Origin of the sequence: Scandinavium sp. (assembly GCF_032012665.1) — a bacterium.
Classification (GTDB): Bacteria; Pseudomonadota; Gammaproteobacteria; order Enterobacterales; family Enterobacteriaceae; genus Scandinavium.
Map to the genome: position 1 here is coordinate 1 of NZ_DALZVG010000005.1, position 115343 is coordinate 115343.

The 115343-nt window shown below is 56.0% G+C and carries 98 protein-coding genes, 1 pseudogene, 1 riboswitch and 1 other annotated feature (1 of these 101 running past the window's edge); of the genes and pseudogenes, 49 read left to right on the plus strand and 50 right to left on the minus strand.

What is annotated here, in order from left to right:
* From tssI to tssH, 13 genes are all read right to left on the minus strand, one after another.
* On the minus strand, nucleotides 1-2381 hold a 2381-nt coding region (tssI, locus tag RTU33_RS06055; protein ID WP_312626266.1), incomplete at its 3' end, for a type VI secretion system tip protein TssI/VgrG.
* A 184-nt stretch (nucleotides 2382-2565) separates the two neighbouring features.
* A complete protein-coding gene (gene tssM, locus RTU33_RS06060) occupies nucleotides 2566-6372 on the minus strand; it encodes a type VI secretion system membrane subunit TssM (protein WP_312625991.1) in 3807 nt (1268 codons plus the stop codon).
* A 22-nt stretch (nucleotides 6373-6394) separates the two neighbouring features.
* Nucleotides 6395-7759, minus strand: a complete 1365-nt coding sequence (gene tssL, locus RTU33_RS06065; RefSeq protein WP_312625992.1) for a type VI secretion system protein TssL, long form — start codon at nucleotides 7757-7759, stop codon at nucleotides 6395-6397.
* Nucleotides 7741-9087: a type VI secretion system baseplate subunit TssK gene (gene tssK / locus RTU33_RS06070; RefSeq protein ID WP_312625993.1), complete on the minus strand. Its 1347-nt coding sequence runs from the start codon at nucleotides 9085-9087 to the stop codon at nucleotides 7741-7743. Before tssK ends, tssL begins: the two co-directional genes overlap by 19 nt.
* A 3-nt stretch (nucleotides 9088-9090) precedes the next feature.
* On the minus strand, nucleotides 9091-9609 hold the full coding sequence (tssJ, locus tag RTU33_RS06075) for a type VI secretion system lipoprotein TssJ (protein WP_312625994.1): 519 nt from the start codon (nucleotides 9607-9609) through the stop codon (nucleotides 9091-9093).
* 127 nt (nucleotides 9610-9736) lie between these two features.
* A complete protein-coding gene (locus tag RTU33_RS06080) occupies nucleotides 9737-10222 on the minus strand; it encodes an Hcp family type VI secretion system effector (protein WP_312625995.1) in 486 nt (161 codons plus the stop codon).
* A 133-nt stretch (nucleotides 10223-10355) separates the two neighbouring features.
* Nucleotides 10356-11846 carry a type VI secretion system contractile sheath large subunit gene (gene tssC, locus RTU33_RS06085; RefSeq protein ID WP_312626267.1) on the minus strand — a complete coding sequence of 497 codons (1491 nt, stop codon included), beginning with the start codon at nucleotides 11844-11846 and terminating at the stop codon, nucleotides 10356-10358.
* A gap of 29 nt (nucleotides 11847-11875) precedes the next feature.
* Nucleotides 11876-12409: a type VI secretion system contractile sheath small subunit gene (tssB, locus tag RTU33_RS06090; protein WP_312625996.1), complete on the minus strand. Its 534-nt coding sequence runs from the start codon at nucleotides 12407-12409 to the stop codon at nucleotides 11876-11878.
* 125 nt (nucleotides 12410-12534) lie between these two features.
* Nucleotides 12535-13101: a fimbrial protein gene (locus RTU33_RS06095; RefSeq protein ID WP_312625997.1), complete on the minus strand. Its 567-nt coding sequence runs from the start codon at nucleotides 13099-13101 to the stop codon at nucleotides 12535-12537.
* Nucleotides 13086-15668 carry a fimbria/pilus outer membrane usher protein gene (locus RTU33_RS06100; RefSeq protein WP_312625998.1) on the minus strand — a complete coding sequence of 861 codons (2583 nt, stop codon included), beginning with the start codon at nucleotides 15666-15668 and terminating at the stop codon, nucleotides 13086-13088. Before RTU33_RS06100 ends, RTU33_RS06095 begins: the two co-directional genes overlap by 16 nt.
* Nucleotides 15669-15740: 72 nt before the next feature.
* On the minus strand, nucleotides 15741-16499 hold the full coding sequence (locus RTU33_RS06105) for a fimbria/pilus periplasmic chaperone (RefSeq protein ID WP_312626000.1): 759 nt from the start codon (nucleotides 16497-16499) through the stop codon (nucleotides 15741-15743).
* Nucleotides 16500-16614: 115 nt separating this feature from the next.
* Nucleotides 16615-17172, minus strand: coding sequence for a fimbrial protein (locus RTU33_RS06110; RefSeq protein WP_312626001.1), 558 nt, complete (start codon nucleotides 17170-17172; stop codon nucleotides 16615-16617).
* A 98-nt stretch (nucleotides 17173-17270) separates the two neighbouring features.
* Nucleotides 17271-19919, minus strand: coding sequence for a type VI secretion system ATPase TssH (tssH, locus tag RTU33_RS06115; RefSeq protein WP_312626002.1), 2649 nt, complete (start codon nucleotides 19917-19919; stop codon nucleotides 17271-17273).
* Between the two features lie 302 nt (nucleotides 19920-20221).
* Between tssH and tssF the strand changes: the two genes are divergently transcribed.
* The 8 genes from tssF to RTU33_RS06155 are packed head-to-tail and all read left to right on the plus strand — an operon-like array spanning nucleotide 20222 to nucleotide 29267.
* The gene (gene tssF / locus RTU33_RS06120; protein WP_312626003.1) at nucleotides 20222-22102 is read left to right on the plus strand and encodes a type VI secretion system baseplate subunit TssF; all 1881 of its coding nucleotides are present in this window, start codon (nucleotides 20222-20224) and stop codon (nucleotides 22100-22102) included.
* Nucleotides 22102-23121 carry a type VI secretion system baseplate subunit TssG gene (tssG, locus tag RTU33_RS06125; RefSeq protein ID WP_312626004.1) on the plus strand — a complete coding sequence of 340 codons (1020 nt, stop codon included), beginning with the start codon at nucleotides 22102-22104 and terminating at the stop codon, nucleotides 23119-23121. Before tssF ends, tssG begins: the two co-directional genes overlap by 1 nt.
* Nucleotides 23122-23166: 45 nt before the next feature.
* Nucleotides 23167-24201, plus strand: coding sequence for a type VI secretion system ImpA family N-terminal domain-containing protein (locus tag RTU33_RS06130; RefSeq protein WP_312626005.1), 1035 nt, complete (start codon nucleotides 23167-23169; stop codon nucleotides 24199-24201).
* 1 nt (nucleotide 24202) lies between these two features.
* Nucleotides 24203-25228: a fimbrial protein gene (locus tag RTU33_RS06135; protein WP_312626006.1), complete on the plus strand. Its 1026-nt coding sequence runs from the start codon at nucleotides 24203-24205 to the stop codon at nucleotides 25226-25228.
* An 18-nt stretch (nucleotides 25229-25246) separates the two neighbouring features.
* Nucleotides 25247-26593 carry a GlcNAc-transferase family protein gene (locus RTU33_RS06140; protein ID WP_312626007.1) on the plus strand — a complete coding sequence of 449 codons (1347 nt, stop codon included), beginning with the start codon at nucleotides 25247-25249 and terminating at the stop codon, nucleotides 26591-26593.
* Nucleotides 26587-27174 (plus strand): hypothetical protein, encoded by a 588-nt coding sequence (locus RTU33_RS06145; RefSeq protein ID WP_312626008.1) that lies wholly within the window; start codon nucleotides 26587-26589, stop codon nucleotides 27172-27174. Before RTU33_RS06140 ends, RTU33_RS06145 begins: the two co-directional genes overlap by 7 nt.
* A 2-nt stretch (nucleotides 27175-27176) precedes the next feature.
* Nucleotides 27177-28781, plus strand: a complete 1605-nt coding sequence (locus RTU33_RS06150) for an OmpA family protein (protein ID WP_312626009.1) — start codon at nucleotides 27177-27179, stop codon at nucleotides 28779-28781.
* 9 nt (nucleotides 28782-28790) lie between these two features.
* Nucleotides 28791-29267, plus strand: a complete 477-nt coding sequence (locus tag RTU33_RS06155) for a DcrB-related protein (RefSeq protein WP_312626010.1) — start codon at nucleotides 28791-28793, stop codon at nucleotides 29265-29267.
* Nucleotides 29268-29309: 42 nt separating this feature from the next.
* Here RTU33_RS06155 and RTU33_RS06160 read toward each other — a convergent pair whose 3' ends face one another.
* Together RTU33_RS06160 and ettA are read right to left on the minus strand one after the other, a co-directional pair.
* The gene (locus tag RTU33_RS06160; RefSeq protein WP_312626011.1) at nucleotides 29310-29918 is read right to left on the minus strand and encodes a helix-turn-helix transcriptional regulator; all 609 of its coding nucleotides are present in this window, start codon (nucleotides 29916-29918) and stop codon (nucleotides 29310-29312) included.
* Between the two features lie 533 nt (nucleotides 29919-30451).
* Nucleotides 30452-32119: an energy-dependent translational throttle protein EttA gene (gene ettA, locus RTU33_RS06165; RefSeq protein ID WP_312626012.1), complete on the minus strand. Its 1668-nt coding sequence runs from the start codon at nucleotides 32117-32119 to the stop codon at nucleotides 30452-30454.
* A 254-nt stretch (nucleotides 32120-32373) separates the two neighbouring features.
* Between ettA and sltY the strand changes: the two genes are divergently transcribed.
* Both sltY and trpR read left to right on the plus strand, forming a co-directional pair.
* On the plus strand, nucleotides 32374-34311 hold the full coding sequence (gene sltY, locus RTU33_RS06170) for a murein transglycosylase (RefSeq protein WP_312626014.1): 1938 nt from the start codon (nucleotides 32374-32376) through the stop codon (nucleotides 34309-34311).
* Between the two features lie 88 nt (nucleotides 34312-34399).
* Nucleotides 34400-34729 (plus strand): trp operon repressor, encoded by a 330-nt coding sequence (gene trpR / locus RTU33_RS06175; protein WP_312626016.1) that lies wholly within the window; start codon nucleotides 34400-34402, stop codon nucleotides 34727-34729.
* On the opposite strand, the gene yjjX is transcribed toward trpR, so the two are convergent.
* Nucleotides 34720-35235: an inosine/xanthosine triphosphatase gene (yjjX, locus tag RTU33_RS06180; protein WP_312626018.1), complete on the minus strand. Its 516-nt coding sequence runs from the start codon at nucleotides 35233-35235 to the stop codon at nucleotides 34720-34722. The genes trpR and yjjX overlap by 10 nt on opposite strands.
* 53 nt (nucleotides 35236-35288) lie before the next feature.
* On the opposite strand from yjjX, the gene gpmB reads away from it, so the two are divergent.
* Nucleotides 35289-35936: a 2,3-diphosphoglycerate-dependent phosphoglycerate mutase GpmB gene (gene gpmB / locus RTU33_RS06185; RefSeq protein ID WP_312626019.1), complete on the plus strand. Its 648-nt coding sequence runs from the start codon at nucleotides 35289-35291 to the stop codon at nucleotides 35934-35936.
* Here gpmB and robA read toward each other — a convergent pair.
* Complete coding sequence (gene robA, locus RTU33_RS06190) at nucleotides 35933-36802, minus strand: MDR efflux pump AcrAB transcriptional activator RobA (protein WP_312626020.1); 870 nt, start codon at nucleotides 36800-36802, stop codon at nucleotides 35933-35935. The genes gpmB and robA overlap by 4 nt on opposite strands.
* A 207-nt stretch (nucleotides 36803-37009) precedes the next feature.
* Between robA and creA the strand changes: the two genes are divergently transcribed.
* Nucleotides 37010-37483, plus strand: coding sequence for a protein CreA (gene creA / locus RTU33_RS06195; RefSeq protein ID WP_312626021.1), 474 nt, complete (start codon nucleotides 37010-37012; stop codon nucleotides 37481-37483).
* A 53-nt stretch (nucleotides 37484-37536) separates the two neighbouring features.
* Here the strand turns inward: creA and arcA are convergent, their stop codons facing one another.
* A complete protein-coding gene (gene arcA / locus RTU33_RS06200) occupies nucleotides 37537-38253 on the minus strand; it encodes a two-component system response regulator ArcA (protein ID WP_312626023.1) in 717 nt (238 codons plus the stop codon).
* A 95-nt stretch (nucleotides 38254-38348) separates the two neighbouring features.
* Here arcA and yjjY point away from each other — a divergent pair, with 95 nt between their 5' ends.
* From yjjY to RTU33_RS06230, 7 genes are all read left to right on the plus strand, one after another.
* Nucleotides 38349-38489, plus strand: coding sequence for a protein YjjY (yjjY, locus tag RTU33_RS06205; protein ID WP_001541509.1), 141 nt, complete (start codon nucleotides 38349-38351; stop codon nucleotides 38487-38489).
* 396 nt (nucleotides 38490-38885) lie between these two features.
* On the plus strand, nucleotides 38886-39572 hold the full coding sequence (locus RTU33_RS06210) for a tRNA/rRNA methyltransferase (RefSeq protein ID WP_312626025.1): 687 nt from the start codon (nucleotides 38886-38888) through the stop codon (nucleotides 39570-39572).
* Nucleotides 39573-39780: 208 nt separating this feature from the next.
* Nucleotides 39781-39849 carry a thr operon leader peptide gene (locus RTU33_RS21845; RefSeq protein ID WP_110510873.1) on the plus strand — a complete coding sequence of 23 codons (69 nt, stop codon included), beginning with the start codon at nucleotides 39781-39783 and terminating at the stop codon, nucleotides 39847-39849.
* Nucleotides 39788-39905, plus strand: a sequence feature (Thr leader region). It overlaps the preceding gene by 62 nt.
* A 23-nt stretch (nucleotides 39906-39928) precedes the next feature.
* Nucleotides 39929-42391 (plus strand): bifunctional aspartate kinase/homoserine dehydrogenase I, encoded by a 2463-nt coding sequence (gene thrA, locus RTU33_RS06215; protein ID WP_312626026.1) that lies wholly within the window; start codon nucleotides 39929-39931, stop codon nucleotides 42389-42391.
* A 1-nt stretch (nucleotide 42392) separates the two neighbouring features.
* Nucleotides 42393-43322 (plus strand): homoserine kinase, encoded by a 930-nt coding sequence (gene thrB / locus RTU33_RS06220; RefSeq protein WP_312626027.1) that lies wholly within the window; start codon nucleotides 42393-42395, stop codon nucleotides 43320-43322.
* Between the two features lie 3 nt (nucleotides 43323-43325).
* Nucleotides 43326-44612 (plus strand): threonine synthase, encoded by a 1287-nt coding sequence (thrC, locus tag RTU33_RS06225; protein WP_312626029.1) that lies wholly within the window; start codon nucleotides 43326-43328, stop codon nucleotides 44610-44612.
* Between the two features lie 227 nt (nucleotides 44613-44839).
* The gene (locus RTU33_RS06230) at nucleotides 44840-45133 is read left to right on the plus strand and encodes a DUF2502 domain-containing protein (protein WP_312626030.1); all 294 of its coding nucleotides are present in this window, start codon (nucleotides 44840-44842) and stop codon (nucleotides 45131-45133) included.
* 38 nt (nucleotides 45134-45171) lie between these two features.
* Here the strand turns inward: RTU33_RS06230 and yaaA are convergent, their stop codons facing one another.
* Both yaaA and RTU33_RS06240 read right to left on the minus strand, forming a co-directional pair.
* Entirely contained in the window at nucleotides 45172-45948 is a 777-nt protein-coding gene (gene yaaA, locus RTU33_RS06235) for a peroxide stress protein YaaA (RefSeq protein ID WP_312626032.1), read from the minus strand.
* 65 nt (nucleotides 45949-46013) lie between these two features.
* Nucleotides 46014-47444, minus strand: coding sequence for a sodium:alanine symporter family protein (locus RTU33_RS06240; protein WP_312626033.1), 1431 nt, complete (start codon nucleotides 47442-47444; stop codon nucleotides 46014-46016).
* A gap of 203 nt (nucleotides 47445-47647) precedes the next feature.
* Between RTU33_RS06240 and tal the strand changes: the two genes are divergently transcribed.
* The 3 genes from tal to RTU33_RS06255 all read left to right on the plus strand — a co-directional run bounded on the left by tal (nucleotide 47648) and on the right by RTU33_RS06255 (nucleotide 50701).
* A complete protein-coding gene (gene tal, locus RTU33_RS06245; RefSeq protein WP_312626035.1) occupies nucleotides 47648-48601 on the plus strand; it encodes a transaldolase in 954 nt (317 codons plus the stop codon).
* A 110-nt stretch (nucleotides 48602-48711) separates the two neighbouring features.
* The gene (mog, locus tag RTU33_RS06250; RefSeq protein ID WP_312626037.1) at nucleotides 48712-49299 is read left to right on the plus strand and encodes a molybdopterin adenylyltransferase; all 588 of its coding nucleotides are present in this window, start codon (nucleotides 48712-48714) and stop codon (nucleotides 49297-49299) included.
* Between the two features lie 112 nt (nucleotides 49300-49411).
* A complete protein-coding gene (locus RTU33_RS06255) occupies nucleotides 49412-50701 on the plus strand; it encodes an MFS transporter (protein ID WP_312626039.1) in 1290 nt (429 codons plus the stop codon).
* On the opposite strand, the gene RTU33_RS06260 is transcribed toward RTU33_RS06255, so the two are convergent.
* The 3 genes from RTU33_RS06260 to satP all read right to left on the minus strand — a co-directional run bounded on the left by RTU33_RS06260 (nucleotide 50698) and on the right by satP (nucleotide 53240).
* A complete protein-coding gene (locus RTU33_RS06260; RefSeq protein ID WP_312626268.1) occupies nucleotides 50698-51453 on the minus strand; it encodes an ABC transporter permease subunit in 756 nt (251 codons plus the stop codon). The two genes, RTU33_RS06255 and RTU33_RS06260, sit on opposite strands and share 4 nt — an antisense overlap.
* 14 nt (nucleotides 51454-51467) lie before the next feature.
* The gene (locus RTU33_RS06265; RefSeq protein ID WP_312626269.1) at nucleotides 51468-52382 is read right to left on the minus strand and encodes an extracellular solute-binding protein; all 915 of its coding nucleotides are present in this window, start codon (nucleotides 52380-52382) and stop codon (nucleotides 51468-51470) included.
* 291 nt (nucleotides 52383-52673) lie between these two features.
* A complete protein-coding gene (gene satP, locus RTU33_RS06270) occupies nucleotides 52674-53240 on the minus strand; it encodes an acetate uptake transporter (protein WP_312626041.1) in 567 nt (188 codons plus the stop codon).
* Nucleotides 53241-53536: 296 nt separating this feature from the next.
* Between satP and dnaK the strand changes: the two genes are divergently transcribed.
* The 4 genes from dnaK (at nucleotide 53537) to nhaR (ending at nucleotide 58986) form a co-directional block, all read left to right on the plus strand.
* Complete coding sequence (dnaK, locus tag RTU33_RS06275; protein ID WP_312626043.1) at nucleotides 53537-55453, plus strand: molecular chaperone DnaK; 1917 nt, start codon at nucleotides 53537-53539, stop codon at nucleotides 55451-55453.
* An 86-nt stretch (nucleotides 55454-55539) separates the two neighbouring features.
* Nucleotides 55540-56673, plus strand: a complete 1134-nt coding sequence (gene dnaJ / locus RTU33_RS06280) for a molecular chaperone DnaJ (protein ID WP_312626045.1) — start codon at nucleotides 55540-55542, stop codon at nucleotides 56671-56673.
* Between the two features lie 180 nt (nucleotides 56674-56853).
* The gene (gene nhaA, locus RTU33_RS06285; protein WP_312626047.1) at nucleotides 56854-58032 is read left to right on the plus strand and encodes a Na+/H+ antiporter NhaA; all 1179 of its coding nucleotides are present in this window, start codon (nucleotides 56854-56856) and stop codon (nucleotides 58030-58032) included.
* Between the two features lie 57 nt (nucleotides 58033-58089).
* Nucleotides 58090-58986 (plus strand): transcriptional activator NhaR, encoded by an 897-nt coding sequence (gene nhaR / locus RTU33_RS06290; protein WP_312626049.1) that lies wholly within the window; start codon nucleotides 58090-58092, stop codon nucleotides 58984-58986.
* A gap of 62 nt (nucleotides 58987-59048) precedes the next feature.
* Here the strand turns inward: nhaR and rpsT are convergent, their stop codons facing one another.
* Entirely contained in the window at nucleotides 59049-59312 is a 264-nt protein-coding gene (gene rpsT / locus RTU33_RS06295; protein ID WP_312626051.1) for a 30S ribosomal protein S20, read from the minus strand.
* Between the two features lie 118 nt (nucleotides 59313-59430).
* On the opposite strand from rpsT, the pseudogene RTU33_RS06300 reads away from it, so the two are divergent.
* The 9 genes and pseudogenes from RTU33_RS06300 to RTU33_RS06340 form a co-directional block, all read left to right on the plus strand.
* A pseudogene (locus tag RTU33_RS06300) lies at nucleotides 59431-59633 on the plus strand (DUF2575 domain-containing protein); the annotation flags it as partial.
* A complete protein-coding gene (gene ribF, locus RTU33_RS06305) occupies nucleotides 59630-60568 on the plus strand; it encodes a bifunctional riboflavin kinase/FAD synthetase (RefSeq protein ID WP_312584546.1) in 939 nt (312 codons plus the stop codon). The pseudogene RTU33_RS06300 and the gene ribF, both read left to right, overlap by 4 nt.
* Nucleotides 60569-60600: 32 nt before the next feature.
* A complete protein-coding gene (gene ileS / locus RTU33_RS06310) occupies nucleotides 60601-63417 on the plus strand; it encodes an isoleucine--tRNA ligase (protein WP_312626054.1) in 2817 nt (938 codons plus the stop codon).
* Entirely contained in the window at nucleotides 63417-63914 is a 498-nt protein-coding gene (lspA, locus tag RTU33_RS06315; protein ID WP_312626056.1) for a signal peptidase II, read from the plus strand. The genes ileS and lspA overlap by 1 nt, the downstream gene beginning before the upstream one ends.
* Before the next feature lie 114 nt (nucleotides 63915-64028).
* Complete coding sequence (gene fkpB / locus RTU33_RS06320) at nucleotides 64029-64478, plus strand: FKBP-type peptidyl-prolyl cis-trans isomerase (RefSeq protein ID WP_312626058.1); 450 nt, start codon at nucleotides 64029-64031, stop codon at nucleotides 64476-64478.
* A gap of 1 nt (nucleotide 64479) precedes the next feature.
* Nucleotides 64480-65430, plus strand: coding sequence for a 4-hydroxy-3-methylbut-2-enyl diphosphate reductase (ispH, locus tag RTU33_RS06325; protein WP_312626060.1), 951 nt, complete (start codon nucleotides 64480-64482; stop codon nucleotides 65428-65430).
* A 65-nt stretch (nucleotides 65431-65495) separates the two neighbouring features.
* Nucleotides 65496-66410, plus strand: coding sequence for a ribonucleoside hydrolase RihC (gene rihC / locus RTU33_RS06330; RefSeq protein ID WP_312626062.1), 915 nt, complete (start codon nucleotides 65496-65498; stop codon nucleotides 66408-66410).
* 103 nt (nucleotides 66411-66513) lie between these two features.
* Nucleotides 66514-67077, plus strand: a complete 564-nt coding sequence (locus RTU33_RS06335; protein WP_312626064.1) for a glucose-6-phosphate isomerase family protein — start codon at nucleotides 66514-66516, stop codon at nucleotides 67075-67077.
* The gene (locus tag RTU33_RS06340) at nucleotides 67070-67852 is read left to right on the plus strand and encodes a glucose-6-phosphate isomerase family protein (RefSeq protein ID WP_312626066.1); all 783 of its coding nucleotides are present in this window, start codon (nucleotides 67070-67072) and stop codon (nucleotides 67850-67852) included. Before RTU33_RS06335 ends, RTU33_RS06340 begins: the two co-directional genes overlap by 8 nt.
* 79 nt (nucleotides 67853-67931) lie before the next feature.
* Here RTU33_RS06340 and RTU33_RS06345 read toward each other — a convergent pair whose 3' ends face one another.
* From RTU33_RS06345 to RTU33_RS06365, 5 genes are read right to left on the minus strand one after another with little or no spacing between them, the layout of a single operon-like run.
* Nucleotides 67932-68747 carry a PTS system mannose/fructose/sorbose family transporter subunit IID gene (locus tag RTU33_RS06345; RefSeq protein WP_312626068.1) on the minus strand — a complete coding sequence of 272 codons (816 nt, stop codon included), beginning with the start codon at nucleotides 68745-68747 and terminating at the stop codon, nucleotides 67932-67934.
* Nucleotides 68747-69544, minus strand: coding sequence for a PTS sugar transporter subunit IIC (locus RTU33_RS06350; RefSeq protein WP_312626270.1), 798 nt, complete (start codon nucleotides 69542-69544; stop codon nucleotides 68747-68749). The genes RTU33_RS06345 and RTU33_RS06350 overlap by 1 nt, the downstream gene beginning before the upstream one ends.
* 10 nt (nucleotides 69545-69554) lie before the next feature.
* Complete coding sequence (locus tag RTU33_RS06355; RefSeq protein ID WP_312626070.1) at nucleotides 69555-70049, minus strand: PTS sugar transporter subunit IIB; 495 nt, start codon at nucleotides 70047-70049, stop codon at nucleotides 69555-69557.
* A gap of 10 nt (nucleotides 70050-70059) precedes the next feature.
* Nucleotides 70060-70488 carry a PTS fructose transporter subunit IIA gene (locus RTU33_RS06360; protein WP_312626072.1) on the minus strand — a complete coding sequence of 143 codons (429 nt, stop codon included), beginning with the start codon at nucleotides 70486-70488 and terminating at the stop codon, nucleotides 70060-70062.
* A gap of 3 nt (nucleotides 70489-70491) precedes the next feature.
* Nucleotides 70492-72237 (minus strand): class I mannose-6-phosphate isomerase, encoded by a 1746-nt coding sequence (locus RTU33_RS06365; protein ID WP_312626074.1) that lies wholly within the window; start codon nucleotides 72235-72237, stop codon nucleotides 70492-70494.
* Nucleotides 72238-72424: 187 nt separating this feature from the next.
* Between RTU33_RS06365 and RTU33_RS06370 the strand changes: the two genes are divergently transcribed.
* From RTU33_RS06370 to folA, 8 genes are all read left to right on the plus strand, one after another.
* On the plus strand, nucleotides 72425-73432 hold the full coding sequence (locus RTU33_RS06370) for a LacI family DNA-binding transcriptional regulator (protein WP_312626076.1): 1008 nt from the start codon (nucleotides 72425-72427) through the stop codon (nucleotides 73430-73432).
* Nucleotides 73433-73564: 132 nt separating this feature from the next.
* The gene (dapB, locus tag RTU33_RS06375) at nucleotides 73565-74386 is read left to right on the plus strand and encodes a 4-hydroxy-tetrahydrodipicolinate reductase (protein ID WP_312626078.1); all 822 of its coding nucleotides are present in this window, start codon (nucleotides 73565-73567) and stop codon (nucleotides 74384-74386) included.
* 455 nt (nucleotides 74387-74841) lie between these two features.
* The gene (gene carA, locus RTU33_RS06380) at nucleotides 74842-75990 is read left to right on the plus strand and encodes a glutamine-hydrolyzing carbamoyl-phosphate synthase small subunit (protein ID WP_312626080.1); all 1149 of its coding nucleotides are present in this window, start codon (nucleotides 74842-74844) and stop codon (nucleotides 75988-75990) included.
* Nucleotides 75991-76008: 18 nt separating this feature from the next.
* Nucleotides 76009-79233, plus strand: coding sequence for a carbamoyl-phosphate synthase large subunit (carB, locus tag RTU33_RS06385; RefSeq protein ID WP_312626081.1), 3225 nt, complete (start codon nucleotides 76009-76011; stop codon nucleotides 79231-79233).
* Between the two features lie 194 nt (nucleotides 79234-79427).
* Entirely contained in the window at nucleotides 79428-79661 is a 234-nt protein-coding gene (locus RTU33_RS06390; protein WP_312626082.1) for a YgdI/YgdR family lipoprotein, read from the plus strand.
* A gap of 104 nt (nucleotides 79662-79765) precedes the next feature.
* On the plus strand, nucleotides 79766-80296 hold the full coding sequence (gene kefF, locus RTU33_RS06395) for a glutathione-regulated potassium-efflux system oxidoreductase KefF (RefSeq protein WP_312626083.1): 531 nt from the start codon (nucleotides 79766-79768) through the stop codon (nucleotides 80294-80296).
* Nucleotides 80289-82154: a glutathione-regulated potassium-efflux system protein KefC gene (gene kefC / locus RTU33_RS06400; protein ID WP_312626085.1), complete on the plus strand. Its 1866-nt coding sequence runs from the start codon at nucleotides 80289-80291 to the stop codon at nucleotides 82152-82154. The genes kefF and kefC overlap by 8 nt, the downstream gene beginning before the upstream one ends.
* A gap of 113 nt (nucleotides 82155-82267) precedes the next feature.
* Complete coding sequence (folA, locus tag RTU33_RS06405) at nucleotides 82268-82747, plus strand: type 3 dihydrofolate reductase (RefSeq protein WP_312626087.1); 480 nt, start codon at nucleotides 82268-82270, stop codon at nucleotides 82745-82747.
* A gap of 114 nt (nucleotides 82748-82861) precedes the next feature.
* Here the strand turns inward: folA and apaH are convergent, their stop codons facing one another.
* The 6 genes from apaH to lptD are packed head-to-tail and all read right to left on the minus strand — an operon-like array spanning nucleotide 82862 to nucleotide 89595.
* Complete coding sequence (gene apaH / locus RTU33_RS06410; RefSeq protein WP_312626089.1) at nucleotides 82862-83710, minus strand: bis(5'-nucleosyl)-tetraphosphatase (symmetrical) ApaH; 849 nt, start codon at nucleotides 83708-83710, stop codon at nucleotides 82862-82864.
* Between the two features lie 4 nt (nucleotides 83711-83714).
* Nucleotides 83715-84092, minus strand: a complete 378-nt coding sequence (gene apaG / locus RTU33_RS06415) for a Co2+/Mg2+ efflux protein ApaG (RefSeq protein ID WP_312626090.1) — start codon at nucleotides 84090-84092, stop codon at nucleotides 83715-83717.
* Between the two features lie 3 nt (nucleotides 84093-84095).
* On the minus strand, nucleotides 84096-84917 hold the full coding sequence (gene rsmA, locus RTU33_RS06420) for a 16S rRNA (adenine(1518)-N(6)/adenine(1519)-N(6))-dimethyltransferase RsmA (RefSeq protein ID WP_312626091.1): 822 nt from the start codon (nucleotides 84915-84917) through the stop codon (nucleotides 84096-84098).
* On the minus strand, nucleotides 84914-85903 hold the full coding sequence (gene pdxA / locus RTU33_RS06425; RefSeq protein ID WP_312626093.1) for a 4-hydroxythreonine-4-phosphate dehydrogenase PdxA: 990 nt from the start codon (nucleotides 85901-85903) through the stop codon (nucleotides 84914-84916). The genes rsmA and pdxA overlap by 4 nt, the downstream gene beginning before the upstream one ends.
* On the minus strand, nucleotides 85903-87189 hold the full coding sequence (gene surA, locus RTU33_RS06430; protein ID WP_312626095.1) for a peptidylprolyl isomerase SurA: 1287 nt from the start codon (nucleotides 87187-87189) through the stop codon (nucleotides 85903-85905). Before surA ends, pdxA begins: the two co-directional genes overlap by 1 nt.
* 54 nt (nucleotides 87190-87243) lie before the next feature.
* Complete coding sequence (lptD, locus tag RTU33_RS06435) at nucleotides 87244-89595, minus strand: LPS assembly protein LptD (protein ID WP_312626272.1); 2352 nt, start codon at nucleotides 89593-89595, stop codon at nucleotides 87244-87246.
* A 261-nt stretch (nucleotides 89596-89856) separates the two neighbouring features.
* Here lptD and djlA point away from each other — a divergent pair, with 261 nt between their 5' ends.
* Nucleotides 89857-90675 carry a co-chaperone DjlA gene (gene djlA / locus RTU33_RS06440; RefSeq protein ID WP_312626097.1) on the plus strand — a complete coding sequence of 273 codons (819 nt, stop codon included), beginning with the start codon at nucleotides 89857-89859 and terminating at the stop codon, nucleotides 90673-90675.
* A gap of 98 nt (nucleotides 90676-90773) precedes the next feature.
* Here djlA and rluA read toward each other — a convergent pair whose 3' ends face one another.
* From rluA to araB, 6 genes are all read right to left on the minus strand, one after another.
* Nucleotides 90774-91433 carry a bifunctional tRNA pseudouridine(32) synthase/23S rRNA pseudouridine(746) synthase RluA gene (gene rluA, locus RTU33_RS06445; RefSeq protein WP_312626099.1) on the minus strand — a complete coding sequence of 220 codons (660 nt, stop codon included), beginning with the start codon at nucleotides 91431-91433 and terminating at the stop codon, nucleotides 90774-90776.
* Nucleotides 91434-91443: 10 nt separating this feature from the next.
* Nucleotides 91444-94350, minus strand: coding sequence for an RNA polymerase-associated protein RapA (gene rapA, locus RTU33_RS06450; RefSeq protein ID WP_312626101.1), 2907 nt, complete (start codon nucleotides 94348-94350; stop codon nucleotides 91444-91446).
* 130 nt (nucleotides 94351-94480) lie between these two features.
* Nucleotides 94481-96838: a DNA polymerase II gene (gene polB / locus RTU33_RS06455; protein ID WP_312626103.1), complete on the minus strand. Its 2358-nt coding sequence runs from the start codon at nucleotides 96836-96838 to the stop codon at nucleotides 94481-94483.
* A 75-nt stretch (nucleotides 96839-96913) separates the two neighbouring features.
* On the minus strand, nucleotides 96914-97609 hold the full coding sequence (gene araD, locus RTU33_RS06460; RefSeq protein ID WP_312626105.1) for an L-ribulose-5-phosphate 4-epimerase: 696 nt from the start codon (nucleotides 97607-97609) through the stop codon (nucleotides 96914-96916).
* 83 nt (nucleotides 97610-97692) lie between these two features.
* Nucleotides 97693-99195, minus strand: coding sequence for an L-arabinose isomerase (gene araA, locus RTU33_RS06465; RefSeq protein ID WP_312626106.1), 1503 nt, complete (start codon nucleotides 99193-99195; stop codon nucleotides 97693-97695).
* A gap of 10 nt (nucleotides 99196-99205) precedes the next feature.
* Nucleotides 99206-100903, minus strand: coding sequence for a ribulokinase (gene araB, locus RTU33_RS06470; RefSeq protein WP_312626107.1), 1698 nt, complete (start codon nucleotides 100901-100903; stop codon nucleotides 99206-99208).
* Nucleotides 100904-101118: 215 nt separating this feature from the next.
* On the opposite strand from araB, the gene araC reads away from it, so the two are divergent.
* Both araC and RTU33_RS06480 read left to right on the plus strand, forming a co-directional pair.
* Entirely contained in the window at nucleotides 101119-101970 is an 852-nt protein-coding gene (araC, locus tag RTU33_RS06475) for an arabinose operon transcriptional regulator AraC (RefSeq protein WP_312626109.1), read from the plus strand.
* A 122-nt stretch (nucleotides 101971-102092) separates the two neighbouring features.
* Nucleotides 102093-102860 (plus strand): DedA family protein, encoded by a 768-nt coding sequence (locus tag RTU33_RS06480; protein WP_312626111.1) that lies wholly within the window; start codon nucleotides 102093-102095, stop codon nucleotides 102858-102860.
* 101 nt (nucleotides 102861-102961) lie between these two features.
* Here RTU33_RS06480 and thiQ read toward each other — a convergent pair whose 3' ends face one another.
* From thiQ to sgrR, 4 genes are all read right to left on the minus strand, one after another.
* Nucleotides 102962-103660: a thiamine ABC transporter ATP-binding protein ThiQ gene (gene thiQ, locus RTU33_RS06485; RefSeq protein WP_312626113.1), complete on the minus strand. Its 699-nt coding sequence runs from the start codon at nucleotides 103658-103660 to the stop codon at nucleotides 102962-102964.
* Nucleotides 103644-105254, minus strand: a complete 1611-nt coding sequence (thiP, locus tag RTU33_RS06490; protein WP_312626115.1) for a thiamine/thiamine pyrophosphate ABC transporter permease ThiP — start codon at nucleotides 105252-105254, stop codon at nucleotides 103644-103646. The genes thiQ and thiP overlap by 17 nt, the downstream gene beginning before the upstream one ends.
* Nucleotides 105230-106213: a thiamine ABC transporter substrate binding subunit gene (gene thiB, locus RTU33_RS06495; RefSeq protein ID WP_312626117.1), complete on the minus strand. Its 984-nt coding sequence runs from the start codon at nucleotides 106211-106213 to the stop codon at nucleotides 105230-105232. The genes thiP and thiB overlap by 25 nt, the downstream gene beginning before the upstream one ends.
* 32 nt (nucleotides 106214-106245) lie before the next feature.
* A riboswitch (TPP riboswitch) is annotated at nucleotides 106246-106341 on the minus strand.
* Nucleotides 106342-106389: 48 nt separating this feature from the next.
* On the minus strand, nucleotides 106390-108051 hold the full coding sequence (sgrR, locus tag RTU33_RS06500) for an HTH-type transcriptional regulator SgrR (protein ID WP_312626118.1): 1662 nt from the start codon (nucleotides 108049-108051) through the stop codon (nucleotides 106390-106392).
* 87 nt (nucleotides 108052-108138) lie between these two features.
* Here sgrR and sgrT point away from each other — a divergent pair, with 87 nt between their 5' ends.
* On the plus strand, nucleotides 108139-108285 hold the full coding sequence (sgrT, locus tag RTU33_RS06505; RefSeq protein ID WP_312626119.1) for a glucose uptake inhibitor SgrT: 147 nt from the start codon (nucleotides 108139-108141) through the stop codon (nucleotides 108283-108285).
* Nucleotides 108286-108395: 110 nt separating this feature from the next.
* Nucleotides 108396-109574, plus strand: a complete 1179-nt coding sequence (locus RTU33_RS06510; protein ID WP_312626120.1) for a sugar efflux transporter — start codon at nucleotides 108396-108398, stop codon at nucleotides 109572-109574.
* 93 nt (nucleotides 109575-109667) lie between these two features.
* Here RTU33_RS06510 and leuD read toward each other — a convergent pair whose 3' ends face one another.
* The 5 genes from leuD to leuL form a co-directional block, all read right to left on the minus strand.
* Complete coding sequence (gene leuD, locus RTU33_RS06515; RefSeq protein ID WP_312626121.1) at nucleotides 109668-110273, minus strand: 3-isopropylmalate dehydratase small subunit; 606 nt, start codon at nucleotides 110271-110273, stop codon at nucleotides 109668-109670.
* 10 nt (nucleotides 110274-110283) lie between these two features.
* Complete coding sequence (leuC, locus tag RTU33_RS06520) at nucleotides 110284-111684, minus strand: 3-isopropylmalate dehydratase large subunit (RefSeq protein WP_312626123.1); 1401 nt, start codon at nucleotides 111682-111684, stop codon at nucleotides 110284-110286.
* 2 nt (nucleotides 111685-111686) lie between these two features.
* On the minus strand, nucleotides 111687-112778 hold the full coding sequence (leuB, locus tag RTU33_RS06525) for a 3-isopropylmalate dehydrogenase (protein WP_312626124.1): 1092 nt from the start codon (nucleotides 112776-112778) through the stop codon (nucleotides 111687-111689).
* Nucleotides 112778-114349 carry a 2-isopropylmalate synthase gene (gene leuA, locus RTU33_RS06530; RefSeq protein ID WP_312626125.1) on the minus strand — a complete coding sequence of 524 codons (1572 nt, stop codon included), beginning with the start codon at nucleotides 114347-114349 and terminating at the stop codon, nucleotides 112778-112780. The genes leuB and leuA overlap by 1 nt, the downstream gene beginning before the upstream one ends.
* A 92-nt stretch (nucleotides 114350-114441) precedes the next feature.
* Nucleotides 114442-114528: a leu operon leader peptide gene (gene leuL / locus RTU33_RS06535; RefSeq protein WP_101706271.1), complete on the minus strand. Its 87-nt coding sequence runs from the start codon at nucleotides 114526-114528 to the stop codon at nucleotides 114442-114444.
* Nucleotides 114529-115139: 611 nt separating this feature from the next.
* Between leuL and leuO the strand changes: the two genes are divergently transcribed.
* Nucleotides 115140-115343 carry the 5' portion of a transcriptional regulator LeuO gene (gene leuO, locus RTU33_RS06540; RefSeq protein WP_312626126.1) on the plus strand. Its footprint extends 765 nt past the window's final position, so only the first 204 of its 969 coding nucleotides appear in the window; the start codon lies at nucleotides 115140-115142; the stop codon falls past the right edge of the window.

Here is a 115343-nt window from a genome sequence, read left to right on the forward strand (position 1 = left end):
CTTTCCGTCGGGCTCTCGGTCGGGCTTTCCGTCGGGCTCTCGGTCGGGCTTTCCGTCGGGCTCTCGGTTGGGCTTTCCGTCGGGCTCTGAGTTGGGCTTTCCGTAGGCGTAACGGTTGGTGTCACCGTCGGCGTATCCGTTGGTGGCGGAGGCGGCGGAGGAGGTGGTGGTCCAGGCGGCAACGGCGGTAACGGAAGCGGCAGAGCAATCAGGCCAAAGACCGGGATTAATCCCGCCAGGCTGGAGAGTGCGGCCAGGCCACCGCCTGCACCACCGCCTCCGCCGTTGCCGCAGCAGTCGTCATTGTCACCTGGGTTGATCTGTACCTCACCGCCCTGAATGATGACTTTGTCAGAGCCGATGATTTTGATGGTTTTCGCGCTCAGCGTCAGGATGCCGCCCGAACCCAGGGCCATTGCGCCACCCGCAACCATCGTTAACGCGCCGCCGGCAGCGGTCTGCCAGGCACCTCCCACGGACTCGGCATGATAGCCGCCGACGTTGATTAAGTTCGCGCCCCCTACGTTTGTAGCATTCATCCCACCGACGTTCAGACTGTTGGCTGCGCCAATGGCCTCTGTACGTGCGAGGCCCACGACCAGACCGTAGGTTAGCCCGATGGTGTTGCTGTAGCCGCCACCGATGATTTTTGAGTAGTCGGCCCCCACGCTCATGCTGCGGCTGACACCGATGATTTCCGATGCGTTAGCCCCGACGCTTTTGCTGTAGTTCGCGTTGACGATTTTGTCGTAATTCGCCCCCACGCTGACGTTACGGTTGGCACCGATTACCGTTTCTGCGTTTGCACCGATGGTCTGGGACTCATCGTTCTTGGTCACACGCACCATGTTGCGCTCGGCCTGTTCCCAGTACTGCTCCTGGCCGGGCTTGTCTTCAAAGCGGATGCCGTTGTAGTTGGTACGACCGCCGCCGACCGTGCGGCTTATCATGCCGCTCTGGGTGCTGTTGACCGGCAGATCCCACGGCGGCATGGTGACGTTGTTGTAGAGGCTGCCGATGATCAGCGGGCGATCGGGGTCGCCGTTGATGAAGTCGACGATCACCTCGTGGCCGATACGCGGGATGTAGATCCCTCCGAAGTTATTGCCTGCCCAGGCCTGGCTGACGCGCAGCCAGCAGGAGTCCGATTCGCGGTTTTGCCCATAGCGATCCCAGACAAAGCGCACCTTGACCCGCCCGTATTCATCGGTCCAGATCTCTTCGCCCGGCGGACCAACGACGATGGCCGTCTGCGGGCCACGGGTGCGTGGACGCTTAATGGTTAACGGGTGGCGATAAATCTTGCTGGTGGGCTGCACGGTAAAATCGCAGTGGTAGGTGAATATCTCCACGCCGCTGACCTGCGGGACCTCAGTGATCCGCAGGCTGCTTGCCAGCACCATATATTCCCGGTTGGCCTTTTCGAGCGGGTAGTTCGTCAGGGTGAAGTTGCAGCCGCAGACGATGCCCCGGACCTCTCCACTGCCGGTTGCCCGTGAGCCTTCTGCGCCGCGTTCTTCCATGCGCACGCTGGCCAGCATTTCGCCCACCGAGGGCTGCTCGTAGTCACCGGGCCAGTGGAACACTTCCATCTGGTTGTAGACGGTGTTACGCGGCTTCGTGTCGATAGCGGAAATATCGGCACGGGAGCGGGTGAAGTCGTAGTCGTTGGTTAGCCAGCTTCCGCTGACGATAGTCTCCTGGTGATGGAAGTGGTCGATATACTCTTCACCGGCCTTCGGGTCGTCCGGCACGTAGCTGATGGTGTGGTAGGCCTCGCTGAAATAGGGGCGATGGGCACCGACGTGATCGACCAGGATAAGCTTATGCTTATGATCGCTATGTTCAAAAAACCAGTAAATTCCCCACTCTTCCATTAACCGTTCGATAAACGCGAAATCGGTTTCACCGTACTGAACCTGAAAATCAAGTTTTGGGTAATTGGCCGATAAGCGTTTCTCTACCGGATAATGATATTCACCCAGTACCTCATCAAGAATATCCACCACACTTTTCTGCTGGAATATTTTGAAGTCTGAAGTCAGCTCCGTAATATGTAACCAGGGACGCAGAATAATTTCATACATGGCCTGGTTGGCGTCCCGGCCAATATATCTTGCTTTCTGGACTACCCCTGAGATTTCACGGGTGCCCTTACCGACATAGCTCACTTCATCCAGCCCATTGCCATCCAGCTCGATTTCAATGGTCATCTCTTTGCCGAGCAGCGCCTTGATATCTATATTGGACGCGGACTGCCAGGAGATCGCAGGATTAGCAGGTGTTTTGGCGGTAATCGACCATGTATAAAGCGTGGAAAAGGCTTCTTCGCCATCCAGCTTTGACAGGACTAGAGCAGGCTCTCCCAGCAAGTAAGGCATTGCCGGGCTGCTCAGGCTGATTGTACGCGACATGTAAATACCTGAAACGTTGTAGATAATTTTAGCCCTGCGCACACGGCGTGTGAGCAGGACGATGATTGTTTACTGGCGATCGACGCCTCTATTTTTTCGTCATGCGGTCGTCTCCCTCTGAAATATGTTTCCATCACCTTGTCTATCCCTGTTAATTATCAGTGGGACACTCAAAACCCTTTAACAGGCTGGAGAGCGTACTGTTATCAGACACCATTCCACCGAGGGTGATATCTATCCGGCGCTTATCGACAAAATAAGTCAGCAAGATATTTCCGTTGTCGTCTGTCTGGCGCAGCGCAGCCTGCTCCATCCAGCGGAACAGAGCCCATGGGCTATTTAGTGAAACCGGAGAGGCGCTGCCGGGTAACGCGGGCAGGGCGCTGATATTGATGTTGGTACTGCCGTTGGTGCCTGGCCAGTTAAACAGCCACGGGACAACCGGACCGTGAATGTAGCGGAACGGACTGCCGCCGATGTTCATATTGAGCTGCACGATAGCGGGATCCATATACGCGACGGAAAGCGTCGGCGTCAGCTGCATCTTTTTGCCGTCATCGCTGCTGAAGAAGGCGTTACGGATCCGGGCTACCTGCTGGAAAAACGCCAGATTGCCTTCCGACTGCGTGCCCTTATAGCGCCAGACGGGCTGCGAGGTGTCGACTTTATCGGCCAGATTCTGCTTAAACCAGCTGTCGACCAGCCCGTCCCGGGCAAAGAACTGCCTGAAATCATGAAGCGTGACTTCCTGCGCTGACTCGCGGAACGGATAGCGGTTGGCCAGCGTTTCCCGGCATACCGCGCCGAGGTTGCTGTCCACATTTTTACTGTTGCTGGCGAGCACCTGAGCCTGCACTTTCTGCGATGCGCCACGAATGAAGGGCTCAACGACCGTGCGGAACGGGGTGGGCCAGGTCTGCGCCTGAATGCCGATGCGCATGCTGGTATCGGGCATCACCGGCGTTTCGCCGTTGCTGAGGTTATTGCTGGTCACGACAAACAGCGTGTACAGCTCGCCAAGCGTTGACGAAAGCTTATTGAGCTGGGAGCCGGGCAAGCCTGGCAGACTGCTTTCCATCGCGAGGGCGTTGCCCTGGCCGTTGACGAACTCATGCAGGGCGCGAAAACGGTCGTCCACCTCTGCCCGGGTCAGCTTCTTAATTAAGGCATCGGCCGCGTCATCCAGCTTTTTGGCCTGGCTGACCAGCCGGTTGTTGGTGAGGCGGTTATTGCCGTCGTCGAGCAGCTCCGGCAGGTTTTTATCCTTCTGCACCAGCGTGGTTTGTTCGACGGAGACGCGGGCCAGGTTGACCAGCGGCGAGTTCGGTGAGGCGAGGATTCGCAGCAAATAGATATCGCCTGCCAGCGGGGAACCGCCGGAGGAGACCTCATCAAGCGGGATGAGCCGAATGCTGTCCAGCAGACGGCTCCACAGGCTACTGTATTCACGCAGATAGAGCCGAAGCACCCCTTCGCGGACCGTCAAAGGATTGGGTGCTGCTTCCGTTTTCGTACCCATTACCCACTGATCTTCACGCTGTAGCTGGGTGATGAGGAGGAGAAACTTTTTTTTTATCAGCATCTGGTACCCGGCCCGGGTAAAAAAACCAGGGATACCGTCGCGTGCCAGCTGCTCATCGGTGACGGTAAAGATTTGCGCGCTGCTATCCCCGGTCATTTTGTCGAGCGTCATCGGCTCTGGCGCCTGGGCGAGCTCCACGGACTTTACGCGCTGGTAAAGCCTGGCGTTAAGCGAGCGCTGACCCAGGGCTGCGCGGGCCTGAGCGATCAGCGTGGTATCCGCTTTTTGCCCATATTGCAGCCACTTCTCTCCGGCGAACAGGGCGCTCAGGTGGGCCTGGAATACGCTCTCATCGCCGTAGGCCGTCAGCTTGTCCTGGCTGTCCCATTGCTGAGTTAAGGCTACGCTAAGCCATTCGTTGCTGGCCTGGCCCTGGCCAAAAATGCCCAGATAGATTTTGAGCGCCTGATACAGCTGTTCGTCGTTCTCACTCTTATCCTGAAGTGCTGCATTCAGCGATGCACTTGCCTGGTTCTGCAACGCTGGCAGGAAAAAACGCTCCAGCATATAGCGGTACAAACCATTGGCGTGCTCGGCCACCGGTTTACCGGTATACAGCCCGTAGCGATAGTCCAGCGCCGGGTCCAGCAGATTCAGGGGGTCAAACTCCGGCAAATCGCGGGCCATCGCCAGCAGGCCGGCGAGGATTTTGCCTTCCGGAAGCTGTTTTAACGGCGCGACGGCTTTTTCCAGCTGCTGCGTTTTGGCGATTACCGCATCGAGATAAGTCGAGTTGTTGTCATAGCTCAGGGTCAGCCCGCGGATCAGGATCACCGCCAGCAGCAGCAGGGCGATATGGCTGAACAGACGCTGCATACGAAAACGCGTCGCCTCGCGGAAGTTTGGCGTGGCGAGGGTGGCGTCCTTGACGATCACGTCGGCAAAAAGCTGTCTGAGGAAGTAGTGTTTGCCCCACACCGTACTCTGAAGCACCTCTTCCTCCGGGATTGCCTGCTCGGCGCTGAACGCCGCGGTTTCTGGCTGGTCGCTGACAAAATAGCGCCGCCAGCGAGAGACCACCGTTTTGTGATTGTGCAGGCGGGTATCAGCCTGCTGGCAGCTGCTGCTGAAGTAGACCCCGCGGAAGCTGGCGCAGAACTGGGTTTCGTCATAGCGGGAGCTGAAAAACGCCTGCTGTAAAAAATCCGCCACTTCGTTGCACAGCAGCTGAAAGTCCAGCGGGAAGGTGTACATCGCCTTGCGATCCTGAAGTGAATACTCCTCCTGCTGGCGAGGGTGGAGGGTGCTCGCCAGCCGCTGCTGCAGCACGTCCAGCTCGCTGGAAATTTTTTGCTGGAGCCCGTTGGTGGAGGTGTTGACCATTTCACCCCACGGGAAAGTGACGCCCCACACCTGGTCGCGGGCTTCGCGGGTCATGCTGCGAAACCAGGGCTCAAAGCCGCTCAAGTGGTCTACTTTGGTGATCGTGACGTAGACCGGGAAATGAACGCCGAGCTGCTGGCGGAGTTCGGCGAGTCGGGCGCGCAGGCGCGTTGCCAGCGCCAGCTTGCTCTCTTTTGAGCCCTGAAGAAGATCGGCCGCAGGAACGGCGACGATCGCGCCGTTGATCCCGTCGCGGGCGCGGTATTTGTGCAGCGTTTTCAGCAGATGCTGCCATTCGTCGTCGTCGGCCTCGCTGCTGATGTATTTGCCTGCGGTATCCAGAAACAGCGCGTCGTTGCCAAACCAGCATTCGCAGCTGGCGGTCGGTGGGTTCTGTTGGCTGGTGCGGCTGAGCTGCTCCGGCAAGGGGAAGTCCTGCCCTGAGGCGATAACCAGCGAGGTCTTACCGGAGTTTTCATCGCCCAGCAGCACATACCAGGGGATCGTTTCGGGCAGAATGCCTGGCAGCAGCAGCGTCCACCAGCGCTTCCAGTGGGTGCGGGCCCGGCTGGTTAACGCCACGGCATGGCGGATTTGGCGGGTAATAAAGGTATATTTTTCCGCCGGACTGACCGCCGGTTTTCCCACGCCTTTCAGGCGATTCAACAGCGCCGGATTGTGGATAAGCGCCACCACCAGCAGCCAAAGGGCATAGAGCAGCACCACCAGCCAGATGACGGCGACGATCGCCAGCCGCCGCGACGGCGCGGTGAGCGGATAGCTTTTCCCGGCCAGCAGCCACGGTCCGGCCACCCAAACCAGCACGCTGGCGCTCAGGGCCAGCGGGATGAAGAACGGAATGCGCCACCACAGGCGGGCGATCCAAAGCCATGCCACCAGAATACACAGGCAGCGCGCACTGACGGATTCGAGCGGATGTGCCTCGCCGAAGCCGGAGAATGGGCCGAGATACCAGATGGCCGCCGCCACCAGCAGGGCGCAGAGCAACAGCATCAGAAACTTCAGGTTGTGGGTGGAGAATAATCGACTCAAGTAAGACATTCCGTTGTGGCTCTTAATAGGTGACAAACATTTCAACGCGACGGTTTCGTGCCCGACCGGCTGCATCCTGATTGCTTTGCAGCGGCTGCCGTTCTCCCATCCCCTCAATACGAATTTTGCTCGCAGGAATGCCCGCGCTGATCAACAGGTTAGCGACGCTGTTCGCCCTCTGCTCCGACAGGGCCTGGTTATTCCTGATGCCAGGTTTGTTGATCGGCATGGCGTCGGTATGGCCGACGATCAGCACTTCACCGTCGACCCGGCGGATCTCAGTGGCGACACGCCCGAGGATTGCCGTCATTTCCGGTTTCACCTGCACGGAACCCGAATCAAACATCGAATCCCCGCTGAAGATGACCTTGCTCTGCTGGCTGGTTTCATCGACCGCCACCTGCTTTTTCGCAATCTCCGCTTTCAGCAGAACGGCCAGGCGCAGGCGCTGTACCGGTGCTGCCGGGGCGATGCGGGTCATGGCGTCGATACGCGCGGTCAGTGCGTGCTCTTTCACCAGTAAATGGTATTTGCACCAGATAAAGGTGCCGGCGGTGAGTAACGTGACCAGCAGCAGCGTGCCCCGCACGGGCACGAAAATTCGCGCCCGGCGCTTGATCTCCTGTCGCTCCGGCAGACCGAGCGGCGACAGCTCCGGCGAGACTTTACTGAGCGTGTTTTGCAGCAGGGCCAGCAGGCGCTGGCGAATGCGCATCAGCTGGCGATCGCCATCCTCGACGATGCTGTAACGGCCCTCAAAGCCCAGTGCCAGAATGCGCAACATGATGTCGAGCACGTCGGCGTAGTCGTGAGGCTGCATCGACAGGCGTCCGGCGAGCAGGAAGAATTTGTTACCGCCGTCGTTATCGCCTTCAAAATGGTTAAGCAGGTTGCTGCGCGCCCAGCCTGAGCTGATGCCCCACGGAGAGGCGTGCGCCGCTTCATCGAGCGCGGTACACAGGCAGTAACGCACGATGGTCATTTTCTTCCATGGAATATCGACCTCTTCACAAATCACCGTGAAGACGTTGATTTCGCTGGCGAGCGTACGTTTGAGTACCTCGACCTGGCTGCTGTCGGCGATCTCCAGCGGCATTTCACTCAGCGCTCGCAGCAGCGGTTGGCTGGCTTCCAGCAGCGGATTGCTGGCCGCATTTACCCGCAGCACCCGCTGCTGAATGCTCTCGCCCTTCAGGCTGGCTTCATTCAGGGCGAGGCTCACGGTCGGCTGCGCCGGAGCGTGCCCCGGCCCGGCGTTGACGGCAGACGTGTTCAGAGGACTTTCTGCGGACTCATCGAGCAAAAACTTGCCCAGCGCCTGCAGGCTTTGCTCGTTGTCATCGGTCATCTCTGCGATGCTGTCGCTCATCAGTGACGAATCCCCCATAGCTCAAGCCGCAGCTCGGGCAGGTCGCCCGCCACGTGCAGCGCCAGCGCCCCGCTTTGCAAAATGCGATCCCAGAACGGGCCATTGCGGGTCAGTTCGAAATAGACGCTGCCGCTGTGATACGGGATCTGGCGGGGCGGCACCGGCAGGTTTTGCAACACCAGGCCCGGCAGGTGCGAACGCACCAGCTCATGCAGCTGCTGCGGAGAACTTATCTTGGCCTGAGCGGCGAACTGCTGCGCCAGAATATCGGCGGCCATCTGCGCGTTGACCGCCAGCACCAGGCTTGAGAAGGAGCGGAGTTCTTCCGGCAGTACCGATGCGGCCCACACGCCCTGGCCTTTTTTGTGTAGCGGGATCATTTGACCGGCGCGGACCAGGATCTGGTTCAGGAGATCGTTGAGCTCTTCGACCAGCGGGCGTATGGATTTGAAGAGCGCACCGTGGTGGTAGCCGGGTGCGGGCCGTGGCCTGCGGGTGTTAACCCGGATGAAGGTTGACAGCTCACCGGCAAATTTTGCCAGCTCCTGGTACAGCGCGATCGGCGGCAGCTCCGGAATATGGCGCAGGTGATCGAGTATCGGCTCGTATTTATTGAAAATTTGCAGCAGCAGATAATCGACGATTTCCGAACTGGCGCTGGCCTTGCCGTCGCTGTTACCCAGACGATTGGCGAGCATTTCGGCACGGATCTTCACCAGCCCGTTCAGGTGGGTCAGCCATTCGCCGAGCAGCGGGCTGGCGCCGTAGCCGGTGACCGGCGGAATGAAATCTTCAAAGTGCAGCAGCACGCTGCCGTCCGGCTGCAGGGCTTTCACCTTCATGAGCGGCAAACCGATCCACGATTCGGTCATCTCGGTTTCACTCATCAGCCGCAGGCGCAGGCGGCCAAGCTGTACCTGCTTTGCGCCCTGACGGATGGCGTTGCTGTCGTTCAGCTCGGCATCGTAGGCGCAGAAGCGGGCCAGCGAGCTGCGATCGTACTCATCGAAAATGGTCTCATCGCTGTTGTCGAGCCGTAGCGGTACCGCCAGCCAGATCACCTTCCCAAGGTGCTCAGCGGAAATGGTGAGCGGCTCAGGCGGTTCAGCGTGTGCGGGCACATCAAAAGGGGTGCCGTCCGGCAGCACACCTTTGCAGGTGCGAAGTACCAGTTTTCCATAGGCCAGCGCCTCGTTATCTATCTCATATTGCGCAAACCCCCAGAAGAACGGGGTGAGGGTAGCGGCCCTTTTGTGCGCGTAATATTCAAGGTAACGCTCTTGCTGTTGAAAGAGCTGAGGGCGCAAAAAGAGTCCCTCACTCCACACGACTTTATTAGTTCTCACGGGTCAGTTCGCTTCTTTAATGGATACGGATACGTTGTCGAGGGCGACCTCCAGCTTCAAAGGCTCATCCGTTGACGGGATTAGCCAGTGATACCAGGGGCGGGAATTCTGTGGATGCAGGGCGTAAACGGCGTTCCACCTGGCGTCATTGATCGTGCGGAAAGCGGCGGCAATGCCGAAAAAATGGACGTCGCGGGGGGGCTCGAGTTTGATCGTGCGGGATTCGCCCGGCTTCAGGATCAGCTGCTGCTGATTCCTGATGTCGTTAAGGAGAGCAGGATCGGCTCCGTTGGTCAGTGAAATAAAGTCGCTGTTGGCAAAATTATCCGCGTTGACGAGCGAATAGAGCATGACCTGAACCGGTGCAGCGCGGCCGTCCCGGTCGGGATTGCTGTTTTTGCTGGCGTGGAATGTCATTTCCACCCTTTTGGGGGTGGTCTGGGGCTCATTCCTGGTGCTGCATGCGGCCAGCATCAGAGCCAGGATCAGGTTCAGACCGTACTGTGCAGCTTTCCTTTTCATCAAACTCTTACCTGTTTCCTTCAGTATTATCCTGAATAACCGCTGCGCGATGTAAACGGCTATTCAGTAATAACGCTGGGTGGTGAAATGAAGACTCGCCAAATAGCGAGCCTTCGGGGCAGGAAAATTAACCGTGCAGGTTAGCTTTCACATCATAGGTCGCGGAAATAACGCCAGACTTATGACCTTCAGCATTCTGCATGACGTAATCCTGAGTCATTTTGGTGAATGAGAAGCGAACGGATTCACGTGGACGCGTTTCGTCATCGTGAGAACCAGTCATATTTACTTTAGTGATGATGGCATCGGTAAATTTAATGGTCAGATATTCCAGCGGGTCGCCACCGGCTTTACGGATCACAAATTGAATGTTCTTAATGTGTTTACCGGTCAGACAGTAGTTCAGCAGGTTCGGGCTGGCTTTGTCGGTATAGTGGACGAAGCAGAAATCATCAACCGTTGCACGACCAGAACCGCCGCCGGAACCGCTGTGCATATTTGAATGCTGTGCGACATCCCAGTTCCAGGATAAAACCTGGATTTCATTTTTATGAACGGCATCCGGAGATTCACCCTCAATTCCTTCGATTTTAATAAACATATCTTGTGCCATAATGCATATTCTCCAGTGCTTATTTAGCTAATTTAAAACAACAAATTATGTTCTTCCTTCCCGGAAGAACGTTCCCTTTTGTAATGGTGAGCATCACAAAAAATAGTTTTGCGCGAGTGGTCAGCCTGTTTTATCAGGCACCTTCTTTCACGGAAGGCAGTTTGGCCACCATGCGCAGAGAAACGGTTAACCCTTCCAGCTGGAAATGCGGGCGCAGGAAGAATTTCGCCTGGTAGTAACCCGGGTTGCCCTCAACGTCTTCCACCACCACTTCTGCCGCCGCCAGCGGACGGCGCGCTTTGGTTTCAACGGTTGAGTTGGCCGGGTCGCCGTCGACGTAGTTCATTACCCAGTCGTTCAGCCAGCGCTGCATTTCGTCGCGCTCTTTGAAAGTCCCGATCTTGTCGCGGACGATACATTTCAGGTAATGCGCAAAGCGTGAGCAGGCAAACAGGTACGGCAGGCGTGCCGAGAGGTTGGCGTTGGCCGTGGCGTCCGCATCGTAGTACTCGGCAGGTTTTTGCAGGGATTGTGCGCCGATAAAGGCGGCATAATCGGTATTTTTGCGGTGAACCAGCGGGATAAATCCATTCTTCGCCAGCTCGGCTTCACGGCGATCGGAAATCGCGATTTCGGTCGGGCATTTCATGTCCACGCCGCCATCGTCCGTCGGGAAGGTGTGGCATGGCAGGCCTTCCACGACGCCGCCGCTCTCCACGCCGCGAATCAACGTACACCAGCCATACTCCTTGAAGGAGCGATTGATGTTTACCGCCATCGCATAGGCGGCGTTGGACCAGATGTATTTGCTGTGATCGGCGCCGTCGGTGACCTCTTCAAAGTGGAAGGCGTCCACCGGGTTGGTGCGAATACCGTACGGTAAACGGGCGAGGAAACGCGGCATCGCCAGGCCGATGTAACGGGAGTCTTCGCCCTGACGCAGCGAGTTCCATGCGGCGTATTCCAGGTTCTGGGTGAAGATTTTGGTCAGGTCGCGTGGGTTGGAGAGCTCCTGCCAGGACTCCATTTGCAGCACCGTCGGTGATGCGCCAGAGATGAAAGGCATATGTGCGGACGCCGCGATTTTGCCGAGCGAAGCCAGCAGGTCGACGTCCGGTGCGGTGTGGTCGAAGTAGTAATCCGCCACCAGGCAGCCGTAAGGTTCGCCGCCGAGCTGGCCGTACTCCTCCTCATAGATCTTCTTAAACAGCGGACTCTGGTCCCAGGCGATGCCCTTATAGCGCTTCATGTTGCGGCGCAGCTCGTCCTTGGACATGTCCATAAAGCGCAGCTTCAGCTTTTCATCGGTTTCGGTGTTGTAAACCAGATACTGCAGGCCGCGCCAGGCGCTTTCCAGCGCCTGAAACTCCTGATGATGCAGGATAAGGTTGATTTGCTCGGAGAGCTTGCTGTCGATGCCGGCAATGATTGACTCAATGCTTTTGTACGCGTCATCCGAGATGGTGACCGTATTGGCCAGCGCCTGCTCGGCGAGCGTCTTTACCGCACCTTCGACGGCGACCTTGGTCTGTTCCGTTTTGGCTTTAAACTCTTTCGCCAGCAGCTGGTTGAAATCGCTGGTTTCCGCCGTTGACTTCGACGTTTTTTGGGCTTGTACATCCATAACAGACATAGGGGTTCCTTTCTTTTTCATTACTCTTCTGGCTGAACGTCAGCAACTTCAGGTTGGGCTTTTGGGGAAGCGGCAAGGGTATTAAGCAGCGCTTTGTCCTTGAGCAGCTTTCTCACCAGCTCTTCGGCGCCAGCTTTGCCATCCATGTAGGTTTGCAGGTTGGCAAGCTGGGACCGTGCTTCGAGCAACTGGGATAAGGAATCCACTTTTCGGGCGATCTCATCCGGTGAAAAGTCGTTGATGCTTTCGAAGGTGATATCGACCATCAGCTGGCCTTCGCCCGTCAGAGTATTCGGCACCGCAAACGCCACGCGTGGTTTCATTGCCTTCATGCGCTCGTCGAAATTGTCGATATCAATATCGAGGAATTTGCGATCGGCGATCGGTGGGAGCGGCTCCAGCGGCTTACCGGAAAGGTCTGCCAGCACGCCCATAACAAAAGGCAATTCGACTTTCTTTTCGCTGCCGTAAATTTCCACGTCATATTCAATCTGTACGCGCGGCGCTCGATTTCTGGCAATGAATTTTTGAGAGTTACTTTTACTTACGGCCATATCAATCCTTAATAATTCAGCGCTGAATAATATTATTTTTATCAGGTGATGATATTTCCCGACAAAAGTTGCCAGCTATTCAGCGCATAGCAATAGCTGGCTTTCCCGATAATGAGCTCAGTATCTTATTTGTAATCGACTATAATCGCCGCAGCTGTGTTAATGAGACCCACGCTTGCACCTGAGGTACCGGTGGCATAATAACTGGCAATAAACTGATGACTGACACCTGCTGTACTGCTGACGACGTAATCCTGATTACTGAGCGGGTCGTCAATCACCATTTGCTGTTGATCTGCTTTACGTAAACGCACTTCAACATTCTTGCTATAATCGCTGCCAGTGGCATTAGGTAAATTCCCCGTGGTTGCATTCGTGCCGGATGCCGTCGAACCAAAATAAAGTGAAATTGCTTTATTCGTCGGGCAGTTGCTCAACGTAATGGAGAATGTCTGACTACCTGCTTCTGCCCCGTTGTAATTTAAGGTGGTGGTTGAAATCTCTGGTAAAACAATTGTCTCGTTAGCCGAGCCATTATTAATGGCGAGGTCGCAGGTATTTTCCAGATAAGACCCTTTAAACTGCACATCGATTTTGCAATTGTCCGAGACGCCGCAGGATTGCGCCAGCGCCAGCGGTGACAATAGCCAGAAGGCAAATCCCAGGGTTTTGGGCATTATCGACGATAGCATGTCACCTCCAGTTGTACGACGCTGTTACTCTTCGTTGCGAGGACCTGATTCAGGGCATTTTTGGCCGGCACAATGAGGCACTTATCCTTCCCGGACACCGCGAACAGGTTGCCGGACGCCGGGTCCCAGCCGCGTACGAAGGCCATTCCGCCTTGTCCGCTGACGCCCTGATTGATCCCTTTGTCATCCACCAGCTCGCTGCCCACAGGAATCGGGTTGTGCTGCTCATCGCGGATCACCAGCACAATCGGTGTGCCTTCGATAGTCTTCATATCCACGCCAACGATCGCGCCTTCGCGCGGCACCACGGTGCGCTGGCTTTGGAGCACGTCGACGTTGTCAGGTACGCTGCGGTAATCCAGCGCAATGTTGTTTTCCCGATACGCGGTGAGGGAAGGGACGATGGCGTAGCCGCGACCGTCAATTTGCGAGCCCTGGCCGTTAAACATTTTCGCGCCCTTCGCACCCTTCGCGCCGATGACCGCAAATGGCATGTCGCCTACGGATGGGCCAAGCGTCACGCCGCCTTTGTGCGCGACAACGCTGCCCATTGCCGAGAGAGAAAGCTGACGGGAAGAGCCCTGGCTGTCGACGCCCGCGGTCATACCGAACTGCCCAACCGGGCTGCGATAGTTGACGTTGCCGTATACCGCTTCGCGAGAATCTGACTGATACGCCTTCTCTGCGGAAGTGCCGATACCATAGGTCAGCTCATTCTGATCGCCGCGGCTGCCGTTGGCGTTCATCTGGAAGCGATCGCTTTTCGGGGAGCTGTGGCTGTAGGTCGAATAGAGCGAATCAAACAGCGGCCTGCTGTTGGTATTTCGCCCAATCGGTACGTTGATCGAGGCCAGATAAGTGTTCTCATATTTGCCGTTTTCATCGCTGGTGCGCATCGCCGTCAGCGCGAAGGAGAAATAGCGCAGCGATTTGTTCCAGCTGATAGAGTACTGCTTCGCGGTCCTCTCGCTGCTCCAGTAGGTGTAAAGACTGCCGGTGAAATTGAGCGTACTGTTGTCCCACAGCGTCTGGGAAATGGTGGCCGTGAAGCGCTCTTTGGTCCGATAATCCACATCGTAGTCGTCGTTGGTTCTGCCATCACGGGCAATGCTGGCGTCACGCAGCGAATAGAACCCTTTCGTTGAGTATCGATAGGCCGCCATGGTCAGGTTGGTGGCGGTTTGCTCCATGAATTTGGTAAAGCTGACGTTGTAGCTATTACCGCTGGAGTGTCTGCCGTCTTCCACCTCACTCCATGCGCGGGTAATGTCCATCCCGAGCCCGCCGATCAGGGTGTTGATCGCGTTACCGATGGAGAGGGCATAGTAGTGGTTTGAGATCTGCGACCCGCCGTAAACGGTATAGTTATTGCCCAGGCCGTATTGCAGCAGTCCCTGCAACACTTTTGGCTTCTCTTTGAGCGTATCGTCGTTCATTTCACCGGCCAGCAGTTCGAAGCTGCTGACATCTTTATGAAGCAGCATCGGCGGTGCGGAGAAAGGCACCGTGCTGGTGCGCACCGAGCCGTTGGCCTCGGTTATGGTCATCTGCAGATCGCCACCGTAACCCATCGCCCCGATATCGGTGAGCTCAAACGGGCCCGGTGGTACGACGGTCTGGTAGACGGTCATCCCGTGCTGGGTGATGCTGACTTTAGCGTTCGACTCCGCCACGCCCCGCACGATTGGAGAGTAGTTGCGCAGACCTTCAGGCAGCATGCGATCGTCGGATTTAAGCTGCACCCCGCGAAGGCTAAAGCTGTCAAAAACTTTACCGGTCGTGTTGGTGTCCCCCAGCGTCAGCTGGCTTTTCAGCGCCGAAATATCGGTAGCAGCGTAGGTCGCCAGGCTTTCGGTATGCGGCGTGTCTTTGCCGTCGTACCAGCTGACGTTGGAGCGCTGACGTAATCGCCAGGGCCCGACGTTGATGCCCGACAGCAGCCCGATATTGCTGGTGTGGCCATCGCTGCGTGATTCACCGTTACGTGGGCCAGTGGAACTGCCATAAAAGTTGGCGTTGTAGTCCAGAAAGGCCGCAGGCATTCCGCTTTCCCAGCGTGACGGGTCGGTGTAGCCGCGCGGGAATTTCACCTGGTTTGCCTGAGGGACTCGGATGTCCAGCTCCAGGTCACCGCCGTTATACGTCACCAGGCTGTCAGGAATAACCTCACCCAGACGGAAGGGCGATGCGCTGTCCGCAACGGGTTTATCCGTCTTAATGCCGAATTTTTGCAGCTGCTCCGGTGTAAAAATGGCTTCGGCGTTTTGCTTATTTTTCACTGGTGCAAAGGTAATCTCCTCGCGGCCGCGCTGTTCGCCGTTCACGATAACGGTCAGCATATAAACACCTGGCGAAACCGGATTGCCTTCGCTGAACTGGGTGACGTCAATTCCCTTGCCGTGCAGAAATTCAGGGTTGTAATCCACTATCTCAGAGGAGGACTCTGCTGCCTCTGAGCTATTCTGCGTAGCCCAAACTCTGTGCACCGGCAGGGCAGCGAAAATTAACGTCGCCAGCAGCGTGCAACGCTTATTCTCGTGAATAAAGTTTTGTGCTGATCGTTCCATTATCACTATTATCCCTGACACCGTTTAACCGGACAGAAACCATCCCGTACGGTGGTTAATACCGAAAGAAAATTAGCTTTTTTTCTCAATGAACGCGCCGGCCTGATTTACCATCGTTTTTTCCACGGCAGCGCCGTAGTCATTGAGTAAATAGACCGTTAGCTGACTCACGTTGCCTCCAGGTGCGGCACTTTTATCGGCGTAAAAGGTTTCGGAATATCCGGGAGCAACCACATCCATATTCATAAAGTATTTTTTATTGCCGATCGTAAACGTGCCGGTATCAAACGAAAAATGGTAAGGCGTCGGGTTGGTAATTTTAATTCCGGTACCTTTTTTAGGATCCGACACGGTGCTCCATTGCAGTCGGTTAAAGACCTCGACGCTGTTCTCTTTTAAATTTTGCGGTCGGTAGAAAATCTTAATCCGGGTGCGGAATGCCAGCTCCAGGCGGTTTTTTGCCGGAAGATTTTTATTTACCGGTGGAATTTCCAGCAGGTTGAACCAGAACAACGATTCACGATCCTGTGGCAGCGCCATGCCGTTATAGATAAGCCTCAGGCTCTGACCTTTTCCCGGCTCCACGCGGTATACCGGTGGCGTCACCAAAAAAGGGACCTTAACCTCATTAAGGTTGGCATTGGCTTTACCGTCGTCGATCCAGATTTGCACCAGCGCAGGCTTATCTCCTTTGTTGTTGGTTCTGATGCTTAATTCTTTTTCATTACCCGGGAAAATAATGCGGGTGCCTGAAATGGTGACCCCGGCAGTACTTAAACGGCAGTATGAAAATAAAACCAATAACAAAAAAAACTTTTTGAAAAATGACATAACCGAATCCTGTTAAAATGACCTGGGCCCTGATTCGGCGCAAAAATAACCCACTGTCGGACCGGACAATCCGGACAACAGATTATGATTACGCCGAACGATGGCTTACTGACTGTTATTTATAGGCCAGCGTGTACTGTACTTTTGCCGTTACGTCACCCGCGGTGGTGGCCGCTGAGGCATAGTAGGCACCGATATAGGTCATCTTGGCGGTGTGATCGGTGGTCGAGATTGGGAAGAAACCACCGGTGCCGCCTACAGGGATCTGGCTGGTGCCATCTTTATCAAACAGGCGAACTTCCACGTTTTCCGCGCCGCCATCGGCTTTCGCGGTGCTGTTGGTCAGGTTACCCGTTGCGGAATTGAAACCATCGCTGTTGATGGCTTCGAAGTGGGCAGCGACGCTCGCTGGGCCACCGGTCTTCGGGCAATTTTCCACATTGATATCAAAGGTGGTTGAACCACCGACGGCACCTGCTGTTGACAGCGTCTGGGTAGACAGGGTTGGCAGAGTGACCTTCTTGTCCACGTCGGCTGAGACAATACTACAGGTCTCGGCAATCAGCTTACCGTTAAAGGTTACGGTACCCTGAGTGACTTCGCCTGCGGCGAACGCGGAGGATGTGGTCATCGCCAGAGCGATGGCGCACAGTGAAATATTCAGTTTAGACATTTCTGTTCCTTAGATATTGATTACTGCTTTATCGGTCTTATGACCTTCCTTTCGAACTTACCCCTTCCCGAATGAAGGGAGGAAAATAAGTTCATTGTTTAAAATGTGACGCTGAATTGTTTTTCAGCTTCACAGTTCAAATATAAAACCTGTTGCGGAATAGCCGCCTTATGCTGCAAAACATAGCGCCCAATCTGCGGCGTAATATATTTCTCAATAAACTGGATAAGTGCCCTGGCCCCTGTTTGCTCAATTGCACAGTGGTTGATAATGGCCTCCATTACCGGGGTTTCATACTGCAGCTTAATGCCATAGTGATCGTCCAGGCGCTGTGCAATCTTATTCAGATGCAGCTCAACAATGGCCAGCAGTGAGGCATGCTGCAGCGGAATATAGGGCACGACTTCCAGACGACCCACGAATGCCGGTGGGAAAGCTTTCAGGAGTTCCGGCTGTAGCGCTTCCAGCAGCCCTTCATGATCCGGCGCGCTTTGCGGGTCGGCATACAGTTGGGTGATTAATTCGCTACCGACGTTGCTGGTTAGCAGCAGCGTGGTGTTCTTAAAATCGATATAGCGGCCTTCGCCATCTTCCATCCAGCCTTTATCAAAGACCTGGAAGAAGACTTCGTGAATATCCGGATGGGCTTTTTCAATTTCATCCAGCAGAATCACGCTGTAGGGCTTACGGCGAACCGCCTCGGTTAATACGCCGCCTTCGCCATAGCCTACGTAACCCGGAGGCGCACCTTTTAACGATGAAACCGTATGCGCTTCCTGATATTCGCTCATATTGATGGTGATCAGATTCTGCTCGCCGCCATAAAGCGAGCTGGCCAGCGCCAGCGCCGTTTCCGTTTTACCAATGCCCGATGTCCCGACCAGCATAAAGACGCCTACCGGTTTATTCGGATCGCCCAGCCCGGCGCGGGAAACCATCACTCGTTCGGCAATGCGTTCCAGGGCATGCGGCTGACCAATAACGCGCTCCTGCAGGCGAGCGGGCAGACCGGCCAGCGTATCGATTTCATCTTCAAGCATTTGCCCCACCGGGATGCCGGTCCAGTCCGCCACGATGGCAGCCACCATGTCATGGCTGACCTCCGTCGGCACCAGCGACGGTTTACTCTGCAACGTTCCGAGGGTCTCTTCCAGCTCGAGCAATTTGGCCCTCTGCTGCTTGCGGCTCTCTTCATCGATCTCGTCGTCAGCGCTCAGCTCGCGGCGAAGTGCCTGAATGGCGTCCACGCACGCTTTTTCCTGCTCCCAGCGCTGGCTAAATTCAGCCTCTTTTTGGCTCAGTTCGGCAATCTGCTCTTCCAGTTTCACGATCGCGGCGTCATCACTTTTGCCGAAATTCAGCGCTTTACGCGTTTGCTCCAGTTCGGCCTCGGTTTCCTGGCGCTGAGCTTTCAGCAGCTGGAGCGCCATCGGCGGCGTAGCCTGGGCAGTGGCGACGCGCGCGCAGGCGGTATCCAGCAGGCTAATGGCTTTATCGGGTAGCTGACGCGCCGGAATGTAGCGGTGTGACAGGCGAACGGCAGAAACCAGTGCCCCATCGGTGATCCACACCCCGTGGTGATCTTCCAGCATCGGAACCAGCCCGCGCAGCATTGAGACGGCCGCGTTTTCGTCCGGCTCATTAGCCTGTAAAACCTGGAAGCGACGGGTCAGCGCGGGATCCTTCTCAATGTGGCGCTTGAACTCACTCCAGGTGGTTGCGCCGATGGTGCGCAGCTTTCCGCGAGCCAGCGCGGGTTTCAGTAAGTTCGCCGCATCGCCGGTTCCTGCTGCTCCGCCCGCACCAACCAGGGTGTGCACTTCGTCGATAAACAGGATCACGGGCTGTGGGGAAGCCATTGCGCTATCCAGCACCGCCTTAAGACGTGCTTCGAACTCGCCTTTCATGCTGGCACCCGCCGAGAGCGCGACAATATCGAGCGCCAACAGGCGCACTTCGCTCAGTGCAGCCGGGACTTCACCGGCTGCGATCGCCAGCGCAAGACCTTCCACAATCGCCGTTTTACCCACTCCAGCTTCGCCCGTCAGCAGGGGATTGTTCTGCCGACGACGCAGCAGAATATCCACCATCGTGCCTATTTCCTGGCTACGGCCGACGACCGGGTCGATTTTTCCCTCCCGCGCCAGGGCGGTGAGGTCGGTGGTGTACTGGGCCAGGCTGGCGTTGACACCGCCGGAGAGCGAACCGCTGGCTTCACCTGGAAGGGCGTCTTCCCGTGCAAACCCCTCCAGCTGTAAATCCTCAGCGGATTCGCCGGAGTCCCGCACGATAAAACTGAGCTCTTTAGTGAGCGGTTCAAGCGCAATTTTGTCCAGCCCTGGCAGCATAGCCAGCAGCTCGCGGCGCAGCTCCATGGTGGTCAGCATCGCAATCAGCAGATGACCGCTACGGATACGCGCGGATGAACACTCGAGACTTGAATAAACCCAGGCACGTTCAACCGCCAGCTCAATGCAGTAAGAAAAATCAGCAATGCTGCTCGCGCCATTAGGCAAACGAGCCAGCGCCCGGTTCAGATCATTATCCATCTGCGCGGGATCGACATCGAAATAACGGACGATATGTTTAAAATCATTATCTGAGTCCTGCGCCCAGAGTTGATTAAACCAGTGAACTAATTCAACGTAAGGATTCCCACGTAATTTGCAAAGGGTGGTTGCACTTTCAATACTGCGGAAAAGAGTGTTATTAAGTTTATTGAACAGATTCTTTCTTGTAATCGCCACGCCATTTCCCTTATGGGTAAGTTATTTCGCAATAGTCAGTAATAGCATTACGAGCTTTTGAATGAGCGTATTTAACCGTAACTTTCCGTCAGAATAAATATGCTGTCGGAGGATAATAGGCCAAATAGGAATTTGGCGTGGGTCCTTATCTTAAATGGAAAAGGCGATATAGGGATATCCTTATGATTTACATTGTTTTTATTGGTAATCGTAAAAGGGGATTACAATTTTAATGGTCGCCGCCCGGTGAAGAGTTGAGTATCTTTTTGCGGAATGGAACAGCAGGGATTGGGGCTTTATTTGTGGAACACAAGTTTCTTGATTATTACAACAGGGAACTCACTTTTATGCATGAAATGGCCAGTGAGTTTGCCCAAAAACATCCTAAAATAGGCCGACGGCTGGGCGTGAATGGTATCGAGGTCGCCGATCCATTTGTTGAACGTCTTATCGAGTCATTCAGCTTTATTGCCGCGAGGATGCAGCTTAAGCTTGATGCTGAATTCCCGGCCTTTACCCAAAGGCTGCTTGACGTTATTTACCCCAATTATAATGCGCCGACGCCATCAATGGGCGTCGTACAGCTGCGCCCGAATCTGAAAGAGGGCGATCTCACCCAGGGGTATGAAATTGCTAAAGATAGTGCCTTCTTCACCCCCATTTTTCCCGGCGAAACCACGCGCTGTGAGTTTCGCAGCGGGCAGTCGGTTCGCCTGTGGCCGCTGGCGATTGTCGATGCTCAGCTGACGTCCTTACCCCCGGATTTGCCTAATCTGGAGCGACACCGTATTCCGGTGGGAAAACTTAAAGGTGCTATTCGCCTTAAGCTGCGTCTTAAGGAAGGCATGCAATTTTCTGAGCTTCAGGGATTTACCTCCTTACCGGTATATTTGAACGGTGATGAACGTATTGTCTCGCATCTTTTTGAACTCCTGCATGCCGGCAGTCTGGCCACCATACTTCGTTACCATAATGGTGAAAGCCAGCAGGATTGCGTATTGGGTAAAGAGGCTTTGGCTTTTGAAGGGATGCTGCCAGAACAGAGCTTGTTGCCGATGGCATGGAATATTTTCCATGGGCATAATCTGGTGCATGAGTATTTTTCTTGTCGCCAGCGCTTCTATTTCGTCACGCTGAAGGCACTGGAGCAGGCCGCGAAAAATAATCACAGCGATGAGCTGGAGATTATCATCCTGCTCGACAGAAGCCCGCAGGAGATGGCCGGGCATATTGACACGGGCTGTTTCCAGCTTTTTTGTACGCCGGTGATTAATCTGTTTCCAAAGCGCATGGATAAGCTGGAAGTCAAACGCAATAGCCACGAATTACATATTGTTCCTGACCGCAGTCGCCCCCTTGATTACGAAATTTTTTCGGTGACTCAGGTTGTCGGGCAACAGGCGGAAAACAGCAAAGAGGTGCTATTTAATCCTCTCTATCAGACCCAGCATAATGACCAGGGTAATTTCGGCCGTTATTTTTCGCTGACGCGACGCCAGCGAATTAAGGGGCACACTCGTCGTAAATATCATTCGCAGACGCTGTATAACGGTACAGAAGTGTTTATCTCGCTGGTCGATCAGCAGGAAGCACCGTTCAGCGACGATATTCGCTATTTGTCTGTGGTGGCGATGGTGACCAATCGCGATTTGCCACGCCTGATTTCCCGCAATGGCCAGTTTGAGCTTTCGGTGTCGGATGCGGCTCCCGTTGAGGCCGCGCGCTTTATTTCCCCGCCGGGCTCACCGCGTGCGCCTTTTGTCGCCAGTGAATCCGCCTGGCGTCTGATCCGCCAGCTTAATTTCAACTACCTCCCGCTGTCGGAGATGCCGCACGTCTCCGGCGGTGAAGCGCTGCGTCAGATGCTGCAGCTGTTTGTCGATAATACCGATCACGATACGCTGACCCAAATCCGCGGTCTTGTGGGCTGCCAGACTGAACCGGTCATCCGCAGGCTACCGGGAAACGGGCTGCTGATGTATGGCCGGGGAGTGAAATGCACCCTGACAGTGGATGAAGAGAATTTCTCCGGCATCAGCCCTTATCTCTTTGGCCTGGTGCTGGAGAACTATATCGCCCGCCACGCATCGATCAACGTGTTCACCGAGACTGAGCTGCGTACGCTGCAGAGGGGGAGTCTGGCGAACTGGCCTGCGCGCCCTGGCCAAAGGGGAGCGCTGTAATGGTTCAACTGCCTCCCTCTTCGCTGCACGATAGCCTGCGGGCCTGGTGTCAGGAGGATGCGCCGTGGGAAAGTGGCTTCTTTGGCCTGATGCGCACTCTGGCGGCCCGCACGCCTGCGCTGCCGGTGCCTGGTACTGCCCGCCGTCCGTCGCAGGAGCGACATCGCATCGGGCAGAGCGCCCAGATGCTGTTTTCGCCTCGCGAAATTGCGAGCCTCAGCCTGCAGCCGTCGCGGCTGGATATCCGGCTTTTCGGCCTGGGCGTCTGGGGCGCGCAGGGGGCCATGCCGCTGCACCTCTCCGAGCTGGCCTGGTCCCGTTCGGAACAACAGGATCACGCGCTCGGCGATTTCGTCGATATTTTCCACCACCGGGCGCTCTCGTTGCTTTGGCGCTCGTGGTTTGTTTCTCAGGATACCGCCTCGCTGGACAGGCCGGATGATGAGACTTTCTCGTTTTATATCGCCAGCCTGATCGGTATGGATCCTGATGAGCTGCGTGCTGGGCGTTTGCCCATCCACGCCCGCCTGGCTTCGTCAGCGCACCTGATCCGCGAGGCCCGCAACCCGGACGGACTCATCAGCGCCCTGCATTACTACTTCGGTATTCCGGTATCGCTGGAGGAGTTCGCCACGCACTGGCTACGCTTTCCGCCGGATGAACTTAGCCAACTGGGTGGAGGCGGTGAAGCGTTGTTGCTCGGCGATGGGGCGGTGCTGGGGGAAACATTGCCCGATCGACAGCATAAATTCCGGCTGACGTTGGGGCCGCTGACCCTCGCCCAGTACCAGCGCTTTAGCCCCTGGGGCGAAGACCTGCCGGTGCTGTGCGAGTGGGTGCGGAATTTTATCGGCTACGAGTATGCCTGGGATGTGCAGCTGATCCTGAAAGCCGAAGAGATCCCACAGGCCAGCCTGAGCGGTGGCCATCAGCTGGGCTACACCAGTTGGCTGCCTCGCGATGATGAGGCCACTGCCGTCTCCGGCATGAGTTTTGAACCTGAATATTACCAGTTTTAACCCCGGCGGCGGGGACGTGAACCGCCAGGAGTATCAGGAAGAATAATGAGCACTATGGATTACTACCAACATCTTTTGCAGCCCGTGTCCGGCGATTCCCCCTGCGGGGAGAACCTGGACTATGACCCGGCATTTCTGCTGCTGCAGGCCAAACTTCAACCCCGTCTCGGCGCCGAGTATGGCGAATTTGTCGAGGTTGCCGACCCGGTGAACTGGGCGGAAATCGAACGGGAGTGCCAGGCGCTGCTGGCAAAGTCGCGGGATATTCGTCTGATCGTGACGCTTATTCGCTGCAGGCTGCGCGTCGTCGGCCTGACGGCGCTGGCAGAGGGGCTGAAAACGCTCGTGATTATGCTGCAACAGTGGCCCGATGACCTCTGGCCTCAGCTGCTGGAGGACGGCGAGTTCGAACCGCTGTTGCGGGCTAATGCGCTCCATGAGCTGGAGGATATGCACGGCCTGATCAACGACGTGCGCCAGCATATGCTGCCGCGTGCGGTTGGGGTGCAGTGCGCGGTGAAGGATCTGGAAAAAGCGCTGGCGTTTCCCCGCGATGAATCCGCTCTGCCGGAAGCGACGGTGAGAGCGATGCTGAACGAGTGGCGCGAGAAAAACTACCCGGAGATGTCCGCACCCTGGCAGGCGCAGCAGACGTTGACGGTCCTGACCCAGATGCTGAGCGAGTCGCTCGGCGATGTGTCACCCGTTTTCACCCGGCTTGAGCATCTGCTGGGGCTGTTTACCAGCATGGGCCAGCCTGCTGTGGAGGCGGTTTCCAGCGAGACGTCCGCACCGGTTACTGTGCCAGCGACCGTCGGGCCAGCCGAGTCCCAGGAATCGCTGCCGGTCCCCCTTGCTTCCACTGCCGTTGCTTCGCCCGTTCAGGGGCTGAATAGCCGTGCCCAGGCGCTACTCAGCCTGCGGGAAGTTCAGGCGTGGTTCGTGGCGATGGAGCCCGGTAGCCCGATCATTTTGCTGCTGGAGTTTGCCATTAAAACTTCAGGGAAGAGTTTTACCGAACTCATGCAGTTGCTCCCTGTCGAGATTGTTTCTCATTTGAACACAGCCGGGAGAGAATAAAATGAAATTGCAATTAGGGTTGCTGGTGTTGGGTGCGGGTGTGGCGGTGAATGCGCAGGCCGTTTGTACGGTCAGTTCTTCGTCCGGTCAGCCAGTGCCGCACGTCTTTTCCATCCCGGATATCACGGTCAATATCGATGCGGATGCGCCTGCCGATACCACTAATCCTGTCAGCATTCAGGATGCCGCTCCGCAGGGCTATGACGTCAAATTTGACCAGTGCCATACCGGCGATCTCTTCGGGAAAAGTTCGATCAATATGCCCGGGCCCCAGGGGGGCGCCTGGATCTACCCAAGTAATATTCCGGGGATCGGCATCAAGATCCTCTGGAATAACGGCGGAGCCTTCAGTAATGGGCAATTTCCCACCACCGGAACGATGGATTTTACGGAAGAGAGCGGTGGTACGCTGGGTACGTGGGTTTATCCGGCGAACTCTTTCTATCGGGTCGAAGTGTATAAAACCGCCGAAACGCTGAACCTGACGCCGCAGGGGCAAAACGTTGCCCTGCTGCCCAATAATTATGCCTATAACTGGGTGACCAGCGATTCTTACGGCAATGCCGGGCAGGTCCTGCACCTCGGCACCATCCAGGTGAACAGCACCCCCTCCTGCCGCTTTGAAAACAGCAAAGTGGTGGATTTTGGCACCGTCACTGGTGACATGATCAACGGCGGGTTGCAGGTAGAGCGGCCGCTGAATTTTGCCATCACCTGCCGCACGGATTACGGCTCCTATTCCTCAACCGCTTCGTTATCCAGCGAGTCGGCTTCTGCCGATGCCAGCTATATCGCCGTGACGGATCAGAGCGGGGCGAAAGACAGCCTGGCGATTAAGGTCAAGGACAGCAGCGGCAACTGGCTTAAGCTCGATGGCAGCAGCAGCGAAACGCTCAGTAACCTTGCCAGTAACGCGCCAGCGGAGTTTCACTGGACGGCGGCGCTAATGTCCCAGCCCGGCGTGCAGAAGCACCCTTCCGAAGGGGATTTCACCGCGCACGCGGAAATTCTCTTACAGGTCAAGTAGGTGGGAGGGATAACGACCATGACTGAGAGCCGTACGCTGTTTGTCAGCATTGCCTGCTACCGTGATCCGGAGCTGATCCCCACTTTGCAGAGCCTGATCGATGAGGCGCAATACCCGCAAAACCTGCACATTGCGGTGTGCTGGCAGGACGATAACCCAACGTCCGCGCTGTTCACCGACGCCGGGATGCAGTTAGTTGAAGAGCGTGTTGAGGAAGATCACACGCTGTTTCGCTTTCACTGGCGTCAGGTGCAGCTTGAGGTGATTGCCGTGGACTACCGCCACAGCCAGGGGGCCTGCTGGGCCCGTTATATGGCGGAAACGCGCTTTGCCGATGAGGATTTCACGCTGCAAATTGATTCGCACTGCAGGTTCATTCACCACTGGGATGGGGAGATGATCGCGATGCTGGAAGGGCTGCGCAGGCACAGTGAAAAACCGGTGCTGTCGACCTATCCACCGGCCTACGATCCGCAGGACGATCCGGCAAAACGGGGCCAGTTTGTCAGCCGTCTTATTTTCCGTGAATTCTCAAAGGAGGGGCTGCCGATGCTCTCCTCGGTGCCGGTAAAAAGCGAGCAGCCCGTTCGCGGCAGCTATATTGCTGGCGGATTTTTGTTTGCCGGTGGCCGCTTTGTTCGCGAAGTCGCTAACGATCCGCAGATCTTCTTTGCCGGGGAGGAGATCGCCATGGCCGCTCGAGCCTGGACGCACGGCTATGACATCTATACTCCGCACAAAATTTTGCTCTGGCACTACTACGGGCGCAAGCAGGCGAACAAAATCTGGGGGGATCACACCCGGGAAGCCAAAAACGTCGGCGAAGTGGCCATGGGGTGGTGGGAGAGAGATGCTATCTCGAAAAAGCGGATCCGCAGCCTGTTCGATCTTGAAATCGTTCCCGTTGATCCCGGAATTTACGGCCTCGGCAGTGCGCGGAGTTTACGTGATTTTGGGCGTCTCATCGGCGTGGATTTTAAGCGCCGGGCGGTATTGCCAGAGGTGCTGGGGGCGGAGAAAACCAGCGTATTTCCGCCTGAGAGCTGGCCTGACGATGAGCAGTGGGTGCAGCGGCTTATCTCACCGTTCAGGAAAACCGTTACGTTGAAAAAGGAAGCTGTTGCCGCCCTGATGCCAACCACTGACTGGTGGTATCTGGGGGTTTATAGCGCAGGCAACCGACTGATGGACGAGAAAAAGCTCTCTCCTGAGGCGCTGGAAAAATCCCTCAATATCTCGAAAAACGACGAGTTTTCGCTGGATATTCAGTTCAGCACTGCCCCACGTTTCGATCCGGCGGTTGTTCGTCTCTGTCCGTTCAGCGAGAGCGGCGGCTGGGGTGAGGTACTGGAGAAACCATGGTAAGCGCCGAAACGCTGCTACAGCAGCTGCTTTACGTCGACTCTCTGCTGGCGATGGACGGGATTATTCCCTCGCACTCGCAGTATCAGGATCGAATGGGGCGAATCATTGTCGCGCTGGACACCGCGCTGTGTGAGAACGCCACCTCCCCGGTTCAGGTAAAGCATTTTTGCACGCTGCTCTGCCAGCTTATCGACTGGCGCCTTCGCGGCAGGAGTCTGCGAAGTCCTGGCTACTGGCCAACGCTTGCCCAGCATCTGTACGGCGTTGAGGAGCCACAGGAGCCGTTCAGCACGCAGCTGGAAGCGCTGTTAAGTACTTCCACGGGTGAGCTACTGAAGCTGAGCAAGATGCTGCTGGTCTGGCTACCTTCGATAGAGGAAGAGCAGGGGCAACTGGCTAAGCTGATGGCCGACTGGTGTGAGCCACCCTTGCCGCTGGCATGGACGCCACCTGCGGAAGCCGAAATCCTGCCGCCGCCGGTGGCTCCGCCAACGCTTCGCTCAAAAGCGCGGTTTCCTCTTGTCTGCGGCGGGATGCTGATGGCACTCACGCTGCTGTGGTTCTATCTGAAGACCTGGTAATTATGTCTGAACGTTATTTATTTCCGCTGGCGGGAGGGTTGATGCTGACCGCGCTGCTGCTGGCCTGCGGTATATACAGCTCCATGGGATGGAACTTGTTGTTTATTTGTCTGGCGCTGGTCGCAGCCTGCGCATTTTGGTGTTTGCGACCAGTCCCGGCAGCGCCAGCGCCTCCTCCGGATCGGACGGAGGTACAGGATGTGTATCTTGTGATTGGACCTTATGTCGCAAGCTGGTTCACCGTCCATAACGATGAAAGCTTGCTGCGCTATGACCGTCAGCGTCTCTGGCTGGCGGCAAGAGATGCGCGCGAGCTGGTCAAGCACCTGAATTACCATTCCGCTAACCCGGAAAAAACGCGGATAACGCTTTTTTTTCCGTTCCTGCCTGACGGTCACGACACCGAGGCGCTGGCCATTGGAGCACTGATGTCGTGGGCCAGCGCGCTGAAAACCATCACGTTGCCGGAACCGTTGCCCTGCATTTTTGCCCTCTACAGCCGCTGTAGCGAGCAGTGCTATCTCGGGGATCCGGACGAAGTTATCTGGTCCGGGGAGAAGCACTCGCTGCCGACGGGTGGATCGGTGGATGCGCTAATGGGGGCGCTGTGGCTTAAGCTTGCACGTCAAAACACCGGGGGCGATCGCTGGCTTGCGCAACGTCAGGCCACGCTCGGCACTTTGCGAAACTGGTTTGCGCAATCCCAGCTTTTACTCGCCATGAATAGCGTTTTTAACTGTTCCAGCCTCACGTTGACGCATTTCTTATTGGCAGATTCGGGCAGGGGGTTTATCCGTCACGGTGCCTGGTCCCGCTGGCTGAATGAGCACTACGCGGTGCTCCCTGGGCTGGCGAAATCACGGATTGAGCTGGCGCTTCCGGAGCTGACCCGTCCACAGACGCGCGGGCGGGTCGCTGTAGTAAACCCAACGCCAACGAAGGGCTGGCCACTTTGGCCTGCATTCCTTCTGGGAGGCCTGCTGGCAGGCTCGATGTGTTATGCAAAATGGCATGAAGTGCAGAGGGAAATGGAGGTTCAGGCGCTGGTGTTTGCGGTCAACCGGGTAGACGATAGCGCGCTCCGGAAAAAGTGGCTTGCAGTGGACAAACTCCGCGCGTCTGAGGCTGCGCTTCGCCACTGTTCCACGCGCTATTTCTTCCAGAACTGGGGATTTGCGCAATGTGATGCCCTGCTCTCTCTGAGTCAGCAACAGCTTAAGAAATATGTCCGGTGGGTGGTGTTCTCTTCGGCCAGCAACCGTTCGCTATTTGCCTCGGGAAATTACGTCATTCTGCCAGAACGTGCAGATCGGTTGGAACCGCTGGCGAAGTTAGTCGAACAAAATTCTGGCGTGAATTTTTTGATCGTCGGTCACTCCGATAACAGCGGCGACGGACAGCAGAATATTCTGTTGTCTATGCTGCGGGCTCGCGCAGTTCGCGACTGGTTAATCACCCATGCCCATGCGGATGCGTCGCGATTTACGCTGAAGGGCGTGGGTGACCTTTATCCTCTGACTTCTAACAGTACCGTGGAAGGACGCGAGATCAACCGCCGGATTGAGGTGATTCCTGTCCCTTTTACTTCCCTTAACGTTAATGAGTAGATATTTATTATGAATTCGCTGTCTTATAAATTAATTGAAGGCCACTTCCTGAGTTCCCCTCCGGTGCTGGACAGAAGTGTAAATGTTCTTATGTTTCGGGACCCGGAAGATAACGAATATAACATTATGATCAACCGTGCGACGCTGGAAGAAGAGGAGTCTCTGGATGCGTACTGTGAGCGACAAATAGAACAGTTAAGAAATAAACTCCCGGGGTTTAAGATTGAAGGGAAAACTCTGAAATCTGAAATAGGTCCGGCAAAGCTGCCGGTGTTACAAATATCGAATAGCTATCTGCAGGATGGAAACACGGTTCGCCAGGTTCAGTCGATAATAAAGCTTCCGTGGCATGCAGTAATGAATCATACCGAACGTGAAATCATTATCTTTACCCTTCACTCGGTGGGGGAATTCACAGAGTATCAGCGTCGGCATTACGTACAGGCCATCAATACATTCCAGCCCCATACCTCGGTTGGCGTCTGAACAGGTTCCGTCCCCCATCACTGACGGGGGATGGAATAAATATTAAAGACAAAGCGTGATCCGTTCACTGTCGATATGCTGCACCATCCATGAAGCATAATGATAGAGTTCAGACTTTTTAGTGATCCCCATCTTACGCATGGCGTTGCGGCAGTGGGTGCTTACCGTTTTGTCGGTGCAGCCGAGAATTGCCGCAATATCCTGGGCGCAGTAGCCTTTACCGAGATTGTGCAGCACCTGATTTTCCATGGCGGAGAGCTGCAGGTATCGCCTGCCGCCGATTTTTTGGAAAATATCTTTTTTATTTTCTTCTGAAAGCGGAAGTCGGGCCAGTGACAGAATTTTTTCAAGCTTGGCCTGGACTTCATTAATGGTCAGAGAGTCACAGTTAAAAGGGATGTCAATGGAAAAAGGGGTGCTGTGTCGATGCTTTGCCGGAGGCGACGGTTTAAGATGATAATTAATGCTGACGACGCTCTTGCGAAAAGTGATATCTGCCGGTGAGTTCCTGTGCCAGGTGGAGGAGGAATTATCTGGGGGAGGTTCAACAAGCGTAATCATTTTCCGTAATCCATATTTATAGAAATAGTCATTGCTGACGATGGTTACATTATTGAGCAATGGTGAAACAGTGTGTGTCATGTTCTTCATATCGTAACGGTTATCCCTTTTATTCCGTTTTCGAGATCGACTGTGATGCAGGTTTAAGGTAGCGGCGCGCATGCTTCGTCAAGATGAATGAAGCCTGTTATGTCCACTAAAATTGCAGTTTGCATAAGATCTGGGATGTGAATAATCAACGCAATAAAGATTAACCTGGCGACGGTCTCGGACAATTACGTTGCGTGATTTAGTATTATCACTGCGTGTATTTAACAATAATTGCGTGGCCTAAAGAAATACTTTTGCACGGAATGAAAAAAATAAGAATCTTGCCAGGGTGATTTTCTGATAAATACTAACAATTAAGAATTGTTACACGTAATTACATTTCAACAATGCATTCATTGAACATCAATGTTTTTCCTTTGTAATCCTTAATGCCTGCTGGTGCGGGGTGACAGGAGAAGGATAATTTTCGTCCTGGATGCCGCGGCCGGAAGTCGATCTGGCCCTGGGGAAATCATCTGCAAAGACAAAAAATATCCACCCCCATCGGGAGGTGGATATGCAGAGTCGCCGAATTACTTGGCAATACGCTTGTACTTGATACGCTTTGGCTCAAGCGCATCGGCACCGAGGGTGCGTTTTTTGTACTCTTCGTACTCGGTAAAGTTGCCTTCGAAGAACTCCACCTTACCTTCATCCTGGTAGTCCAGAATGTGGGTAGCGATACGGTCGAGGAACCAGCGGTCGTGCGAGATGACCATTGCACAGCCCGGGAATTCCAGCAGGGCGTTTTCCAGCGCGCGCAGGGTTTCGATGTCAAGGTCGTTGGTCGGTTCATCGAGCAGCAGCATGTTGCCGCCTACCTGCAGCAGCTTCGCCAGGTGCAGACGACCGCGCTCACCGCCGGACAGCTCGCCCACGCGTTTACCCTGATCGGTACCTTTGAAGTTGAAGCGACCCACGTAGGCGCGGCTTGGCATCTCGGTGTTGCCAATCTTCATGATGTCCAGCCCGCCGGACACTTCTTCCCACACGGTTTTGCTGTTATCCATCGCATCACGGAACTGGTCAACGGAAGCCAGCTTCACGGTTTCACCCAGCTCGATGGTGCCGCCATCCGCTTTCTCCTGGCCGGACATCATGCGGAACAGGGTCGATTTACCCGCGCCGTTCGGCCCGATGATACCCACGATGGCACCTTTCGGTACGGAGAAGCTCAGGTCGTCAATCAGCAGGCGATCGCCATAGGACTTACGCAGGTTGCTGACCTCAACGACTTTATCGCCCAGACGGGGTCCAGGTGGAATAAAGAGTTCATTAGTTTCGTTACGTTTCTGGTATTCGGTGTTGTTGAGTTCTTCAAAGCGCGCCAGACGGGCTTTGCCCTTCGACTGACGGCCTTTCGCGCCCTGACGTACCCACTCCAGCTCTTTTTCAATCGACTTACGACGAGCCGCTTCCTGAGAAGCTTCCTGCGCCAGACGCTGATCTTTCTGCTCAAGCCAGGAGGAGTAGTTGCCTTCCCACGGAATGCCTTCGCCGCGGTCCAGCTCGAGGATCCAGCCTGCCACGTTGTCGAGGAAGTAACGGTCGTGGGTAATCGCCACAACGGTGCCTTCGAAGTCGTGCAGGAAGCGTTCCAGCCAGGCCACGGACTCGGCGTCCAGGTGGTTGGTCGGTTCGTCGAGCAGCAGCATGTCTGGTTTTTCCAGCAGCAGGCGACAGAGCGCAACGCGGCGACGTTCACCCCCGGAGAGGTTCGCAATTTTCGCGTCCCAGTCTGGCAGACGCAGCGCATCAGCGGCGCGCTCCAGCTGCACGTTCAGGTTGTGGCCGTCGTGCGCCTGGATAATCTCTTCGTATTTGCCCTGCTGGGCGGCCAGCTTGTCGAAATCGGCATCTGGCTCGGCGTACAGTGCATACACTTCTTCAAGGCCCTTCAGGGCGTTGACCACTTCCGAAACCGCTTCTTCAACGGATTCGCGAACGGTATGCTCCGGGTTCAGCTGGGGTTCCTGCGGCAGATAGCCAATTTTGGTTCCCGGCTGCGGGCGTGCTTCACCTTCGATATCGGTATCGATACCGGCCATGATGCGTAACAGGGTGGATTTACCGGCACCGTTGAGGCCCAGTACACCGATTTTTGCGCCAGGGAAGAAGCTCAGAGAGATGTTTTTCAGAATATGACGCTTCGGCGGGACCACTTTGCCGACGCGATGCATGGTATAAACGAATTGAGCCACGTTGGACTTCGCCTCTTTTATTTTGATGAATTGGAGTCAGAGGCGAAGTGTAGCCTTTTTCACACGCTAATCCCAGCCAGGCGACCGTGATAACGATAAAGGTAAAAAAGTGTCCGCAACGTGGCGCAATTCCGGTTGTCTGATTAGCATAAAGAGAGGCTGTGGCCGTTGAGCCTTCAGGATGAAGAGATTGACCGGACACGGCTTTTTTACGCGGCATGATGCTGCATTGACACACTTTTTAAGGAGCGCATGTGGAAAATGCTAAACCCATGACGTGGCGTCTTCTGGCTGCGGGCGTCTGTCTGCTGACCGTAAGCAGTGCGGTCCACGCCGATTCACTGGACGAGCAGCGCAACCGTTATGCGCAGATTAAACAGGCCTGGGACAACCGTCAGATGGACGTCGTTGCCCAACTGATGCCGACGCTGAAAGATTACCCGCTCTATCCCTATCTTGAATACCGCCAACTCACCGATGATTTGATGACTGAACCTGCGCTCAGCGTGAGTCAGTTTGTGCAGGCCAACCCAACGCTGCCCTCAGCACGTACGCTCAAAAACCGTTTTGTGAACGAGCTGGCTCGCCGGGAAGACTGGCGAGGGCTGCTGGCGTTTAGCCCGGATAAACCCGGCACGACCGAAGCGCAATGTAACTACTACTACGCCAAATACAGCGTGGGCCAGACTCAGGATGCCTGGGCAGGTGCGAAAGATTTGTGGCTGACCGGAAAAAATCAGCCAAATGCCTGTGACAACTTATTCAGCGCCTGGCGCGCATCAGGAACCCAGGATCCGCTGGCGTATCTTGAACGTATTCGCCTGGCGATGCAGGCCGGTAATACTCGCCTGGTGACGTCGCTGGCGAATCAGATGCCGCCAGACTACCAGACTATTTCTGCGGCGGTGATAAGCCTCGCCAACAACCCAAACAGCGTGCTGAGCTTCGCTCAAAGCACCGGTACGACCGATTTCACCCGCCAGATGGCGGCAGTCGCGTTTACCAGCGTGGCGCGCCAGGATGTGGAAAACGCCCGTCTGCTTATTCCACAGCTGGTGCAGGCGCAGAAGCTGAATGAGGATCAGACTCAGGAGCTGCGGGATATCGTGGCCTGGCGGCTGATGGGCACCGACGTGACCGACGATCAGGCCCGCTGGCGCGATGATGCCATCATGCGTTCGCAGTCGACCTCTCTGGTGGAGCGCCGCGTGCGTATGGCCATCGGCAACGGCGATCGTCGTGGCCTCAATACCTGGCTTGCGCGTTTGCCAATGGATGCCAAAGAGAAGGATGAGTGGCGCTATTGGCAGGCCGATCTGCTGATGGAGCGCGGGCGCGAGCAGGAAGCGAAAGATATTCTGCACTCGTTGATGCAGCAGCGCGGATTCTACCCGATGGTGGCGGCGCAGCGTTTGGGGGAAGAGTATCCCATTCGCGTTGAGAAGCCGGAAGGTACCGTTGCGCCGCTGTTGGTTAACGGTCCGGAAATGAACCGTGTGCGTGAGCTCATGTACTGGAACCTGGATAATACTGCGCGTGCGGAGTGGGCGAACCTGGTGAGCAGCCGGACCCGCAGCGAGCAGGGGCAGCTGGCGAAATACGCATTCGATCAGGACTGGTGGGATCTCAGCGTGCAGGCCACAATTGCCGGTAAGCTGTGGGATAATCTCCAGGAGCGTTTCCCGCTGGCGTATAAAGATCTTTTCGTTCGCTATACCGGCGATAAAGCGATCACCAAAAGCTACGCGATGGCGATTGCCCGCCAGGAAAGCGCGTGGAACCCGAAAGTGCGTTCTCCGGTGGGTGCCACGGGGCTGATGCAGATCATGCCGGGTACCGCGACACATACGGTGAAGATGTTCGCGATTCCGGGATACGGCGGGCCGAATCAGCTGCTGGATCCTGAAACCAACATCAACATTGGTACCCGCTATCTGGAGTACGTTTACCAGCAGTTTAATAACAACCGCATCTATGCGTCAGCGGCTTACAACGCCGGTCCTGGCAGGGTAAGAACCTGGCAGGGAAACAGCGCTGGCCGCCTGGATGCCGCCGCGTTTGTGGAGAGTATTCCCTTCTCGGAAACGCGTGGTTACGTGAAAAACGTGCTGGCCTATGATGCGTACTATCGTTATTTCATGGGCGAGAAACCGCAGATCCTCACCGACGTTGAGTGGAAGCAGCGTTACTGATTCGCTTCCGGTATGTTATGCTTGTACTCGCTAAAGAGTACATTCGGCGGGCGGCCCGGCGCCGTCCGCCCCAACAGGGTGGCGTAACATGACTCAACAATCTCCATACTCGGCTGAAAACGCAGAACAGCGCCACCAGGAGTGGCTCCGTTTTGTGGAGCTGATGCGTCAGGCGTTTGCCGCCGATCTGCATCTGCCGCTGCTAAATCTGATGATGACCCCGGACGAGCGTGAAGCGCTGGGTACGCGCGTGCGTATTATCGAAGAATTGCTGCGCGGTGAAATGAGTCAGAGGGAGTTGAAAAGCGAGCTCGGCGCGGGGATTGCGACAATCACCCGTGGCTCGAACAGCCTGAAATCAGCGCCAGCGGAGCTCCGCCAGTGGCTGGAGCAGGCGCTGCCGAAGACTCAGCGATAAACGGCGTTGTGGAAAGGGCTAAGCGCCAGGATCACCGCCTGATGATAAACGCTGCTGCGGGTCAGTTTGCCCGAGGTAAACACGCCAATCGCGCCTTCCTTGCGGCCAATTTCATCAATGCCCGTGTAATGTGACATAACCGGACCGAGGGCATCGCCCGCCCGCATGCGTTCAAGGATGACATCAGGAAGCGGCAGCGTTGCCGAACGCGCCTCGCCACGCTGTTCACGGCTATGGATTACCACCCAACTGAAGGTGCTTCCTTCGTCAATACCGGCTTCTATTGCTACCCAAAAGTCCGCATCTGGTCTGACAAGACGTGCATTTTCGACCCGGTTCCGTGCGCCAGCGCGCGTTTCATCACTTCCGTGAGGCTGCTCCGGTACGCCGCTCTCGACGGAAACGGCATCAATATGGCAGGATCCTTCGCCGAAGATCTCGGCAAAAGCCTGCGTAATTGCCTTAATTTTGGCGGGATTGGTGGTAGCTACGACAACATTGTGCATAATCAGTACACTTACGACAAAAAATCATCATCGCAGTATAACGGATAATTAGCATGTTACAGGTATACCTTGTTCGCCACGGTGAAACGCAGTGGAACGCCGAGCGACGTATTCAGGGCCAGTCTGACAGTCCTTTGACCCAAAAGGGCGAGCAGCAGGCCTGGCAGGTGGGAGAGCGTGTTCGCACACTCGGCATTACTCACATTATCGCAAGTGATTTGGGCCGTACGCGTCGTACCGCCGAGATTATCGCTGAAGCCTGCGGGTGTAGCGTCACCTATGATCCACGCCTGCGCGAGCTCGATATGGGCGTGCTTGAACGTCGTCTTATTGACTCCCTGACGGAAGAAGAAGAGGGCTGGCGTCGTACGCTGGTCAATGGCACGGCGGGTGGACGTATCCCGGAAGGGGAATCTATGCAGGAGCTCGGCGACAGGATGAACGCGGCGCTGAAGGATTGCCTCGAGCTGCCGGAAGGTAGCCGTCCGCTGTTGGTGAGTCACGGCATGGCGCTTGGCTGCCTGGTCAGCACCATTCTCGGCTTACCGGCTTATGCGGAGCGTCGTTTGCGTCTGCGTAACTGTTCGATTTCGCGAGTGGATTATCAGCAAAGCCCGTGGCTTGCGCCTGGCTGGATCGTGGAGACCGCAGGTGACGTCACGCATCTGGACGCCCCTGCGTTAGATGAGCTACAGCGTTAACGACGAATAGGGATCAGGTATTCGCAGCGCAGCTGAATAGGCGGTTCCTGATCCATCACGTCTTTCTCCGGGAAGAAGCGTTCGATATCCTGACCCTTACGGCGCGTCAGACCGAGCATCGGCATGCATGTGCCATACACCGTCAGCACAAATTCCTGCAAGCTGCTTCCCAGCCCTTCATAGCTGAACATCACGTATTCACCGCCTTCCAGCGTCACCGGTTGGGCATCCTGCAAATGGCCGTCAGCCATGTCGGAAGTCAGCGCGGTGGTGTAGAACACTTCCTGTTCATCGTCTCGCTCAAGGCTTGGGCGGGGTTCATGCAGACCGTAAAGCGTCGGTGGAATTGATGGTGAATTGCCGAGGAACTCGCGCCAGAACTGGCCGCGCATTTGCTGGCGGAATGCTGAAATTTCTTCCAGCTTACAGGTATAGCTCTGGGTCACGCCGACCAGATGGGTTTCCGGCAGGGTGATGAACTCATATTTTGGCATCGTAAATTCACCCAGACGCAAGGGCGGACGCATGCCGTAGGAATTCCAGTCCGGCGAGCGACGATAGAGCGCTGGCGTCAAATTGAACTGCTTTTTGAACGCGCGGGTGAAGGTTTGCTGCGAGTCAAACCGGTATTGCAGGGCAATATCCAGAATCGGGCGTGCGGTGAGGCGCAGGGCGACAGCTGATTTGGACAGACGACGGGCGCGAATGTAGGCGCCGATAGCGTGACCGGTAACGTCCTTAAACATTCTTTGCAGGTGCCACTTGGAATAGCCCGCTTTTGCCGCCACGTTATCCAGAGACAAAGGTTGGTCGAGATGCCCTTCAAGCCAACTAAGAAGATCGCGAATAATCCCAGCCTGATCCATATAATGTCCTCATCCTTTCGCAAGTGCCTGTAACTAGGGTAGCGGATAGTAGCACTTTTTGATGTTTTAGCATTCGGTGTTTTTTTTGCTCAAAAGTGCGATAAAAGATTCGAAACGAGGGTGATTTTTGTAAAGCTGTGATCTATAAACACTTTCTTCTTCATTCTCGAATAATGGCTTAATGGCACGTTCAGAAATGGTAACAATATGAAATACAAGCAGTTAATTGCGGGTTGCCTGCTCGCGCTGGCAGGAAGCGCGGCTCACGCGGAACAGATTGGCTCCGTCGATACGGTGTTCAAGATGATCGGCCCGGATCACAAGATTGTCGTCGAGGCATTTGACGATCCGGACGTGCATAATGTCACTTGCTATATCAGCCGGGCGAAAACGGGCGGCATTAAAGGCGGGCTGGGTTTGGCGGAAGATACCTCTGACGCGGCAATCTCCTGTCAGCAGGTTGGGCCGATTGAGCTCAGTGAGAAAATTAAGAAAGGTAAAACCGAAGGTGAAGTCGTCTTCCAGAAACGCACTTCGCTGGTGTTTAAGAAACTGCAGGTGGTGCGGTTCTATGATGCCAAACGGAATGCGCTGGTGTACCTGACCTACTCGGACAAAGTGGTTGACGGTTCACCGAAAAATGCCATCAGTGCGGTGCCAATCATGCCGTGGAATAAATAAAGGGCGAAAAAAAACGGCGCCTGGCGCCGTTTTTCATCAACAATTCGGAACGATTATTCCTGCAGCTCACCGCAGAAACGGTAACCTTCGCCGTGAATCGTGGCGATGATTTCCGGCGTATCCGGCGTGGATTCGAAGTGTTTACGGATGCGACGAATGGTCACGTCAACCGTACGGTCATGCGGCTTCAGCTCGCGGCCCGTCATTTTCTTCAGCAGTTCAGCGCGTGACTGGATCTTGCCCGGGTTTTCGCAGAAGTGCAGCATGGCGCGGAATTCACTGCGCGGCAGCTTGTACTGTTCGCCGTTAGGACTGATCAGCGAGCGGCTGTTAATATCCAGCTCCCACCCGTTGAACTTGTAGCTTTCCACGCTGCGACGCTCTTCGCTCACGGTACCGAGGTTCATGGTACGGGAGAGCAGATTACGTGCACGAATGGTCAGTTCACGAGGGTTGAATGGCTTAGTGATATAATCGTCTGCGCCGATTTCCAGGCCGAGGATTTTATCGACTTCGTTGTCACGACCGGTCAGGAACATCAGGGCGACGTTGGCTTGCTCACGCAGTTCACGCGCCAGCAGCAGGCCATTTTTGCCCGGCAAATTGATATCCATGATGACCAGGTTGACATCATTTTCAGACAGGATCTGATGCATTTCCGCGCCATCGGTGGCTTCGAACACATCGTAACCTTCTGCTTCGAAAATACTTTTTAACGTGTTGCGTGTTACCAACTCGTCTTCAACGATAAGAATGTGCGGGGTCTGCATGTTTGCTACCTAAATTGCCAACTAAATCGAAACAGGAAGTACAAAAGTCCCTGACCTGCCTGATACATGCCGAAAATTAACATGCCCGGCGTAACATGACTAAAGTACGTAATTGCGTTCTTGATGCACTTTCCATCAACGTCAACAACATCATTAGCTTGGTCGTGGGTACTTTCCCTCTGGACCCGACAGTGTCAAAAACGGCTGTCATCCTAACCATTTTAACAGCAACATAACAGGCTCAGAGATGGCTGACACCCAATAAAACTACGCTTCGTTGACATATATCAAGTTCAATTGTAGCACGTTAACAGTCTTGTGAAATCCTCGCATCTAAATGCTAGCGTTTGTCACAAAATTTCAACAACTCAATTGATTGCAATCATAAACTGATTAGCAGAATGAATCCAAAAGAGGAGTGGTAATCTGGATTCAAATACCCTGACAGAACATGATGATATATAGCTTCTGTTAACATATGCTCTCAGAGGATTCTCAAGTAATAGTTTAGTCTTATTGATATGTTATGAAACACCATTTCGGCGTTTTTTGTTGCAACTAAGTAAATTCGCGGCGCGCAATATGATGTGCATCACATTGTGGTCGTTACAGAATAAAAAAGAGAAGATTACATGCGCTTATCAATTGTGCTGGTTTCGCCAGCAAGAGCCGAAAATATCGGTGCGGCGGCCCGGGCTATGAAAACTATGGGCTTTACGGAGATGCGAATCGTTGACAGTGAGGCGCACCTTGAACCTGCGGCACAATGGGTGGCTCATGGCTCCGGTGATATCCTCGATAACATCAAAACCTTCCCGACGCTGGCCGATGCTTTGCACGACGTTGATTTCACCGTCGCAACCACGGCCCGCAGTCGTGCCCGGTTCCATTATTACGCGACGCCGCAGGAACTGGTGCCTATCCTTCAGGAAAAGTCACAGTGGATGGGCCATGCCGCGCTGGTGTTTGGCCGTGAAGACTCCGGGTTAACCAACGACGAACTGGCTCTCGCAGATATACTCACCGGTGTGCCTATGGTGGCTGATTATCCGTCGCTGAACCTGGGGCAGGCCGTGATGGTCTTCTGCTATCAGCTTTCGGCGCTTACCCAAATGCCCGCTGCGCCCGTGCCAGAAAATAATGAAAACCAGCTGCAGGCTTTGCGGCTCAGAGTAATGGCGTTGCTCTCAAAACTTAAGGTTGCTGATGACATGAAGCTTGCCGACTGGTTACAGCAGCGTCTTGGCCTGCTTGGCCAACGTGACACAGCTATGCTGCACCGTTTGCTGCACGATATCGAAAAAAATATCGCCGACTAACGTGCTGCCGTAAGTTTTTCTTATGGATATATCTGCTGTCTCCTGAATTGCTGCCAGAGAATGTGAGGGATTAACAGCGCTTAAGCGGCGAAGCCTGATTGGGTGACAAAACGTGACGAATGTAAAAATTCGTTGACTTAACCAGGCCAATCCTTTAACCAATATAGGCAGACGACAGACAAGTAAAATAACAGAGCACACAACATCCATGATTCGCATCAGCCGCATGACAACCATTATTACCACCACCATTACCACAGGTATCGGTGCGGGCTGACGCGTACAGGAAAAACAGAAAAAAGCCCGCACCTGAACAGTGCGGGCTTTTTTTTCGACCAAAGATCAAGGGGTAAACCATGCGAGTCTTGAAGTTCGGCGGTACATCAGTGGCAAATGCAGAACGCTTTCTGCGCGTTGCCGATATTCTGGAAAGTAATGCCAGGCAGGGGCAGGTGGCTACCGTGCTTTCTGCCCCGGCCAAAATCACCAACCATCTGGTCGCGATGATTGAAAAAACCATTGGCGGTCAGGATGCCCTCCCGAATATTGCTGATGCCGAACGTATTTTTGCTGACCTGCTTCAGGGGCTGGCCGATCTCCAGCCCGGTTTTCCTCATGCCCAGCTCAAAGGTTTTGTTGAGCAGGAGTTTGCCCAGATCAAACATGTGCTGCACGGCGTGAGCCTTCTGGGCCAGTGTCCTGATGGCGTCAACGCCGCGCTGATTTGCCGCGGTGAGAAGCTGTCCATCGCCATTATGGCAGGCCTGCTCGAAGCGCGCGGACACAAAGTCAGCGTGATTGACCCGGTCGAAAAACTGCTTGCCGTCGGTCACTATCTTGAATCCACTGTCGATATCGCGGAATCCACCCGTCGCATTGCAGCGAGCCAGATCCCGGCAGATCATATGATTCTGATGGCGGGCTTTACCGCCGGGAACGACAAAGGCGAGCTGGTGGTGCTGGGCCGTAACGGGTCTGATTACTCTGCTGCCGTGCTCGCGGCCTGTTTGCGTGCGGACTGCTGTGAAATCTGGACCGACGTGGACGGTGTATACACCTGCGACCCGCGCCAGGTGCCGGACGCGCGCTTGCTGAAATCCATGTCCTATCAGGAAGCAATGGAGCTTTCCTACTTCGGCGCAAAGGTGCTGCACCCCCGCACGATCGCGCCCATCGCTCAGTTCCAGATCCCTTGTCTGATTAAAAATACCGGCAATCCACAGGCGCCGGGCACGCTTATCGGCGCCAGCCACAACGAAGACGGTCTGGCGGTGAAGGGCATTTCTAACCTGAACAATATGGCGATGTTCAACGTCTCAGGCCCGGGCATGAAGGGAATGGTTGGCATGGCGGCCCGCGTCTTTGCCACCATGTCTCGCGCCGGGATTTCTGTCGTGCTGATTACCCAGTCTTCTTCTGAATACAGCATCAGCTTCTGCGTGCCGCAAAGCGACAGCGGACGCGCAAAGCGGGCTATGGAAGATGAGTTTTATCTCGAACTGAAAGAAGGGTTGCTGGAACCACTGTTCATCATGGAGCGTCTGGCGATTGTCTCCGTTGTCGGCGATGGTATGCGCACCCTGCGTGGCATTTCGGCGAAATTCTTTGCGGCACTGGCTCGCGCTAACATCAACATTGTGGCGATTGCTCAGGGCTCTTCAGAGCGTTCCATTTCCGTTGTGGTAAACAACGATGATGCCGTTACCGGTGTACGCGTTGTTCACCAGATGCTGTTCAACACCGATCAGGTCATTGAAGTGTTCGTGATTGGCGTCGGCGGCGTCGGCGGTGCGTTGTTGGAGCAGCTGGAGCGCCAGCAGGGCTGGCTCAAGAATAAGCACATCGACCTGCGCGTGTGCGGCGTGGCTAACTCCCGCGCGTTGCTGACCAACGTCCACGGCCTGAATCTGGAGGAGTGGAAAAGCGAGCTGGCGGAAGCCAAAGAGCCGTTTAATCTGGGCCGGTTGATTCGCCTGGTGAAAGAGTATCACCTGCTGAACCCGGTGATTGTTGACTGTACCTCCAGCCAGGCCGTGGCCGATCAGTACGCTGATTTCCTGCGCGAAGGCTTCCACGTCGTAACGCCAAATAAAAAGGCGAATACCTCGTCGATGAACTACTATCACGAGCTGCGTCAGGCGGCGGCGGGGTCGCGCCGTAAATTCCTGTATGACACCAACGTTGGCGCAGGCTTACCGGTCATTGAGAATCTGCAAAACCTGCTGAACGCGGGCGACGAGTTGCAAAAATTCTCCGGCATTCTCTCCGGCTCCCTTTCGTTTATTTTCGGTAAGCTTGACGAAGGCATGAGCCTTTCACAGGCGACGACAATGGCGCGTGAGATGGGTTATACCGAGCCAGACCCGCGGGACGATCTGTCCGGCATGGACGTGGCGCGTAAGCTGTTGATTCTGGCCCGTGAAACAGGCCGCCATCTTGAACTAAGCGACATCGTTGTGGAATCCGTTCTGCCGGAAAGCTTCGATGACAGCGGCGATACCGACAGCTTTATGGCGCGCCTGCCGCAGCTCGACGATGAGTTTGCCGCGCGCATTGCCAAAGCTCGTGATGAGGGTAAAGTGCTGCGCTACGTCGGCAATATTGAGGACGATGGCGTGTGCCGGGTGAAAATTACCGAAGTGGACGGCAACGATCCCCTGTATAAAGTGAAAAACGGCGAGAACGCGCTGGCGTTTTACAGCCACTATTATCAGCCGCTGCCTCTCGTGCTGCGCGGTTACGGTGCGGGTAACGACGTGACTGCTGCCGGGGTCTTCGCTGACCTGTTGCGCACCTTATCCTGGAAGTTAGGAGTTTAAGATGGTGAAAGTCTATGCCCCGGCCTCCAGCGCCAATATGAGCGTGGGGTTTGATGTGCTGGGCGCGGCGGTAACGCCGGTGGATGGCACGCTGCTTGGTGACAATGTGGAAGTGGTAGCCGCAGATGCCTTCAGCCTGAAGAACGTCGGCCATTTCGCCAGTAAGCTGCCGGTTGAACCACGGGAAAATATTGTTTATCAATGCTGGGAGCGCTTCTGCCAGGAAATTGGCAAAACCGTGCCCGTTGCGATGACGCTCGAAAAGAATATGCCGATCGGCTCTGGCCTTGGCTCAAGCGCCTGCTCGGTGGTCGCCGCGCTGGTGGCAATGAACGAGTACTGCGGCAAGCCGCTTAACGATCATAAAATGCTTGCGCTGATGGGCGAGCTGGAAGGGCGTATTTCCGGCAGCGTGCATTACGATAACGTCGCGCCGTGCTTCCTTGGCGGCATTCAGCTCATGCTTGAGGAAAGCGGCATTATCAGCCAGCAAATTCCGGCCTTTGACGAGTGGCTGTGGGTGCTTGCCTATCCGGGAATCAAAGTCTCAACGGCGGAAGCTCGTGCGATTCTACCGGCGCAATACCGTCGTCAGGACTGTATCGCCCACGGTCGCCATCTGGCTGGATTTATTCATGCCTGTTACAGTCGCCAGCCGGCGCTGGCAGCGAAACTGATGAAAGATGTTATCGCTGAGCCGTACCGCACCAAACTGCTGCCGGGCTTCGGCGAGGCGCGCCAGGCGGTGGCGGAAATTGGCGCTCTGGCGAGCGGCATTTCGGGATCGGGGCCAACGATGTTCGCACTGTGCGACAACCCGGCCACCGCCCAACGAGTCGCAGACTGGCTCAGTAAACACTATCTGCAAAATCAGGAAGGCTTCGTTCATATTTGTCGGCTGGATACAGCGGGCGCACGCGTAGTGGGATAACCGATGAAACTGTATAACTTAAAAGATCATAACGAACAGGTCAGCTTCGCGCAGGCCGTGACGCAAGGGCTGGGTAAAAATCAGGGCCTGTTCTTTCCGCACGATTTGCCGGAATTCAGCCTGACTGAAGTTGATGAGATGCTGAAGCTGGATTTCGTTTCCCGCAGCGCCAAAATTCTGTCGGCGTTTATCGGCGATGAAATTCCGCAGAGTGAGCTGGAAGCCCGCGTGCGTGCGGCGTTTGCCTTCCCGGCTCCGGTGAAAAAGGTGCAGGAAGATGTCGGTTGCCTGGAGCTGTTCCACGGCCCGACGCTGGCGTTTAAAGATTTCGGCGGCCGCTTTATGGCGCAAATGCTGACGCACATCAGCGGCGAAAAGCCTGTCACAATTCTGACGGCTACCTCCGGTGATACCGGCGCGGCGGTTGCTCATGCGTTTTACGGCCTGAAAAACGTGCGCGTTGTGATCCTCTACCCGAACGACAAAATCAGCCCGTTGCAGGAAAAGCTGTTCTGTACGCTCGGCGGCAACATTGAAACCGTAGCGATTGACGGCGATTTCGATGCCTGCCAGGCGCTGGTCAAGCAGGCCTTCGACGACGAAGAGCTGAAAGCTGAGCTGGGCCTGAACTCCGCTAACTCGATTAATATTAGCCGTCTGCTGGCGCAGATTTGCTACTATTTCGAAGCCGTTGCGCAGCTGCCGCAGGAAGCCCGTAATCAGCTGGTGATTTCCGTCCCCAGCGGAAACTTTGGCGATTTGACGGCGGGTCTGCTGGCAAAATCGCTGGGTCTGCCGGTGAAACGCTTTATTGCCGCCACCAACGCCAACGACACCGTGCCGCGTTTCCTTCAGGAAGGCAGCTGGAAGCCGAAGGCTACTCAGGCAACGCTCTCCAACGCCATGGACGTCAGCCAGCCAAACAACTGGCCGCGAGTGGAAGAATTGTTCCGTCGTAAAGTGTGGCGCCTGAACGAACTTGGCTATGCGGCGGTGGATGATGAAACCACCAAAGCGACGATGCGCGAACTGCAAGACGAAGGCTATATTTCTGAGCCACACGCAGCCATTGCTTACCGCGCGCTGCGTGACCAGCTGAACCCAGGCGAATATGGCCTGTTCCTCGGTACCGCACACCCGGCTAAGTTCATCGAGAGCGTAGAGGCGATCCTGGATACCAAACTGCCATTGCCAAAAGCGCTGGCGGATCGCGCAGATCTGCCGCTGCTCTCTCATCATCTGCCAGCCGACTTTGCGGCGTTGCGTAAGCTGATGATGGAAAAAGCGTAACGTTCGTTTCAGGGCTCAAAAGAAACCGGGTTAGCCTCGCGCGACCCCGGTTTTTTTATGGCTGAAAAGTGGAGAAATTACGGAGGGAATAAGCAGGAAATGAGCAGGAATTCCCATAAAATGCGGGCACTTAGAGATTAGGATTGCGGAGAATAACAAGTCCGCTTCCTGACGGTTACTCTCATTCCATCGACCCATAACGGGCAAAGTTGTGAAAGGAGTAACCTATGTCAAACCTGAAACCTGTACTACTGGCGCTTTCAATGATGCTGGTGGCTCCGGCGGTGGTGCACGCCTCTGAAATTACGCTGGTGCCGGCAGTGAAACTGCAGATTGGCGATCGGGACAACCGCGGCAACTACTGGGATGGCGGCCACTGGCGCGATCATGGCTGGTGGAACAATCACTACGAGCGCTACAACAATCACTGGCGTCCACGCCCGGGGCCGCATTATGACCATCATGACGATCGCCACGATCATCACGACGATCATCATGACAACCACGGCTGGCACCACTGACTTTTCAGCCCCTCACCCGCTGTGGGTGAGGGGCGTTTTCACTTCTGTTCGTGGCGCTTAAATACCAGTTCATCGTGGGTTGAGGCGTCTTCGTCAAAGAAATAGCCTTCGCTGTCAAATCCCTTTAGCTGTTCCACCGTGGTCAGACGGTTTTCAATGATGTAACGGCTCATCAGACCGCGCGCCTTTTTGGCGTAGAAGCTGATGACTTTGAACTTGCCGTTTTTCTCATCGAGGAATACCGGCTTGACGATCTGCCCGTTCAACGCTTTCGGCTTCACCGCGCGGAAGTATTCGTCGGATGCCAGGTTAATGACGATATCGTCGCCCTGAGCCTTTAACGCTTCGTTCAGCTTGTTCGTGATGACCTCGCCCCAGAAGTGATAGAGATCTTTGCCTTTGGCATTTTCAAGTCGAATGCCCATTTCAAGGCGATACGGCTGCATCAAATCGAGTGGACGAAGCACGCCATACAGGCCGGAAAGCATGCGCAGATGCTGCTGGGCAAAATCGAAATCTGCTTCGCTGAACTCTTCCGCCTGCAAACCGGTGTAAACATCGCCTTTGAAGGCGAGGATCGCCGGGCGTGCGTTCTGCGGCGTGAAATCCGGGTGCCAGTCGTGGAAGCGGGTGGCGTTGAGATCCGCGAGTTTGTCGCTGATGCTCATCAGCTTGCCAATCTGGGGCGCAGTGAGTTTGCGCGCGACGGCAATCAGCTGCTGGGAGTAGTCCAGCAGCTCGGGATGGGTGTAGCGCGATGTTGGCAGCTCGCTTTGATAATCAAGCGTTTTAGCAGGAGAAATCAGAATCAGCATAGTCAGTCCTTCCGGGCATTTTTCGAGACTTTAGCAAAAAATGGCCCGGAAGGGATCGATGGCTGCTATTGGCGTGGCACATCATCCCAACTACCGGCTGCCAGCTGCCGCTCGATTTCCGGGTAGCGTGCCGGGTCAAACACCGGTTTTACCCCAAGCTTGCGTTGACGCAGGTAATCGCTGGCGATGATGCGCACCACTGGCGAAAGCAGCAGGATGGCGGTCAGGTTAGTGATAGCCATCAGTGCCATGATGATATCCGCGAACTGCCACACCACCGACACGCTCAGCAGCGTGCCCAGCATTATCATCAGCAGGGTGATGCCCCTCAGCAGCCAGACGTTGCGAGGCGTGTTCATCCGCAGATAAATCAGGTTGTTCTCAGCGTAAATATAGTTGGCGACAATAGAAGTGAACGCGAACAGCATGACGATAACCGCGACGAATTCTGCCCCCCAGCCCCCGGCAAAATTCATCATCGCCTTTTGCACCAGCTGAATGCCATTGACCGTGGCGTGAGTGGATTCATTCCCGGCGAGCAATACGACAATTGCCGTGGCCGTGCAAATTACCAGCGTATCAATCAGCACGCCAATCATCTGCACGATACCCTGAGCTGCCGGGTGTGGTGGCCATGACGCCGCTGCCGCTGCTGCGTTAGGCGTCGAACCCATGCCCGCTTCGTTGGAGAACATGCCGCGCTGAAAACCCGCGGTCAGCGCCTGGCTGATGGTATATCCCACCGCACCGGAAGCCGCTTCCTGCCAGCCAAAGGCGCTGCGAAAAATGGTTTCGATAATCGCCGGAATTTCATTGAGATGCCAGAGGCTTATCAGGACGCTGGCGGCGACCCAGGTCAGTGCCATTACCGGTACCATCCACTGCATCAGCTTCGCCACGCCCCGCAACCCGCGAACGATAATCAGCAGCGTTAAGGCCATGAGCGCCAGTCCGGTGACGTACCCGGGTAAATTAAACGCGAAGTGCAGGGCCTTCGAAACGGAATTGGCCTGCACGACATTGAAAATCAAACCATAGGCGATCAGCAGGAAAATAGAGAACATCACGCCCATCCAGCGCATCCCGAGGCCACGGGACATATACCAGGCCGGGCCGCCGCGAAATTGTCCGTTGGCGTCGCGCTCTTTGTAGAGCTGGGCGAGTGAGCACTCGGCAAAGCTGCTTGCCATGCCGATAATCGCTGACATCCACATCCAGAATATCGCGCCTGGACCCCCTGCCGTAATGGCTATGGCTACCCCGGCGAGATTGCCGCTGCCGACACGGGCCGCAAGGCTGGTGCAAAGCGCCTGAAAGGAGGTCAGGCCGTCTGGCTGCGGAGAGACGCTGCGCTGAAGGCTTTTGCGAAAATGGCGAAGATAGCGAAACTGGATATACCCCGTTCGCCAGGTAAACCACACCCCGGCGCCGAGCAGCAGGTAAATCATTACCGAGCCCCAGAGTATGTCGTTGATAAAAGAGAGAAACTCGGGCATTTAATGTCCTTCTTCGATGCCAAAGACCGATGTAAGCGCTACCATTTTTTAGACAATCCATTATCGGGTAGCCAGCGAATAATCTGAGTTTATCATACTCTGCGCTCTTGTTCCGTCCGCGGTTGCGCTGACACCGGGGCGTGATATCATCGTGAGCAGACCGGTTACATCCCCCTAACAGCTGTTTAAAGAGAAACACTATCATGACGGATAAATTGACCTCCCTGCGTCAGTACACAACCGTAGTGGCTGACACCGGAGACATCGCGGCAATGAAGCTGTATCAGCCTCAGGATGCGACAACCAACCCTTCTCTGATTCTGGGCGCGGCTCAGATCCCGGAATACCGCAAGCTGATTGATGAAGCGATTGCCTGGGCGAAAGATCAGAGCAGCAACCGCGAGCAGCAGATTGTTGACGCGACCGACAAGCTGGCCGTGAACATCGGTCTGGAGATCCTCAAGCTGATCCCTGGCCGTATCTCTACTGAAGTTGACGCGCGTCTCTCCTACGACACCGAAGGCTCTATCGCCAAAGCAAAACACCTGATCAAGCTGTACAACGATGCGGGCATCAGCAACGACCGTATTCTGATCAAGCTGGCTTCCACCTGGCAGGGCATCCGCGCCGCCGAGCAGCTGGAAAAAGAAGGCATCAACTGTAACCTGACCCTGCTGTTCTCCTTCGCTCAGGCTCGTGCTTGCGCAGAAGCGGGCGTGTTCCTGATCTCCCCGTTTGTGGGCCGTATCCTCGACTGGTACAAAGCCAACACGGATAAGAAAGAGTATGCTCCGGCAGAAGATCCTGGCGTGGTATCCGTATCTGAAATCTACAGCTACTACAAACAGCACGGCTATGAAACCGTCGTGATGGGCGCAAGCTTCCGTAACGTTGGCGAGATCCTGGAACTGGCTGGCTGCGATCGTCTGACCATCGCGCCTGCGTTGCTGAAAGAGCTGGCCGAAGCTGACGGTGCCATCGAGCGTAAACTGGTTTACACCGGTGAAGTGAAAGCGCGTCCGGAACGCATTACTGAATCTCAGTTCCTGTGGCAGCACAACCAGGATCCAATGGCGGTAGACAAACTGGCGGAAGGTATCCGTAAGTTTGCTATCGACCAGGAAAAACTGGAAAAAATGATCGGCGACCTGCTGTAATCATTTTCCGCGTGGCCGGGCTCCCGGCCACCTATTCCCGCCTTCGTTTGTCTCCCTTTCCTTTCTGCGTGTATCATTCCGCTTAACCGCCTTTTTTTAACGGAATTGATATGAATACTCTTCGCATTGGCCTTGTTTCCATTTCCGATCGCGCCTCAAGCGGCGTTTACCAGGATAAAGGCATCCCTGCGCTGGAAGCCTGGCTTGCTCGCGCACTGACTTCACCCTTCGAATTGCAGACGCGGCTGATCCCGGATGAGCAGGCGATCATTGAGCAGACGCTGTGTGAGCTGGTGGACGAAATGAGCTGCCATCTGGTGCTGACCACCGGTGGCACCGGGCCTGCGCGCCGCGACGTGACGCCAGACGCCACGCTTGCGATTGCCGATCGTGAAATGCCGGGCTTCGGTGAGCAGATGCGCCAGATTAGCCTGCACTTTGTACCGACGGCGATCCTGTCCCGCCAGGTGGGTGTGATTCGTAAACAGGCTTTAATCCTCAATCTGCCGGGCCAGCCAAAATCCATTCAGGAAACGCTCGAGGGCGTGAAGGATGAAAACGGCAAGGTGCTGGTGCACGGCATTTTTGCAAGTGTACCGTATTGTGTACAACTTCTTGAGGGGCCGTACGTGGAGACAGACGAGCAGGTGGTTGCGGCATTCCGCCCTAAAAGCGCCCGCCGTGAAACAATCTCCTGAAGATAGTGTATTTATAACATAACCTTTGTGGGCCACGGATTGACCGATGATTTACGCTGTAGTAATTTTTTCTTTACGAAAACTGTAAATCAATTAAAACAAATGGCCCGCTATGTCCTCTTCTGCAAGACCTCTTAACCGACAGGATTATAAAACCCTGACGCTGGCCGCCCTCGGCGGCGCGCTGGAGTTTTATGATTTCATCATCTTCGTTTTCTTTGCTGCGGTCGTCGGCGAGCTTTTCTTCCCGGCCGATATTCCGGAATGGCTACGCCAGGTGCAGACCTTCGGCATCTTCGCAGCTGGCTACCTGGCTCGTCCGCTGGGTGGCATCATCATGGCGCACTTCGGCGATCTGGTTGGTCGCAAGAAAATGTTCACCCTGAGCATTCTGCTGATGGCGGTGCCAACGCTGCTGATTGGCTTGCTGCCAACCTACACTTCGGTGGGCATCGTAGCACCTCTGCTTTTACTGTTGATGCGCGTGCTCCAGGGGGCCGCTATCGGCGGTGAAGTGCCTGGAGCATGGGTGTTTGTGGCCGAGCACGTGCCCACACAGCGTATTGGCATTGCCTGCGGCACGCTGACGGCTGGTTTAACGGTAGGCATTTTGCTGGGATCTGTCGTGGCAACGCTTATCAATACCAGCCTGACTCAGCAAGCTATTCATGACGGCGGCTGGCGAATTCCTTTCCTGCTCGGCGGCGCTTTCGGCCTGGTGGCGATGTATCTGCGCCGCTGGCTGCAGGAGACGCCGATCTTTCTTGAGATGCAGCAGCGCAAGCAGCTGGCGCAGGAGCTGCCCGTGAAATCGGTAGTCGTGAAGCATCAGAAGGCGGTGGTCGTGTCGATGCTGCTGACCTGGCTGCTGTCGGCGGGGATTGTGGTGGTGATTTTGATGTCGCCGGTGTGGCTGCAAAAGCATTACGGTTTTGCGCCTGCGCTGACGCTTCAGGCCAACAGTCTTGCGACCATTATGCTGTGTGTGGGCTGTTTGCTGGCGGGGCTGGCGGTCGATAAATTCGGTGCGAGCCGTACCTTTATTATTGGCAGCCTGCTGCTCGCGGCCTCGAGCTGGGCGTTCTATCATCTGGCAGGTCTCTCTTCTGCCCATCTTTTTATGCTGTACGGCTTAGTGGGGCTGTGCGTCGGCGTGGTGGGAGCGGTGCCGTATGTGATGGTCAGATCGTTTCCGGCAGAAGTGCGGTTTACCGGAATCTCGTTTTCATACAACGTTTCCTACGCGATTTTTGGCGGGCTGACGCCTATTGCGGTCACGCTGTTGATGGGCGTCTCGCCGATGGCACCTGCCTGGTACGTGCTGGCGTTGTCGCTGGTGGGGTTGGTGTTAGGCTTCTGGCTACGCCAGAAACCGGTAGAGGTCAGGTTGCTGGCTCGCTAGCGACGTTGCTCCCTTGCCGCCCGTTTGCCCAGTACGAAGCAGACCATCGGCAGGGGAAGCGTCACGATAAGTAGCATCCACAGCAGGGTATAGACCGCATCCACGCCGTCGTTTTGCAGATTGGTATAGAGCTTCACCGGAATACCCTGCGGGAAATAAGCAAAGATCATCACTATGCCAAATTCCCCCACCGCGCGGACCCAGGCGAGCGTTACGGCGGAGGCCAGCCCGGGTAATGCCAGCGGTAGCGTCAAAAAGCGAAAACGATTCCAGCCTGATGCGCCCAGCGTTTGCCCCGCTTCAAGAATGCTTTTCGGTACCGTAGCAAAGGCGGATCGCGCCACGACGATAAAGTAAGGCAGGGCACCATAAACCTGCGCCAGCACAAACGCGGCCGGGTTGTTGACGAGCGTTGCGCCAAGCACTGAAAGCCACCGACCAAAAACGCCGTAGGGCCCGAACGCCGAGACCAGCAAAATCCCCATTGCCAGCGGCGGCGTCAGAAGTGGGATCATCACCAGCAGTTCGCCGATTATCCGTTTACGTCCGCTGGCTTGCGACAACCACCACGCCACCGGGACGCCGATCAGGATAATGATCCCCAGCGCCAGTAACCCCAGCCCCATTGAAATCGCGATGGCGTTGTCGTCCCGCCAGGCTAGCTGCAAATGGCGCCAGGGCGTGACGCTAACCAGCGTAATAAAGGGAATACTCAGCAGCAGAATGGCGGGCAGCGAAAGCCAGCCCGCAATCCAGCCCGGACGTCTTAGCGCGCGTATACGCTACCTCCTTTCGGTTCAGCGTAACCAAACTCTTTGAACAGTTTATGACCTTCTGCACTCTTCATAAATGTCACGAATTTCTGACCCTGTGCCACACCATTTGGTGCATTTTTCAGTACCGCTGCGTAGAACACCATTGGCTGGGTGTGGAGCACTTGATCCTGACCTTTGCCGTCCTTGATAGTGAAACTGACGGTGTCATACCACTGTTTCGCCATCGCCGGGTTGCTCAGGTTGATCTCGTCCGGCAGGGCAATATAAGGCAAATGAGCCGAGCGCACTTCGCTCTCGTAGCCAGCTGCGGCATCCACCTGACCACTCTCAAGGCGCGCCAGCAGGCCGCTTTCCTGGTGTGTCTGTTCCGGGTTTTGCAGCGAACCTAAAATCTTATCGGCGATGCCAGGCATCTTGTAGTATTTCTCGGCCAGCATCAGGCTGAAGACAATATTCTGCCCTTTAGGATCAACGTAAGGATCAGTACGGCCAAAGGAGACATCTTTCTGCGCCAGCAGGTTCAGCCATGAACCGTCTTTCTTCTGGCTGGTTTGTTCAAACTGAGCGGCATGTTTGCCCTTAGGGCTGTAGGCTATCACCATGCTGGTGCTGGCGACCGGGACGGCATCATCGATGAGCCCCGCATCTTTGAGGATTTGCATCGGCCCCGGGGTAATGGAGACGAACACGTCAGCCTCAATCTTGTGGCTGGCCAGCAGGCGTGCCATGCCATAGGCACCTTGTCCCTGACCCTGGTACTCGCCGTTATCCACTTTGGCAAATGCCGGACCTAACCCCTGATCCATTACCTTACCCATTGAACCGGCGTAAGTTACGCGAATATCTTTCGCCAGCGCCACGGACGATATTTGCAGCAGCGCAACCGCCGCCAGGGTGTATTTCATTTTTCCATTAGCCATAAAATTATCTCGTTATATATTATTTTGTATAACGAGTGTCCTGGAAAGAGGCGGCGATGACAATGTCTGAAAGGGCATCGTTGAGATTAGGTTGATAAAACGCAATAAGCCGGAGAGGTTCCCGGCTTATTGGTTAGTGCGAAGGGAAATGCCCAGGATAAGGCGCGTGCCAGGCTGCCTATCGTCCAAAAGACCAGCCTCTACAATGTATCTTTATTGGCGACAAATTACAGAATAGAGAGACGCACCTGTGGGAGCAGGCACGTCGAGGGGCGATCAGTCTTTTGCACCAATCGGCAGGATGGTGCGGCCAAACTGCTCGTTCAGTACTTCACCCATCGCCAGCCAGATAGCGCTTGCGCCGCAAACCAGACCAATCCAGCCTGCAATGTGAACGATGCTTTCGTTATCCGCCAGGTGGCCAATCGCCAGCAGGGCAAACAGTACGGTCAGACTCAGGAACACGAACTGCAGCATGCGCGGGCCAGTCAGGGTACCGAAGAACATGAACAGCGTGAACACGCCCCACAGGCCCAGGTACATGCCCAGGAAGTGCGGGTTAGACGCTTCTGCCAGGCCCATTTTAGGCATGATCAGAATTGCGACCAGGGTCAGCCAGAAAGAACCGTAAGAGGTAAAGGCGGTCAGACCGAAGGTGTTGCCTTTTTTGTATTCCAGCAGGCCTGCAAAAATCTGCGCCAGTCCACCGTAAAAAATACCCATCGCCAGAATGGCGGTATCAAACGGGAAAAGACCGCTGTTTGTCAGGTTCAGCAGAATGGTGGTCATGCCGAAGCCCATCAGTCCCAGCGGTGCCGGGTTAGCCAACTTAGTGTTGCCCATATTTCCTCAAAAAATTCATTAATAAAGGGGAAAAAGTAAAAACCTCGCGCCAATCCTCAGGCAGCGGGGCGCGGCATAATAATCAGAGCCGTGCCTGCCGTCTATGATCTGAGCAGGGTGATTTTAAAAAATTTTTTCGCTCTCCCCCTTGATGCCCCATCTAACGACCCCATCTTGTATGCAACCGCAGTGGTGAGCCTGAAAAAAAACGTAGCGGGGCGCTTGAAACAGCACATTTCGCCCTTATTACAGGTTCACAACCACATGTTGATCGAATTTTTAGTGGAGACGTTTAGATGGGTAAAATTATTGGTATCGACCTGGGTACTACCAACTCTTGTGTAGCGATTATGGATGGCACTACTGCACGTGTGCTGGAGAACGCCGAGGGCGATCGCACCACGCCTTCTATTATTGCTTATACCCAGGACGGTGAAACTCTGGTTGGTCAGCCGGCTAAACGTCAGGCCGTGACAAACCCGCAAAACACCCTGTTTGCAATCAAACGCCTGATTGGCCGTCGCTTCCAGGACGAAGAAGTGCAGCGTGATGAAGCTATCATGCCGTACAAAATCGTGGCAGCCGACAATGGCGACGCATGGCTGGACGTAAAAGGCACCAAAATTGCACCGCCGCAGATTTCTGCTGAAGTGCTGAAGAAAATGAAGAAAACCGCTGAAGATTATCTGGGCGAGCCAGTGACTGAAGCTGTTATCACCGTACCGGCTTACTTCAACGATGCTCAGCGTCAGGCAACCAAAGACGCAGGCCGTATCGCCGGTCTGGAAGTCAAACGTATCATTAACGAACCTACCGCAGCCGCACTGGCTTATGGCCTGGATAAAGAAGTCGGCAACCGCACCATCGCGGTATACGACCTGGGCGGCGGTACTTTCGATATCTCTATCATCGAAATCGACGAAGTTGACGGCGAGAAAACCTTCGAAGTTCTGGCAACCAACGGTGATACTCACCTCGGTGGTGAAGACTTTGACAGCCGCCTGATCAACTACCTCGTTGAAGAATTTAAGAAAGATCAGGGCATCGACCTGCGTAACGATCCGCTGGCCATGCAGCGCCTGAAAGAAGCGGCTGAAAAAGCGAAAATCGAGCTTTCTTCCGCTCAGCAGACCGACGTTAACCTGCCGTACATCACCGCAGACGCGACTGGTCCAAAACACATGAACATCAAAGTGACTCGCGCGAAGCTGGAAAGCCTGGTCGAAGATCTGGTGAACCGTTCCATCGAGCCGCTGAAGGTTGCTCTGCAGGATGCTGGCCTGTCCGTTTCCGATATCCAGGACGTTATCCTGGTCGGTGGTCAGACTCGTATGCCAATGGTGCAGAAGAAAGTGGCTGAGTTCTTCGGTAAAGAGCCACGTAAAGACGTGAACCCGGACGAAGCTGTTGCGATCGGTGCAGCGGTTCAGGGCGGCGTGCTGACCGGTGATGTGAAAGACGTTCTGCTGCTGGACGTTACCCCGCTGTCGCTGGGTATCGAAACCATGGGCGGCGTGATGACAGCGCTTATCAACAAAAACACCACTATCCCGACCAAGCACAGCCAGGTGTTCTCTACCGCTGAAGACAACCAGTCTGCGGTAACCATCCACGTGCTGCAGGGTGAGCGTAAACGTTCCGGCGATAACAAATCTCTGGGTCAGTTCAACCTGGATGGTATCAGCCCGGCACCGCGCGGCATGCCGCAGATCGAAGTGACTTTCGATATCGATGCTGACGGTATCCTGCACGTTTCTGCGAAGGACAAAAACAGCGGAAAAGAGCAGAAGATCACCATCAAAGCGTCTTCCGGTCTGAATGAAGAAGAAATTCAGAAAATGGTTCGTGAAGCAGAAGCTAACGCCGAGTCTGACCGCAAGTTCGAAGAGCTGGTTCAGACCCGCAACCAGGGCGACCATCTGCTGCACAGCACCCGTAAGCAGGTTGAAGAAGCAGGCGAACAGCTGCCGGCTGAAGACAAAACCGCTATTGAGTCTGCGCTGACCGAGCTGGAAACTTCTCTGAAAGGTGAAGACAAAGCCGATATCGAAGCGAAAATGCAGGCGCTGGCCCAGGCTTCTCAGAAGCTGATGGAAATTGCTCAGCAGCAGCATGCACAGCAGCAGGCGGGTTCTGCTGACGCTTCTGCGAACAACGCGAAAGACGACGACGTTGTCGACGCTGAGTTCGAAGAAGTGAAAGATAAAAAATAATCGCCCTGATGCAGGGTAATTAACTGGCACGGGCGTCGGAGTTTACTCCACGCCCGTGCTCGTATGTTAAGGGCAGATAAAGAAACATGGCGAAGAAAGACTATTACGAGATTTTGGGCGTTTCCAAATCAGCGGAAGAGCGTGAAATCAAAAAGGCTTACAAGCGCCTGGCGATGAAGTTTCACCCGGACCGTAACCAGGGAGACAAAGAAGCCGAAGCCAAATTTAAAGAGATCAAAGAAGCCTACGAGGTCCTGACCGATGCGCAGAAGCGTGCGGCCTACGATCAGTACGGCCATGCGGCCTTTGAGCAAGGAGGCATGGGCGGCGGCGGCGGATTTGGCGGCGGCGCTGATTTCAGTGACATCTTTGGTGATGTGTTCGGCGATATCTTCGGCGGCGGGCGTGGTCGTCAGCGTGCTTCACGCGGCGCGGATCTGCGCTACAACATGGATCTGACGCTGGAAGAAGCCGTTCGCGGCGTGACCAAAGAAATCCGCATCCCGACGCTGGAAGAGTGCGACGTGTGCCACGGCAGCGGTGCGAAAGCGGGCAGCAAACCACAGACCTGTCCGACCTGTCACGGTCAGGGTCAGGTGCAGATGCGCCAGGGCTTTTTTGCCGTGCAGCAGACCTGTCCACACTGTCAGGGTCGCGGCACGCTGATTAAAGATCCGTGCCACAAATGCCACGGTCATGGTCGCGTCGAGAAGAACAAAACCCTGTCTGTGAAGATCCCGGCAGGCGTTGATACCGGTGACCGTATTCGCCTGGCAGGCGAAGGCGAAGCAGGTGAACACGGTGCGCCAGCAGGCGATCTGTACGTTCAGGTGCAGGTGAAACAGCACCCAATCTTTGAGCGCGAAGGCAATAACCTGTACTGCGAAGTGCCGATTAACTTTGCAATGGCTGCACTCGGTGGCGAAATCGAAGTCCCGACGCTGGACGGTCGTGTAAACCTGAAAGTGCCGGGTGAAACGCAAACCGGCAAGCTGTTCCGCATGCGCGGTAAGGGTGTTAAATCCGTTCGCGGTGGCGCACAGGGCGACCTGCTGTGCCGTGTCGTTGTCGAGACGCCGGTCAGCCTCAACGATAAGCAAAAACAGCTGCTGAAAGATTTGCAGGAAAGCTTTGGTGGCCCAACGGGCGAGAAAAACAGCCCGCGTTCCAAAAGCTTTTTCGACGGTGTGAAGAAATTCTTCGATGATTTAACCCGTTAACTCGTCTGAGATCGCTTTACGCTAAACAGCCCGGTCGTATGTATGGTCCGGGCTTTTTTATGCCTGTCTTTTATTGCTCGATAAAAGCGAGCTAAAATGCAGTGATAATCTGTTTTTAACGAATCTTTGTTGCCGTTATTATGGTTTTATCGATGTATTAATGAATAAGAGAGAGTAAAAGTGAAACATTTACAGCGCTTCTTTAGCGGTGATGCTTCCGGAGGCATCATTCTGATTATTGCCGCCGCGCTGGCAATGCTGCTGGCGAACATGGGGGCCACCAGCGGACTTTATCACTCATTTCTGGACACCCCGGTGCATCTGCGCGTGGGGGCGCTTGAAATTAACAAGAACATGCTGCTGTGGATCAACGATGCGCTCATGGCGGTGTTTTTCCTGCTGATTGGCCTCGAAGTGAAGCGTGAGCTGGTCGTTGGTTCCCTGGCCAGTCGCCACCAGGCGATTTTCCCGGTTATCGCGGCGCTCGGCGGCATGATTGTCCCTGCGCTGATCTATCTGGCGTTTAATTACCAGGATCCGGTTGCGCGCGGCGGCTGGGCAATTCCTGCGGCGACGGACATTGCCTTCGCTCTCGGCGTGTTGGCCCTGTTGGGCAGTCGCGTGCCGACGTCGTTGAAAATTTTCCTGATGGCGCTGGCGATCATCGACGATCTCGGGGCGATTGTGATTATCGCGCTGTTCTACACCAGCGATCTCTCCGTGCTTTCTTTAGCCGTCGCAGCTGCGGCCATTGCCGTGCTGGCTGTCCTGAATCTGACTGGCGTGCGGCGGACCGGGATCTACATTATGGTTGGTGTGATTTTGTGGACGGCGGTGCTGAAGTCCGGCGTGCATGCCACGCTTGCCGGAGTGATTGTAGGCTTCTTCATTCCGTTGAAAGAGCAGAATGGCAAATCGCCTGCCGCCCAGCTTGAGCACGTGCTGCATCCGTGGGTAGCGTTCCTGATCCTGCCGCTGTTTGCATTTGCCAATGCGGGCGTATCGCTGCAGGGCGTGACGATGGAAGGGCTGACGTCGATGCTGCCGCTGGGGATTGTCGCGGGGCTGTTTATCGGTAAACCGCTGGGGATTAGCCTGTTCTGCTGGCTTGCCCTGAAGCTGAAATGGGCCACGCTGCCGGTGGGCACAACCTGCAAGCAAATTATGGCGGTGGGGGTGCTGTGCGGAATTGGCTTTACCATGTCGATTTTCATTGCCTCGCTGGCGTTCGGCAGCGTTGACCCGGCGCTTATCAACTGGGCTAAGATGGGGATCCTTACGGGGTCGGTACTGTCTGCGGTGATTGGATATACCTTGCTGCGGATGCGTACCTCAGTGGAGCAGACCAGCCCGGTCTGACATCTTACAGAGAGCCCTGAGCGGCTCTCGTTCTGACATTCATCAGGGAGCGAAATTATGTCGCACATAAACTACAACCACCTGTACTACTTCTGGCATGTCTATACAGAGGGCTCGGTGGTCGGCGCGGCGGAAGCGCTGTATCTGACGCCGCAGACTATCACCGGACAGATTAAGGCGCTGGAAGAACGTTTGCAGGGAAAACTGTTCAAGCGCAAGGGCAGGGGGCTTGAGCCCAGCGAGCTGGGAGAGCTGGTGTTTCGCTATGCGGATAAAATGTTCACCCTGAGCCAGGAGATGCTCGACATCATCAACTATCGCAAAGAGTCGAATCTGTTGTTCGATGTTGGCGTAGCGGATGCGTTGTCAAAGCGTCTGGTCAGCGGCGTGCTGGACGCAGCGGTAGTGGAAGATGAACAAATTCATTTACGATGCTTTGAATCCACGCATGAAATGCTGCTGGAGCAGCTTAGCCAGCACAAGCTCGACATGATTATCTCTGACTGCCCCATTGATTCCACGCAGCAGGAAGGGCTCTTTTCGGTGAAGATTGGCGAATGCGGCGTTAGCTTCTGGTGCATGAATCCGAGGCCTGAAAAACCATTCCCTGCCTGCCTGGAGGAGCGGCGCCTGTTGATTCCAGGCCGACGCTCAATGCTCGGGCGCAAGCTGCTGAACTGGATCAACACTCAGGGGCTGAAGGTGGAAGTGCTCGGTGAGTTTGACGATGCGGCATTGATGAAAGCCTTCGGTGCAGCGCACAATGCGATTTTTGTGGCGCCAACGCTCTACGCGCATGATTTATATGCGGACGACAACATTGTGGAGATTGGACGGATGGAAAACGTGATGGAAGAGTATCACGCGATTTTTGCCGAGCGCATGATTCAGCACCCGGCGGTGCAGCGCATCTGTAATCGGGATTACTCGGCGCTCTTTACGCTCCCGCGCTGACATTCAGGCATAAAAAAACCCGCCGAAGCGGGTTTTTTCTACAAAGTACAGCGAAGCGGCGATTAAGCCAGTTTGCTGATCTGCGCAGCCAGGTTGGCTTTATGACGCGCAGCTTTGTTTTTGTGGATCAGACCTTTAGAAGCCTGACGGTCCACGATCGGTTGCATTTCGTTAAATGCTTTCTGTGCAGCAGCTTTGTCGCCAGCTTCTACAGCTGCGTATACTTTCTTGATGAAAGTACGCATCATAGAACGACGGCTAGCGTTGTGCTTGCGGGCCTTTTCAGACTGAACGGCGCGCTTCTTAGCTGATTTGATATTAGCCAAGGTCCAACTCCCAAATATGATCTATATGGACAATTCAAAGGCCGAGGAATATGCCCTCTTAGCCTTCTTTTGTCAATGGATTTGTGCAAATAAGCGCCGTTAGTGTGACAACGCTTGGTTACGTAGTGATGGCGCAGGATTCTACCAGCTTGCGTCCCTCGAATACAGCCTTTCCATGATAAAAATCGTCAGGAACGGCGGGTTTTGGCCAAGGTGAATGAAATCCTTGCATCTTTCCGTCCTCAGGTGCAATCGGCGGTTAACGTCGTCAGCCGTACAAGGTATACTTTGACGATTTTCACTGTTTTGAGCCAGACATGAAGCTGATACGCGGCATACACAATCTGGGGCAGGCACCGCATGGGTGCGTGCTGACCATTGGCAATTTCGACGGTGTGCATCGTGGGCATCAGGCATTGTTACAGCGGTTGCTTGCGGAAGGACGTGAGCGCGGGCTGCCTGTAGTGGTGATGATTTTTGAACCCCAGCCGCTTGAGCTTTTCGCCGTCGATAAAGCGCCCGCTCGCCTGACGCGACTGCGTGATAAAGTGCGATACCTTGCTGAAAGCGGCGTGGACTACGTGCTCTGCGTGCGCTTTGACCGCCGCTTTGCTGCGCTGACGGCGCAAGAGTTTATCAGCGAGCTGCTGGTAAAACGCCTCGGCGTTCAGTATCTGGCGGTTGGCGATGATTTCCGCTTCGGCGCTGGTCGCGAAGGGGATTTCTTGCTATTACAGAAAGCCGGTGATGAGTTTGGCTTTGACGTCACCAGCACCCAAACCTTCTGTGAAGGTGGGCTGCGCATCAGCAGCACCGCCGTGCGCCAGGCGCTGGCGGAAGACGATCTTGAACTCGCCGAAACGCTGTTGGGCCACCCTTTCAGCATTGCCGGGCGAGTGGTTCACGGAGATGAACTTGGGCGCACCATTGGTTTTCCGACGGCGAATCTGCCGCTGCGTCGCCAGGTTTCCCCGGTGAAAGGGGTCTACGCGGTGGAAGTGGCGGGCCTTGGCGATAAACTGTTGCCAGGCGTTGCCAATATTGGTACCCGTCCGACGGTTGCGGGCGTGCGCCAGCAGCTGGAAGTACATCTGTTAGACGTTGTAATGGACCTCTACGGTCGCCATATCGATGTCATACTGCGTAAAAAAATACGCAACGAACAGCGATTCGCGTCGCTGGACGAATTGAAAGCGCAAATTGCGCGTGATGAATTAACGGCTCGCGAGTTATTCGGGCTATCAAACCCGGCGTAATGCCAACGTAAAAATACGGAAACGAGAATCTGATGAGTGACTATAAATCAACCCTGAATTTGCCGGAAACAGGGTTCCCGATGCGTGGCGACCTCGCCAAGCGTGAACCGGGAATGCTGGCGCGTTGGACCGATGATGACCTTTACGGCATCATCCGTGCGGCGAAAAAAGGCAAAAAAACCTTCATTCTGCATGATGGCCCTCCTTATGCGAATGGCAGCATTCATATTGGTCACTCCGTAAACAAGATTCTGAAAGACATTATCGTTAAGTCCAAAGGCCTGACGGGCTTTGACTCGCCGTACGTGCCTGGCTGGGACTGCCACGGTCTGCCGATCGAGCTGAAGGTTGAGCAGGAGTTTGGCAAGCCGGGCGAGAAATTCACCGCCGCAGAGTTCCGCGCAAAATGCCGTGAATATGCCGCTACCCAGGTTAACGGGCAGCGCGAAGACTTTATCCGTCTTGGCGTGCTTGGCGACTGGTCTCGTCCTTACCTGACCATGGACTTCAACACCGAAGCCAACATCATCCGCGCGCTGGGTAAAATCATCGGCAACGGTCACCTGCACAAAGGCGCGAAGCCGGTGCACTGGTGCGTTGACTGCCGTTCTGCGCTGGCGGAAGCGGAAGTTGAGTATTACGACAAAACCTCTCCGTCTATCGACGTGGTTTTCCACGCTGTCGATCAGGATGCGGTAAAAGCCAAATTTGGCGTGACTTCCGTTAACGGCCCGGTATCGCTGGTTATCTGGACGACCACTCCGTGGACGCTGCCGGCTAACCGCGCTATCTCCCTGTCGCCAGAATTTGAGTATGCGCTGGTACAGGTCGAGGGTCAGGCGCTGATCCTGGCGAAAGATCTGGTGGAAAGCGTCACCAAACGCGCAGGCATCGCTGATTACAGCGTGCTGGGCACCGTTAAAGGCTCCGAGCTGGAGCTGATGCGCTTTAAGCATCCATTCCTCGATTTCGACGTTCCGGCAATCCTTGGCGATCACGTTACGCTCGACGCGGGTACAGGTGCGGTGCACACCGCCGGTGGTCACGGTCCTGACGACTACACCATCAGCCAGAAATACGGCCTGGAAATCGCTAACCCGGTTGGCCCGGACGGCGCGTATGTGGCAGGCACTTATCCGTCTCTGGACGGCGTTAACGTCTTCAAGGCGAACGACGTCATCGTCAACATGCTGCGTGAAAGCGGCGCGCTGCTGCACGTTGAGAAGCTGGTACATAGCTATCCATGCTGCTGGCGTCACAAAACGCCTATTATCTTCCGCGCCACGCCGCAGTGGTTTATCAGCATGGATCAGAAAGGCCTGCGTGAGCAGTCGCTGAGCGAGATCAAAGGCGTGCAGTGGATCCCGGACTGGGGCCAGGCGCGTATTGAATCCATGGTCGCAAACCGTCCTGACTGGTGTATCTCCCGTCAGCGTACGTGGGGCGTGCCAATGTCGCTGTTCGTTCACAAAGAGACCCAGGAGCTGCATCCGCGCACTCTGGAGCTGATGGAAGAAGTGGCGAAGCGCGTTGAGCAGGACGGCATTCAGGCGTGGTGGGATCTCGATCCGCGCGACATCATGGGTGACGACGCTGACACCTATGAAAAAGTGCCGGATACCCTCGACGTCTGGTTCGATTCCGGCTCGACTCACTCCTCTGTTGTTGACGTGCGACCTGAGTTCGCCGGTCACGCTGCGGATATGTATCTGGAAGGTTCCGATCAGCATCGCGGCTGGTTCATGTCCTCCCTGATGATCTCCACGGCGATGAAAGGCAAAGCGCCTTATCGTCAGGTACTGACCCACGGCTTCACCGTTGATGGTCAGGGTCGCAAAATGTCCAAGTCCATCGGCAACACCGTTAGTCCGCAGGACGTGATGAACAAGCTGGGTGCCGACATTCTGCGTCTGTGGGTGGCATCGACCGACTACACCGGCGAAATGGCCGTCTCCGATGAGATCCTTAAGCGTGCTGCCGACAGCTATCGCCGTATCCGTAACACCGCTCGCTTCCTGCTGGCGAACCTTAACGGTTTCGATCCGGCAAAAGACATGGTGAAACCGGAAGAGATGGTCGTGCTGGATCGCTGGGCGGTGGGCTGTGCTCAGGCCGCGCAGGAAGACATCCTGAAGGCCTATGAGTCTTACGACTTCCACGAAGTGGTGCAGCGCCTGATGCGCTTCTGCTCCATTGAAATGGGCTCGTTCTACCTCGACATCATCAAGGACCGTCAGTACACCGCTAAGGCCGACAGCGTTGCCCGTCGCAGCTGCCAGACCGCGCTGTATCACATTGCGGAAGCGCTGGTTCGCTGGATGGCACCGATCATGTCCTTCACTGCGGATGAAATCTGGGGCTACCTGCCAGGCGACCGTGAGAAGTATGTCTTCACCGGCGAGTGGTACACCGGACTGTTTGGCCTGGGTGAAACCGAAGCGATGAACGATGCCTTCTGGGACGAGCTGCTGAAGGTGCGAGGCGAAGTGAACAAAGTCATCGAGCAGGCGCGTGCTGATAAGAAAGTTGGCGGCTCACTGGAGGCGGCAGTTACCCTGTACGCTGAACCTGAGTTGGCGGCCAAGCTGACCGCGCTGGACGATGAATTGCGATTTGTCCTGTTGACCTCCGGGGCCTCGGTTGCGGATTATGCTGCAGCAACCGCCGACGCGCAGCCAAGCGAACTGCTGAAAGGCCTGAAGGTGGCGTTGCAGAAAGCCGAAGGTGAGAAATGCCCGCGCTGCTGGCATTACACCTCCGATGTCGGTCAGGTGGCGGAACACGCAGAAATCTGCGGCCGCTGTGTCAGCAATGTCGCCGGTGACGGTGAAAAACGTAAGTTTGCCTGATGAGCCAATCAATCTGTAAAAGCGGTCTGCGCTGGCTGTGGCTGGTGGTGGTCGTGCTGATTATCGATCTGGGCAGCAAGTATCTGATCCTCCAGCATTTCGCGCTGGGGGATACGGTGTCGCTGTTCCCGTCGCTGAATCTGCACTATGCGCGTAACTATGGCGCGGCGTTTAGCTTCCTCGCCGACAGCGGCGGCTGGCAGCGCTGGTTCTTTGCCGGAATAGCCATCGGCATCTGCGTGATTCTGGCGGTGCTGATGTACCGCTCGAAAGCCTCGCAGAAGCTGAACAACATTGCGTATGCGCTGATCATTGGCGGCGCGCTGGGTAACCTGTTTGACCGCCTGTGGCACGGCTTCGTGGTCGATATGATCGACTTCTACGTCGGCGACTGGCACTTTGCCACCTTCAACCTTGCGGATTCCGCCATCTGTATCGGTGCCGCGTTGATCGTGCTGGAAGGCTTCCTGCCTTCTAAAGAGAAAAAAGTCGCATAAGCATGGCCGGATGGCGCTGGCGCTTATCCGGCCTACAAATGTACTGCGCTCCTTGTAGGCCCGGTAAGCGTTAGCGCCGCCGGGCAAACAGCCTAAACTTTAGAGCAAACCTGCATGTCTAAATCTGTACAGAGCAACAGCGCGGTGCTGGTGCACTTCACGCTAAAACTCGACGATGGCTCCACCGCTGAATCCACCCGCAACAACGGCAAGCCAGCGCTGTTCCGTCTTGGCGATGCGTCACTGTCCGAAGGGCTTGAGCAGCATCTGCTGGGCCTGAAAGAGGGCGACAAAACCACTTTCTCGCTGGAGCCTGACGCGGCTTTCGGCGTGCCGAGCCCGGACCTGATTCAGTATTTTTCACGCCGTGAGTTTATGGATGCGGGCGAGCCGGAAATCGGCGCAATCATGCTCTTTACCGCAATGGATGGCAGCGAAATGCCGGGGGTTATTCGCGAAATTAACGGCGATTCTATCACCGTCGATTTCAACCACCCGCTGGCGGGGCGTACCGTTCATTTTGATATTGAAGTGCTGGAGATAGACCCGGCACTGGAGGCATAAGATGCAGATCCTGTTGGCCAACCCGCGCGGCTTCTGCGCTGGCGTAGACCGCGCTATCAGCATTGTTGAAAACGCGCTGGAGATCTTTGGCGCGCCGATTTACGTTCGTCACGAAGTGGTGCACAACCGCTACGTGGTAGACAGCCTGCGCCAGCGCGGTGCGATTTTCATTGAGCAAATCAGCGAAGTGCCGGACGGCACCATCCTGATTTTTTCCGCGCACGGCGTTTCTCAGGCAGTTCGTAACGAAGCCAAAAACCGCGACCTGACGGTGTTTGACGCCACCTGTCCGCTGGTCACGAAAGTGCATATGGAAGTGGCGCGCGCCAGCCGTCGCGGCGAAGAATCGATTCTGATTGGCCACGCCGGGCACCCTGAAGTGGAAGGCACCATGGGGCAGTACAGCAACCCGGCGGGCGGTATGTATCTGGTCGAGTCGCCTGAAGATGTCTGGAAGCTGAGCGTGAAAAACGAAGCTCGCCTGTCGTTTATGACCCAGACCACACTTTCCGTCGACGATACCTCAGACGTGATTGACGCGCTGCGCAGCCGTTTTCCGAAAATTGTCGGGCCGCGTAAAGACGATATTTGTTACGCCACCACCAACCGTCAGGAAGCCGTGCGTGATTTAGCCCAGCGTGCAGACGTTGTGCTGGTCGTTGGCTCGAAAAACTCCTCCAACTCCAACCGCCTGGCGGAGCTGGCGCAGCGTATGGGTAAATCCGCGTTCCTGATTGATGATTCCACCGATATCCAGGAAGAGTGGGTGAAAACCGCGAGCTGTGTCGGCGTGACCGCCGGAGCTTCCGCGCCGGATATTCTGGTGCAGAACGTCATTGCCCGCCTGCAGGAGCTTGGGGGCGGTGAAGCGGTGCCGCTGGAAGGCCGCGAAGAGAACATCGTTTTCGAAGTGCCGAAAGAGCTGCGTCTCGACATTCGCGAAGTGGAATAAGTTTTTTCCCCCGACGATATGAAAAAATGCCAGGCTAAACACCTGGCTTTTTTTATGGAGGAATCATGCCCTTATCTTTCATTCTCGACACCGATCCTGGCATTGATGATGCAGCTGCCATCGCGGCGGCGCTGTTTGCCCCTGAGCTCAACCTTCAGCTGCTTACCACCGTAGCCGGTAACGTCTCCGTGGAGAAAACCACCCGCAACGCGCTGCAGCTGCTGCATTTCTGGCAGGCCGACGTGCCGGTGGCGCAAGGCGCCGCCACGCCGCTGCTGCGTCCGCTACGCGATGCTGCCTACGTTCACGGCGAATCCGGCATGGAAGGGTATGATTTTGTCGAACACCAGCGCCAGCCGCTGGCGAAGCCGGCCTTTATCGCTCTTCGTGATGCATTAATGAGCGCCCCGGAGCCGATGACGCTCGTGGCGATTGGCCCGTTGACGAATATAGCGCTCTTGTTGACCCACTATCCGGAATGCACATTCAACATCCGCCGCCTGGTGATCATGGGCGGATCGGCGGGTCGCGGTAACTTCACGCCAAATGCCGAATTTAATATCGCCATCGATCCGGAGGCCGCGGAACGTGTATTCCGTAGCGGGATTGAGATCGTAATGTGCGGTCTCGACGTCACCAATCAAGCGATGCTGACACCGGAATATCTCGCACAGCTGCCAGGCCTGAACAAAACCGGAAAAATGCTGCACTCGCTGTTCAGCCACTATCGCAGCGGCAGCATGACCAGTGGTCTGCGGATGCACGACCTGTGTGCTATCGCCTGGCTGGTGCGTCCGGAGCTGTTCACGTTGAAACCTTGCTTTGTGGCGGTAGAAACGCAGGGAACCTGGACCGCTGGCACCACGGTTGTGGATATCGAAAACCGCTATGAGCGTCCGGCAAATGCGCAGGTTGCGCTGGATCTGGACGTCGACGGTTTCCGGCGCTGGGTCGCGGAGGTCATTGCCCTCGCTCCCTGAAAATGAAATGTGACAAGCCCTGCAAACGCGGGGCAAATCATACGGGTTTAATCGATTAACCTGCTAAACTTGTCGTGTTGTTCTCCTCGGGCCGGAGATAGACATGAAACCAATTCACAACCCACCACGTCACGTGGACTGGGCAACCGGTGCGCTGCATGGCGAACCGCTGATTCGTAAAACGACACATCTTGGCGATCTGGCTGGCGTCTTTGCTGACGATGAAGCCTGGCGTCAGAGCGACCCGCTTCTACCCGTTTACACCGTAGAAATGTTTGATTCTCCGTCCGGAGCGGGCGAGCTGTATGCCGGCGTTACGCATCTGAATCCCGGGCGCGTGGGCGATGAACTTTTCATGACCCGCGGGCATTTCCACGCGCGCCGCGAGCAGGGCGAAGTTTACTTTGGTCTGCGCGGCGAAGGTTTTCTGCTACTACAGGACGAACAGGGCAAGACGCGCCTCGAAAAGGTGACGGCGGGATCCGTGCATATCATCGCAGGCTTTACTGCGCATCGTTTGGTTAATTCAGGTAGCGAAATCCTCTCGGCGCTGGCCGTCTGGCCAACGACCGCCGGGCATGATTACGCATCCCTGGCGGGAGGATTTGCCAGAAGGATCACCACGGCTAACCTGCAGCTGATGGCGAAAGAGGTGCAGAATGGCTGAGACCGTTTTGCCTTACGGGCTGGCGATGGTCGCCCATCGCGATCCATTAGGCTTCACCTACGGCGAAGACGTAACGGGTCCCATGCCTGAAATTCGCCACCTCGATCAAATTCGCGCTTCCCTTCGCGATCCAGAATGTGGCGGGCCGGAAGATGTTTACGCCATAGCCATGGACGTGGCCCGGCTGCAGGACAGAGATGAGCTTAAAAAAAGGATGTTGCTGTTTGGGGTCGTGACCTACGCGGCGGGCAAATTAGGGGATGAGCCGATCCGTAGCCAGGGGCATGTTCATCGCATCAGCGAGCATAGCGGCTGGTCGCCGCCGGAGCTGTATGAGATCTGGCAGGGCAAGGCGATTATCTACATGCAGGAATGCGTGGCAGACGATCCCGGTCGCTGCTTTGCGGTGATTGCCGGACCTGGCGAAAAAGTGCTGGTCCCGCCAGGCTGGGGGCACGCTACGATCTCTGCCGATCCGTCGCAGCCGCTGACGTTTGGGGCGTGGTGCGACAGGGAATACGGTTTTGAATATGAGGCAGTGCGGGCGCACAAAGGATTGGCATGGTATCCGCTGTTACAGGATAACCAGGTTATCTGGCAGCATAATACGCACTATATGCCGGGGCGTTTGCAGGCGATAACGCCTCGTCAGTACCATGAGTTTGGTATCACTGAAGCGCCAATTTATCAGCAGTTTATTGACGATCCGGCGCGTTTCCAGTTTATCTCTCGTCCGGACAAAACCGCTGCGCTGTGGCACAACTTCCATCCATGATTATTGCCGGGTGGCGCGACGCTTACCCGGCCTACGGAATATTGCAGGCCCGGCAAATGCAACGCTGCCGGGCAATACCTCAGGCAAACACGCCTGTAGCCACACCTATCGCCGCCAGTACCAGCAGCAGGAGCATCGCTTTTACCGGCGATACACCACGCTTCGCCATCAGATACCAGGTACCCAGCACGACAACCAGCGGTAACAGCTGCGGGAAAATGCCGTCGAGCATCTGCTGCACATGGATATTGACGCCGTCTTTGGTGATGAACTCAAGTCCCGTTCCGAGCTTAACGTAGCTTGCCGCCACACCGCCCATCACGAACACGCCGAGCAGAGACAGTGCCTCGCGCAGGCGGGCAGACTTACTGCTGACCAGCATTTCCACCGAGCCCGAGCCCATCTGGTAGCCTTTTAAAAACAGGAACCACGAGCCGGGTAAGATAATGGCCAGCCACGCTACGGTGTAAAACAGAGGGCCAAGAATATTGCCCCCGGCTGCCAGCGCCATGCCAATGCTCAGCAGAATGGGGATCAGCATTCCGGGGATCATCGAGTCGCCGATCCCCGCGATCGGCCCCATCAGCCCCACCTTAAGGGTGTTGATCATCTCTCCGTCGATGGGCTCACCGTTGGCTTTTTTCTCCTCGAGCCCCAGCGCCATGCCGTTCACGATCGCGCCGATTTGCGGTTCGGTGTTGTAGAAAGAGGCGTGACGGCGCAGCATTTCAGTGCGCTGCGTGGCGTCCGGATAGAGCTTACGTGCTACCGGCAGCATGCTCAGGCAGAAGCCAAAAGATTCCAGACGCTCGAAGCTCATTGACGACAGGTTGTGCATCATCCACGCCCGCCAGCAGCGACGCAGATCGGCCCGGTTCAGCTTACGTTCTTCCATCAGAATTCATCCTCATCGTCCGCAGCCGTTCTGGTCGCAGCGGGCTGCGGCGCTTCCGGCTTGTAGTTGTAATGGATAAGCGCCAACAGCGCACCAACGATCACCAGCGCCACCATGTTCAGCTTCAGGAAAACAATGCAAATGAAGCCAACGAGGAAGTAGATCAGCATGGTGTAGTTTTTAATGATTTGCTTCAGCAGGATAGCGATGCCGACGGCGGGCAGAATGCCGCCGAGCACGCCCATTGTCGAAATCACGACTTTCGGCAGGCTGTCCATAAAGCCGCTGATGTACTGGGCACCGAAGTAGACCGCAATAAACGTGGGGACAAAGCGCAGAAGAAAGTTGGTCGCCTGTGGGAAGATGGCGCTGTTGAGGTAAAGCCCTCGCTCGTCGCCACGCTCCAGCGCGTTATCGGCCCGGTGGTTCCAGAACGAGTTCAGCACCATCATGGTGTTAAACAAAATGGTTCCGGCAATGCCGATGGTGGCCGCCAGCGCGACCGCGACTTCCGGCCCTTTACCTGACAGGATCCCCAGTGCAATCGCCGGGTATGCAACAAAGTTGAGGTCGGCGGGCATCGAACCGCCCGGCGTGACCATGGCGATATAGACCGCCTGTACCGCAACGCCAATCATGATCCCGGTTTTGAGATCGCCAAGGATCAGGCCCACCAGCATGCCCGATACCAGCGGACGGGTGATCAGGTACCAGCCGCCGGTCAGGCCGAACAGCCAGGGGCTGCTCAGCGCTCCGAGGTAGCACAGCAGGCCAATCAGTGTGGCTTCAAATATCATCATCGGCTCCTTATTTCAGCTTCTGCCGGGCATCCTGCCAGCTGTAGCAGCTGGCGTCCGGCACCAGGCGAAACTCAACGTGGTGGCCGTGGTTGCTGAGCCACTCGAATGCGGCAATTTCCTCAGCGCTCACCGACTGATTTGGGCCGATGGTGGTGGTATTGGCACGGGCGCTCATCGGGCCGACGTTGATTTTACCGTTGTTGTTTTTAAGGCTGATACCGGCCTCTTCGATGCGCTGCAGGGTGACGGGTGATTTACCAATCACGAAGTAACGCTTGTCGCTCGCAATCACCTTCGGCAGCTTTTCGATGGCCGTGGCGGTATCGAACAGCCAGACTTTGGTATCGGAAACGGCCCCTTTCATCACTGAGGAGAGGAGGGGGTCGGCCGCAACGGCATCATCAATGGCCACAATACCGTCGCAGGGCAGCTCTTTGGCCCAGCGCGTGACGAGCTGCCCATGAATGACGCGGTCGTCGATACGAACAAAGGAAAGACTCATGGCGGACTCCTTAAAAATCATCAGATTGAGTAACCGATGCCGGAGCGGCAATCACCAGCGTCGGCTGGGTCAGCTCCAGCAGCAGTGCCGCGGCGGCATGAACGTTTTGCAGCGCCCGGACGTCGTCGGTTTGCAGCAACATTGGCAAGTTCACCCCTGCCAGCACCGCCACGGGCGGCATGGTTTGAGGTGAAAACGCGTATTCACAGGCCACGTTCCACGGCGTGCCGCTTTGCATATCGCACAGCACCAGCACGCCGTCTGCACCTTCGCTTGCCGATGCCAGCGTGCGGGAAAAATCATGCCGGAAGCCTTCTATTCCGGCAGTTTCACCGAGCGTGACGCCGTGAACGTACGGCAGTTCGCCGTACACCATTTTCGCGCTTTCCAGTAAGGCGCCGGCCAGCGGGCCATGTGAAGCGACAATCACGGAAATCATCTTTTACCCCCTGACCCAGGCTTTGACGGTGGCAAGCTGTTGTCCGACGCCTTTGCCCCATGGTGAAATTCGGTATTCCCCGACGGACGCGGGGACGATAAAGGTTTCGGCGTAGTGCACCACGAACGGATCGAAAGCCCCCGTTGGGCTTTCCACGCGGGCTTCTGCACCTTCCACGAGATTCAGCACGTTGACGCCACCGTGAGTGTGATGCGTTACCGGGGCGGTAAACCAGTGGCGGCGCGTCTCGATAAATTCCCGTTCATGCAATCCGGTGCGCTCTTCGCGCCAGCCTTCGCCTTCGGCCAGTGGCTCAATGCGGTTGACCAGATGCTCATTGACCCATTTTGTGTCCCGCTGCCAGTCGATGACCTGTTCGCCATGCTCCAGATGCACCGGGCGAGGCAAACCGTCGAGGCCGAGGCGGCCCCAGTCCCAGAGCTTGAAGGTAAAGATGTAAGGCGTGGCGCTGATCTCCAGCACCATGGTGCCGGAACCGGAGCAGTGGACGGTTCCCGCCGGGATCAGGAAGTGATCGTGCTTGCGGGCCGGGATCTGATTGACGAAACGCGCATCATCGAAGGCTTTTTCACCGTTCGCCGCGCGATGCAGATCGTCAATCATGGCTACGGGATCGGTGCCCGTTTTGGTGCCGAGATACACGACCGCGTCCGGCTCGGCTTCCAGGATGTAGTAGCTCTCGTCCTGGGTGTAGTGCATGCCGAACTGCTGTTGAATGTATTCGGTCAGCGGATGGACCTGGAAGCTGAGGTTCTGGCCGCCGATGGTGTCGAGAAAATCGAAACGAATCGGGAATTCTGCGCCAAAACGGGCGTGGACTTTTTCACCGAGCAGTTCGCGTGGGTGCAGCAGAACCACGTCGAGAGAAGGGATCTCGATCCGCACGTCGCCAAACCTTAGCAACAGGCTGTTTTCCTCGGGCACGCAGTCAAAACACCAGGCGTAGTTAGGCTTCGAGGGATCGAGATCGAACTGGTTTTTCATCCACTGGCCGCCCCAGACGCCGGGGTCGAAGAACGGCACTACGCGGAAAGGACGTCCGGCGGTTTGGGCCAGGCCTGCGCGTAACGCATCGCCGCTGACCATCGCAGGCTCGTCTGAAAGGGTCGTATCCAGCAGGTAATCGGCACGTTTCAACAGCGGTGTTTTGTGTTTATCGAACACCCGCCATTCGATGAAAAAGGCGCGCTTGTAGCGGCGCAGAATATCTTCATGTTGGTTTTCGACGCCCCAGTTGCCAAGCTCGCCGCTGCGCATCCGCATCTGGATTTCCCAGCGCGGCAGATCGGCATAAATCAGCACGTCTCCCTGATGTATCAGCGAAGCGCCGGGGCCGTAAACAATCACCAGGCCTTCTTGTACATCGGTGACCTGTCGGCGCAGGGTTTCCAGACGGGCAGAGTCAAAAAATTCCGGAAGCTGATGACAGGAGAGCACGCCAAACACGCGATCGTCGGTCAGATTGCGGGCCAGCAGCTCATGTAATGACTGCTCATCACGGCGCGCGTTTTCAGCGTTGAGGAGCAGTGCAGGATCCAGCGATGTCATTTCTCGCTCAATCTCCGCGAGGCGCACGCCCGGGTAGCAGTCAATCACCAGCACGATTTTGGGCTTTTGCGTCAGTCGGGTTTTCAGCGTGGCAATAATATCCCGCCAGCCCTGCCAGGCCTGGCTGTCGAAGCCCTGAACCGGGACTTCCGGGAATTTATCATAGGTGGTTACGGTCATGTTTATCTCCCTGAATGCGTCCATTAAGATTAATCGATTAACCGAAAGAGAAAAGAGTGGTTAACGCGATTAACCCGGCAAAAGGAGCAAGAATCCGGGTTTAGTGATTCAGGCTGTGAGGCAACTCACAGGGAGTAATGCAAATATCAGGTTATTCGATTAATCTGTACGGAACAGAGGAGGAACCATGACAACAATTACGCTTGCCCTGGTTGCCGAGCGGGCGGGAGTGTCTACGGCAACGGTGTCGATGGTGCTGCGCAACCGCGGGCGGATTTCGCAGGCGACCCGGGAGAGAGTGCTGAAAGCGCTGGATGAGTCCGGCTACGTCTATAACCAGACTGCGGCGAATCTGCGTAATCGCAGCAGTAACCAGGTGGGCCTGCTGCTGCATGACATCACCAACCCGTTTTACGGTGAAATGACCGCAGGTCTGAGCCATGAAATGGAGCGTCACGAGATGCTGCTGTTTCTGGCGAACAGCGAAGAGTCGGAGGAGCGGCAGCAGAAATTTGTCGATTCGCTGATGCGCAACAGCGCCTGCGGGATGGTGCTCTGTGCCGCGCGCGGTACGCCGCAGGCCTTTTTCGATGGCCTGAAGCGCCGCAATATTCCGGCCATTATGGTGGTGCGCCCGCTCGACGATCCGGATTTTGATTTTGTGGGCACGGATAACTTCCTTGGCACGCAAATGGCGACGACGCATTTACTGAAGCTCGGGCACAAAAACATCGCTTTTATCGGCGGCAGTCAGAATTCCGGCACAAGGTCGCAGCGTATTGGCGGTTTTACCAGCAAGCTGCTGGAAAGCGGTGTTTCGCCAAGGCCGGAGTGGATTGTCACTTCTCAGGCGAGCCAGAGCGACGGTGCGCGGGTTGCGGAAGCGCTTTTAAGCCATTATCCGGAAATTACCGCCGCCGTATGCTATCAGGATATTGTCGCGCTGGGCGTTATGCAGGCTTTACGCAAATCGGGGCGCGAACCAGGGCGTGATTTTGCGCTGGTGGGTTTTGACGATATTACCGAGGCTGCGCTGGTGCAACCGGCTCTGACTACGGTATCGGTGGCGGCAAAAGAGATTGGCCGCAAGGCGGGGGAGCTGTTGTTCAGCCGCATTCAGGGCAACGACGAACCGCCGAAGCGGGTGATCCTGCCGCCGACGCTGGTCGTGCGGGGCTCCTGCGGTTTTCGCTAAGCGCCATGCTTTTTACTGATATTCATCGTGGTTTCACGTTAAATTCTAATTATCGACGCTTTTGGGTGGCAGGGTGTTCAGGCGCTGGTTACTCTGAAAACGATTTACATTGTATTAACGAAGAGAATAGATATGCATGATGGACACATCCGCGTCGCCATTGCCGGCGCGGGCGGCCGTATGGGACGGCAACTGATTCAGGCCGCCGCGCAGCTGGAAGGCGTAAAGCTCGGGGCGGCGTTAGAACGTGAAGGCTCTTCTCTGCTGGGCGCAGATGCCGGTGAACTGGCGGGAATGGGTGTAACAGGCGTGAAGGTGCAATGCAGCCTGGACGCGGTGAAGGATGATTTCGACGTCTTTATCGATTTTACCCGCCCGGAAGGGACCCTGCATCATCTGGCGTTTTGTCGCGAACACGGCAAAGGCATGGTGATTGGCACCACCGGTTTTGACGAAGCGGGTAAACAGGCGATTCGTGACGCTTCAGAAAGCATTGCGATTGTGTTCGCGGCTAACTTTAGCGTCGGCGTTAACGTCATGCTCAAGCTGCTGGAAAAGGCAGCGAAGGTGATGGGCGACTACACCGATATCGAAATTATTGAAGCGCACCACCGTCATAAAGTCGATGCCCCCTCCGGCACTGCGCTGGCGATGGGCGAGGCGATTGCCCATGCGCTCGATAAAGATCTGAAAGAGTGTGCCGTATACAGTCGTGAAGGCCACACAGGAGAACGCGTGCCGGGCACAATTGGTTTTGCTACCGTACGTGCAGGCGATATCGTCGGTGAACATACCGCGATGTTCGCTGATATCGGTGAAAGAATAGAAATCACGCATAAAGCATCAAGTCGCATGACCTTTGCCAATGGGGCAGTAAGATCGGCCTTGTGGCTTAAAGAAAAACGTAATGGCCTTTTTGATATGCGTGATGTGCTAGATTTGAACAGATTGTAAAGGTTTTACCCCATCGTGATGTGGTTGTGGCAATCGTAATTGGTTGATTGCAGAGGGCAATAATTTATTGCCCTTTTATTTTATCTGTTTGGATCGTTTTTCATTTCTAAGAGGGTAAAATATAAAGTGATCATCTCATTATGTGTTGAGTAAATGTAAATTTTGACCATCTGGTCCACTTTTTTACTTCCCTCTCCTCATTTTTACACTTATCCTGGCGCGCAAGCGTTTCCTGAAAGGTTGTTAGATGATCTTTTTGCCTGTCTTACAGCGACGTATTCACCAGTGGCGTGAAATAACATAAAAAATACCCGTCTTTACGTTGACTTTCTCCTCGTTAATCTCCAGAATGCCGCCGTTTGCACGAAATTCGCGGGCAGCAGATTTGCATTGATTCATCGTATTGAGTGAATTAATATGCAGATAAACTGAGTGAATATTCTCTGGAGGATGTTTTGATTAAGTCAGCGCTTTTGGTTCTGGAAGACGGAACCCAGTTTCACGGTCGGGCCATAGGGGCAACGGGTTCGGCGGTTGGGGAAGTCGTTTTCAATACTTCAATGACCGGTTATCAAGAAATCCTCACTGATCCTTCCTATTCCCGCCAAATCGTCACTCTCACTTATCCCCATATCGGTAATGTCGGCACCAACGCCGCTGATGAAGAATCTTCCCAGGTACATGCTCAGGGCCTCATCATTCGCGACCTGCCGCTGATTGCCAGCAACTACCGCAGTACTGAAGACCTCTCGACTTACCTGAAGCGTCACAATATCGTGGCGATTGCCGATATCGATACCCGCAAGCTGACCCGTTTACTGCGCGAAAAAGGCGCCCAGAACGGCTGCATTATCGCGGGCGATAACCTGGATGCTCAGCTGGCGCTGGAGAAGGCTAAAGCCTTCCCTGGCCTGAACGGCATGGATCTGGCAAAAGAAGTCACCACCGCGGAATCCTACAGCTGGACTCAGGGCAGCTGGACGCTCGCGGGTGAACTACCGGAAGCGAAGAAAGAAGAAGAGCTACCGTTCCACGTAGTGGCCTATGACTACGGCGCAAAGCGCAACATCCTGCGCATGCTGGTAGACCGCGGCTGCCGGCTGACCGTTGTTCCGGCGAAAACCCCGGCCGAAGACGTGCTGGCGATGAACCCGGACGGCATCTTCCTTTCCAACGGCCCGGGCGACCCGGCACCGTGCGACTACGCGATTACCGCGATTGAGAAATTCCTCGAAACCGATATTCCGGTATTTGGTATCTGCCTCGGCCATCAGCTGCTGGCGCTGGCGAGCGGAGCCAAAACCATCAAGATGAAGTTCGGCCACCACGGCGGCAACCATCCGGTGAAAGACATCGACAACAACACGGTGATGATCACCGCGCAGAACCACGGTTTTGCGGTTGACGAAGCATCAATGCCTGCCACGCTGCGCGTGACGCATAAGTCGCTGTTCGACGGCACTCTTCAGGGCATCCACCGTACCGACAAACCGGCGTTCAGTTTCCAGGGGCACCCTGAAGCGAGCCCTGGCCCGCACGATGCCGCGCCGCTGTTCGACCACTTTATCGAACTTATCGAGCAATACCGTAAGACCGCTAAATAATCAGGAGCCGAGAAGACCATGCCAAAACGTACAGATATAAAAAGCATCCTGATCCTCGGCGCTGGCCCGATTGTTATCGGCCAGGCCTGTGAGTTCGACTACTCCGGTGCCCAGGCGTGTAAAGCGCTGCGTGAAGAGGGCTACCGCGTCATTCTGGTGAACTCCAACCCGGCAACCATCATGACCGACCCGGAAATGGCCGATGCGACCTACATCGAGCCGATTCACTGGGAAGTGGTGCGCAAAATCATCGAAAAAGAGCGTCCGGACGCGGTCCTGCCGACCATGGGCGGCCAGACTGCGCTGAACTGCGCGCTGGAGCTGGAGCGTCAGGGCGTGCTGGAAGAGTTCGGTGTGACAATGATTGGCGCTACCGCCGACGCGATTGATAAAGCGGAAGACCGCCGTCGCTTCGACGTGGCGATGAAGAAAATCGGCCTGGATACCGCCCGTTCCGGTATCGCGCATACGATGGAAGAAGCGCTGGCCGTTGCTGCCGACGTAGGCTATCCATGCATCATCCGTCCGTCCTTCACCATGGGCGGCACCGGCGGCGGCATCGCCTACAACCGCGAAGAGTTCGAAGAGATCTGCGCCCGTGGCCTGGATCTTTCTCCAACCAACGAACTGCTGATTGATGAATCGCTGATCGGCTGGAAAGAGTACGAGATGGAAGTGGTGCGTGATAAAAACGACAACTGCATCATCGTCTGCTCCATCGAAAACTTCGACGCCATGGGCATCCACACCGGCGACTCCATTACCGTTGCCCCTGCCCAGACGCTGACCGACAAAGAATATCAAATCATGCGTAACGCCTCGATGGCGGTGCTGCGTGAAATCGGCGTGGAAACCGGCGGCTCCAACGTCCAGTTCTCCGTGAACCCGAAAAACGGTCGCCTGATTGTTATCGAAATGAACCCGCGCGTGTCTCGTTCTTCCGCGCTGGCTTCGAAAGCGACCGGCTTCCCGATTGCCAAAGTGGCGGCGAAACTGGCGGTAGGTTACACCCTCGACGAATTGATGAACGACATCACCGGCGGGCGTACACCGGCGTCCTTCGAGCCGTCCATCGACTACGTTGTGACCAAAATCCCTCGCTTCAACTTCGAGAAGTTTGTGGGCGCGAACGACCGCCTGACGACGCAGATGAAATCCGTCGGTGAAGTGATGGCGATTGGCCGTACCCAGCAGGAGTCCTTACAGAAAGCGCTGCGCGGTCTGGAAGTGGGAGCAACAGGCTTCGACCCGAAAGTGAGCCTGGACGATCCTGAAGCGCTGACCAAAATCCGTCGCGAGCTGAAAGACGCCGGTGCCGAGCGTATCTGGTACATCGCCGATGCGTTCCGTGCGGGCCTGTCCGTAGACGGCGTCTTTAACCTGACCAACGTTGACCGCTGGTTCCTGGTACAGATTGAAGAGCTGGTGCGTCTGGAAGAGAAAGTGGCAGAAGTCGGCATCACCGGCCTCGACGCTGATTTCCTGCGCGCCCTGAAGCGTAAAGGCTTTGCCGACGCGCGTCTGGCAAAACTGGCCGGCGTACGCGAGTCCGAAGTGCGCAAGCTGCGCGACCAGTACAATCTGCACCCGGTTTACAAGCGCGTGGATACCTGTGCGGCAGAATTCTCTACCGATACCGCGTACATGTACTCCACGTACGAAGAAGAGTGCGAAGCGAACCCGTCTACCGACCGTGACAAAATCATGGTCCTCGGCGGCGGCCCGAACCGTATCGGTCAGGGTATTGAGTTTGACTACTGCTGCGTACATGCGTCGCTGGCGCTGCGTGAAGATGGTTATGAGACCATCATGGTCAACTGTAACCCGGAAACCGTCTCCACCGACTACGACACCTCTGACCGCCTGTACTTCGAGCCAGTGACCTTTGAAGACGTGCTGGAAATCGTGCGCATCGAGAAGCCAAAGGGCGTTATCGTGCAGTACGGCGGCCAGACTCCGCTGAAGCTGGCGCGCGCGCTGGAAGCGGCGGGCGTACCGATTATCGGCACCAGCCCGGACGCTATCGACCGTGCAGAAGACCGCGAGCGCTTCCAGCAGGCGGTTGACCGCCTGAAGCTGAAGCAGCCTGCGAACGCCACCGTCACCACCATCGACATGGCGGTCGAGAAGGCGAAAGACATCGGCTATCCGCTGGTGGTGCGTCCTTCCTACGTACTCGGCGGCCGCGCGATGGAAATCGTTTATGACGAAGCCGACCTGCGCCGCTACTTCCAGACCGCGGTCAGCGTGTCTAACGATGCGCCAGTACTGCTGGACCGCTTCCTGGACGATGCGGTGGAAGTGGACGTTGACGCCATCTGCGATGGCGAAAGCGTGCTGATTGGCGGCATCATGGAGCATATCGAACAGGCGGGCGTTCACTCCGGTGACTCCGCGTGTTCTCTGCCAGCCTACACCCTGAGCAAAGAGATTCAGGACGTGATGCGCGAGCAGGTGCAGAAGCTGGCCTTCGAGCTGCAGGTTCGCGGCCTGATGAACGTGCAGTTCGCGGTGAAAGACAACGAAGTCTACCTGATTGAAGTGAACCCGCGTGCAGCGCGTACCGTGCCGTTCGTCTCCAAAGCCACCGGCCTGCCTCTGGCGAAAGTGGCGGCGCGCGTGATGGTCGGCCAGTCGCTGAAGCAGCAGGGCCACACTGAAGAAATCATCCCGCCGTACTACTCGGTGAAAGAAGTTGTGCTGCCGTTCAACAAGTTCCCGGGCGTCGACCCGCTGTTAGGACCAGAAATGCGCTCTACCGGGGAAGTGATGGGCGTTGGTCGTACCTTCGCGGAAGCCTTTGCCAAAGCGCAGCTCGGCAGCAACTCCACCATGAAGAAGCAGGGCCGTGCGCTGCTCTCCGTGCGTGAAGGTGACAAAGAGCGCGTGGTGGACCTGGCGGCGAAGCTGCTCAAGCAGGGCTTCGAGCTGGATGCTACCCACGGCACCGCCGTGGTGCTGGGTGAAGCAGGCATTAACCCACGCCTGGTGAACAAGGTGCATGAAGGCCGTCCGCACATTCAGGACCGTATCAAGAATGGCGAGTACACCTACATCATCAACACCACCGCAGGCCGCCAGGCGATTGAAGATTCCAAGCTGATTCGCCGCAGTGCGCTGCAGTATAAAGTGCATTACGACACCACCCTGAACGGCGGCTTCGCGACGGCCATGGCGCTGAACGCGGACGCCACCGAGAAGGTGATTTCGGTGCAGGAAATGCACGCGCAGATTAACAAGTAATCTCGCAGCAGGCCGGGTCAGGCGTCGCCGCCACCCGGCTATATTGCCCGGCGGCGTTCTGTTTGCCGGGCATGACAAAATGCCGCCACTCCCGCACTTCATCTTAAGAAACTTCTGGTTTTCCATCTGTGTTCAGTCAGTTAGCCTAAAATGGTTAGCGAGAGAATCAATAATACACAGCACGGGAGAGCACCATGCGTAATAACCTTCTGATTACTTCACTGTTTGCCGCTGCCACTTTACTTACCGTCGCGGGCTGTTCCTCCAACCAGGCGGTGAAAACCACCGACGGTAAAACGATTGTTACCGATGGCAAGCCTGAGGTAGATAAAGACACCGGTCTGGTTTCCTATAAGAACGCCGAAACCGGTAAAACCGAACAGATTAACCGCGATCAGGTGCAATCGATGGGTGAATTAGATAACTGATTCAGTTTTCTTGACCGGTAACGGCACGAATCTTCACTGTTAGCCTGGGGCTCAACTGTCTACACTTTGCTGATAACACAAAGTAAGACAAAACAGGCTAACAGATGATTTTGATTATTTATGCACATCCTTATCCGCAGCACTCGCATGCGAATAAGCGGATGCTTGAGCAGGCAAGGGAAGTAGACGGCGTAGAAATCCGTTCTCTTTATCACCTCTATCCCGATTTTAACATCGACGTTGCCGCTGAGCAGGAGGCACTTTCCCGCGCCGACCTGGTTATCTGGCAGCACCCAATGCAGTGGTACAGCGTGCCGCCGCTCCTCAAACTCTGGATCGATAAAGTCCTTTCTCACGGCTGGGCCTACGGGCACGGCGGCACGGCGCTGCAGGGTAAAAGCCTGATGTGGGCGGTGACCACCGGCGGAGGGGAAAATCACTTTGCCGTTGGCAGCTTTCCGGGTTTTGACATTCTTGCCCAGCCTTTGCAGGCCACTGCGATCTATTGCGGTCTGAACTGGCTCCCCCCGTTCGCCATGCACTGCACCTTTATCTGCGATGATGAAACCCTCGCTGCGCAGGCGCGTCACTATAAACAACGGCTGATGGAATGGCAGGAGGTGCATCATGGATAGTCATACGCTCATTCAGGCGCTGATTTATCTCGGCTCGGCGGCATTAATCGTGCCCATTGCGGTGCGCCTGGGGCTGGGATCGGTACTCGGTTATCTGATCGCTGGCTGCATTATCGGGCCGTGGGGCTTACGTCTGGTCACGGATGCCGAGTCTATTTTGCACTTCGCCGAAATTGGCGTGGTGCTGATGCTGTTCGTCATTGGTCTCGAGCTCGATCCACAGCGCTTGTGGAAGCTTCGCGCGTCGGTGTTTGGCGGTGGAGCATTACAGATGGTCGCCTGCGGCGCGCTTATTGGCGTGTTTTGCATGCTGCTTGGCCTCGACTGGAAAGTTGCGGAGCTTATCGGTATGACGCTGGCGCTTTCCTCAACGGCGATTGCCATGCAGGCTATGAATGAGCGTAATCTGACGGTTTCTCAGCTCGGGCGCAGCGCTTTTGCGGTACTGCTGTTCCAGGATATTGCGGCGATTCCGCTGGTAGCGATGATCCCACTGCTGGCGACAAGCGGGGCCTCAACAACGCTTGCTGCCTTTGGCCTTTCAGCGCTCAAAGTGGCGGGTGCGCTGGTGCTGGTTATTCTGCTTGGGCGCTATGTCACCCGTCCGGTGCTGCGTTTTGTCGCCCGTTCCGGCCTGCGCGAGGTCTTCAGCGCAGTGGCGCTGTTTCTGGTCTTCGGCTTTGGTCTGCTGCTGGAAGAAGTCGGTTTATCCATGGCGATGGGCGCATTCCTGGCGGGCGTGCTGCTGGCAAGCTCCGAATATCGTCATGCGCTGGAAAGCGATATCGAGCCGTTCAAAGGTCTGCTGCTGGGGCTGTTCTTTATCGGCGTAGGGATGTCAATCGACTTCGGGACGCTGGTTACGCATCCGCTGCGGATTCTGATTCTGCTGGCGGGCTTCCTTATTATCAAAGCCGTGATGCTGTGGCTCATTGCCCGACCTCTGGGCGTGCCAAAAGCGCAGCGGCGCTGGTTTGCCGTGCTGTTAGGGCAGGGAAGTGAGTTTGCGTTTGTGGTCTTTGGCGCAGCGCAGATGGCCAACGTGCTGGATCCCGAATGGGCTAAGGCGCTGACGCTTGCCGTCGCGCTGTCAATGGCATCAACGCCGATCCTGCTGGTGGTGCTGTCCCGCCTTGAACAATCCGCCAGTGGTCAGGAGCGTGAAGCCGATGAGATCGATGAGGAGCAGCCGCGCGTCATCATTGCAGGCTTTGGTCGTTTTGGGCAGATAGCCGGGAGAATGCTGCTTTCCAGCGGCGTTAAAATGGTCATCCTCGATCACGATCCGGATCATGTCGATACGCTGCGTAAATTCGATATGAAGGTGTTTTACGGTGATGCCACGCGGGTCGATATGCTGGAGTCAGCCGGTGCTGCGCGAGCAGAAGTGCTGATCAACGCAATTGACGATCCCAAATCGAACCTCGAGCTGACGACGCTTGCGAAAGAGCACTTCCCGCATCTGCGGATTATCGCCCGCGCCCGCGATATCGATCACTATATTCAGCTGAGGCAGGCGGGCATTGAGGCACCGGAGCGTGAAACGTTCGAAGGTGCACTCAAGTCAGGCCGCATGGCGCTGGAAGCGCTGGGGCTCGGTGCCTATGAAGCGCGTGAGCGTGCGGATGTTTTCCGTCGTTTTAACGTGCGCATGGTTGAAGAGATGGTGGATATGGCGGAAGAGGATGATGCGTCGTTCGCGGCGGCGTTCAAACGCACCAGCGCGATGCTGACCGATATCATCAACGAAGACCGTAGCAATATGGCGATTATCCAGCGCCACGGCTGGCAGGGAACAGAAGAAGGTAAACATACCGGCAACCCGGCAGACGAGCCGGAGACGAAACCTTCGGTTTAACGGGCACTTAGAAAGAAGGGGAAAATATTTCCTCTTCTTTACTCAGCCGCCAGTCGACGAAAGATTATGCTTTCCGTATAGTGGCGGCAATTTTTGCATCCGGGAAATTTTCAATGATCAGTCTGATTGCGGCGTTAGCGGTGGATCGCGTTATCGGCATGGAAAACGCCATGCCCTGGGACATTCCTGCCGATCTCGCCTGGTTCAAGCGTACAACGTTAAACAAACCCGTGGTGATGGGGCGTCTGACCTGGGAATCCATTGGTCGCCCGCTGCCAGGCCGTAAAAACATCGTGATCAGCAGTCAGGCAGGTACGGACGATCGCGTGACGTGGGTCAAATCGGTGGATGAAGCCATCGCGGCCTGCGGCGATGCCGAAGAGATCATGGTGATCGGCGGTGGTCGCGTGTACGAACAGTTCCTGCCGAAAGCGCAGCGACTGTATCTGACGCACATTGATGCGGAAGTGGAAGGGGATACTCACTTCCCGGATTACGATCCGGACGACTGGGAATCCACGTTCAGCGAGTTTCACGATGCAGACGAGCAGAATTCACATAGCTACTGCTTTGAGATTTTAGACAGGCGTTAAGGTGTCTTCCCCGGTGGTGCGATGCTTACCGGGGCTACTTTTTTGTAGGCCTGATTTGTAGGCCAGGTAAGGCATCAGCCGCCACCTGGCAATCAGCGCCATCAGGCAAGTCGATTAAGAAGCAACAGCCTCGTCTTCACCTAAATCCAGATGGCGATTAGACGGCTGCACAAAATATTGCTTATCTTCCCAACGCAGGCACGTCAGTTCTCCACCCCAGCAGCAGCCCGTATCCAGCGCGTAAACCCCTTCCGGCGTACCCTTACCTTCAAGCGATGCCCAGTGGCCGAAAATCACGCTGTACTCGTCTGTGACCGGACCCGGAATGGCGAACCACGGCTTCAGCGGTGCAGGCGCGTTTTCCGGCGACTCTTTGGTGTACATGTCGAGCTGACCGTTCGGGAAGCAGTAGCGCATGCGCGTGAAAGCGTTGGTGATGAAGCGCAGACGCGCCAGGCCGGAGAGTTCTGGCGACCAGTGGTTGGGTAAATCACCGTACATGGCATCGAGGAAGAAAGGATAAGAGTCACTGCACAGCACCGCTTCAACATCGCGGGCGCACAGCTCTGCGGTTTCCAGATCCCACTGGGGCGTGATCCCGGCATGGGCCATTACCAGCTTTTTCTCTTTATCTACCTGCAGCAGCGGCTGGCGGCGCAGCCAGTTCAGCAGCTCGTCGGCATCCGGTGCTTCCAGCAGCGGGGTTAATCTGTCTTTCGGCTTATTACGGCTTATCCCGGCGAATACTGCCAGCAGATGCAGGTCATGATTGCCGAGTACCAGGCGCACGCTCTCGCCGAGCGACTTCACATAACGCAGAACGTCAAGCGATGCCGGGCCGCGTGCAACGAGATCGCCCGTCAGCCAGAGTTCGTCCTGACCGGGCTGAAAGTTCACCTGCTTTAATAACGCGATCAGTTCATCGTAGCAGCCGTGAACGTCGCCAATAAGGTATGTGCTCATTGTATCAATGGATGAGGGCTGGCACGGCCAGACGGAAAACGGGAATATCGATGCTGAAAGGGTTGCCCTCTGCGTCGATCATTTCATAGTGACCCTGCATGGTGCCGAGTGGCGTTTCCAGCACGGCACCGCTGGTGTACTGATATTCGTTGCCAGGCGCGATGTGCGGTTGCACGCCCACGACGCCTTCTCCCTGCACTTCGGTTTCCCGGCCGTGGCCATTGGTAATCAACCAGTAGCGGCCAAGCAGCTGCACCGATCCTCGCCCCAGGTTGCGGATCGTGACCGTATAGGCAAACACATAGCGCTCATCTTCCGGTGAGGACTGCGCCTCAATGTAAACGCTCTGGACCTGGACACAAACGCGGGGCGAATTGATCATGGTTTAGCTCTCCTTTGGGGGCGCATTGTCTGACAGCCAGTTCGCCATGCGGCAGTACTGGGCGACAGAGATGTTTTCTGCACGCATCGCCGGGTCAACGCCAAGCTCGGTCAGTACCTCTACGGAGAAGATATTGCCGAGGCTGTTACGAATGGTTTTACGACGCTGGTTGAATGCTTCGGTGGTGATTCGGCTTAACACCCGAACCTCTTTCACCGGATGCGGCAGCATGGCGTGTGGCACCAGACGCACCACGGCAGAATCCACTTTAGGCGGTGGCGTAAAAGCGGTTGGCGGTACTTCCAGCACGGGTATGATGTTGCAGTAGTACTGTGCCATCACGCTTAATCGACCATACGCCTTACTGTTTGGCCCTGCAACCAGACGGTTAACCACCTCTTTTTGCAGCATGAAGTGCATGTCGGCGATGGCATCAGTATAGCTAAACAGGTGGAACATCAGCGGGGTAGAAATGTTGTACGGCAGGTTGCCGAATACGCGCAGCGGCTGACCCATCTCCTTCGACAGATCGCCGAAGTTCATGGTCATCGCATCCTGCTGAAAAATAGTGAGCTTTGGCCCGAGGAACGGGTGCGTTTGCAGACGAGCAGCCAGATCGCGGTCAAGCTCGATAACGGTCAGTTTGTCCAGGCGCTCGCCAACCGGTTCGGTCAGCGCAGCAAGGCCGGGGCCGATTTCAACCATCGCCTGACCCTTCTGTGGGTTGATGGCCGAAACAATGCTGTCGATCACAAACTGATCGTTGAGGAAGTTTTGCCCGAAGCGTTTACGGGCTAAGTGGCCCTGATGGACTCGATTATTCATTGAGAGTTAACAATCATTTTGATGGCGAGATTAAGCGCCGTAATAAAACTGCCGACGTTCGCTTTCCCCTGGCCCGCCAGTTCAAGCGCGGTGCCGTGGTCAACGGACGTACGGATAAAAGGTAAACCGAGCGTAATATTCACTGCGCGGCCGAAACCCTGGTATTTTAGCACGGGCAGGCCCTGATCGTGGTACATCGCAAGCACCGCGTCTGCATGGTCGAGATATTTAGGCTGGAAAAGGGTGTCAGCAGGCAGCGGCCCGCTCAGATTCATGCCTCTGGCGCGCATTTCATCGAGCACCGGAATAATCGTGTCGATCTCTTCCATGCCCATGTGGCCGCCTTCACCCGCGTGAGGGTTCAGCCCGCAGACCAGAATGTGTGGCGTTTTAATGCCAAACTTGGTTTGCAGATCGTCGTGGAGAATGGCGATTACCTCACGCAACAGATCGGCCGTGATGGCCTCGCTGATGGCTTTCAGCGGCAGGTGAGTGGTCGCCAGCGCAACGCGAAGCTCCTCGGTCGCCAGCATCATCACCACTTTTTGCGTGCCTGAACGCTCTTCAAAGAATTCGGTATGCCCGATAAACGGGATCCCGGCATCGTTGATAATACTTTTCTGCACAGGGCCAGTGATGAGCGCCGCAAACTCGCCGTTCGTCGCACCGTCGCAGGCGCGAGCCAGCGTTTCCACGACGTAAGCACCGTTTTTCACATTCAGCGTACCGGGCGTCACGGAGGCATGGAGCGGGACGGAAAGCAGGGTGAGCGTACCGGCTTTTTGCGGCACTGGTGCGCAGTGGGCACGATAGGGCAGGAGCGTTAAAGGCAAACCGAGCATTGCTGCCCGGTCTGTCAAAAGCGTTTCATCGGCACACACCACCAGCTCAACGGGCCAGTCAAGCTGGGCCAGCTGTACCACGAGGTCGGGGCCAATCCCGGCGGGTTCGCCGGGAGTGATAACCACACGTTGGTGTTGCGTCATTAGTTGCTCAGAATTTTAACGTAAGCGCTGGCGCGTTGTTCCTGCATCCAGGTGGCCGCTTCTTCGGCAAACTTACGGTTCATCAGCATGCGGTAAGCGCGATCTTTCTGCGCTGCGTCGGTACGGTCCACGTTGCGGGTATCCAGTAGCTGAATGAGATGCCAGCCGAAGGAGGAGTGAACCGGGGCGCTCATTTCGCCTTTGCTGAGTTTCATCAGCGCATCACGGAAGGCCGGATCGTACATGTCTGGCGTGCCCCAGCCTAAGTCACCGCCCTGGTTGGCAGAACCCGGATCCTGTGAGAGCTCTTTCGCGGCTTTATCAAAGGTGGTTTTGCCGCTCTTGATGTCTGCAGCAACCTGCTCAAGCTTCGCACGAGCCTGATCGTCCGTCATGATAGGTGACGGCTTCAGCAGGATGTGGCGAGAGTGCACTTCGGTCACGGAAATGCTCTGGCTCTGGCCGCGCAGATCGTTCACCTTGATGATGTGGAAGCCGACGCCGGAGCGGATTGGGCCAATCACGTCTCCTTTCTTCGCGGTGCTTAACGCCTGAGCGAAGATCGATGGCAGTTCCTGAATGCGACCCCAGCCCATCTGGCCGCCTTTCAGCGCCTGCTGGTCTGCGGAATAAGTGATGGCGAGCTTGCCGAAGTCAGCGCCGCCTTTGGCCTGTTCAACAATAGAACGTGCCTGGCTTTCTGCTTCGTTCACCTGATCGGACGTTGGATTTTCCGGCAGCGGGATCAGGATATGGCTCAGGTTCAGTTCAGTGCTGGCGTCGTTCTGGTTGCCAATCTGGGAAGCCAGAGCGTCCACTTCCTGCGGCAGAACGGTGATACGACGGCGAACTTCATTGTTACGCACCTCAGAGATAATCATCTCTTTACGGATCTGGGCGCGGTAGGTGTTGTAGTTCATACCGTCATAGGCCAGACGGCTGCGCATCTGATCCATGGTCATGTTGTTCTGTTTTGCGATGTTGGCAATCGCCTGGTCGAGCTGGTCGTCAGAGATTTTGACGCCCATTTTTTGCCCCATCTGCAGGACAATCTGATCCATGATCAGACGTTCCAGGATCTGGTGACGGAGCGTAGCATCGTCCGGCAGCTGCTGTCCGGCCTGACCGGCACCGCCTTTCACAGACTGCATCATATTGTCGACGTCGCTTTCCAGTACGACGCCGTTATTTACGACGGCTGCTACCTTATCGACAACCTGTGGGGCAGCGAAACTGGTATTCGCAACCATGGCGATACCGAGAAGCAGCGTTTTCCAGTTCTTCATACTCTTTCCATTTCAATTAACCGCAAAGGCGGATTACGTTTCTAAATTGTGGCGTTACAAAGAGCTTTGATACGGCATGATTGGCGTACGCAACATCTGCTGAGTGCCCAGGCCATAGTTCGAACTCAGGCCGCGCAGTTCAATATTGAAGCCAATGACGTTGTCGTATTTCCCTTGCACGTTCTGGTTATCCCAACCGTTGAGCTTGCGCTCATAGCCGAGGCGGATGGCGTAGCAGCAGGAGTTATACTGCACGGCCAACATCTGATCCGCTGGCTTGTTGACGTTGGTGTCGTAGTAATACGCACCCACCACTGACCATCTGTCGACGATTGGCCAGCTTGCCGTCGTCCCAATCTGAGAAATCCCGTCTTTATACTGAGCCGCAGTGGAGTAACTCGACGGCAATGTCGCCTTAATATACTCCGGGCTTGCATAGCGGTAGTTCAGCTGAACCAGACGGTTTTCATCACGGCGGTATTCAATCGTACCGTTACCGGTAGCGACGTTATCCAGACGAGTATCGTACTGAATACCGCCGCGCAGGCCCCACCGATCGGTCATGCGCCAGTAGGTATCACCTGCCCATACCAGCGAGCCTTTTTGATCGCTTGAAGACCAGTCATCGCTTTCATCACCCGTACGGGACGGCGTGAAGTAGTAGATTTGACCCACGGATGCGTTAAAACGTTCAACGGCATTTTGATCATAAACGCGGGTTGTCACGCCAGTCGTTACCTGGTTTGCTGAGGCAATACGATCGAGGCCGCTGTAAGAGCGGTCGCGGAACAGACCGCTGTAGTCCGACTGCAGCAGCGTGGAGTCGTACTGCATAATGTTGCTTTGATCTTTGTACGGTACATAGAGGTACTGGGCTCGTGGTTCCAGGGTCTGGATATAGCCCTGAGACCAGTCCATATCGCGTTCAAAGACCATCTTGCCGTCAACTTTGAACTGCGGCAGCACGCGGTTGACGTTCTCTTTCAGGTCTGTCCGATATCGGGTGTTATACCAGTCGACATCGTCCTGCTGATAGTGCGTGGCCAGAAGCTTGGCCTCGGTATCGATGCTTCCCCAGTCGTTAGACAGCGGCAGGTCGATGGTGGGCTCGAGGTGGACACGCGTGGCTTCCGGCATGTTGTCGTTGGTGTTTTTAAAATGCACCGCCTGGCCATAAATACGGGTGTCAAATGGACCGACATCGTTCTGATAGAAGTTAACGTCCAGCTGCGGTTGCGCCGCATAGGAGTTGCTGTTCTGCGTATCGAAGACCTGGAACTGCTTGCTCGAAACCGTGGCGTTAAAGTTCTCTACGGCGTAACCCACGCTGAATTTCTGCGTCGCATAGCCATCGGTGCTGGAGCCGTATTTGGAGTCGAAGTCATTGAAGTAATGCGGATCGCTGACTTTGGTGTAATCGGCATTGAATCGCCAGACCTGGTCCATTACACCCGAGTGTTTCCAGTAGAAGAGCCAGCGACGGCTGTTATCTTCAGAGGGATAGTCGTCTTCGTAGACCTTGTCTTTATTCAGATAATCAAACTCAAACAGGCCTGCGCCCGCCTGGGTCAGATAACGGAATTCGTTTTCCCACATGACGCCGCCGCGTTTGTCCATATAGTGCGGAGTAATCGTGGCATCGAAGTTTGGCGCAATGTTCCAGTAGTACGGCAGATAGAACTCAAAGCCGTTGTTGCTGCTGTACCTGGCATTCGGGATCAGGAAGCCTGAACGACGCTTGTCACCGACCGGCAGCTGCAGGTAAGGGCTGTAGAACACCGGCACCGGGCCAATTTTAAAGCGGGCGTTCCAGATTTCAGCAACCTGCTCTTCGCGGTCATGGATAACTTCGCTACCCACTACGCTCCAGGTATTTGAACCCGGCAGGCAAGAGGTGAAAGTGCCGTTATCCAGAATGGTATAGCGATTTTCGCCACGCTGTTTCATCACGTCGGCGGTACCGCGGCCCTGACGCCCTACCATCTGGTAGTCGCCCTGCCAGACGTTAGTGTCTTTGGTATTCAGGTTTGACCAGGCTTTAGGACCTTTCAGGATCACCTGGTTGTCGTCATAGTGTACATTACCCAGAGCATCGACAGTTCGCACAGGATCGGCCTGACCCGGTGCCTGTTTCTGATGCAGCTGCACCTCATCCGCCTGCAGTCGGCTGTTTGCCTGATTAATATCGACATTGCCGGTAAATACGGCATCATCAGGGTAATTCCCTTTGGCGTGATCGGCGTTGATGGTGACAGGCAGGCTATTAGTATCCCCCTGAACCAGCGGACGGTTATAGCTTGGTACCCCTAGCATACACTGTGATGCGAGGTCGGCGGCGGCGCTCTGCTGACTGTACAGGGCGCTGGCGATCAGGGTAGCCAGAAGGGTGGGAATACGTTTTTTCATACGTTGTATTTGTTGTTCCGTCATCTGTGGCTTCGCGGCTTGCAAACGGTCAGAGACTAACGTACTCATCGTTAACGCGCCAGTGTTAATCCTGCCGCTTCGAGCCAGTGGCGTTAGGCACTGTGTAGAATGGCGAGTATGATAAAGCAAATTATAGGTTATGTCCTGCACTGACCATCAGGTGAGTGCTGTGAAAATCGCCTTTTATCAAGGCGCAAGCCATTACCTGCGACATGATGATAATGACTATCCGGGGAGTCTATGCAGTATTGGGGTAAAGTGATTGGTGTGGCCGTGGCGCTCATGATGGGCGGTGGATTCTGGGGCGCGGTGCTTGGCCTGCTGATTGGCCACATGTTTGACAAGGCGCGAAGCCGAAGACTCAACTTTTTTGCGGGTCAGCAGGAGCGTCAGTCGCTGTTTTTTGCCACCACCTTTGAGGTGATGGGACACCTGACTAAATCCAAAGGGCGCGTGACCGAGGCGGACATTCAGGTCGCCAGCGTTTTAATGGACAGAATGAATCTGCATGGTGCTTCCCGCACTGCAGCGCAGCAGGCGTTTCGCGTCGGTAAAGCAGATAACTACCCGCTGCGCGAGAAAATGCGCCAGTTCCGCGGCGTCTGCTTTGGCCGCTTTGATTTGATTCGGATGTTTCTGGAAATTCAGATTCAGGCCGCGTTTGCCGATGGCTCTCTGCACCCGAACGAGCGCGAAGTGCTGTTCGTTATTGCCGACGAGCTGGGCATCTCCCGCGCGCAGTTCGATCAGTTTTTACGCATGATGCAGGGCGGTGCGCAGTTTGGTGGCGGCTATCAGCAGCAGTCACGTTCAGGCGGTGGCTGGCAACAGTCACAGCGAGGCCCGACCCTGGAAGATGCCTGCAACGTACTGGGCGTAAAGCCCACTGACGATGCCACAACCATCAAACGTGCGTACCGCAAGCTGATGAGCGAACATCACCCGGATAAGCTGGTTGCGAAAGGCTTGCCGCCAGAAATGATGGAAATGGCGAAGCAGAAAGCGCAGGAGATCCAGCGTGCGTACGAGCTGGTGAAAGATCAGAAAGGTTTTAAATAAAGTGCTATGAATTGCCGGATGCGGCTGGCGCCTTATCCGGCCCTCGGGGAAGCGTTTTCGTAGGCCCGGTAAGGCATCAGCCGCCACCGGGCAAAAAATCAGAAATCCGCCGGTGCCTTAAACGTCATGCTGTTGCCAAACTGCGGGTGAGTAATGGTTAACATCTCCGCGTGAAGCAGCAGGCGCGGCGCCATCGCCAGGGCTTCCGGCGAGGCATAGAAACGGTCGCCCAGAATCGGATGCCCCAGCGCCTGCATGTGCACGCGCAACTGATGGGAGCGCCCGGTGACAGGCTTCAGCTGTACGCGAGCCGTATTGTCATCGGCGTATTCCAGCACTGCATATTCCGTTTGCGCGGACTTTCCCGTTTCGAAACACACTTTTTGCTTCGGGCGATTCGGCCAGTCGCAAATCAGCGGAAGATCGACTAAACCTTCCGCCTTCTCCGGATGACCCCAGACGCGTGCCAGATACTGCTTTTTCGGTTCACGCTCGCGGAACTGGCGCTTCAGCTCCCGCTCCGCCGCTTTGGTGAGAGCCACCACAATCACGCCGCTGGTCGCCATGTCGAGACGATGCACGGATTCGGCCTGCGGAAAATCACGCTGTACGCGCGTCATCACGCTGTCTTTGTGCTCGGCAAGGCGGCCCGGCACGGACAACAGGCCGCTCGGCTTGTTGACCACCATAATGTGCTCATCCTGATACAGCACCACCAGCCAGGGATCCTGCGGCGGATTGTAGGACTCCAGAACCATAACCTTTTCCTTATTGATGCGTCACGACGATCAGTCGCAGCGCATCCAGACGCCATCCGGCCTGCGCCAGGGCTTCCATCACCTGCTGACGGTTGCTTTCAATGGCTTCCAGTTCGTCATCGCGAATGTTCGGGTTGACCGCCTTCAGCGCCTCAAGACGCGACAGCTCCGCCGTCAGTTTCTCGTCTGCTTCCTGGCGTGCGGCAGCGATCAGGGCTTTCGCCGCTTTTTCGACCTGCGCTTCGCCCTGTTGCAGAATGGCGTGCACGTCCTGCTGGACCGCGTTCACCAGCTTGCTGCCGGTATGACGATTCACCGCGCTCAGCTGGCGGTTGAAGGTTTCAAACTCCACCTGCGCCGCGAGATTGTTGCCGTTCTTATCGACCAGCATACGCACCGGCGTTGGCGGCAGGAAGCGGTTGAGCTGAAGCTGTTTCGGTGCCTGGGCTTCCACAACGTAGATCAGTTCCAGCAGCAGCGTACCGACCGGCAACGCTTTGTTTTTCAGCAGGGAAATCGTGCTGCTGCCGGTGTCACCGGAGAGGATCAGATCCAGACCGTTGCGGATCAGCGGATGTTCCCAGGTCAGGAACTGTGCATCTTCACGGGACAGCGCCACGTCACGTTCAAAGGTGACGGTACAGCCATCTTCCGGCAGGCCCGGGAAGTCCGGCACCAGCATATGATCCGACGGCGTCAGCACGATCAGGTTTTCGCCGCGATCGTCCTGATTAATGCCGATGATATCGAACAGGTTCATCGAGAAGCTGATAAGCCCGGTGTCGTCGTCCTGCTCTTCAATGCTCTCGGCAAGCCGCTGCGCTTTTTCACCGCCGTTGGAGTTGATCTCCAGCAGGCGATCGCGGCCCTGTTCGAGCTGTGCCTTGAGCGCATCGTGCTGCTCGCGGCAGGTTTTGATCAGATCGTCGAAGCCGTCAGTGTTTTCCGGCGCGGCCAGATACTCAATCAGCTGGGTGTAAACGCTGTCGTAAATGGTACGGCCCGTCGGGCAGGTGTGCTCGAAGGCGTCCAGACCCTCATGGAACCAGCGTACCAGCACGGACTGGGCGGTTTTTTCCAGATACGGCACGTGAACCTGGATGTCGTGCGCCTGGCCTATACGGTCCAGACGACCAATTCGCTGCTCGAGCAGGTCCGGGTTGAACGGCAGATCGAACATCACCAGATTACTGGCGAACTGGAAGTTACGGCCTTCGGAACCGATTTCAGAACAGAGCAGCACCTGTGCGCCGGTATCTTCTTCGGCAAACCAGGCTGCGGCGCGATCGCGTTCCACAATCGACATGCCTTCATGGAACACGGCGGCACGGATGCCTTCGCGCTCGCGCAGTACCTGCTCCAGCTGAAGCGCCGTGGCGGCTTTGGCGCAGATCACCAGCACCTTCTGGGAACGGTGTGCGGTCAGGTAGCCCATCAGCCACTCAACGCGCGGATCGAAGTTCCACCAGGTGCCGGTATCGCCTTCAAATTCCTGATAAATCTGCTCCGGGTACAGCATGTCACGGGCGCGTTCTTCCGAGGATTTACGCGCCCCCATAATGCCGGAGACTTTAATCGCCGTCTGGTACTGAGTCGGCAGCGGCAGCTTGATGGTATGCAGCTCGCGTTTCGGGAAGCCTTTTACGCCATGACGGGTGTTACGGAACAGCACGCGGCTGGTGCCGTGGCGGTCCATCAGCATCGCAATAAGCTCCTGACGCGCGTTTTCGGCATCGTCGCTGGTGCTGTTGGCCGCCTGCAATAACGGCTCAATGTCCTGCTCGCCAATGAGCTCGCTCAGGGCGTTCATCTGCTCATTATTCAGTTTTTCACCGCTGAGCAGCAGAGAAACGGCATCCGCGACCGGGCGATAGTTCTGTTGTTCCTCCACGAACTGCTCAAAATCGTGGAAGCGGTTTGGATCGAGCAGACGCAGGCGGGCAAAGTGGCTTTCGAGGCCCAGCTGTTCCGGCGTTGCGGTCAGCAGCAGTACGCCCGGCACGCGCTCGGCCAGCTGTTCAATGGCCTGGTATTCACGGCTTGGTGCATCTTCACTCCATACCAGGTGGTGCGCTTCGTCGACCACCATGATGTCCCACTCGGCATCGCACAGATGCTCCAGGCGCTGCTTGCTGCGGCGCACGAAGTCCAGCGAGCAAATCACCAGCTGTTCGGTTTCAAACGGGTTGTCGGCGTCGTGCTGCGCTTCGGCATAGCGCTCATCGTCAAACAGCGCAAAGCGCAGGTTGAAGCGGCGCAGCATTTCCACCAGCCACTGGTGCTGCAGGGTTTCCGGAACGATAACCAGCACGCGCTCGGCGGCGCCAGAGAGCAGCTGCTGATGCAGGATCATCCCGGCTTCGATGGTTTTACCGAGGCCGACTTCATCGGCCAGCAGTACGCGCGGCGCATGACGACGGCCCACGTCGTGAGCGATATGCAGCTGGTGTGGGATCAGGCTGGTGCGCTGGCCGCGCAGGCCGCTCCACGGCATGCGGTACTCTTCGCTCTGGTATTTGCGGGCGCGGTAGCGCAGGGCAAAGCGATCCATGCGGTCAATTTGACCGGCAAACAGGCGGTCCTGCGGCTTGCTGAAAATCAGCTTGCTGTCGAGGAAGATCTCACGCAGCACCACGCCTTCTTCTTCGGTGTCCAGACGCAGGCCGGTATAGGCCAGCAGGCCATTCTCTTCATTTACTTCGTCAACGCGCAGCTGCCAGCCGTCATGGCTGGTGATGGTATCGCCCGGATTGAACATCACGCGAGTGATAGGGGAGTCATTGCGGGCATACAGTCGGTTTTCGCCCGTTGCCGGGTAGAGAAGAGTCACCATGCGCGCATCCAGCGCGACGACTGTCCCTAATCCCAGTTCGCTTTCTGTATCGCTGATCCAGCGTTGACCAAGTGTAAAAGGCATATATTCTGAGCTCTATTCTTCAATTGCAGGCAATAATCGTCCTCCGCGGAGAAAACCACGGAGAGGCAAAATTGGGGTCCAGGAATGGAAAGGGCGCTATGGTACTGGAAGCCAGGGTGTTAGTCACCTGTCAAAATAGCCCCAGTTGTCCTGTCAGTAGTGTAGCAAAATCGTCGTGGACGAAGGGTAAAATTCCGTCGGCGACCGGTTCGAGCTGCTTCGTCAGATAGTGCTCATAGTCCAGCGGAGACTGCCTGTAAGCCAGCGGTTCCGGGCCGCTGGTGGTCCAGACGTACTTAATGCTGCCGCGAGACTGGTACTGCAACGGCCGTCCCAGCTTCGCATTCTGTTCATCGGCAAGCCGGGCGGCGCGCACGTGCGGCGGTACGTTGCGCTGGTACTCCGCCAGCGGGCGCCTGAGCTGTTTGCGGTAGACCAGTTTGTCGTCCAGCTCACCCGCCATCAGCTTCGCGATCGTCTCGCGAATAAAATCCTGGTACGGCTCGTTGCGGAAAATGCGGCGGTACAGCTCTTGCTGGAACGCCTGCGCCAGCGGCGTCCAGTCGGTGCGCACCGTCTCCAGCCCTTTGAACACCATCCGCTGCTCGTCGCCGCTTTGAATCATGCCCGCGTAGCGCTTTTTGCTGCCCGTTTCGGTGCCGCGGATGGTGGGCATCAGGAAGCGGCAGAAATGGGTTTCGAACTCCAGCTCCATTGCGCTGGTAAGCCCCTGTTTTTGCAGCTCTTCAGTCCACCATTCGTTGACGAATGTCACCAGCTGACGACCAATCTTTGCCGCTTCTTCCTCGCTGTGTGCGCGTTTCAGCCAGACGAAAGTAGAATCGGTATCGCCATAGATCACGTCGTAGCCCTGCGATTCCACCAGCGCTTTAGTCTGGCGCATGATCGCGTGGCCGCGCATGGTGATCGACGAGGCAAGGCGGGGATCGAAAAAACGGCAGGCGCTGGTGCCGAGCACGCCGTAAAAGGCATTCATGATGATCTTGAGTGCCTGTGACAGCGGCTTGTTGTTATGCAGCTTGGCTTCATCTCGCCCATGCCAGATCTGCCCGACAATATCCGGCAGGCAGTGTTTGTCCCGTGAAAACCACGCTCCCAGGAAACCTTCGGTGCTGTGTGTCGCATCTGGTTGCGCCATGCCTTCCACCAGGCCGACAGGGTCTATCAGAAAAGTGCGGATGATGGACGGATACAGGCTTTTGTAATCCAGCACCAGCACCGAGTCGTAGAGACCGGGCTGCGAGTCCATGACGTAGCCGCCGGGGCTTGCCTGCGGCGGTACTTCACCCAGGTTGGGCGCGACATAGCCAAGGCGATGCATCCGCGGGAAGTAGAGGTGCCCGAAAGCGGCTACCGAGCCACCGTGGCGGTCCACCGGCAATCCGTTTACCGTGGCGCGTTCCAGCAGGAACGGCATGATTTCCGTTTTGTGGAAAATGCGCGTGACCAGCTCACAGTCCTTCAGATTGTATTTGGCTAATGCGGGCTTATCTTCGGCGAAACGGCGGTCAATTTCGTCCATTCTGTCCCAGGGATTGTCGATGGATTTTCCTTCACCGAGCAGCTCCTGCGAGACGGCTTCCAGAGAAAATGACGGGAAGTTCCAGAAGGCGGATTTCAGCGCTTCAATACCGTCGATAATCAACCGACCGGTGGCCTGGGCAAAAAACACGCCGTTTTTGAAGCCATGTTCGCGCCAGTCGATTTCCGTATTGTCACGCCCGAGCATCAGTGGAATTCGATACCGTTCGGCATGTTTTTGCAGGACTTTCAGGTCAAACTGCACCACGTTCCAGCCGATGATGATGTCAGGGTCGTGTTCGGCAAACCAGGCGTTGAGCTTTTCCAGCAGCTGCGGGCGGCTGGCGACGTACTCGAGCTGAAAATCAATATGTGACGCATCGCCATTTTCCGGTCCGAGCATATAGACAATTCTCTGCCCACAGCCTTCAAGGCCAATGCAGTACAGCTCGCCGTTGCGGGTGGTTTCGATATCCAGCGACACCCACTTCAGCGGCGGGCGATAGTGTGGGCTGGGTTTCATGCGCACATTGACCAGCGTATTGCCCTGCGCTTCACCTTCCACCCATACGGGAGCGGTGATGAAGCGTTCCATGAGATAGCGCTCCGGCGGGCGGATATCCGCTTCATAGACGGTGATGCCCTCGGTACGCAGCAGCTTTTCAAGCCGCATCAGCTGACGATGCGAACGGCAATAGAGGCCGAACACCGGCTGACGGTGAAAATCCTTCAGGGCTAAGGGGGCGAGGCGCGCGTCATTTTCCCCACGCAGCAGGCGCTCGACCTGCGGGCGCTGCGATTCCGGGATAAACGCCACAGACTCCTGCGGCGGGAGCGTGACCTGTAACGGGCCGTTGTCGGTTGCCAGCCAGAAGGTGACTTCAGTGCCCTGCGGAGTGTCCCGCCAGTGACGGGTTAACAAAAAACCTTCTCGCGCCTGTGCCACAAGCTCTACTCAAAAAGAAAACCAGGCCTGAGTATAGCCTGGTTTGCCCTGAATTGCTGTGGTTTTATACAGGTGTCATTGCCCGTAATAGGCCTTCGCACCGTGCTTGCGCAGGTAGTGTTTGTCCAGAAGCGTTGTTTGCATGTCCGGCAGCTGTGGGGAAAGCTGGCGACAAAAAATGCCCATGTAGGCAACTTCTTCCAGCACGATGGCGTTATGCACAGCGTCTTCGGCCGTTTTCCCCCAGGCAAACGGGCCGTGGGAATGCACCAGAACGCCGGGCATTTGTGCCGCATCAATACTCTGTTTTTCAAACGTTTCGACAATCACGTTTCCGGTTTCCCATTCATACTGACCGTTGATCTCGGCGTCCGTCATTTTGCGCGTGCAGGGAATACTGCCGTAGAAATAGTCCGCGTGGGTGGTGCCCGTCGCCGGAATGGGCTGGCCTGCCTGCGCCCATATTGTCGCGTGGCGTGAGTGGGTGTGGACGATGCCTCCGATGGTCGGAAACGCCTGATAAAGCAGACGATGCGTGGGCGTATCGGAGGAGGGTTTTTTGCGGCCTTCCACCACTTCGCCCGTAGCGAGGCTGACCACCACCATATCTTCTGCTGTCATCACGTCATACTCCACGCCGGACGGTTTAATCACGAACAGGCCTTTCTCGCGGTCAATGGCGCTGACGTTACCCCAGGTCAGGGTCACCAGGTGGTGTTTGGGTAACTGGAGATTGGCTTCCAGCACCTGACGTTTGAGATCTTCTAACATTATTGTCCCCCTGCCGGATGGCGCTTCGCTTATCCGGCCTACAAAACCGCAGGCCCGGCAAGCGGAACGTCGCCGGGCAATGCTTAACGTTTTGACCCGTAATACACTTCGTTCCAGCGCAGCGCATCCTTAAAGGCCGGCAGGCGGGTGTCGTTGTCGATGACGGTCAGCTCGATATCGTGCAGCTCGGCAAACTGACGCAGGTCGTCCAGGGTCAGCGCATGGCTGAAGACGGTATGGTGCGCACCGCCCGCGACAATCCAGGCTTCCGAAGCCACTTCAAGATTCGGATGCGCTTTCCACAACGCATTCGCTACCGGCAGCTTCGGCAGGCTGTGCGGTGTTTTTACGGTCTCAATGGTGTTCACCAGCAGGCGGAACCGATCCCCGAGATCGACCAGGCTTGCCACCAGCGCCGGTCCGGGTTGGGTGTCGAAGATCAGACGGGCCGGATCGGCTTTGCCACCGATGCCGAGATACTGCACGTCAAGGATCGGTTTTTCGGCGGTGGCGATGGTTGGGCAGATCTCCAGCATGTGCGAGCCCAGCACCAGATCGTTGCCGCTGTCGAAGTGATAGGTGTAATCCTCCATAAAGGAGGTGCCCCCCGCGAGGCCGGTCGACATCACCTTCATGATCCGCAGCAGCGCCGCCGTTTTCCAGTCGCCTTCGCCCGCAAAGCCGTAGCCCTGCTGCATCAGGCGCTGTACCGCCAGGCCCGGCAGCTGCTTCAGACCGTGCAAATCTTCAAAGGTGGTGGTGAAGGCGTGGAAACCGCCCTGTTCAAGAAAGCGCTTCATGCCCAGCTCAATGCGTGCTGCATCCAGCACGTTCTGGCGCTTATCGCCGTGAACCTGCGCGGCGGCAGTCAGGCGGTAGGTGCTTTCATATTCGTCGACCAGCGCGCTGACGTCGCCATCGCTGACTTCGTTCACCACCTGCACCAAATCCCCCACGGCCCAGGTATTCACGGAGAAGCCGAATTTAATCTGCGCGGCAACCTTATCGCCGTCGGTCACCGCCACTTCGCGCATGTTGTCACCAAAGCGCACCACTTTCAGGTGGCGGGTATCCTGTTTAGAAATCGCCTGGCGTATCCACGAGCCGATGCGTTCGTGGGCGCGTTTGTCCTGCCAGTGGCCCGTCACCACGCTGTGCTGCTGACGCATACGTGCGCCGATGAAGCCGAATTCGCGGCCGCCGTGTGCGGTCTGGTTCAGGTTCATAAAGTCCATGTCGATGCTGTCCCACGGTAGCGCGGCGTTGAACTGGGTATGGAACTGCAGCAGCGGTTTATTGAGGATGGTCAGGCCATTAATCCACATTTTTGCGGGCGAGAAGGTGTGCAGCCAGACCACAAGACCTGCGCATTTGTCGTCGTAGTTCGCATCGCGACAGATGGCGGTGATTTCATCGGGACGGGTGCCGAGTGGTTTCAGCACCAGCTTACAGGGCAGTTTCGCCTCGGCGTTCAGCGCGTTCACCACGTGTTCGGCATGCTGCGTCACCTGGCGCAGGGGTTCCGGGCCGTACAGATGCTGACTGCCAATCACAAACCAGACTTCATAATTGCTAAAAATCGTCATTGTCATTTCCTTAGTGCGTCAGTGCTGCCGACGGTCTTTCCGTGCAGGTGGCTGAAGGGAGATAGTGGTGTTCGGCGCTCTTCGCCCATTGCTGGTAGCGCTGATAAAGCTGTTCGAAGCGTTGAGCCTGAGTCGGGCGCGGCTCAAGCGTGTGTTCGATGTGGCTTGCCATCTTTTGCTGCGCGGCCGGAATGTTGGCGTGAACGCCCGCGGCCACGGCAGCGAATATTGCCGCGCCCAGCGCGCAGCACTGATCGGAGGCCACAATCTGTAGCGGGCGATTGAGCACGTCGCAGCAGGCCTGCATAATCGCCACGTTTTTACGGGCAATGCCGCCGAGCGCCATCACGTTGTTCACCGGAATGCCCTGTGAGGTGAAGCACTCCATAATGGCGCGCGCGCCAAAAGCGGTGGCCGCCACCAGCCCGCCGAACAGCGCAGGGGCATCGGTGGCGAGATTCAGATCGGTAATCACGCCCTTCAGACGCTGGTTGGCATTCGGCGTTCGGCGGCCGTTAAACCAGTCGAGTACCACCGGAAGATGTTCCAGCGATGGCTTTTGCGCCCACGCGGCGGTCAGCGCCGGAAGAAGCTGTTTTTGACTGGCTTTAATCTGTTCCTTCAGCTCCGGATGCTGAGCGGCCAGCTGCTCCAGCGGCCAGTCGAGGATGCGGCCAAACCAGGCATAGATGTCGCCAAAGGCAGATTGTCCCGCCTCCATACCGATAAAGCCCGGCGTGACGCTTCCGTCGACCTGGCCGCAAATTCCCTGCACGGCGCGCTCTCCGACGCTGGTTTTATCGGCAATCAGAATGTCGCAGGTGGAGGTGCCGATAACTTTCACCAGCGTATTTGGCTGCGCGCCCGCACCGACCGCGCCCATATGGCAGTCGAATGCGCCACCGGAAATCACCACGCTTTGCGTGAGATCCAGGCGCTGCGCCCACTCGGCGCTAAGCGTGCCAACCGGGATATCGGCGGTGTACGTATCGGTAAATAACGGGCAGGGCAGATGCTGACTGAGAAGAGGATCGAGCTCGTCGAAGAAGCTGGCAGGCGGCAGGCCGCCCCAGCTTTCGTGCCACAGGGATTTGTGCCCGGCGCTGCAGCGGCCGCGACGAATATCCTGCGGGCGCGTGGTGCCGGAAAGCAGAGCGGGCACCCAGTCACATAATTCAATCCAGGAGACGGCGGCCTGTGCAACATGGCTGTCTGCGCGGGTGATGTGCAGGATTTTGGCCCAGAACCATTCGCTGGAGTAAATACCGCCGATGTAGCGGGAGTAGTCGGTTTTTCCGGGCTGGTGGCACAGGCGCGTGATGGCTTCGGCTTCTTCAACGGCGGTGTGATCTTTCCACAGTACGAACATAGCGTTGGGGTTGTCGGCAAACTCCGGGCGTAAAGCCAGGACGTGGCCTTCGTTATCAAGCGGTGCCGGAGTGGAGCCGGTACTGTCGACGCCGATGCCTACGACGTCTGCCCGGCGTTCGCCAAGATCGCTCAGCACCCCTTTAAGCGCTGATTCCATGGATTCAATATAATCCCTTGGATGATGACGAAACCGATTGTTCGGCGCGTCGCAGTAGCGCCCTTCCTGCCAGCGTGGGTACCACTCCACGCGGGTGGCGATTTCCTTTCCGGTGTCGCACTCCACCGCCAGCGCTCGCACTGAATCACTGCCAAAGTCGAGGCCAATTGCTATTGCCATCGTGCTGCTCCATGAAGAGGGTCGGGTATGGAGAAACAGTAGTTTTTAGCGGAAAAAAGCGTCAGGCGTGAACCGCTAATCTTATGGACAATAATGCTGTTCCAGCGCAAAGTGTGACGGCGTGCAAATATTATAACAGGCTATTTCTCGCTTTTTCGCTTCGCTGGCAATATGGACAAATGCTTTCCTTATAAGCCTGCTGAGCGAGCGATGTTATGCCTGAACTTCAGAACGATCCGCTGTTACCCGGCTACTCTTTTAACGCCCATCTGGTGGCGGGGTTGACGCCGATTGAAGCCGACGGCTATCTCGACTTTTTTATTGACCGCCCGCTCGGCATGAAGGGCTATATCCTTAACCTGACGGTGCGTGGGGAAGGGGTGATTAACAATCAGGGGCACCAGTTTGTCTGTCGTCCGGGGGATATCGTGCTGTTTCCGCCGGGGGAGATTCATCACTATGGCCGTCACCCGCAGGCGAGCGAGTGGTATCACCAGTGGGTTTACTTCCGGCCACGGGCTTACTGGCACGAGTGGCTGAGCTGGCCGACGCTCTTTGCCCAGACCGGTTTTTACCGCCCGGACGAAGCGCATCAGGCGCGGTTTGCGGAGCTTTTCGGGCAGATTATCGATGCCGGGCAGGGCGTGGGCCGCTATTCTGAACTGCTGGCCATCAATCTTCTGGAGCAGCTTTTGCTGCGGCGCATGGAGGCGATTAACGAATCGCTGCTCCCGCCGATGGATAACCGGGTGCGCGACGCCTGTCAGTACATCAGCGACCACCTGGCGGACAGCCAGTTTGATATTGCCAGCGTCGCTCAGCACGTTTGCCTGTCGCCGTCGCGGCTCTCGCACCTGTTCCGCCAGCAGCTCGGCGTCAGCGTTCTGAGCTGGCGTGAAGATCAGCGAATCAGCCAGGCGAAGCTCCTGCTCAGCACCACGAGAATGCCGATTGCCAGCGTCGGGCGGAACGTAGGCTTCGAAGATCAGCTCTACTTCTCCCGCGTTTTCAAAAAATGCACCGGCGCCAGCCCCAGCGAGTTCCGGGCAGGTGTAACCCATGAGTGAAAAAAGTGAACCCCTGCGCGTGATGGCGGGTCATAACCTGTAAACTATTCAGACAATTGTCGGCTTGACGAAGCAGCAGCACCTCCGCAGAATCGCTGCTTCGCTCTCCAACCGGGACCCCTATGCAAGCGTTGCTGGAACATTTCATTACCCAATCGGTCGTCTATTCACTGATTGCTGTCGCACTGGTGGCCTTTCTGGAATCGCTGGCGCTGGTGGGGTTAATTCTGCCAGGCACCATCATGATGTCCGCGCTCGGCGCGCTGATTGGCAGTGGGGAAGTGAACTTCTGGCAGGCGTGGCTTGCGGGCATCATTGGCTGCCTGCTGGGGGACTGGATTTCCTTCTGGATCGGCTGGCGCTTTAAAAAGCCGCTGCACCGCTGGTCGTTCATGCAAAAGAACAAAGCGCTGCTGGATAAAACCGAACACGCGCTGCATCAGCACAGCATGATTACCGTACTGATTGGCCGCTTTGTTGGCCCGACGAGACCTCTGGTGCCGATGGTTGCCGGGATGCTCGATTTACCGGTATCCAAATTTATCGTGCCAAATATCATTGGCTGCCTGCTCTGGCCGCCGGTCTATTTCCTGCCGGGCATTCTGGCCGGGGCCGCGATCGACATTCCTGCTGATGCGCAAAGTGGCAGCTTCAAATGGCTCCTTTTGCTGGCGGCGGTACTGGTATGGCTTACTGCCTGGTTCGGCTGGCGGCTGTGGCGCAGCGGCAAATCGGGCGCGGACCGGCTGACGAGATACCTGCCGCGCGCTCGCCTGCTCTGGCTGATGCCCGTGATGAGCATCGGTACGGTGGTCTCACTGTATGTGCTGTTCAGACATCCGCTGATGCCGGTTTATCTGGGTATTTTAGGTAAGGTTGTAAGCCGCTAGTTTTTCTCTCTTTGGGCAAGAGACTGCCTGGCGGCACTAAGTTTGCCGGGCCTACAACCCCTCCTGCAGGCCGTGCAAGCACAGCGCCGCCCGGCGCCGATTTATGCCTGAATCCCCAGCAAATGCGACGCGCTCGCTTTGCCGCTCAGCAGCTCATCGGTGGCGCCATCCCAGGCGATACGCCCATCGGCAATCACCAGCGATCGCGGCGCAATACGGGCCGCATCTTCTACGCTGTGAGAGACCATCAGTAAGGTGAGCTGCTGGCGACGACAAACGTCACTGACCAGCTCGAGCATCTCCTGGCGCAGCGCGGGATCGAGGGCCGAAAAGGGCTCATCGAGCAGCAGCACTGGCTGTTCCCGCACCAGGCAGCGTGCAAGCGCCGCGCGCTGACGCTGGCCTCCTGATAACTCCCCTGGCAGCCTTTCCAGCAGCGGCTCAATGCCCATCTGGCTGGCGATCACGCTCAGCTTATGCTGCTGGGCGGCGTTCAGCTTCAGCCCTGGATGCATCCCCAGCCCGATGTTCTGGCGGATCGTCAGGTGGCTGAAAAGGTTGTTCTCCTGAAACAGCATCGACACCGGGCGTTTGGCGGGTGGCGTCAGGGTATGCGGCTGGTTCTCGATAAAAAGCGTACCGCTGGCAGGCGTTAGGAACCCCGCAATCAGGTTCAGCAGCGTGCTTTTCCCTGCGCCGCTTGGACCAAGCACGGCAATCTGCTCTCCCTGCTTAACGGAGAGGGTAAAACGCATCGGCAGATGCTCGTACAGCCAGGTAACATCATTCAGTTTTAGCATCGCGGCCCGGAAGTTTTTCAATCACGGTAAATAACAGGAAACAGAGTAGCAGCAGAATAAAGGCGGTGACCGCGCCGTCCTGGCTGCGGTAGGCGCCAATCTGCTGATAAAGATAAAACGGCAGCGTACGGAAATCTTCATTACCAAACAGCGCAACCACGCCAAAATCGCCAATCGATAAAACGCAGGCAAACGCCAGCGCCTGGGCCAACGGGCGCTTAAGCGCGCGCATTTCAACTACGCGAAAACGGGTGAAGCCCTGCATTCCAAGCGACTGACAAAGCTGGCTGTAGCGTGAAGTGGCGTCGCGCATCGGGTTTTCCAGCACTTTAAGCGCATAAGGAATCGCCATCAGCGCGTTAGTGAAGATAACGATTCCGTCGGCGGAGGTAGGCAGCCCGACGCTGCTGCTGAGCAATAAAAAGAAGCCGGTCGCCAGCACGATACCCGGCATGGCGAGGATCAGCATGCCGCTTAGCTCCAGCCCCTGTCCGGCAAGGTGCTGGTTTCTGGCGCGAAGTTCGCGGCTACTCCACAGCAGCATCAGCGTTAGCACGACGGAGAGAAAACCGGCGGCTACGGCAATGCGTAGCGAAGTCCAGATAGCCTGCCACAGCTCGGGCTGCGTCAGAACGTGGGGAAGATTACGATTCAGGCCATCCACGATCACCGCCAGAAGCGGCGGCAGGAGTAACAGCAAAGCGAGGATAATCAGCAGCGAATCGATAATTCGGCTGTGCAAGCGGTCGTTCGGATCGCGCCAGCCCGTGTGCTGCGTATTGCCGGGAGCAATAGCGCGGCTCAAACGCTGGCTGATTAACATCAAACCAAGGCAGCAAATCATCTGGACAATCGCCAGCATCGCCGCCCGGCCTGGATCATAGTCAAAGTTAAGTGCCTGATAGATAGCCAGTTCGATGGTCGTCGCCTGTGGTCCACCGCCGAGCGACAGCACGGTGGCAAAGCTGGCAAAGCACAGCATGAAAATCAGCGCCGCGATGGCCGGAATTTGCCGACGCATCCACGGCCACTCGACAAAGCGGAAAAAGGTAAAGCCACGCATGCCTAACTGAGCCGCCAGCTGGCGCTGCTCGCCGGGAATTTGCTCCAGCGCCTGCAGCAGCAGGCGCGTTGCCATCGGCATGTTGAAGAAGACGTGCGCCAGCAGAATGCCCTGTAAGCCATAGGGCGAGAACGACCAGTGCCAGCCCAGCAGCGCGAAAAGCTGCGCGAGCCAACCCTGGCGTCCATACACGCTCAGGATGCCGAAGACCGCGACAAGGACCGGCAGGATCAACGTCATGGCACACAGGCGCAGCAAGGTTTGACGTCCGGGAAAGCGGCGGCGGTACAGTGAACGGGAAAGGAAGATAGCGGGAAAAACCGACAGCAGGGCGGAGAGAAATGCCTGCCAGAAGGAGAATCTCACTACGTGCCACAGGTAGCTGTCGTGCAGGAACTCACCCCAGCTTCCCGCCGGGGCGTTTAACCATAAGGCCAGAAAGGCGGCCAGCGCCACGGTCACCATCAATGTGGCAACCGTGATACCCGGCAGCAACCAGCCGGGAATTACTGGCTGACGGCGCGTTGCCATGCAGCAATCCAGCCCTGACGTTCGGTTGCGACCTGGTTCGGAGTATATTCCAGCGTGGTTGTCGGTTTCACCAGCGAGCTAAACGCCTCCGGCAGCTCAACCTGCGTCACCGGGTACATCCAGTTGCCGGTCGGGATCGCTTTCTGGAACCCCGGGCTGACCATAAACTTCAGGAACTGTTCGGCAAGCGCAGGCTGCTTGCTGGCTGCCGTACGCGCAGCCACTTCGACCTGAAGGTAGTGCCCTTCAGCGAAATCAGCGGCCGCATAGTTCTCTTTTTTCTCTTCGATAATGTGGTAGGCCGGAGAGGTGGTGTAGCTCAGCACCAGGTCGCTTTCCCCTTTCAGGAACAGGCCGTAGGCTTCGCTCCAGCCTTTGGTGACGGTGACGGTTTTCGCCGCCAGCTTCTGCCAGGCTTCCGGGGCTTTGTCGCCGTACACTTTCTGCATCCACAGCAGCAGGCCAAGGCCCGGCGTGCTGGTGCGCGGATCTTCATAAATCACGCGCCATTTATTCGGGCTTTCCACCAGATCCTTAAGGCTCTTTGGCGGGTTCTTCAGCTTGTTCTTGTCATACACAAAGGCGAAATAGCCGTAATCAAACGGTACAAAGGTGTCATTCTTCCAGCCGCCGGGCACGGTCAGCCCATCCGTCTGCACGCCGCTTTTGGCGAACAGGTTTGTCTGCGTTGCCGCCTCCAGCAGATTGTTATCCAGCCCGAGCACCACGTCGGCTTTGCTGTTTTTGCCTTCCATGCGCAGACGGTTCAGCAGTGAAACACCATCCTCCAGCGCGACGTATTTCAGCTCACAGTTACAGTCTGCTTCGAAGGCTTTTTTGACTGCCGGGCCCGGGCCCCAGTCGGCGGAGAACGAGTCGTAGGTATAAACGGTGAGAACAGGTTTGGCGAAAACAGGCACGCTAACCAGCGCCAGTAACGGCAGGAGTTTTTTCAGCACTTTGCACCTCAAAAATTAGGGGTGGCAAAGGATTTTGAGTGAGCCTCAAATCCCTTCGCCGGCGTTATCCGGATCAGGTTCGACGGGTATTATCTCAGCCGCGTTTTGCAGCACCCCGTTGAGAACGGCGTTATTGTAATGAGTTTGTGACTTTTCAGGAAGCCTCGCGGTGGGGATTAAGGGTCGGGCGGCGCAAACCAGGCTGACTTAAAGTCAAACCAGCCGAGCGTGTTCATCCGCAGGCCACGCATACTGCGCTGCCCCTGGATGCGCAGCCAGTGGTGGATCAACGGTACGATGTCACGCCGGGCAATCAGCTGCTGCGACCAGTTGGCGAGGTTGATCTCCCCCGCCTGCCAGTCGGTGGCGGCCTGTTGCCAGTCCAGCGGAATGCAGTGCTGGATCAGCGGCACTTCAAACAGGTGTGCGAAGAGCGAGAAGTCCAGCGGCAGCGTGAAGTTGGCGCTGTTGAGCCACATATCGCTTTGCGCTTCGCCGCGGTGCCATTCATCGTAGTCAAGTTCCTGAATCACCAGCTTCACCTGATGTTCAGCCAGCAGTCGGCTCATGATTAGCGCAATGTTCTTATGCTCCAGATGCTCCCGGTAATAGGTAAGTGTGAGCGTTTCCAGCCCGGGGGGCTTCTCGCCTTTGCCGGGGCGGGCGTGGTGCCAGCGCGGTAGCAGGCCGTAGGCCGGGAACCAGTAGCCCTGATACTGTTCGTCGGCGTGGTAGAGCAGGTTGGCAGGGGAGAGGATTTCGCTTACCCAACGACGAACATCGTCCGCCAGGCCCTTCTGGCTTCGGGCGTCGAAAAGCAGGTAATAACACCCTTCCTCCAGGCGACTTTCTACCGCTTTTTCACCCTCGGTGGAACTGGAGCCTTCCAGCGTCAGGCCACAGGTCACCTCGTCGCTAATTTCTGGTAAGACCCAGACGTTCACTTCGTCGATCAGCGCACGAAAGCCAAAGAAGTCGTCGAACGCGTGGATCTTCAGCTGATTCTCGTTGTTGCGGGCAACGGCATAAGGCCCGGTGCCCACCGGCAGGCTGGAAAAATTGTGCATGGTTTCCCATTCCTGCGGCAGGATCATCGCCGGAATGTGGCCGAGTAGCCAGGGGAGCCAGCGGTCAGGACGAGAGAGGTGGATATCCAGCGTCCAGGCCGTCGGGGAATCAATTTGACTGATGTGCGCATAGAGCGGCAGGGTGTTAATGCGCTGCAAAGAATGGATAACGTCTTCCATTTCCAGTTCACGTCCGTGGTGAAAATGGATGCCTGGTCGGAGGTAAAATCGCCAGTGTAAAGGGGAAATTTGCTGCCAGTGGTGCGCAATATCCGCTTCCAGTTCCCCGTTTTCCTCATTTATGCGCGTCAGGGCGCTGAAAATCTGCCGGGCGATGTGGGTCTCTGAGCGGCGCAGCGGCGTGCCGGGCAGCAGGTTGCGCATCGGGCGGTAGTAGAGCACCCGCAGAATATGCCGACCCTGGCGGAAGCTGCGCCCCAGATGGGACACCAGCATCTGACGCACGGTGGCTTTATCGCCGACGAGTTGCACAAGCTGATCGATTCTGTCCTGCTCGAGCAGGTCCTCAGCCCGCTGCTGCTGAAGCGCGAGGCCTGTATAAAGGAAGGTGAGATGTGAGCGCTTGCCGCGTCCGGCCTCCGCCTGCCAGGTGAGCCAGCCGCGCTCTTCCATGGTGTTAAGCAGCGTGCGCATATGGCGGCGTGAGCAACTCAGCAATTCCGCCAGCTCGTTGAGCGTGGTCTCCTGGGATTTTCCGTCACAGCACTGCCATAAGCGGATGAACTGTTGTTGCAGACGACCAGAGGACATAAAAGGGGAACTCCCGGTGAAAACTCAGCAATTTATTTATCCTCATATTAAGCCAATAATTCATTTCGATGAAGTGAGGAGGTGACGATGAAGCAGCCAACTGTCCGTCAGTTTTATCAACAGTACTTTTTGGCGACGCAGGGAGCGTCATGGCTGGCCCGCCTGGTCGCAGGAATGCGCCTGAAGATGCTGGAAGATCTGATGCAGTGGGAAGTTACAACCCCGGCTTCTTGATCCCACTAACTTGCCTGATCATGTGTGACTGAGTATTGGTGTAAAATCACCCGCCAGCAGAACCGTTCTGCTGGCTTTTTTCGTTTCTCTTTGGTGGATAAGGAACAATCATGCTCTGGCTGATGACGATGGGACGACGCCTGAACGGGGTGTACGCGGCTTTTATGCTGGTGGCGTTCATGATTGGCGTGGCCGGGGCTTTGCAGGCGCCGACCCTGAGCCTGTTTCTTAGTCGGGAAGTGGGCGTACAGCCGTTCTGGGTCGGCCTGTTTTACACCGTTAACGCCATTGCCGGGATTGCCGTGAGCCTTGGGCTCGCCAAACGTTCGGATCGCAAGGGCGACAGGCGCAAGCTCATCATGTTTTGCTGCCTGATGGCCGTGGGTAACGCGTTACTGTTCGCCTTTAACCGCCATTATCTGACGCTCATCACCTGCGGCGTGCTGCTGGCATCCCTCGCCAACACGGCTATGCCGCAGCTTTTCGCCCTGGCACGTGAATACGCCGACAGTTCGGCCCGTGAAGTGGTGATGTTCAGCTCTGTTATGCGCGCGCAACTTTCGCTGGCGTGGGTAATCGGTCCGCCGCTGGCCTTTATGCTGGCGCTGAATTACGGCTTTACCGTGATGTTTTCTATTGCCGCCGGGATTTTTGTGCTGGGTCTGGCGCTGATTGCCTTCGCGCTGCCTTCGGTGGCGCGCGTGGAGCAACCCGCAACGGTGGCGCTGACTGAGGTCAGCGGCTGGGGCGATAAAAATGTACGTATGTTGTTTATCGCTTCCACGCTGATGTGGACCTGCAACACCATGTATATCATCGATATGCCTTTGTGGATCAGCAGTGATTTGGGGCTGCCGGATAGCCTGGCGGGCATTCTGATGGGAACGGCGGCCGGGCTTGAGATCCCGGCGATGATCCTTGCAGGCTACTACGTCAAACGCTTTGGTAAACGCCGGATGATGATGACCGCCGTGGCCGCAGGCGTGCTTTTCTACGCCGGGCTGATACTGTTCCACAGCCGCGAGGCGCTGCTGATCCTTCAGTTATTCAACGCGGTGTTTATCGGGATTATCGCCGGGATCGGCATGCTGTGGTTTCAGGATCTGATGCCGGGACGAGCGGGTTCCGCGACGACGCTTTTCACTAACAGCATTTCAACGGGCGTGATTCTGGCGGGCGTGATTCAGGGCGCGGTAGCGCAAAGCTTCGGTCATCACTTTGTCTATTGGGTGATTGCGGTAATTTCGCTGATGGCGTTTGGCCTGACCTGCAGGGTGAAGGATGTTTAAGTAGAAATGCCGGATGCGCAGAGCTTATCCGGCCTACAGGGGACTGATTTTTTTGTAAGCCGGATTAAGGGGGAGCCGCATCCGGCACCCGGTTCAGCTCATAAACGCAGGCTGTTTGCTTTCGTACGCTGAGATGGCGTCTTCATGCTGAAGCGTCAGGCCGATGCTGTCGAGACCGTTCAGCATACAGTGGCGGCGGAAGGCGTCCAGCGTAAAGCTGTACGTTTTCTCTCCCGCTTTTACTACCTGCGCTTCCAGATCCACTTCAAAAGTCATGCCCGGATTCGCCTGCACCTGCTTAAACAGGTCATCGACCTGCTCATCGCTCAGCGTGACCGGCAGCAGCTGGTTGTTGAAGCTGTTGCCGTAGAAGATGTCGGCGAAGCTCGGTGCAATCACGACTTTGAATCCATAGTCGGTCAGTGCCCATGGCGCGTGTTCACGCGATGAACCGCAGCCAAAGTTTTCACGCGCCAGCAGAATGGACGCCCCCTTGTACTCCGGGAAGTTCAGCACGAATTCCGGGTTCGGTTGCTCTCCCTTGTCATCGAGGAATCGCCAGTCGTTGAACAGGTGCGCACCGAAGCCGGTACGGGTCACTTTCTGTAAAAACTGCTTCGGAATGATCGCATCGGTGTCAACGTTTGCCGCATCCAGTGGGACAACCAGGCCGGTATGTTGGGTAAATTTCTCTGCCATGAGGGTCTCCTTATTTCATTCCACGGATGTCGGCGAAGTGGCCGGTCACGGCGGCTGCCGCGGCCATTGCAGGACTGACCAGGTGCGTACGACCGCCGCGGCCCTGACGGCCTTCAAAGTTACGGTTGCTGGTGGAGGCGCAGCGCTCGCCCGGATTCAGGCGGTCGTTGTTCATTGCCAGGCACATAGAGCAGCCCGGTAAACGCCATTCAAAACCGGCTTCGATGAAAATCTTATCCAGGCCTTCTGCTTCCGCCTGGGCTTTTACCGGACCGGAACCCGGTACGACCAGCGCCTGAACGCCTGGTGCGACTTTGCGCCCTTTGGCAATTTCTGCCGCTGCGCGTAAATCCTCAATGCGGGAGTTGGTGCAGGAGCCGATAAAGACTTTATCGATCGCCACTTCGGTCAGCGGGATGCCTGGCTTCAGGCCCATATACGCCAGCGCTTTTTCAGCACTTGCACGTTCAACCGGATCGGCAAACGAGGCCGGGTCCGGAATGCTGTCGTTGACGGAAATCACCTGGCCCGGGTTGGTGCCCCAGGTGACCTGCGGGGCGATCTCTTCGGCCTGTAAGGTCACGACGGTATCGAATTTTGCGTCGGCGTCGGTTTTCAGGGTTTTCCAGTACGCAACGGCATCGTCAAAATGCTGGCCTTTCGGTGCGTGCAGGCGACCTTTGACGTAGTTGAAGGTGGTTTCATCTGGCGCAACAAGACCTGCTTTCGCGCCCATCTCAATCGCCATGTTGCACAGGGTCATGCGGCCTTCCATCGTCAGCGCCTGGATGGCGTCGCCGCAGAATTCGACCACGTGCCCGGTACCGCCCGCGCTGCCGGTTTTGCCGATAATCGCCAGCACGATATCTTTCGCCGTGATGCCCGGTGCAGCCTTGCCTTTAACCTCAATTTTCATGGTCTTCGCGCGGCCCTGCTTAAGGGTCTGCGTGGCCAGTACATGCTCCACTTCGGACGTACCGATACCGAACGCCAGTGCGCCAAACGCGCCGTGGGTGGCGGTGTGGGAATCGCCGCAGACGATGGTCATGCCTGGCAGGGTGATCCCTTGCTCCGGCCCCATCACGTGCACAATGCCCTGATACGGGTGATTCAGGTCATACAGCTCCACGCCAAACTCGTTACAGTTTTTGATGAGCTCCTGCATCTGAATACGTGCCATCTCACCGGAGGCGTTGATGTCTTTGGTTTCCGTCGACACGTTGTGATCCATCGTGGCGAAGGTTTTGCCCGGCTGACGCACCGGACGATGGTGCGCGCGCAGGCCGTCAAACGCCTGCGGGGATGTGACCTCGTGCACCAGATGACGGTCGATATACAGCAGCGGGGTTTCGTTTGGCGCTTCGTGAACGATGTGCGCATCAAACAATTTTTCGTATAACGTCTTCGCCATGATTACACCCCTTCTGCAACATAGCGGGCGATGATGTCGCCCATTTCATCAGTGCTGACCGCCGCGTTGCCGCGGGCCAAATCGCCGGTACGTACGCCTTGCTCTAATGCACGGTTAATCGCATTTTCAATAGCCGTGGCCGCGTCGTTTGCGTCCAGGCTGTAGCGCAGTAGCAGCGCCAGCGACAGGATCTGCGCAATCGGGTTGGCGATATTTTTGCCGGCGATATCAGGCGCGGAGCCGCCAGCCGGTTCGTACAGGCCAAAACCTTGCTCATTGAGGCTTGCTGATGGCAGCATGCCCATCGAACCGGTAATCATTGCGCACTCATCTGAGAGAATGTCGCCGAACAGGTTAGAGCAAAGCAGCACGTCGAACTGGGACGGATCCTTAATCAGTTGCATGGTAGCGTTATCGATGTACATGTGCGCCAGCTCGACGTCGGGATACTCTTTCGCGATTTCGTTAACGATTTCGCGCCACAGAATGGAGGTCTGCAATACGTTGGCTTTATCGATAGACGTCACTTTATGACGGCGCTTGCGGGCAGACTCAAAGGCGATACGCGCAATTCGCTCGATTTCAAAGCGGTGATACACCTCGGTATCAAAGGCTTTTTCGTGCTGGCCGCTGCCTTCACGGCCTTTTGGCTGTCCAAAATAGATGCCGCCGGTCAGTTCACGGACGCACAGAATGTCGAAGCCGTTGGCGGCAATATCTGCGCGCAGCGGGCAGAACTCTTCCAGCCCCTGATACAGTTTTGCCGGGCGCAGATTAGAGAACAGTTTGAAATGCTTGCGCAGCGGCAGCAGGGCCCCACGCTCCGGCTGCTCGGCAGGAGGCAGGTTTTCCCATTTCGGGCCGCCGACGGAGCCGAACAGGATGGCATCGGCCTGCTCACAGCCTTCTACCGTTGCCTGCGGCAGCGGTTTACCGTGCTTATCGATAGCGATGCCGCCTACGTCGTAGTGGCTGGTGGTAATGCGCATGTTAAAACGGCTACGCACGGCTTCCAGGACTTTCAGGGCTTGTGCCATCACTTCCGGGCCAATACCGTCGCCCGGTAACACAGCAATATGGTAATTCTTCGACATTACACGGTTTCCTTTTTGTTCTCGTTATTCTGCGCTTTGCGCTGCAACTCTTTTTCGACTTCGTTTGCACGCCAGATATTGTTCAGCACGTGCACCATCGCCTTAGCGGAGGACTCAACGATGTCCGTTGCCAGGCCTACGCCGTGGAAGCGGCGGCCGTTATAGTTCGCCACGATATCCACCTGACCCAGCGCGTCTTTACCGTGACCTTTGGCAGTCAGACCGTATTTCACCAGCTCGATGTTGAAGTTGGTGATGCGGTTGATGGCCTGGTAAACCGCATCGACCGGGCCGTTGCCGTTTGCCGCTTCGGCTTTGACTTCTTCGCCACAGGCGAGCTTGACGGAGGCGGTAGCGATATCGTTGGAGCCGGACTGCACGCTGAAATAGTCCAGGCGGAAATGCTCTGGCTCTTCCTGCTGTTTGTTAATAAAGGCCAGTGCTTCCAGGTCATAGTCAAAGACCTGGCCTTTTTTGTCGGCCAGCTTCAGGAACGCGTCGTACAGGTTATCCAGGCTGTAATCGGTCTCTTTGTAGCCCATTTCATCCATACGGTGCTTCACTGCCGCGCGGCCAGAGCGGGAAGTCAGGTTCAGCTGCACCTGATTCAGGCCGATGGATTCCGGGGTCATGATTTCGTAGTTTTCACGATTTTTCAGCACGCCGTCCTGATGAATGCCGGAGGAGTGGGCGAAGGCCCCGGTACCAACAATTGCTTTGTTCGCCGGGATCGGCATGCTGCAGATCTGGCTCACGGTCTGGCTGGTGCGCCAGATTTCGTTGTGATTGATACGCGTCTGCACGTTCATGATGTCTTTGCGGACTTTGATCGCCATGATCACTTCTTCCAGCGAACAGTTACCCGCTCGTTCTCCGATGCCGTTCATTGCGCCTTCGACCTGACGAGCGCCTGCGTGTACGGCGGCGATGGCGTTGCCAACGGCCAGGCCGAGGTCGTCGTGGGTGTGAACGGAGATAATCGCTTTGTCGATGTTAGGAACGCGCTCATACAGCCCGGAAATGATATTGGCGAACTCGAACGGCATGGTGTAGCCGACGGTATCAGGAATATTGATGGTACGCGCACCGGCGTTGATGGCGGCTTCGACGACGCGGGACAAATCTTCAATCGGCGTGCGGCCTGCATCTTCACAGGAAAATTCAACGTCGTCGGTGTAATTGCGGGCGCGCTTGATCATATAGATTGAGCGCTCAATGACTTCGTCCAGCGTGCTGCGCAGCTTAGTGGCGATGTGCATTGGGGAAGTGGCAATGAAGGTGTGAATACGGAAAGCTTCAGCCACCTTCAGGGACTCTGCAGCCACATCAATGTCTTTCTCGACGCAGCGAGCCAGGGCGCAGACGCGGCTGTTTTTCACGGTGCGAGCGATAGTCTGAACGGATTCGAAATCGCCCGGTGAGGAGACAGGGAAACCGACTTCCATCACGTCAACACCCATGCGTTCGAGGGCCAGCGCGATCTGCAGTTTCTCTTTCACGCTCAGGCTTGCCTGTAATGCCTGTTCACCGTCACGTAAGGTGGTATCGAAGATAACGACTTGTTGGCTCATGGTTTTGGTCCTTGTCAGTCTTAGGTCGCCTTGCTACGAGCATAAAAAAACCCGCGCTAAGGCGCGGGTTTTTAGTCTTACCAGGGGATGACTTAACGTAAAACGTCGCCCACCAGTCTACCGCGCACAGTGAATGCGTTTAGTAGTAGTAGACCGGTGAAACGAGTAGTACGGATCATTGCGTCATGCCCCAGATGAATTCGATATGCTTTTAGTGGTACTGGATATGCCGATCGATGTCAACCTTTTCTGCTGAAAATGCCAGGTATTCTGTTGTTGAGATAAGAATATTCCTTAGCTGATTGTTCTGATGAATCTTTTTTTTCTCGCAGATTGTTTTAATTCATACTTATTTTTTTTAATGAAATGTAGCAGCTGAACATGAATATTCTTATTTGGAAAAGGACATCAATGCCAGGCCTGAAAGGGTAACGCGATGATATGGCGGTAATTAACGTTGTGTGTTTTCTATTTTTAGGAATTTTCATAGTTAATTGCTAGTAAAATGTTATGTGAATAAGATCACTTCCGAAATAGAATTTAAATCTCTGAGACTATTCTTGACTCAAACTATTGTTGTCTATTTTCCTGGTTTATGATTAAAATTTGCCTATAAAGTCTCGTATATGGATTGGCGGGGAGCCAGCGTGGCAGAATGCTTGTTTTTTTGTTACTTAATGGCCCGCCTTTATAAATTCCTAATTATCTCTGCATATCTTCTTCCCTGTGTATATGCATGTTAAATCCTGTTCTTAATATTTGTTGCTGTACCCGGTAAAAGGGAGTTCGTATGACAGTGGAGTCTACTATGGTGGTTGACAAAGAAGCCGCATCTACAGGTTCAGGCCAGGAGCAGAATTGCCCCCAGCTCCGTTCAGTTGACCTGAATTTACTGACCGTTTTTGATGCGGTTATGCAGGAGCAGAATATTACGCGAGCGGCGCATATTTTAGGGATGTCACAGCCCGCCGTCAGCAATGCAGTTTCGCGCCTG

Bases quoted from the DNA above. Each gene is read 5' to 3' on its own strand.
- tssL (WP_312625992.1), bottom strand. From the start codon at position 7,759: ATGGGGGATTCGTCACTGATGAGCGACAGCATCGCAGAGATGACCGAT.
- tssJ (WP_312625994.1), bottom strand. From the start codon at position 9,609: ATGAAAAGGAAAGCTGCACAGTACGGTCTGAACCTGATCCTGGCTCTG.
- RTU33_RS06080 (WP_312625995.1), bottom strand. From the start codon at position 10,222: ATGGCACAAGATATGTTTATTAAAATCGAAGGAATTGAGGGTGAATCT.
- tssC (WP_312626267.1), bottom strand. From the start codon at position 11,846: ATGGATGTACAAGCCCAAAAAACGTCGAAGTCAACGGCGGAAACCAGC.
- tssB (WP_312625996.1), bottom strand. From the start codon at position 12,409: ATGGCCGTAAGTAAAAGTAACTCTCAAAAATTCATTGCCAGAAATCGA.
- RTU33_RS06095 (WP_312625997.1), bottom strand. From the start codon at position 13,101: ATGCTATCGTCGATAATGCCCAAAACCCTGGGATTTGCCTTCTGGCTA.
- RTU33_RS06100 (WP_312625998.1), bottom strand. From the start codon at position 15,668: ATGGAACGATCAGCACAAAACTTTATTCACGAGAATAAGCGTTGCACG.
- RTU33_RS06105 (WP_312626000.1), bottom strand. From the start codon at position 16,499: ATGTCATTTTTCAAAAAGTTTTTTTTGTTATTGGTTTTATTTTCATAC.
- RTU33_RS06110 (WP_312626001.1), bottom strand. From the start codon at position 17,172: ATGTCTAAACTGAATATTTCACTGTGCGCCATCGCTCTGGCGATGACC.
- tssG (WP_312626004.1), top strand. From the start codon at position 22,102: ATGGTTCAACTGCCTCCCTCTTCGCTGCACGATAGCCTGCGGGCCTGG.
- RTU33_RS06130 (WP_312626005.1), top strand. From the start codon at position 23,167: ATGAGCACTATGGATTACTACCAACATCTTTTGCAGCCCGTGTCCGGC.
- RTU33_RS06135 (WP_312626006.1), top strand. From the start codon at position 24,203: ATGAAATTGCAATTAGGGTTGCTGGTGTTGGGTGCGGGTGTGGCGGTG.
- RTU33_RS06140 (WP_312626007.1), top strand. From the start codon at position 25,247: ATGACTGAGAGCCGTACGCTGTTTGTCAGCATTGCCTGCTACCGTGAT.
- RTU33_RS06145 (WP_312626008.1), top strand. From the start codon at position 26,587: ATGGTAAGCGCCGAAACGCTGCTACAGCAGCTGCTTTACGTCGACTCT.
- RTU33_RS06150 (WP_312626009.1), top strand. From the start codon at position 27,177: ATGTCTGAACGTTATTTATTTCCGCTGGCGGGAGGGTTGATGCTGACC.
- RTU33_RS06155 (WP_312626010.1), top strand. From the start codon at position 28,791: ATGAATTCGCTGTCTTATAAATTAATTGAAGGCCACTTCCTGAGTTCC.
- RTU33_RS06160 (WP_312626011.1), bottom strand. From the start codon at position 29,918: ATGAAGAACATGACACACACTGTTTCACCATTGCTCAATAATGTAACC.
- trpR (WP_312626016.1), top strand. From the start codon at position 34,400: ATGACTCAACAATCTCCATACTCGGCTGAAAACGCAGAACAGCGCCAC.
- yjjX (WP_312626018.1), bottom strand. From the start codon at position 35,235: ATGCACAATGTTGTCGTAGCTACCACCAATCCCGCCAAAATTAAGGCA.
- gpmB (WP_312626019.1), top strand. From the start codon at position 35,289: ATGTTACAGGTATACCTTGTTCGCCACGGTGAAACGCAGTGGAACGCC.
- robA (WP_312626020.1), bottom strand. From the start codon at position 36,802: ATGGATCAGGCTGGGATTATTCGCGATCTTCTTAGTTGGCTTGAAGGG.
- creA (WP_312626021.1), top strand. From the start codon at position 37,010: ATGAAATACAAGCAGTTAATTGCGGGTTGCCTGCTCGCGCTGGCAGGA.
- arcA (WP_312626023.1), bottom strand. From the start codon at position 38,253: ATGCAGACCCCGCACATTCTTATCGTTGAAGACGAGTTGGTAACACGC.
- yjjY (WP_001541509.1), top strand. From the start codon at position 38,349: ATGACTAAAGTACGTAATTGCGTTCTTGATGCACTTTCCATCAACGTC.
- RTU33_RS06210 (WP_312626025.1), top strand. From the start codon at position 38,886: ATGCGCTTATCAATTGTGCTGGTTTCGCCAGCAAGAGCCGAAAATATC.
- thrA (WP_312626026.1), top strand. From the start codon at position 39,929: ATGCGAGTCTTGAAGTTCGGCGGTACATCAGTGGCAAATGCAGAACGC.
- thrB (WP_312626027.1), top strand. From the start codon at position 42,393: ATGGTGAAAGTCTATGCCCCGGCCTCCAGCGCCAATATGAGCGTGGGG.
- thrC (WP_312626029.1), top strand. From the start codon at position 43,326: ATGAAACTGTATAACTTAAAAGATCATAACGAACAGGTCAGCTTCGCG.
- RTU33_RS06230 (WP_312626030.1), top strand. From the start codon at position 44,840: ATGTCAAACCTGAAACCTGTACTACTGGCGCTTTCAATGATGCTGGTG.
- yaaA (WP_312626032.1), bottom strand. From the start codon at position 45,948: ATGCTGATTCTGATTTCTCCTGCTAAAACGCTTGATTATCAAAGCGAG.
- RTU33_RS06240 (WP_312626033.1), bottom strand. From the start codon at position 47,444: ATGCCCGAGTTTCTCTCTTTTATCAACGACATACTCTGGGGCTCGGTA.
- tal (WP_312626035.1), top strand. From the start codon at position 47,648: ATGACGGATAAATTGACCTCCCTGCGTCAGTACACAACCGTAGTGGCT.
- mog (WP_312626037.1), top strand. From the start codon at position 48,712: ATGAATACTCTTCGCATTGGCCTTGTTTCCATTTCCGATCGCGCCTCA.
- RTU33_RS06255 (WP_312626039.1), top strand. From the start codon at position 49,412: ATGTCCTCTTCTGCAAGACCTCTTAACCGACAGGATTATAAAACCCTG.
- RTU33_RS06265 (WP_312626269.1), bottom strand. From the start codon at position 52,382: ATGAAATACACCCTGGCGGCGGTTGCGCTGCTGCAAATATCGTCCGTG.
- satP (WP_312626041.1), bottom strand. From the start codon at position 53,240: ATGGGCAACACTAAGTTGGCTAACCCGGCACCGCTGGGACTGATGGGC.
- dnaK (WP_312626043.1), top strand. From the start codon at position 53,537: ATGGGTAAAATTATTGGTATCGACCTGGGTACTACCAACTCTTGTGTA.
- dnaJ (WP_312626045.1), top strand. From the start codon at position 55,540: ATGGCGAAGAAAGACTATTACGAGATTTTGGGCGTTTCCAAATCAGCG.
- nhaR (WP_312626049.1), top strand. From the start codon at position 58,090: ATGTCGCACATAAACTACAACCACCTGTACTACTTCTGGCATGTCTAT.
- ribF (WP_312584546.1), top strand. From the start codon at position 59,630: ATGAAGCTGATACGCGGCATACACAATCTGGGGCAGGCACCGCATGGG.
- ileS (WP_312626054.1), top strand. From the start codon at position 60,601: ATGAGTGACTATAAATCAACCCTGAATTTGCCGGAAACAGGGTTCCCG.
- lspA (WP_312626056.1), top strand. From the start codon at position 63,417: ATGAGCCAATCAATCTGTAAAAGCGGTCTGCGCTGGCTGTGGCTGGTG.
- fkpB (WP_312626058.1), top strand. From the start codon at position 64,029: ATGTCTAAATCTGTACAGAGCAACAGCGCGGTGCTGGTGCACTTCACG.
- ispH (WP_312626060.1), top strand. From the start codon at position 64,480: ATGCAGATCCTGTTGGCCAACCCGCGCGGCTTCTGCGCTGGCGTAGAC.
- rihC (WP_312626062.1), top strand. From the start codon at position 65,496: ATGCCCTTATCTTTCATTCTCGACACCGATCCTGGCATTGATGATGCA.
- RTU33_RS06335 (WP_312626064.1), top strand. From the start codon at position 66,514: ATGAAACCAATTCACAACCCACCACGTCACGTGGACTGGGCAACCGGT.
- RTU33_RS06340 (WP_312626066.1), top strand. From the start codon at position 67,070: ATGGCTGAGACCGTTTTGCCTTACGGGCTGGCGATGGTCGCCCATCGC.
- RTU33_RS06345 (WP_312626068.1), bottom strand. From the start codon at position 68,747: ATGGAAGAACGTAAGCTGAACCGGGCCGATCTGCGTCGCTGCTGGCGG.
- RTU33_RS06350 (WP_312626270.1), bottom strand. From the start codon at position 69,544: ATGATATTTGAAGCCACACTGATTGGCCTGCTGTGCTACCTCGGAGCG.
- RTU33_RS06355 (WP_312626070.1), bottom strand. From the start codon at position 70,049: ATGAGTCTTTCCTTTGTTCGTATCGACGACCGCGTCATTCATGGGCAG.
- RTU33_RS06360 (WP_312626072.1), bottom strand. From the start codon at position 70,488: ATGATTTCCGTGATTGTCGCTTCACATGGCCCGCTGGCCGGCGCCTTA.
- RTU33_RS06365 (WP_312626074.1), bottom strand. From the start codon at position 72,237: ATGACCGTAACCACCTATGATAAATTCCCGGAAGTCCCGGTTCAGGGC.
- RTU33_RS06370 (WP_312626076.1), top strand. From the start codon at position 72,425: ATGACAACAATTACGCTTGCCCTGGTTGCCGAGCGGGCGGGAGTGTCT.
- dapB (WP_312626078.1), top strand. From the start codon at position 73,565: ATGCATGATGGACACATCCGCGTCGCCATTGCCGGCGCGGGCGGCCGT.
- carB (WP_312626081.1), top strand. From the start codon at position 76,009: ATGCCAAAACGTACAGATATAAAAAGCATCCTGATCCTCGGCGCTGGC.
- RTU33_RS06390 (WP_312626082.1), top strand. From the start codon at position 79,428: ATGCGTAATAACCTTCTGATTACTTCACTGTTTGCCGCTGCCACTTTA.
- kefF (WP_312626083.1), top strand. From the start codon at position 79,766: ATGATTTTGATTATTTATGCACATCCTTATCCGCAGCACTCGCATGCG.
- kefC (WP_312626085.1), top strand. From the start codon at position 80,289: ATGGATAGTCATACGCTCATTCAGGCGCTGATTTATCTCGGCTCGGCG.
- folA (WP_312626087.1), top strand. From the start codon at position 82,268: ATGATCAGTCTGATTGCGGCGTTAGCGGTGGATCGCGTTATCGGCATG.
- apaH (WP_312626089.1), bottom strand. From the start codon at position 83,710: ATGAGCACATACCTTATTGGCGACGTTCACGGCTGCTACGATGAACTG.
- apaG (WP_312626090.1), bottom strand. From the start codon at position 84,092: ATGATCAATTCGCCCCGCGTTTGTGTCCAGGTCCAGAGCGTTTACATT.
- rsmA (WP_312626091.1), bottom strand. From the start codon at position 84,917: ATGAATAATCGAGTCCATCAGGGCCACTTAGCCCGTAAACGCTTCGGG.
- pdxA (WP_312626093.1), bottom strand. From the start codon at position 85,903: ATGACGCAACACCAACGTGTGGTTATCACTCCCGGCGAACCCGCCGGG.
- surA (WP_312626095.1), bottom strand. From the start codon at position 87,189: ATGAAGAACTGGAAAACGCTGCTTCTCGGTATCGCCATGGTTGCGAAT.
- lptD (WP_312626272.1), bottom strand. From the start codon at position 89,595: ATGAAAAAACGTATTCCCACCCTTCTGGCTACCCTGATCGCCAGCGCC.
- djlA (WP_312626097.1), top strand. From the start codon at position 89,857: ATGCAGTATTGGGGTAAAGTGATTGGTGTGGCCGTGGCGCTCATGATG.
- rluA (WP_312626099.1), bottom strand. From the start codon at position 91,433: ATGGTTCTGGAGTCCTACAATCCGCCGCAGGATCCCTGGCTGGTGGTG.
- rapA (WP_312626101.1), bottom strand. From the start codon at position 94,350: ATGCCTTTTACACTTGGTCAACGCTGGATCAGCGATACAGAAAGCGAA.
- araD (WP_312626105.1), bottom strand. From the start codon at position 97,609: ATGTTAGAAGATCTCAAACGTCAGGTGCTGGAAGCCAATCTCCAGTTA.
- araA (WP_312626106.1), bottom strand. From the start codon at position 99,195: ATGACGATTTTTAGCAATTATGAAGTCTGGTTTGTGATTGGCAGTCAG.
- araB (WP_312626107.1), bottom strand. From the start codon at position 100,903: ATGGCAATAGCAATTGGCCTCGACTTTGGCAGTGATTCAGTGCGAGCG.
- araC (WP_312626109.1), top strand. From the start codon at position 101,119: ATGCCTGAACTTCAGAACGATCCGCTGTTACCCGGCTACTCTTTTAAC.
- RTU33_RS06480 (WP_312626111.1), top strand. From the start codon at position 102,093: ATGCAAGCGTTGCTGGAACATTTCATTACCCAATCGGTCGTCTATTCA.
- thiQ (WP_312626113.1), bottom strand. From the start codon at position 103,660: ATGCTAAAACTGAATGATGTTACCTGGCTGTACGAGCATCTGCCGATG.
- thiP (WP_312626115.1), bottom strand. From the start codon at position 105,254: ATGGCAACGCGCCGTCAGCCAGTAATTCCCGGCTGGTTGCTGCCGGGT.
- sgrR (WP_312626118.1), bottom strand. From the start codon at position 108,051: ATGTCCTCTGGTCGTCTGCAACAACAGTTCATCCGCTTATGGCAGTGC.
- sgrT (WP_312626119.1), top strand. From the start codon at position 108,139: ATGAAGCAGCCAACTGTCCGTCAGTTTTATCAACAGTACTTTTTGGCG.
- RTU33_RS06510 (WP_312626120.1), top strand. From the start codon at position 108,396: ATGCTCTGGCTGATGACGATGGGACGACGCCTGAACGGGGTGTACGCG.
- leuD (WP_312626121.1), bottom strand. From the start codon at position 110,273: ATGGCAGAGAAATTTACCCAACATACCGGCCTGGTTGTCCCACTGGAT.
- leuC (WP_312626123.1), bottom strand. From the start codon at position 111,684: ATGGCGAAGACGTTATACGAAAAATTGTTTGATGCGCACATCGTTCAC.
- leuB (WP_312626124.1), bottom strand. From the start codon at position 112,778: ATGTCGAAGAATTACCATATTGCTGTGTTACCGGGCGACGGTATTGGC.
- leuA (WP_312626125.1), bottom strand. From the start codon at position 114,349: ATGAGCCAACAAGTCGTTATCTTCGATACCACCTTACGTGACGGTGAA.
- leuL (WP_101706271.1), bottom strand. From the start codon at position 114,528: ATGATCCGTACTACTCGTTTCACCGGTCTACTACTACTAAACGCATTC.